100 protein-coding genes (1 of these 100 only partly in view) are annotated in these 114,522 nt (G+C 65.7%); 63 read left to right on the forward strand and 37 right to left on the reverse strand.

All coding sequences use genetic code 11. The features are described 5' to 3' along the window. Positions 1-488 precede the first annotated feature (488 nt). A complete protein-coding gene (locus tag VRZ08_RS12840) occupies positions 489-1,127 on the forward strand; it encodes a hypothetical protein (RefSeq protein ID WP_414532766.1) in 639 nt (212 codons plus the stop codon). On the opposite strand, the gene rpe is transcribed toward VRZ08_RS12840, so the two are convergent. Then, positions 1,124-1,822: a ribulose-phosphate 3-epimerase gene (gene rpe, locus VRZ08_RS12845; RefSeq protein ID WP_107356557.1), complete on the reverse strand. Its 699-nt coding sequence runs from the start codon at positions 1,820-1,822 to the stop codon at positions 1,124-1,126. The genes VRZ08_RS12840 and rpe overlap by 4 nt on opposite strands. A gap of 269 nt (positions 1,823-2,091) precedes the next feature. On the opposite strand from rpe, the gene VRZ08_RS12850 reads away from it, so the two are divergent. Next, the gene (locus VRZ08_RS12850; RefSeq protein ID WP_164639778.1) at positions 2,092-2,859 is read left to right on the forward strand and encodes an EF-hand domain-containing protein; all 768 of its coding nucleotides are present in this window, start codon (positions 2,092-2,094) and stop codon (positions 2,857-2,859) included. A 143-nt stretch (positions 2,860-3,002) separates the two neighbouring features. Here the strand turns inward: VRZ08_RS12850 and VRZ08_RS12855 are convergent, their stop codons facing one another. Then, positions 3,003-4,007, reverse strand: coding sequence for a P1 family peptidase (locus tag VRZ08_RS12855; RefSeq protein WP_414532767.1), 1,005 nt, complete (start codon positions 4,005-4,007; stop codon positions 3,003-3,005). Between the two features lie 146 nt (positions 4,008-4,153). On the opposite strand from VRZ08_RS12855, the gene VRZ08_RS12860 reads away from it, so the two are divergent. Further along, complete coding sequence (locus tag VRZ08_RS12860; RefSeq protein ID WP_346295355.1) at positions 4,154-4,888, forward strand: cytochrome c biogenesis CcdA family protein; 735 nt, start codon at positions 4,154-4,156, stop codon at positions 4,886-4,888. A 228-nt stretch (positions 4,889-5,116) separates the two neighbouring features. Here the strand turns inward: VRZ08_RS12860 and VRZ08_RS12865 are convergent, their stop codons facing one another. From VRZ08_RS12865 to VRZ08_RS12890, 6 genes are all read right to left on the reverse strand, one after another. Further along, on the reverse strand, positions 5,117-6,223 hold the full coding sequence (locus VRZ08_RS12865) for a branched-chain amino acid ABC transporter substrate-binding protein (protein WP_107345544.1): 1,107 nt from the start codon (positions 6,221-6,223) through the stop codon (positions 5,117-5,119). A 177-nt stretch (positions 6,224-6,400) separates the two neighbouring features. Further along, positions 6,401-7,141 (reverse strand): ABC transporter ATP-binding protein, encoded by a 741-nt coding sequence (locus VRZ08_RS12870; protein ID WP_408016965.1) that lies wholly within the window; start codon positions 7,139-7,141, stop codon positions 6,401-6,403. Positions 7,142-7,277: 136 nt separating this feature from the next. Then, positions 7,278-8,114 (reverse strand): ABC transporter ATP-binding protein, encoded by an 837-nt coding sequence (locus tag VRZ08_RS12875; protein WP_414532768.1) that lies wholly within the window; start codon positions 8,112-8,114, stop codon positions 7,278-7,280. Next, positions 8,111-9,442: a high-affinity branched-chain amino acid ABC transporter permease LivM gene (livM, locus tag VRZ08_RS12880; RefSeq protein ID WP_164573187.1), complete on the reverse strand. Its 1,332-nt coding sequence runs from the start codon at positions 9,440-9,442 to the stop codon at positions 8,111-8,113. The genes VRZ08_RS12875 and livM overlap by 4 nt, the downstream gene beginning before the upstream one ends. A gap of 12 nt (positions 9,443-9,454) precedes the next feature. Then, positions 9,455-10,372, reverse strand: coding sequence for an ABC transporter permease subunit (locus tag VRZ08_RS12885; protein ID WP_107345540.1), 918 nt, complete (start codon positions 10,370-10,372; stop codon positions 9,455-9,457). Positions 10,373-10,384: 12 nt separating this feature from the next. Further along, positions 10,385-10,873, reverse strand: coding sequence for a hypothetical protein (locus VRZ08_RS12890; RefSeq protein WP_414532769.1), 489 nt, complete (start codon positions 10,871-10,873; stop codon positions 10,385-10,387). Positions 10,874-11,199: 326 nt separating this feature from the next. On the opposite strand from VRZ08_RS12890, the gene VRZ08_RS12895 reads away from it, so the two are divergent. From VRZ08_RS12895 to VRZ08_RS12935, 9 genes are all read left to right on the forward strand, one after another. After that, positions 11,200-11,727: a hypothetical protein gene (locus VRZ08_RS12895; protein ID WP_414532770.1), complete on the forward strand. Its 528-nt coding sequence runs from the start codon at positions 11,200-11,202 to the stop codon at positions 11,725-11,727. Between the two features lie 194 nt (positions 11,728-11,921). Beyond that, positions 11,922-12,386: a CoxG family protein gene (locus VRZ08_RS12900; protein ID WP_414532771.1), complete on the forward strand. Its 465-nt coding sequence runs from the start codon at positions 11,922-11,924 to the stop codon at positions 12,384-12,386. A 174-nt stretch (positions 12,387-12,560) separates the two neighbouring features. Next, positions 12,561-13,046: a (2Fe-2S)-binding protein gene (locus VRZ08_RS12905; protein WP_107345537.1), complete on the forward strand. Its 486-nt coding sequence runs from the start codon at positions 12,561-12,563 to the stop codon at positions 13,044-13,046. A 75-nt stretch (positions 13,047-13,121) separates the two neighbouring features. After that, on the forward strand, positions 13,122-13,928 hold the full coding sequence (locus tag VRZ08_RS12910; RefSeq protein ID WP_119019817.1) for an FAD binding domain-containing protein: 807 nt from the start codon (positions 13,122-13,124) through the stop codon (positions 13,926-13,928). Positions 13,929-13,947: 19 nt separating this feature from the next. After that, on the forward strand, positions 13,948-14,856 hold the full coding sequence (locus tag VRZ08_RS12915) for an AAA family ATPase (RefSeq protein ID WP_107356550.1): 909 nt from the start codon (positions 13,948-13,950) through the stop codon (positions 14,854-14,856). Positions 14,857-15,171: 315 nt separating this feature from the next. Continuing rightward, complete coding sequence (locus tag VRZ08_RS12920; RefSeq protein WP_107356549.1) at positions 15,172-16,389, forward strand: vWA domain-containing protein; 1,218 nt, start codon at positions 15,172-15,174, stop codon at positions 16,387-16,389. 38 nt (positions 16,390-16,427) lie between these two features. Further along, entirely contained in the window at positions 16,428-16,754 is a 327-nt protein-coding gene (locus VRZ08_RS12925) for an XdhC family protein (RefSeq protein ID WP_263989316.1), read from the forward strand. Positions 16,755-16,962: 208 nt separating this feature from the next. Then, complete coding sequence (locus VRZ08_RS12930) at positions 16,963-17,664, forward strand: XdhC family protein (RefSeq protein WP_414532772.1); 702 nt, start codon at positions 16,963-16,965, stop codon at positions 17,662-17,664. Next, positions 17,661-19,262, forward strand: a complete 1,602-nt coding sequence (locus VRZ08_RS12935; protein WP_414532773.1) for an NTP transferase domain-containing protein — start codon at positions 17,661-17,663, stop codon at positions 19,260-19,262. Before VRZ08_RS12930 ends, VRZ08_RS12935 begins: the two co-directional genes overlap by 4 nt. Positions 19,263-19,491: 229 nt before the next feature. Here the strand turns inward: VRZ08_RS12935 and VRZ08_RS12940 are convergent, their stop codons facing one another. Beyond that, positions 19,492-20,322, reverse strand: coding sequence for a LysR family transcriptional regulator (locus VRZ08_RS12940; RefSeq protein ID WP_414532774.1), 831 nt, complete (start codon positions 20,320-20,322; stop codon positions 19,492-19,494). Between the two features lie 99 nt (positions 20,323-20,421). Between VRZ08_RS12940 and VRZ08_RS12945 the strand changes: the two genes are divergently transcribed. From VRZ08_RS12945 to VRZ08_RS12955, 3 genes are all read left to right on the forward strand, one after another. Further along, on the forward strand, positions 20,422-21,174 hold the full coding sequence (locus tag VRZ08_RS12945; protein WP_414532775.1) for an enoyl-CoA hydratase-related protein: 753 nt from the start codon (positions 20,422-20,424) through the stop codon (positions 21,172-21,174). A gap of 137 nt (positions 21,175-21,311) precedes the next feature. After that, positions 21,312-21,656, forward strand: a complete 345-nt coding sequence (locus VRZ08_RS12950; RefSeq protein ID WP_107346686.1) for a DUF4189 domain-containing protein — start codon at positions 21,312-21,314, stop codon at positions 21,654-21,656. A gap of 61 nt (positions 21,657-21,717) precedes the next feature. Then, positions 21,718-22,128, forward strand: a complete 411-nt coding sequence (locus VRZ08_RS12955) for a DUF2000 family protein (protein ID WP_414532776.1) — start codon at positions 21,718-21,720, stop codon at positions 22,126-22,128. Between the two features lie 8 nt (positions 22,129-22,136). Here VRZ08_RS12955 and VRZ08_RS12960 read toward each other — a convergent pair whose 3' ends face one another. Beyond that, a complete protein-coding gene (locus tag VRZ08_RS12960; RefSeq protein ID WP_199851755.1) occupies positions 22,137-22,313 on the reverse strand; it encodes a hypothetical protein in 177 nt (58 codons plus the stop codon). A gap of 203 nt (positions 22,314-22,516) precedes the next feature. Between VRZ08_RS12960 and VRZ08_RS12965 the strand changes: the two genes are divergently transcribed. The 6 genes from VRZ08_RS12965 (at position 22,517) to VRZ08_RS12990 (ending at position 28,292) form a co-directional block, all read left to right on the forward strand. Continuing rightward, positions 22,517-23,656 (forward strand): GGDEF domain-containing protein, encoded by a 1,140-nt coding sequence (locus VRZ08_RS12965; protein WP_414532777.1) that lies wholly within the window; start codon positions 22,517-22,519, stop codon positions 23,654-23,656. A gap of 70 nt (positions 23,657-23,726) precedes the next feature. Beyond that, a complete protein-coding gene (locus VRZ08_RS12970) occupies positions 23,727-24,443 on the forward strand; it encodes a TetR/AcrR family transcriptional regulator (RefSeq protein ID WP_414532778.1) in 717 nt (238 codons plus the stop codon). Continuing rightward, positions 24,440-25,243 carry an HlyD family secretion protein gene (locus tag VRZ08_RS12975; protein WP_414532779.1) on the forward strand — a complete coding sequence of 268 codons (804 nt, stop codon included), beginning with the start codon at positions 24,440-24,442 and terminating at the stop codon, positions 25,241-25,243. The genes VRZ08_RS12970 and VRZ08_RS12975 overlap by 4 nt, the downstream gene beginning before the upstream one ends. Then, positions 25,240-26,193 carry an ABC transporter ATP-binding protein gene (locus VRZ08_RS12980; RefSeq protein ID WP_414532780.1) on the forward strand — a complete coding sequence of 318 codons (954 nt, stop codon included), beginning with the start codon at positions 25,240-25,242 and terminating at the stop codon, positions 26,191-26,193. Before VRZ08_RS12975 ends, VRZ08_RS12980 begins: the two co-directional genes overlap by 4 nt. After that, positions 26,190-27,362, forward strand: coding sequence for an ABC transporter permease (locus tag VRZ08_RS12985; RefSeq protein ID WP_414532781.1), 1,173 nt, complete (start codon positions 26,190-26,192; stop codon positions 27,360-27,362). Before VRZ08_RS12980 ends, VRZ08_RS12985 begins: the two co-directional genes overlap by 4 nt. A 324-nt stretch (positions 27,363-27,686) precedes the next feature. Then, positions 27,687-28,292 (forward strand): hypothetical protein, encoded by a 606-nt coding sequence (locus tag VRZ08_RS12990; protein WP_414532782.1) that lies wholly within the window; start codon positions 27,687-27,689, stop codon positions 28,290-28,292. A gap of 11 nt (positions 28,293-28,303) precedes the next feature. Here the strand turns inward: VRZ08_RS12990 and bcsS are convergent, their stop codons facing one another. The 3 genes from bcsS to VRZ08_RS13005 all read right to left on the reverse strand — a co-directional run bounded on the left by bcsS (position 28,304) and on the right by VRZ08_RS13005 (position 30,508). Continuing rightward, on the reverse strand, positions 28,304-29,203 hold the full coding sequence (gene bcsS, locus VRZ08_RS12995; protein WP_414532783.1) for a cellulose biosynthesis protein BcsS: 900 nt from the start codon (positions 29,201-29,203) through the stop codon (positions 28,304-28,306). Positions 29,204-29,298: 95 nt separating this feature from the next. Beyond that, the gene (locus VRZ08_RS13000) at positions 29,299-29,556 is read right to left on the reverse strand and encodes a hypothetical protein (RefSeq protein ID WP_107356539.1); all 258 of its coding nucleotides are present in this window, start codon (positions 29,554-29,556) and stop codon (positions 29,299-29,301) included. A gap of 145 nt (positions 29,557-29,701) precedes the next feature. Further along, entirely contained in the window at positions 29,702-30,508 is an 807-nt protein-coding gene (locus VRZ08_RS13005) for a DUF72 domain-containing protein (protein WP_414532784.1), read from the reverse strand. A 251-nt stretch (positions 30,509-30,759) separates the two neighbouring features. On the opposite strand from VRZ08_RS13005, the gene VRZ08_RS13010 reads away from it, so the two are divergent. From VRZ08_RS13010 to VRZ08_RS13020, 3 genes are all read left to right on the forward strand, one after another. Further along, on the forward strand, positions 30,760-31,896 hold the full coding sequence (locus tag VRZ08_RS13010; protein WP_414532863.1) for a glycosyltransferase: 1,137 nt from the start codon (positions 30,760-30,762) through the stop codon (positions 31,894-31,896). A 7-nt stretch (positions 31,897-31,903) separates the two neighbouring features. Continuing rightward, positions 31,904-33,400: a glycosyltransferase family 39 protein gene (locus VRZ08_RS13015; RefSeq protein ID WP_414532785.1), complete on the forward strand. Its 1,497-nt coding sequence runs from the start codon at positions 31,904-31,906 to the stop codon at positions 33,398-33,400. Positions 33,401-33,522: 122 nt separating this feature from the next. Next, a complete protein-coding gene (locus VRZ08_RS13020; RefSeq protein WP_414532786.1) occupies positions 33,523-34,740 on the forward strand; it encodes an NAD(P)/FAD-dependent oxidoreductase in 1,218 nt (405 codons plus the stop codon). Between the two features lie 107 nt (positions 34,741-34,847). On the opposite strand, the gene VRZ08_RS13025 is transcribed toward VRZ08_RS13020, so the two are convergent. Then, positions 34,848-35,741 (reverse strand): sugar kinase, encoded by an 894-nt coding sequence (locus tag VRZ08_RS13025; protein ID WP_414532787.1) that lies wholly within the window; start codon positions 35,739-35,741, stop codon positions 34,848-34,850. Between the two features lie 344 nt (positions 35,742-36,085). Between VRZ08_RS13025 and VRZ08_RS13030 the strand changes: the two genes are divergently transcribed. Next, complete coding sequence (locus VRZ08_RS13030) at positions 36,086-36,955, forward strand: VOC family protein (protein WP_414532788.1); 870 nt, start codon at positions 36,086-36,088, stop codon at positions 36,953-36,955. A gap of 7 nt (positions 36,956-36,962) precedes the next feature. On the opposite strand, the gene VRZ08_RS13035 is transcribed toward VRZ08_RS13030, so the two are convergent. Together VRZ08_RS13035 and VRZ08_RS13040 are read right to left on the reverse strand one after the other, a co-directional pair. Beyond that, complete coding sequence (locus VRZ08_RS13035; RefSeq protein WP_414532789.1) at positions 36,963-38,522, reverse strand: L,D-transpeptidase; 1,560 nt, start codon at positions 38,520-38,522, stop codon at positions 36,963-36,965. 170 nt (positions 38,523-38,692) lie between these two features. Then, on the reverse strand, positions 38,693-39,913 hold the full coding sequence (locus VRZ08_RS13040; RefSeq protein ID WP_414532790.1) for a cytochrome P450: 1,221 nt from the start codon (positions 39,911-39,913) through the stop codon (positions 38,693-38,695). Positions 39,914-40,141: 228 nt separating this feature from the next. Here VRZ08_RS13040 and VRZ08_RS13045 point away from each other — a divergent pair, with 228 nt between their 5' ends. The 8 genes from VRZ08_RS13045 to VRZ08_RS13080 all read left to right on the forward strand — a co-directional run bounded on the left by VRZ08_RS13045 (position 40,142) and on the right by VRZ08_RS13080 (position 49,052). Beyond that, positions 40,142-40,843 carry a TetR/AcrR family transcriptional regulator gene (locus tag VRZ08_RS13045; protein ID WP_107356532.1) on the forward strand — a complete coding sequence of 234 codons (702 nt, stop codon included), beginning with the start codon at positions 40,142-40,144 and terminating at the stop codon, positions 40,841-40,843. Position 40,844: 1 nt separating this feature from the next. Further along, positions 40,845-42,038 carry an efflux RND transporter periplasmic adaptor subunit gene (locus tag VRZ08_RS13050; protein ID WP_414532791.1) on the forward strand — a complete coding sequence of 398 codons (1,194 nt, stop codon included), beginning with the start codon at positions 40,845-40,847 and terminating at the stop codon, positions 42,036-42,038. A gap of 141 nt (positions 42,039-42,179) precedes the next feature. Continuing rightward, positions 42,180-45,284 carry a MexW/MexI family multidrug efflux RND transporter permease subunit gene (locus VRZ08_RS13055; protein WP_264053067.1) on the forward strand — a complete coding sequence of 1,035 codons (3,105 nt, stop codon included), beginning with the start codon at positions 42,180-42,182 and terminating at the stop codon, positions 45,282-45,284. A 277-nt stretch (positions 45,285-45,561) separates the two neighbouring features. Next, positions 45,562-46,815 carry an FAD-dependent oxidoreductase gene (locus VRZ08_RS13060; protein WP_414532792.1) on the forward strand — a complete coding sequence of 418 codons (1,254 nt, stop codon included), beginning with the start codon at positions 45,562-45,564 and terminating at the stop codon, positions 46,813-46,815. 90 nt (positions 46,816-46,905) lie between these two features. Beyond that, positions 46,906-47,160 carry a DUF6489 family protein gene (locus VRZ08_RS13065; protein ID WP_011159311.1) on the forward strand — a complete coding sequence of 85 codons (255 nt, stop codon included), beginning with the start codon at positions 46,906-46,908 and terminating at the stop codon, positions 47,158-47,160. A gap of 18 nt (positions 47,161-47,178) precedes the next feature. Then, complete coding sequence (locus VRZ08_RS13070; protein WP_414532793.1) at positions 47,179-47,970, forward strand: esterase/lipase family protein; 792 nt, start codon at positions 47,179-47,181, stop codon at positions 47,968-47,970. A 47-nt stretch (positions 47,971-48,017) separates the two neighbouring features. Then, complete coding sequence (locus VRZ08_RS13075) at positions 48,018-48,332, forward strand: poly(R)-hydroxyalkanoic acid synthase subunit PhaE (RefSeq protein WP_164636073.1); 315 nt, start codon at positions 48,018-48,020, stop codon at positions 48,330-48,332. Positions 48,333-48,548: 216 nt separating this feature from the next. Next, positions 48,549-49,052, forward strand: coding sequence for a phasin (locus tag VRZ08_RS13080; protein ID WP_414532794.1), 504 nt, complete (start codon positions 48,549-48,551; stop codon positions 49,050-49,052). A 223-nt stretch (positions 49,053-49,275) separates the two neighbouring features. Here VRZ08_RS13080 and VRZ08_RS13085 read toward each other — a convergent pair whose 3' ends face one another. After that, positions 49,276-49,953, reverse strand: a complete 678-nt coding sequence (locus VRZ08_RS13085) for a TetR/AcrR family transcriptional regulator (protein ID WP_107345508.1) — start codon at positions 49,951-49,953, stop codon at positions 49,276-49,278. A 121-nt stretch (positions 49,954-50,074) separates the two neighbouring features. On the opposite strand from VRZ08_RS13085, the gene paaA reads away from it, so the two are divergent. From paaA to paaE, 5 genes are all read left to right on the forward strand, one after another. Beyond that, a complete protein-coding gene (gene paaA / locus VRZ08_RS13090) occupies positions 50,075-51,058 on the forward strand; it encodes a 1,2-phenylacetyl-CoA epoxidase subunit PaaA (RefSeq protein ID WP_414532795.1) in 984 nt (327 codons plus the stop codon). Positions 51,059-51,091: 33 nt separating this feature from the next. Beyond that, complete coding sequence (gene paaB / locus VRZ08_RS13095) at positions 51,092-51,379, forward strand: 1,2-phenylacetyl-CoA epoxidase subunit PaaB (RefSeq protein WP_414532796.1); 288 nt, start codon at positions 51,092-51,094, stop codon at positions 51,377-51,379. Positions 51,380-51,596: 217 nt separating this feature from the next. Next, positions 51,597-52,364: a 1,2-phenylacetyl-CoA epoxidase subunit PaaC gene (paaC, locus tag VRZ08_RS13100; RefSeq protein WP_414532797.1), complete on the forward strand. Its 768-nt coding sequence runs from the start codon at positions 51,597-51,599 to the stop codon at positions 52,362-52,364. Beyond that, complete coding sequence (paaD, locus tag VRZ08_RS13105) at positions 52,358-52,861, forward strand: 1,2-phenylacetyl-CoA epoxidase subunit PaaD (RefSeq protein WP_414532798.1); 504 nt, start codon at positions 52,358-52,360, stop codon at positions 52,859-52,861. The genes paaC and paaD overlap by 7 nt, the downstream gene beginning before the upstream one ends. A 7-nt stretch (positions 52,862-52,868) precedes the next feature. Next, entirely contained in the window at positions 52,869-53,957 is a 1,089-nt protein-coding gene (gene paaE, locus VRZ08_RS13110; RefSeq protein ID WP_414532799.1) for a 1,2-phenylacetyl-CoA epoxidase subunit PaaE, read from the forward strand. Positions 53,958-54,229: 272 nt separating this feature from the next. On the opposite strand, the gene VRZ08_RS13115 is transcribed toward paaE, so the two are convergent. The 6 genes from VRZ08_RS13115 to hpaH form a co-directional block, all read right to left on the reverse strand. After that, positions 54,230-55,855 (reverse strand): thiamine pyrophosphate-dependent enzyme, encoded by a 1,626-nt coding sequence (locus VRZ08_RS13115; protein ID WP_414532800.1) that lies wholly within the window; start codon positions 55,853-55,855, stop codon positions 54,230-54,232. A 28-nt stretch (positions 55,856-55,883) separates the two neighbouring features. Further along, positions 55,884-56,756, reverse strand: coding sequence for a fumarylacetoacetate hydrolase family protein (locus VRZ08_RS13120; RefSeq protein ID WP_414532801.1), 873 nt, complete (start codon positions 56,754-56,756; stop codon positions 55,884-55,886). A gap of 154 nt (positions 56,757-56,910) precedes the next feature. Continuing rightward, entirely contained in the window at positions 56,911-57,888 is a 978-nt protein-coding gene (gene hpaD, locus VRZ08_RS13125; protein WP_414532802.1) for a 3,4-dihydroxyphenylacetate 2,3-dioxygenase, read from the reverse strand. A 249-nt stretch (positions 57,889-58,137) separates the two neighbouring features. Next, positions 58,138-59,616: a 5-carboxymethyl-2-hydroxymuconate semialdehyde dehydrogenase gene (hpaE, locus tag VRZ08_RS13130; RefSeq protein WP_414532864.1), complete on the reverse strand. Its 1,479-nt coding sequence runs from the start codon at positions 59,614-59,616 to the stop codon at positions 58,138-58,140. A gap of 55 nt (positions 59,617-59,671) precedes the next feature. Further along, on the reverse strand, positions 59,672-60,070 hold the full coding sequence (locus VRZ08_RS13135; protein ID WP_414532803.1) for a 5-carboxymethyl-2-hydroxymuconate Delta-isomerase: 399 nt from the start codon (positions 60,068-60,070) through the stop codon (positions 59,672-59,674). A gap of 21 nt (positions 60,071-60,091) precedes the next feature. Next, positions 60,092-60,898, reverse strand: coding sequence for a 2-oxo-hept-4-ene-1,7-dioate hydratase (hpaH, locus tag VRZ08_RS13140; protein WP_414532804.1), 807 nt, complete (start codon positions 60,896-60,898; stop codon positions 60,092-60,094). Positions 60,899-61,145: 247 nt separating this feature from the next. Between hpaH and hpaR the strand changes: the two genes are divergently transcribed. The 3 genes from hpaR to VRZ08_RS13155 all read left to right on the forward strand — a co-directional run bounded on the left by hpaR (position 61,146) and on the right by VRZ08_RS13155 (position 63,732). Then, positions 61,146-61,685: a homoprotocatechuate degradation operon regulator HpaR gene (gene hpaR / locus VRZ08_RS13145; RefSeq protein ID WP_414532806.1), complete on the forward strand. Its 540-nt coding sequence runs from the start codon at positions 61,146-61,148 to the stop codon at positions 61,683-61,685. Between the two features lie 40 nt (positions 61,686-61,725). Continuing rightward, a complete protein-coding gene (locus VRZ08_RS13150; RefSeq protein ID WP_414532808.1) occupies positions 61,726-62,811 on the forward strand; it encodes a malate/lactate/ureidoglycolate dehydrogenase in 1,086 nt (361 codons plus the stop codon). Between the two features lie 144 nt (positions 62,812-62,955). Beyond that, a complete protein-coding gene (locus tag VRZ08_RS13155) occupies positions 62,956-63,732 on the forward strand; it encodes an HpcH/HpaI aldolase family protein (protein WP_263989277.1) in 777 nt (258 codons plus the stop codon). A gap of 113 nt (positions 63,733-63,845) precedes the next feature. On the opposite strand, the gene VRZ08_RS13160 is transcribed toward VRZ08_RS13155, so the two are convergent. Then, the gene (locus tag VRZ08_RS13160) at positions 63,846-65,192 is read right to left on the reverse strand and encodes an acyl-CoA dehydrogenase family protein (RefSeq protein ID WP_414532809.1); all 1,347 of its coding nucleotides are present in this window, start codon (positions 65,190-65,192) and stop codon (positions 63,846-63,848) included. A gap of 297 nt (positions 65,193-65,489) precedes the next feature. On the opposite strand from VRZ08_RS13160, the gene VRZ08_RS13165 reads away from it, so the two are divergent. Continuing rightward, a complete protein-coding gene (locus VRZ08_RS13165) occupies positions 65,490-66,095 on the forward strand; it encodes a helix-turn-helix transcriptional regulator (protein ID WP_414532810.1) in 606 nt (201 codons plus the stop codon). 37 nt (positions 66,096-66,132) lie between these two features. Here the strand turns inward: VRZ08_RS13165 and VRZ08_RS13170 are convergent, their stop codons facing one another. Further along, positions 66,133-67,428: an acyl-CoA dehydrogenase family protein gene (locus VRZ08_RS13170; RefSeq protein ID WP_414532811.1), complete on the reverse strand. Its 1,296-nt coding sequence runs from the start codon at positions 67,426-67,428 to the stop codon at positions 66,133-66,135. 387 nt (positions 67,429-67,815) lie between these two features. Between VRZ08_RS13170 and VRZ08_RS13175 the strand changes: the two genes are divergently transcribed. From VRZ08_RS13175 to VRZ08_RS13215, 9 genes are all read left to right on the forward strand, one after another. Then, positions 67,816-71,157 carry a DUF2126 domain-containing protein gene (locus VRZ08_RS13175; RefSeq protein WP_414532812.1) on the forward strand — a complete coding sequence of 1,114 codons (3,342 nt, stop codon included), beginning with the start codon at positions 67,816-67,818 and terminating at the stop codon, positions 71,155-71,157. Between the two features lie 25 nt (positions 71,158-71,182). After that, positions 71,183-73,684: a circularly permuted type 2 ATP-grasp protein gene (locus VRZ08_RS13180; protein WP_414532813.1), complete on the forward strand. Its 2,502-nt coding sequence runs from the start codon at positions 71,183-71,185 to the stop codon at positions 73,682-73,684. Then, entirely contained in the window at positions 73,681-74,559 is an 879-nt protein-coding gene (locus VRZ08_RS13185; RefSeq protein WP_414532814.1) for a transglutaminase family protein, read from the forward strand. The genes VRZ08_RS13180 and VRZ08_RS13185 overlap by 4 nt, the downstream gene beginning before the upstream one ends. A gap of 197 nt (positions 74,560-74,756) precedes the next feature. After that, positions 74,757-75,215, forward strand: coding sequence for a cache domain-containing protein (locus tag VRZ08_RS13190; RefSeq protein WP_414532815.1), 459 nt, complete (start codon positions 74,757-74,759; stop codon positions 75,213-75,215). A gap of 53 nt (positions 75,216-75,268) precedes the next feature. Beyond that, positions 75,269-76,972 carry a methyl-accepting chemotaxis protein gene (locus tag VRZ08_RS13195; RefSeq protein ID WP_414532816.1) on the forward strand — a complete coding sequence of 568 codons (1,704 nt, stop codon included), beginning with the start codon at positions 75,269-75,271 and terminating at the stop codon, positions 76,970-76,972. Between the two features lie 61 nt (positions 76,973-77,033). Continuing rightward, positions 77,034-78,416 carry an ethanolamine ammonia-lyase subunit EutB gene (locus VRZ08_RS13200; RefSeq protein WP_414532817.1) on the forward strand — a complete coding sequence of 461 codons (1,383 nt, stop codon included), beginning with the start codon at positions 77,034-77,036 and terminating at the stop codon, positions 78,414-78,416. 226 nt (positions 78,417-78,642) lie between these two features. Next, complete coding sequence (gene hpnP / locus VRZ08_RS13205; RefSeq protein ID WP_414532818.1) at positions 78,643-80,226, forward strand: hopanoid C-2 methylase; 1,584 nt, start codon at positions 78,643-78,645, stop codon at positions 80,224-80,226. Positions 80,227-80,234: 8 nt separating this feature from the next. Further along, complete coding sequence (gene eutC / locus VRZ08_RS13210) at positions 80,235-81,002, forward strand: ethanolamine ammonia-lyase subunit EutC (RefSeq protein ID WP_414532819.1); 768 nt, start codon at positions 80,235-80,237, stop codon at positions 81,000-81,002. Between the two features lie 206 nt (positions 81,003-81,208). Continuing rightward, positions 81,209-83,578 (forward strand): efflux RND transporter permease subunit, encoded by a 2,370-nt coding sequence (locus VRZ08_RS13215; RefSeq protein WP_107356506.1) that lies wholly within the window; start codon positions 81,209-81,211, stop codon positions 83,576-83,578. 94 nt (positions 83,579-83,672) lie between these two features. On the opposite strand, the gene VRZ08_RS13220 is transcribed toward VRZ08_RS13215, so the two are convergent. Beyond that, positions 83,673-84,176: a hypothetical protein gene (locus VRZ08_RS13220; protein WP_107345487.1), complete on the reverse strand. Its 504-nt coding sequence runs from the start codon at positions 84,174-84,176 to the stop codon at positions 83,673-83,675. Positions 84,177-84,566: 390 nt separating this feature from the next. Here VRZ08_RS13220 and VRZ08_RS13225 point away from each other — a divergent pair, with 390 nt between their 5' ends. From VRZ08_RS13225 to VRZ08_RS13250, 6 genes are all read left to right on the forward strand, one after another. Next, entirely contained in the window at positions 84,567-84,806 is a 240-nt protein-coding gene (locus VRZ08_RS13225; RefSeq protein ID WP_011159282.1) for a hypothetical protein, read from the forward strand. Between the two features lie 212 nt (positions 84,807-85,018). After that, a complete protein-coding gene (gene hpnC / locus VRZ08_RS13230; RefSeq protein ID WP_414532820.1) occupies positions 85,019-85,897 on the forward strand; it encodes a squalene synthase HpnC in 879 nt (292 codons plus the stop codon). Continuing rightward, entirely contained in the window at positions 85,894-86,733 is an 840-nt protein-coding gene (gene hpnD / locus VRZ08_RS13235; protein WP_107356504.1) for a presqualene diphosphate synthase HpnD, read from the forward strand. Before hpnC ends, hpnD begins: the two co-directional genes overlap by 4 nt. Continuing rightward, positions 86,733-87,989, forward strand: a complete 1,257-nt coding sequence (hpnE, locus tag VRZ08_RS13240; protein ID WP_414532821.1) for a hydroxysqualene dehydroxylase HpnE — start codon at positions 86,733-86,735, stop codon at positions 87,987-87,989. Before hpnD ends, hpnE begins: the two co-directional genes overlap by 1 nt. A gap of 33 nt (positions 87,990-88,022) precedes the next feature. After that, a complete protein-coding gene (gene shc, locus VRZ08_RS13245; RefSeq protein WP_107345483.1) occupies positions 88,023-89,984 on the forward strand; it encodes a squalene--hopene cyclase in 1,962 nt (653 codons plus the stop codon). Beyond that, entirely contained in the window at positions 89,981-90,724 is a 744-nt protein-coding gene (locus VRZ08_RS13250) for a phosphorylase (protein WP_263989265.1), read from the forward strand. Before shc ends, VRZ08_RS13250 begins: the two co-directional genes overlap by 4 nt. A 90-nt stretch (positions 90,725-90,814) precedes the next feature. Here the strand turns inward: VRZ08_RS13250 and VRZ08_RS13255 are convergent, their stop codons facing one another. Continuing rightward, a complete protein-coding gene (locus VRZ08_RS13255; protein ID WP_414532822.1) occupies positions 90,815-91,705 on the reverse strand; it encodes a LysR substrate-binding domain-containing protein in 891 nt (296 codons plus the stop codon). 159 nt (positions 91,706-91,864) lie between these two features. Here VRZ08_RS13255 and phnA point away from each other — a divergent pair, with 159 nt between their 5' ends. Beyond that, positions 91,865-93,109 (forward strand): phosphonoacetate hydrolase, encoded by a 1,245-nt coding sequence (gene phnA, locus VRZ08_RS13260; protein WP_414532823.1) that lies wholly within the window; start codon positions 91,865-91,867, stop codon positions 93,107-93,109. Positions 93,110-93,143: 34 nt separating this feature from the next. Next, the gene (gene pstS, locus VRZ08_RS13265; protein ID WP_414532824.1) at positions 93,144-94,148 is read left to right on the forward strand and encodes a phosphate ABC transporter substrate-binding protein PstS; all 1,005 of its coding nucleotides are present in this window, start codon (positions 93,144-93,146) and stop codon (positions 94,146-94,148) included. A 75-nt stretch (positions 94,149-94,223) separates the two neighbouring features. On the opposite strand, the gene hpnH is transcribed toward pstS, so the two are convergent. After that, positions 94,224-95,375 carry an adenosyl-hopene transferase HpnH gene (hpnH, locus tag VRZ08_RS13270; protein ID WP_164574053.1) on the reverse strand — a complete coding sequence of 384 codons (1,152 nt, stop codon included), beginning with the start codon at positions 95,373-95,375 and terminating at the stop codon, positions 94,224-94,226. Between the two features lie 40 nt (positions 95,376-95,415). Further along, on the reverse strand, positions 95,416-96,360 hold the full coding sequence (gene ispH, locus VRZ08_RS13275; protein WP_107345477.1) for a 4-hydroxy-3-methylbut-2-enyl diphosphate reductase: 945 nt from the start codon (positions 96,358-96,360) through the stop codon (positions 95,416-95,418). Positions 96,361-96,672: 312 nt separating this feature from the next. Here ispH and VRZ08_RS13280 point away from each other — a divergent pair, with 312 nt between their 5' ends. Both VRZ08_RS13280 and hpnO read left to right on the forward strand, forming a co-directional pair. After that, entirely contained in the window at positions 96,673-99,279 is a 2,607-nt protein-coding gene (locus VRZ08_RS13280; protein ID WP_414532825.1) for an MMPL family transporter, read from the forward strand. Positions 99,280-99,612: 333 nt separating this feature from the next. After that, entirely contained in the window at positions 99,613-101,004 is a 1,392-nt protein-coding gene (gene hpnO / locus VRZ08_RS13285) for an aminobacteriohopanetriol synthase HpnO (protein ID WP_107356496.1), read from the forward strand. A gap of 24 nt (positions 101,005-101,028) precedes the next feature. Here the strand turns inward: hpnO and VRZ08_RS13290 are convergent, their stop codons facing one another. Then, positions 101,029-101,934, reverse strand: coding sequence for an alpha/beta fold hydrolase (locus VRZ08_RS13290; RefSeq protein ID WP_414532826.1), 906 nt, complete (start codon positions 101,932-101,934; stop codon positions 101,029-101,031). Further along, the gene (locus tag VRZ08_RS13295; RefSeq protein ID WP_414532827.1) at positions 101,934-103,553 is read right to left on the reverse strand and encodes a GMC family oxidoreductase; all 1,620 of its coding nucleotides are present in this window, start codon (positions 103,551-103,553) and stop codon (positions 101,934-101,936) included. Before VRZ08_RS13295 ends, VRZ08_RS13290 begins: the two co-directional genes overlap by 1 nt. A 124-nt stretch (positions 103,554-103,677) precedes the next feature. Between VRZ08_RS13295 and VRZ08_RS13300 the strand changes: the two genes are divergently transcribed. Beyond that, positions 103,678-104,850 (forward strand): M20 aminoacylase family protein, encoded by a 1,173-nt coding sequence (locus VRZ08_RS13300; RefSeq protein ID WP_414532828.1) that lies wholly within the window; start codon positions 103,678-103,680, stop codon positions 104,848-104,850. A 146-nt stretch (positions 104,851-104,996) separates the two neighbouring features. On the opposite strand, the gene VRZ08_RS13305 is transcribed toward VRZ08_RS13300, so the two are convergent. Further along, positions 104,997-107,000, reverse strand: a complete 2,004-nt coding sequence (locus VRZ08_RS13305) for a carbohydrate porin (protein ID WP_414532829.1) — start codon at positions 106,998-107,000, stop codon at positions 104,997-104,999. A 188-nt stretch (positions 107,001-107,188) separates the two neighbouring features. Further along, positions 107,189-108,235, reverse strand: a complete 1,047-nt coding sequence (locus VRZ08_RS13310) for a transporter (protein WP_414532830.1) — start codon at positions 108,233-108,235, stop codon at positions 107,189-107,191. A 277-nt stretch (positions 108,236-108,512) separates the two neighbouring features. Between VRZ08_RS13310 and VRZ08_RS13315 the strand changes: the two genes are divergently transcribed. Beyond that, positions 108,513-109,013 (forward strand): ferritin-like domain-containing protein, encoded by a 501-nt coding sequence (locus VRZ08_RS13315; protein ID WP_107345470.1) that lies wholly within the window; start codon positions 108,513-108,515, stop codon positions 109,011-109,013. 93 nt (positions 109,014-109,106) lie between these two features. On the opposite strand, the gene VRZ08_RS13320 is transcribed toward VRZ08_RS13315, so the two are convergent. From VRZ08_RS13320 to VRZ08_RS13335, 4 genes are all read right to left on the reverse strand, one after another. After that, entirely contained in the window at positions 109,107-110,336 is a 1,230-nt protein-coding gene (locus tag VRZ08_RS13320; protein WP_107356489.1) for an ABC transporter substrate-binding protein, read from the reverse strand. Between the two features lie 344 nt (positions 110,337-110,680). Next, a complete protein-coding gene (locus VRZ08_RS13325) occupies positions 110,681-111,916 on the reverse strand; it encodes an ABC transporter substrate-binding protein (RefSeq protein ID WP_107356488.1) in 1,236 nt (411 codons plus the stop codon). Positions 111,917-112,087: 171 nt separating this feature from the next. Then, positions 112,088-113,320 carry an ABC transporter substrate-binding protein gene (locus VRZ08_RS13330; RefSeq protein ID WP_414532831.1) on the reverse strand — a complete coding sequence of 411 codons (1,233 nt, stop codon included), beginning with the start codon at positions 113,318-113,320 and terminating at the stop codon, positions 112,088-112,090. A gap of 201 nt (positions 113,321-113,521) precedes the next feature. Next, a protein-coding gene (locus tag VRZ08_RS13335; RefSeq protein WP_107345466.1) for a branched-chain amino acid ABC transporter permease crosses the window boundary here: on the reverse strand, positions 113,522-114,522 show its 3' portion. It continues 19 nt past the right edge of the window; 1,001 of the gene's 1,020 nt are visible here — the last part of the coding sequence; its start codon lies beyond the right edge, outside the window; it ends in the stop codon at positions 113,522-113,524.

Below are 114,522 nucleotides of genomic sequence, written 5' to 3' on the forward strand. Positions count from 1 at the left end.
GGGCTAGGGACGGGGAGGGGCAGGCCGGTGGGGGCGTCGCCCCCGCCGATGTCCGATGCGCCCGTGTCCGGATGGAGCGCAGTCAAATCCAGGGGAGAGCGACCGCGCCTCCCGGCCTCGCCCAGTCATTCCGGATTGCGCGCTCCGGGCGCCTCGGAAAGACGAACGGGGGGTGTAACAGCTTGCAGGGGGGACCGATTATGTGGCCCAGTCGCAGCCACATTCACTCCCGTCATGCGCGGGCTTGACCCGCGCATCCATCGCGCGCGCCGGCGCGCCGTTTTGCGAAGAGTGATGGATTGCCGGGTCAAGCCCGGCAACGACGGCGGGGATGTTGTGCGCCGGTGGCCGGACGAGCGTAGCGACATCCGGAAAGCTGCGTCAGCTCCGTATAACGCTTCGCTCATGCGCGCTTCTTGTTAGGATCGTTAGGAGAGATGACACACCGGTCATCGAACTTCACTTCGAACGTGGCCCGGGCTTGAAGCATGAGCCGTTCGGCAAAGATCCTGAAGTTGGTTCAGCCCGCGGTGCCTGGTACCGTGCTCTGTCGCGACGTTCTGGTGCTCGAACCGACCAGCTACGTGTTGCGCGGGGTCTTGCTGAATACGACGTCGCAGAAGCACCACATGGATCTTTGGAGGGTGGTGATGCCGCTGCACCGCCCGCTCGACAATCTCGTGCTGACCTACGGGACGATCATCGCCGGGCCTGACGACCACCGAGTCAAGGTCGATGATGTCGAGCAAGCGGCCGAAGTGGTGAAGCAGTGCCTTCGCCACGAGGTCCGGGCGTTACGAGATATCGAAGGACCAGCGCAGTTCTTGCAGCATATCAGCCGAAGGAGCGGCGACGACTTCGAGGTGGTGCAACTCGACTTCGCGCTTGCGCATTTTCTGATCGGGAACGTTTCCGAGGCGCGGCGGATCCTGCGGTCGCAGGTGGAGAGCCCCGAGATTTATCCAACCCACAGGCAAGTCACCCGGCGGGCGTTCGATGCGTTGGAAGCTGGGCCGGAGGCGCTGCAACGTCTCATCGATGGCTGGCGGGATGACAACGTTGCACGGTTTGGCCTCGAACCAACGAGCCGAAAGCCCCCCGGCTTGCGGCTCGTCAGATCGACTTAGACCGCCTCGCCCCGCGCCTGCAGCGCGGCATTGCGGATGCCGGCGATGTTGGTCTTGTACGCCTCCAGCGTGCCGCCCTTGAACACGGCGGAGCCGGCCACGAAGGCATTGGCGCCGGCGGCGGCGAGTTCGCCGGCGACCTTGTCGGAGACGCCGCCGTCGACCTCGATGTCGATCGGGCGGCCGGCCACCATGGCGCGGATCTGCTTGATCTTCTGAACGGCGCTCGGGATGAACGCCTGGCCGCCGAAGCCGGGGTTCACCGACATCACCAGCACAAGGTCGATGTCGTCGAGCACGTACTCGATCGCGCTCGGGTGCGTGCCGGGATTGAGCGAGACGCCGGCCTTCTTGCCGAGCGCGCGGATCGCCTGCAGCGAGCGGTGCAGATGCGGGCCGGCTTCGGCGTGCACGGTGATGATGTCGCAGCCGGCCTTGGCGAAGGCCTCCAGATACGGATCGCACGGCGCGATCATCAGATGGGCGTCGAACACCTTCTTGGTGTGCGGCCGCATCGCCTTGATCACGTCCGGGCCGTAGGAAATGTTCGGCACGAAATGGCCGTCCATCACGTCGAGATGGATCCAGTCGCAGCCGGCGGTATCAACCGCGCGGACCTCTTCGCCGAGCTTGGAAAAATCCGAGGCGAGGATCGAGGGCGCAATGGCGAGCGGACGGAGCGCGAAGGAGGACATCAGGGCTTCCAGGTGCGTGTGGGGTGGATCAGCTTCGCTACCACGCCGCGCCGGTTCCCCGCAAATCCCGAGCTCGCGCCCGGGTCGTGCGGGCCCGGCAGGTTGTGCCGGATGGGGCAGAAATTGCCGTCCCGCCGGCCTGGTGCGCGCGAAAAACACCAGCATTTACGGGAGCTTCGCGGCTGGCACGGCGATTGCTGATCCGAAGATTGGAATGATCCGTGCGTAGTTGCCGGCCGCGGCCAGCGGTGTAATGCGGAGCTTCGATCATGCTGCCTGCCATTGGCGCGCTGGGCGCGCTGTCCGGACTGCTCAATACGCTGAGCTCGACGTCGAAATCGTCGTCGCAGAGCACCAGCTTCACCAACCCGTTTGCCAGCTCGAGCAGCAGCACGAGCACGTCGTCGTTCCCGACCCTGTCGACCAGCGGCACCGGCTCGTTTCCGTCGAGCGGGCTGTCGCAGGAAACCATGCAGGCGCTGCTCGACGCGCAGAGCCAGCAGTCGACCTCCAGCTCCAGCTCGACCGCCTCGAAGACGCGCGACTCCGCGCTGAAGGATCTGTTCAAGCAGATCGACGCCGACGGCGACGGCTCGATCACCAAGAGCGAGTTCGAGAACGCGCTCGGCGCCGGCGGCACCAACGTCGCCAATGCCGACAAGGTGTTCGGCAAGATGGACGCCAACAACGACGGCAAGGTCAGCATGGACGAGATGTCGTCGGCGCTGAAGAGCGGCCGTCGGCATCACGCGCATGGCGGCGGTGGTGCGAACGGTGGCAACAGCGGTGGCGGCAGCAGCGATCCGCTGCTGCAGGCGCTGTCCGGCTCGTCCTCGACCAGCGTCACCAATTCCGACGGCAGCGTGACCACCTCCGTCACCTACTCCGACGGCAGCAAGGTGACGATGACGTCGGCGGCGACCGGCTCGTCGTCGAGCAGCGCGACCTCGTCGTACAATTTCGTCGAGCAGCTGATCCAGCGCCAGGCGTCGCAGATCCAGGCGGCCTCGGCCAAGTCGCTGTCGGTCAGCGCCTGATCACCGACGCTGGTTCGTGATGAGGGATTGCCGGGCTGGACCCGGCAATCCCTCGCCTTCGACAATCACCACGGTGATCGGCGTGCATTGCGCGATTGATCCGTGGATGACGACATCGAACGGCGACGCGCTGCAGCCTCACATCATCGCTTCGAGCCGAACCGATCGCGCCACGCCGGCTGCGCGTCCTTGAACGGCAGCGCGGTGGCCTCATAGACGCCGCGCGCGATCGCCCGCGCCACCGCGTTGGCCGCGATGGTGCCGAGCTCGGTGAGACCGGCGAGCGGCTCGACCGGTTTGACGCCGGTTGCCGCAGCGAACACCACGTCGCCGTCGAGCGGCGCATGCACCGGATAGATCGCGCGGGCGAACCCGGTCTGCGCCAGCATCGCCAGCCGCTTCACCTGGGTCTTGGTCAGCGCCGCGTCGGTGACGACCGCGACCAGCGTGGTGTTCTCGATCGCGCTGGCCGCCGCCGCGCCCTTGAGCCGCACCTTGAGCATGTCGGGCGTGAAGCTGTCCGGCATGCCGAGCCCGCCGAATTCGCCGTCCTGTTCGAACGGTGCCGACCAGAACCACGGGCCGTCACCGATCGTCGCGCTGCCGATCGCGTTCACCACCGCGATGGCGCCCACCGTGACGCCGCCAGGCGTGGTCGCCGACGCCGAGCCGAGCCCGCCCTTGAGCGTCGCGGTGGTGGCGCCGAGGCCGGCGCCGACGCTGCCGAGCGCGAAGCTGTCGCTGGCGGCTTCGGCGGCCGCGTAGCCGAGATCGCGATACGGCGAGAACCGGCCCCAGGCCTTATCGCCGCCATTGATCATGTCGAACACCACCGCGCCGGGCACGATCGGAATCGTCGCGTCGCCGATCGCAAAGCCGCGGCCGCGCTCGGCGAGCCAGGCCTGTACGCCGCCGCCGGCATCGAGGCCGAACGCCGAGCCGCCCGACAGGGTGAAGCCGTCGACCTGCTCGACGGTGTTCACCGGTTCCAACAGCACGCCGTCGCGAATTCCCGGGCCGCCGCCGCGCACGTCGATCGAGGCGACTGCGGGCTTGTCGAACAGGATCGCGGTCACGCCGGAGGCGAGCTTGTGGTCGTGCGCATGGCCGACGCGGACGCCGGCGACATCGGTGATCAGGTTGTGCAAGATGGATCCGTCCGAGAGCTGAGCGAGGGCCGACATTGTCGGCATAAACAATTGGTCGAAGCAATCCCTCACGGTGCGATCACAAGGCGCGGAACGATGACGCAGCGGCTTGCATGGGCTTTACGCGCGGGTGCATGTAGCCGGCCATGATCCACGACGTCTCGATCCCTGCCGCCCTGATCGCCGGTCTGGTCAGCTTCCTGTCCCCCTGCGTGCTGCCGCTGGTGCCGCCGTACCTGATCTATCTGACCGGTGCGACCATCGAGCACGTCGCCGCCGACGAGACCGAGCGCACGTCGAAGCGTGCGGTGATGATCTCTGCGGCGATGTTCGTGCTCGGCTTCTCCACCGTGTTCGTCGCGCTCGGCGCCAGCGCCAGCCTGGTCGGCGGCCTGATCCGCGCCTATTCGGCGCAGCTCGCGATCATCGCCGGCGTGGTGATCATCCTGATGGGTCTGCACTTCCTCGGCCTGACCCGGATCAACATCCTGATGCGCGAAGGCCGCCTGCCGATCCCGAAGCCGGTCGGGCTGTGGGGCGCTTACGTGATGGGCCTTGCGTTTGCGTTCGGCTGGACGCCGTGCATCGGCCCGATCCTGGCTGCGATCCTGTCGGTGGCCGCAGCCGAAGCGACGGTGGCCAAGGGCGCCGGCCTGCTGGCGGTTTATTCGCTCGGCCTCGGCGTGCCGTTCCTGCTCGCCGCGCTGATGGTCGAACAGTTCTCCGGCCTGTTCGCCCGAATGAAGAAACATCTCGCCACGGTCGAGCGGGTGATGGGCGTGCTGATGGTCCTCACCGGCATCGGCTTCCTCACCGGCGCCATCAGCGACGTCTCGATCTGGCTGCTGAACACCTTCCCGGCGCTGGGGAATATTGGGTGAGGGCACCGCCGCCGAACTGATGCGGCGCTGCTCATCATCGAAGGCTTATCCCATTCACAATCGTCATCCTCCGCGAATGCGGAGGATCCAGTATCCCAGAGTGTTCATTGCTCTACATGAGTAGCAACGCTCTGGAATACTGGGCCGCCCGGTCAAGCCGTGCGGTGACTGTTTGTGGGCGGGGTGATGGTGAGCGCCGCGGGAGCCGCGGCGCGACGATCAGTCGGCTCAGTTGCCGATCTCGGCGTAGCCGCCCTTGGCGTCCCATTTGTAGACGACGTAGTCGATCGCCTTGATGTCGCCCTTGGCGTCGAAGGCCATCTTGCCGAGCACGGTGTCCCACTCGCCGGCCTTGATGGTGTCGATCACCTTCTTCGGATCGGTCGACTTCGCCTTCTCGACCGCTTGCGACCACACCTGGAATGCCGCGTAGGTGTAGAGGGTGTAGCCTTCCGGATCGATGCCCTTGCCCTTGAAGGTTTCGACGATCTGCTTGGCGGTCGGCTTGTTGCGCGGGTCGGGGCCGAAGGTGAACAGCGTGCCTGCGGCGAGCGGGCCGGTGATCGAGGCGAATTCCTTGTCGTTCATCGCGTCGCCGGCCATCATCACGGTGCTGAGGCCCTGGTCGCGCATCTGGCGCAGGATCAGGCCGGCCTCGCGGTGATAACCGCCGATGTACACCAGATCGATGGCGTCGCGCTTCAGCCGCGACACGATCGAGTTAAAGTCGTTGTCGCCCTTGTTGTAGGACTCGAACATCTTCTCCTGGAAGCCGGCCTTGTTCAGCGCCTTCTTGGTCTCGTCGGCCAGACCCTTGCCGTAGGTGGTCTTGTCGTTGAGGATGGCGACGTTCTTGCCCTTGTAGTTCTTCAGGATGTACTCGGCGGCGACCAGGCCCTGCTGATCGTCGCGGCCGCAGACGCGCAGCACGTTCCACAGCTTGCGCTCGGTGAACAGCGGGTTGGTGGAGGCCGGAGTGATCTGCAACACGTTGCCGTCGGCGTAAGCTTCCGACGCCGGGATCGACGACGACGAGCAGAAGTGACCGGCGACGAACGGGATGCCGTCGCCCGCAATCTTCTCGGCGACCGAGCGCGCCTGCTTCGGATCGCAGGCATCGTCTTCGACGTCGAGCACCAGCTTCTTGCCGAGCAGACCGCCCTTGGCGTTGAGATCGACCACCGCCTGTTCGGCGCCGTTCTTGAGCTGCCGGCCGAACGCGGATTCGCCGCCGGTCATCGGACCGGCGACCGAGACCTTGATGTCCTGCGCCAGCGCCGTGGTCGAGAGCGCCAACGAGACGCCGAATGCCAAACCGAGAAGCTTGAGTGTCATCGATGAATCCTTGCGATGGATTTGCAAACGAAAAGCCGCGCCCAGGCAGGCCCGAAGCGCCAAACCGGCCGGCATTGTTGGCTGATTTTCACGACAAGTCATCGACAAAATACGGCGACGGCGGCACCCGGTTGCCGCATTGTGCCGCAGGACTCGCGGGCGCGGGGAGGGACTACCTCAGCTGCCGCGGCCGCCTTCGAGATACGCCGCTCGCACTTCCGGCCGCGCCAGCAGATCGGCGCCGGTCCCGCTCATGGTGATCAGGCCGTTGACGAGCACGTAGCCGCGATGCGCCAGCTTCAGCGCGTGATTGGCGTTCTGCTCGACGATCAGCACGGTGAGCCGGTCCTGCTTGTTCAGGGTGCGGATCGCGTCGAAGATCTGCCGGGTGATCAGCGGCGCGAGGCCGAGCGACGGTTCGTCGAGCAGCAGCAGGCGCGGCCGGCTCATCAGTGCGCGGCCGATCGCCAGCATCTGCTGCTCGCCGCCCGACAGCGTGCCGCCGCGCTGGCCGAAGCGTTCGCGCAGCCGCGGAAACAGCGTCAGCACGCGTTCGAGCGTGGCGGCGCGTTCGTCGTTGCTGCCGGTTCCGGCATCGGCGCCCATCTGCAGATTTTCGGCGACGCTCATCCGCGGGAAGATGCGGCGGCCCTCCGGCGACTGCGCGATGCTCATCCGCGCGATCAGATGTGTCGGCCGCGCGGTGATATCGACGCCGTCGAACACGATGCGGCCAGCCTTGGCGCGCGGCTTGCCGAAGATCGACATCATCAGCGTCGACTTGCCGGCGCCATTGGCGCCAATCAGCGCCACGATCTCGCCGGGCGCGATCTCGAGATCAACGCCCTTCAGCGCCTCGATCTTGCCGTAGGCGGCGCGGAGGTTTTCGATTTTGAGCAGGGGGGCGGTGGAGGTCATGATGCGACCTCGCCACGCTCACCTTCGTCATGCCCGGGCTTGCCCCGGGCATCCACGGACACAAACACAGCCTTGCCCGCGGGCGTGGATGGCCGGGTCAAGCCCGGCCATGACGGAGTACATGGGGAGAGGCAAATCACAGCCCGAGCTCCTGCTCGACCTTTTCGACCTCTTCGTCCTCGACGCCCAGATAGGCGGCGATGACGCGGGGGTCGTCGCGGATCTCGCGTGGGGTGCCGTCGGCGATCTTGATGCCGTGGTCGAGCACGACGACGTGGTCGGAGATTTCCATCACCACGCTCATGTCGTGTTCGATCAGCAGGATCGAAGTGCCGCCGGAGCGGATCTTGCGAAGCAGCTGGCTAAGTTCGCCGCTCTCGCGCGCGTTGAGGCCCGCAGCCGGCTCGTCGAGGCACAGCAGCACCGGCTCGGTGCACATCGCGCGCGCGATTTCCAGCCGGCGCTGATCGCCATAGGGCAGGTTGCCGGCGGCATCGTCGGCGCGGCTGCGCAGCCCGATCTGGTCGAGCCAATAGGTCGCGCGCTCGATTGCCTGCTTCTCGGCTGCGCGCCAAGACGGCGCACCGAACAGGCCGAGGAAGGTGAGGCCGGAGGCGCGCATCAGCGCGTTGTGCTGGGCCACCATCAGGTTTTCCAGCGCCGTCATGCCGGGGAACAGCCGGATGTTCTGGAAGGTGCGCGCCACCTTGGCGATCTTGGTAATGCGGAAGTCGTTGAGCCGGTCGAGCCGGTGGGTCTCGCCGCCGTCATGCGTCAGGCTGATCTCGCCGGCGCTCGGCCTGTAGAAGCCGGTGATGCAGTTGAACACCGTGGTCTTGCCGGCGCCGTTGGGGCCGATCAGCGCGGTGATCTTGCCGCGGTGCGCGACGAACGACAGGTCGTTGACGGCGAGAATGCCGCCGAACCGCATGCTCAGGCCGCTGACGCGCAGGATGTTCTGGTGCGCGCTCATCCGTGGCCTTCCTTGACGAGGTCGGACGAGATCGCCTGCTTGTGGTCGAGATACACGGTCGGGGCGCGATGGCCGATCAGGCCGCGCGGCCGCCAGATCATCAGCAGCACCATCGCCATGCCGAACACCAGCATGCGGAACTGATCGAGACCGCGGAACAGTTCGAAGCCGCCGATCAGCGTCACCGCGGCGAGCGCGACGCCGAGCTGCGAGCCCATGCCGCCGAGCACGACGATCGCCAGTACCAGCGCCGATTCCTGGAAGGTGAAGGACTCCGGCGAGATGAAGCCCTGCCTTGTGGCGAAGAACGCACCGGCAAAGCCGCCGAACATCGCGCCGGTGGCGAAGGCGGTGAGCTTGGTCGTGGTGGTGTTGATGCCGAGCGCGCGGCAGGCGACTTCGTCTTCGCGCAGCGCTTCCCAGGCCCGGCCGATCGGCAGCCGGCGCAGCCGAATGGTCGCCCAGTTGGTGATCAGCGCCAGGATCAGGATCAGATAGAACAGGAACACGAGGCGATGCGTCGGCGAGAACGGAATCCCGAGCTGCGCCGCCAATCCGTTCGGGCCGGGCGCCAAGGGAATGCCGAACAGCGTCGGGCGCGGAATGCCGCTGATGCCGTTGGGGCCGCCGGTCAGCGTCTGCCAGTTGATGATGACGAGACGGATGATCTCGCCGAACGCCAGCGTGACGATGGCGAGATAATCGCCGCGTAGTCGCAGCACCGGGAAGCCGAGGATCATGCCCCAGAACGCGGCGAGGATGCCGGCAAGCGGCAGGCAGATCCAGAACGACAGGCCGAAATTGGTGGCGAGCAGCGCATAGGAGTAGGCGCCGACCGCGTAGAACGCCACGTAGCCGAGATCGAGCAGGCCGGCGAGGCCGACCACGATGTTCAGCCCCCAGCCGAGCATCACGTAGGTCAGCACCAGGATGCCGAGATCGAGAATGTAGCGCTGATTGTAGAAGATCACCGGCACCAGGAAGGTGAAGATCAGCAGCGCCGGAGCGACGACGCGGCCGGCGAGGCCCAGCGTCTTGCGCGCGCCGGCCGGCATCATCTTCGAGGTGTCGACCGGCCCCCACCACATCCGCAGCAGTTCGACCACGATCGAGCCGACGAACACGCCGCCGACCATGCCGGCGAGATCGCCGAACCGCGTCCAGTAGATCAGGCCGCCCTCAGGGCCGGCCTCGGTGCGGACACCGATCATCAGCGAAAATAAAACCAGCGCCACGAGGGCGCTGATCAGGGCTTTCTTGAAGATGAAACCGACGCCGACCGTGGCGGCGGCGACAGGGGCAGCAGCGGCGTGCGCGAGTTTTGCCACGTCGGCGCCCGCTCAGACTTTTTCGACTTCCGGCCGGCCCAGCAGGCCGGTCGGCATGAAGATCAGCACGATGATCAGGATCGAGAACGCCGCGACGTCCTTATATTCGACCGAGAAATAGGCCGACCAGAAGGTCTCGATCAGGCCGATCAGCAGGCCGCCGAGCATTGCGCCGGGCAGAGAGCCGATGCCGCCGAGCACGGCCGCGGTGAACGCCTTGATGCCGGCGATGAAGCCCATGAAGAAGTCGATCAGCCCATAATACAGCAGGTACATCATGCCCGCGACCGAGGCGAGCGCGGCGCCGATCACGAAGGTCATCGAGATGGTGCGGTCGACGTCGACGCCGAGCAGTGCCGCCATGGTCTGATCCTGCTCGCAGGCGCGCATGTCGCGGCCGAGCCGGGTCTTGGCCACCAGCCAAGTGAAGATCCCGAGCAGCACCACGGTGGTGACGACCACCAGGATCTGGACGTTGGAGAGCTGGACGTTGAAGCCGTCGGCGCTCTCGTGCAGCGTGTAGCCGCCGGTGATGATCGGCGGCACCGGCTTGACGCGGGCGCCCTGCGACACCTGGGCGTAGTTCATCAGCACGAACGACATGCCGATCGCCGACAGCATCGGGGCGAGGCGGAACGAGTGCCTGAGCGGCCGGTAGGCGATGCGCTCGACCGTCCAGCCGTACAGCGCGGTGATCGCCATCGACACCAGCAGCACGACCAGGAGGATCAGCGGCACGAAGCTGAGGCCGAACGACACCAGGATCAGGAAGCTGATCAGCGCGATGAAGCCGCCGATCATGAAGATGTCGCCATGGGCGAAATTGATCATGCCGACGATGCCGTACACCATCGTGTAGCCGATCGCGATCAGGCCGTAGATCGAGCCGAGCACGAGACCGTTGATGAGCTGCTGGGCGAAATAGTCCATGCGCTGCCGTCGTCAGAGGACTCGAAAGAGTGGGACTCGTAGGGTCGTGGATTGCGATCCGAACGGCCCCGCGGCGGAGATCGCGCTCGCATTGCACACACGATGCGGCGAGGGCCCCGGCAGCCGGAACGTCGCTTCGCTTTGGAATTTTCTAACAGTGGGTCGCGATCGCGGCAACAGCGCCCGATTACAACCTTCTTCCCTGTGGACGGCCGTAGCGGCCTTCAGAGTTCCCGCGGGCGCGATGTTGCCGCGCAAAAGCCGCGCAAAGATCACGCCGATCCGCGCAACCGCAGGCGCATGATCCTTGTTGTCGGTGTGGGCGCGACACTCTGAAGGAGACCATCGATGTCGAATCAGAATCAGCAGAAGCCGACCCCGAGCCAGACGTCCCCCGGCCAGCAACAGCAGGGCGGCGGTGCCCGTCCGGGTCAGCAGCAGCAGGATCCGAACCGGCAGGGTCAAGACCGGCAGCAGGGCGGCCAACAGCATGGTGGCCAACACGGCGGGTCCGGCCAGGGACGCTGACGTAACGATCGCCCGGCCGCAGCTTTCTCCAGACGGCTGCGCGCCGAGGCGACAGCAGAGAGCCCCGCCCCACGGCGGGGCTTTCCGCGTCTGGATAGGTCTGGTTTGAACCGCCTTCACGCCGATCTCAACGCAAATTTCGTGCCGAGAAGCCGAGTTCAGCCTCCCCAAAGCGCCATCCACATTCGTCAACTGCCGTTAAGGTTAACAAAGCCTTTCCATTGCTGCTGATGGTTAACCTGGGGTTAGCTTTGGCCGCGCGCCCGCAGATTCGGCGTGCTGGCTGGTGGGGCACGGCGATGAAGACGGATTGGCGGATCAGTTCGGTGAACGGAGTTCTGCTGGCGGCCTACATCACGCCGACCTGGCTGATCGTGGGATATCGGCTGTTCGTCACCCCGATCCACGCGCTGTACGACCGGCCCAATATCTCGGTGGCGATCTTCGTCAGCGATCATCTGCATCTCAGCGCGATGGCGACCATCCGGATGGCATGGCTGCTGGCGCTCGCCAAGCTGACGGTCGCCGGCTTCCTGCTGGTGTTCTCGGCGTTGCTGACGCGGCGCTCGGTCCGTCTCTCCGGCGGCTGCAACGAGGCGCTGGCGTTCGCGCTGACGCTGGGCAGCGTGATCTCGTTCGCCAGCATGGTGATGGCCTCGCAGGTCGCCGAGCCCGAAGCGATGCGGCTGCATGCCACCGAGTTGCTGCTGTTTCTCGGCACCGCGATCCTGATGCTGGTCGAGCCGACGGCGCAATCAGCGGCTGTACCAAGCACCGACGCGGCGACGTTCGAACCGAACTATCCGGCCGCAGCGCAACGCTCCTGATCGCTTTTGTCCGGCTGTCGTGCTTGCTTGACGCTGGCGCCCGGGCCGGACGCTACCTATCTCACCGCCTCACGACTGCTAGCGCCGCCGATCGCTCGGGGTGGTGTCGCGATACTTTTTCTTTGCCGCCCGGCGTGCTTAAGTAGTCGCAATGCCGCCGTCCGAGGCGGCCGCCGATCCGGGAGGAAATATCCATGGCCATGACGATGAACGGCGAAGTCCAGTTGGACGCGCCGAAAGATTTGGTGTGGAGCAAGCTCAACGATCCGGAAGTGCTGAAGGTCTGCATTCCCGGGTGCGAAGAGCTTGAAAAGACCGAAGACGACAGCGGTTTTAGCGCTGTGGCGAAGTTGAAAGTCGGCCCCGTATCGGCCCGCTTCAAGGGCAAGGTCACGCTGTCCGATCTCGATCCCCCGAACGGCTACAAGATCACCGGCGAAGGCGAGGGCGGCGTTGCCGGCTTTGCCAAGGGCGGTGCCACGGTCGGTCTGTCCGACAAGGACGGCGGTACGCTGCTGTCCTACGATGTCGAAGCGCATATCGGCGGCAAGCTGGCGCAGCTCGGTCAGCGACTCATCAACGGCTCTGCCAAGAAGCTCGCCGACGAGTTCTTCGCCAACTTCTCCAAGGCCGTGCAGAACGGCAACGGCGCGGCCTGACGGCGCTGCGGCGCCCGATCACGCGGATGTCATTACACGGCCGCGGCTCCGGCGCGGCCCGAGCCGTTCGCGGTTGCCGATCCTGGGGTTGCCCCGTAAGATCGGTTCAAGAAACACAACTAAAAGACGAATGATCGCCGTGCAACGCGGCGGTGCGCATTGAAGAGAGGGCCGATGGCCAAGATTTCCCTGATCGTCAATGGCAACCCTGTGACCGCGAACGTCGATCCGCGCACGCTGTTGGTGCAGTTTCTGCGCGAGAACCTGCGGCTCACCGGCACGCATGTCGGCTGCGATACGTCGCAGTGCGGCGCCTGCGTCGTGCATCTCGACGGCAAGGCGGTGAAGTCCTGCACCACGCTGGCGGTGATGGCCGACGGACACGAAGTGACGACGATCGAAGGGCTCGCCGCGGACGGCGCGCCGCTGCATCCGATGCAGGAAGCCTTCCGCGAGAACCACGGCCTGCAATGCGGCTTCTGCACCCCGGGCATGATCATGACGGCCGTCGATATGGTGCACCGCAAGGGCCACGACCTCTCCGACGAGACGATTCGCGAAGAGCTCGAAGGCAATCTCTGCCGCTGCACCGGCTATCAGAACATCGTGGTGTCGATCGCGGCCGGCGCCAAGGCGATGGCGAACTCCGACCGCAGCTGACCGGCACTGCGCCGGCCCGCTTCAACGAGGCCGCGCGGCACGCCCAACGAGACGCAGGAAGCTCAGGGAAGCGCAATGTACGAATTCAAATATCACCGCCCCGGGACCGTTCGCCAGGCCGCCAATCTGCTGCTGAAGAACGAGGACGCCAAGCTGATCGCGGGCGGCCACACGCTGCTGCCGGTGATGAAGCAGCGCCTGGCGGCGCCGCCGCATCTGGTCGACCTGTCGCATATCGAGGGCCTCAGCGGCATCGAGATGAAGGGCCGTTCGCTGGTGATCGGCGCCACCGCGACCCACGCCGAAGTCGCGAACTCGGCGATCGTCGGCGAGGCGATCCCGGCGCTCGCCGAACTGGCATCGCTGATCGGCGATCCGGCGGTGCGCCACAAGGGCACGATCGGCGGCTCGCTCGCCAATAACGATCCGACCGCGGACTATCCGGCGGCCGTGCTGGCGCTCGGCGCCACCGTGGTCACCAACAAGCGCAAGCTGAAGGCCGAAGAGTTCTTCCAGGGCATGTACTCGACCGCGCTCGAGCCGGACGAGATCATCACCAAAGTGCAGTTTCCGCTGCCGAAGAAGGCCGCCTACATCAAGTTTCGCAATCAGGCGTCGCGCTACGCGCTGGTCGGCGTGTTCGTCGCCCGCCGTCCGTCGGACGTCCGCGTTGCTGTCACGGGTGCCGGTGCGGATGGCGTGTTCCGCGTCACCCAATTCGAAGAGGCACTGAAGGCGCGGTTCAATTCCAAGGCGATCGACGGCCTGCACGTTTCGGCCGATGGCTTGAACAGCGATCTGCACGGCAGCGCCGAATATCGGGCGCATCTGATCGGCGTGCTGACCAAGCGCGCGGTCGACGCCGCCAACGGCAAGGCGTGAGCCTGGACACGGATCGGCCATGACCGCAGCCGCGCCTCCCGCCTCCGTCGATGCCACGCTCGAACTGCTGACGAGCCGCGGCTATCTCGCCGAGCGGTCGCTGGCGACGGTGGTGTTTCTGGCGCTGCGGATGGGCCGGCCGCTGTTTCTCGAAGGCGAGGCCGGCGTCGGCAAGACCGAGATCGCCAAGGTGCTGTCGGCCGCGCTCGGCCGCCGGCTGATCCGGCTGCAGTGCTACGAGGGGCTCGACGTCGCTTCCGCGGTGTATGAGTGGAATTCGTCGGCGCAGATGATCGCGATCCGGCTGGCCGAAGCCGCCGGCGATACCGACCGGGATCAGCTCTCCAGCGACATCTTCTCCGAGCGCTTTCTGATCAAGCGGCCGCTGCTGCAGGCGCTGGAGCCGGACACGGCGGGCGCGCCGGTGCTGCTGATCGACGAGCTCGACCGCGCCGACGAGGCGTTCGAGGCGTATTTGCTCGAAGTGCTGAGCGATTTCCAGGTCACCATTCCGGAGTTCGGCACCATCAAGGCGCCGGCGCCGCCGATCGTGATCGTGACGTCGAACCGCACCCGCGAGATCCACGACGCGCTGAAGCGGCGGTGCCTGTATCACTGGGTCGACTATCCGAACGCCGAGCGCGAACTGGCGATCGTGAAGTCGCGCGTGCCGGGGATCTCGGCCAAGCTGTCACAGCAGGTGGTGAACTTCGTCCAGGCGCTGCGCGAGCAGGATTTCTACAAATCGCCGGGCGTCGCCGAAACGCTCGACTGGGCGACCGCGCTGACCGAACTCGACGCCCGCGCGCTGACCGCCGAAGTCGTCGGCGACACCCTCGGCGCGCTGCTCAAGTACCAGGACGACATCGCCCGAATGCAAGGCGACACCGTGCAGAAACTGGTCAAGGACGCGACGAGCGAGAGGTAGTCAGACTCTTTGCGTTTGTTGTGAAGCTCGGCCTTTGCCGCATCGGCAGCGCGCTCCCTCTCCCGCTTGCGGGGGAGGGCTGGGGTGGGGGAGCCCCAGGCACCGTGCTCGCGTCGCCCTCACCCCACCCCTCTCCCGCAAGCGGGAGAGGGAGCAGGCCGTGCGGCCGGCGAGGGCGTGTACTGACTGGGTGTTCGTCATTCCGGGGCGCGAGCGGAAGCTCGCGAACCCGGAATCTGAAGCGGGCACTGATGTCGAGATTCCGGGTTCGCGCTGCGCGCGCCCCGGAATGACCGAGGAATAGGTTGTCGTCAGATGCAGCGTAATCCGACCGCGATGATCGACCATCTCAATCCGCCGACCGGCAAGATGGCGGACAATGTGGTCGGCTTTGCGCGGGCGCTGCGGGCGGCGGGGCTGCCGGTCGGGCCCGGCGCGGTGATCGATGCGCTGGATGCGCTGCAGCTGATCGAGATCGGCCATCGCGACGATCTCTACGCCACGCTGGAAGCGATCTTCGTCAAGCGCCGCGAGCATCTGCTGATTTTCGATCAGGCGTTCGCGTTGTTCTTCCGCGCCGCCGAGGACTGGCAGCATATGCTGGACTCGATCCCGTTGCCGGACGCCGCCAAAAAGAAGCCGCCGCCGGCCTCGCGCCGGGTGCAGGAGGCGATGTCGCCGGCGGCGACGCGCGATATGCCGTCGGCCGAGGAGCAGGAGCTGCGGCTTGCCGTCTCCGACAAGGAGATCCTGCAGAAGAAGGACTTCGCGCAAATGAGCGCCGCGGAGATCGCCGAGGTCACCCGCGCGATCGAGCGAATGCGGCTGCCGCAGGCCGAACTGCGCACCCGGCGAGTGCGGCCCGAGCGCCGCGGCCTCAAGCTCGATCTGCGCCGCACGCTGCGGGCCTCGTTGCGCACCGGCGGCGATATCGTCGACATTCGCAAGCTCGGCCTGATCGACAAGCCGGCGCCGATCGTGGCGCTGCTCGATATCTCCGGCTCGATGAGTGAGTACACAAGGCTGTTCCTGCACTTCCTCCATGCCATCACCGACGATCGCAAGCGGGTGTCGACCTTCCTGTTCGGCACGCGGCTGACCAACGTCACCCGCGCGCTGCGCCAGCGCGATCCGGACGAAGCGCTGGCGAGCTGCACCTCCTCGGTCGAGGATTGGGCCGGCGGCACGCGGATCGCGACCTCGCTGCACAGCTTCAACAAGCTGTGGGCGCGGCGGGTGCTCGGCCAGGGCGCGATCGTGCTCTTGATCTCCGACGGGCTGGAGCGCGAAAGCGACTCCAAGCTGGCGTTCGAGATGGACCGGCTGCATCGCTCCTGCCGCCGGCTGATCTGGCTGAATCCGCTGCTGCGCTACGACGGCTTCGAACCGCGCGCCCAGGGCATCAAAATGATGCTACCCCACGTTGACGAATTCCGCCCGGTGCATAATTTGACCTCGATGCACACGCTGATCGCGGCGCTGTCGTCGGCACCGCCGCCGCACCATTTCAGCACGATCCGTTCCGTCGCCTGACCGGCACCCGCAACAGCCACGCAAGAGGAGACGCCTCCATGCAGCTCGATCGCGACGAAGACATCCTGCGGGCCGCCGAGGAGTGGCGTAAAGCCGGCCGCGGCGTGGCGCTCGCCACCGTGGTGGAAACCTGGGGATCGGCGCCGCGTCCCGCCGGCTCCAGCCTGGTGATCAATGACGAGGGGACCTTTCTTGGCTCAGTGTCGGGCGGCTGCGTCGAAGGCGCGGTGGTCACCGAAGCGCTCGACGTGATCGACAGTGGCACGCCGAAGCTGCTCGAATTCGGCGTCGCGGACGAGACTGCCTGGAAGGTCGGGCTGAGTTGCGGCGGCACCATCCGGGTGTTCGTCGAAAAGGTCGATTAGTTCGTAGCGTGCGAGAGCGGTCGAGAACGCGATCGAGGAATTGAAACATGGTCTCCGTCATTGCGAGCGAAGCGAAGCAATCCAGGAGCTCAGTGCACCTAGCTGGATTGCTTCGTCGCTTCGCTCCTCGCAATGACGGGTGGCGGCCACGGGCGTGTAACCCCTGGCCGGTTTCTGAGGTGCGATCTAGGCAAGTGGGGCATAGCCTGTGAAGTTCGAGATCCTGCAGCAACTCAACGCCGAGCGCGCCGCGCGGCGCCCGGCGATCGTGGTGACCGACACCGCGACCGGCACGCAGCGGCTGGTGAAAGCCGCCGACATCGCCGCCGATCCGCTCGCCGCCGAACTCGACAAACAGCTCCGCATGGGCAAGAGCGCGAGCATCGAGGTCGACGGCAACAAGCTGTTTCTCAACGTCTATGCGCCGACCGCCAAGCTGGTGATCGTCGGTGCCGTGCATATCAGTCAGGCGCTGGCACCGCTGGCGCGCTCGCTTGGTTACGACGTCACCGTGGTCGATCCGCGCACCGCGTTCGCCAGTCCTGAGCGCTTCCCCGACGTGCCGCTGATCGCAGAGTGGCCGGACGTCGCGCTGCCGCCGCTGAACATCGATCACTACACTGCCTTCGTGGCGCTGACCCACGATCCCAAGATCGACGATCCGGCGCTGCTGCATGCCTTCGCGCGTGACTGCTTCTACATCGGCGCGCTCGGCTCGAAGAAAACCCACGCCAAGCGGCTGGAGCGGCTGAAGGGGCAGGGCGCTTCGGATGCCGACCTCGGCCGCATTCACGCGCCGATCGGGCTCGCGATCGGCGCAGTGTCGCCGTCCGAGATCGCGGTGTCGATCATGGCAGAGATCACCGCCGCGCTGCGGCTGCCGGCATCGTCCAAGGCGGCTGCGGCATGAAGTTCGGCCCGCGCCGTCCGGCCGATGCGATCGGCGGCGTCACCGTGCATTCGCTGCGGCAGAACGGTCTGCTGCTCAAGAAGGGCACGACGATCGGCCCGGCCGAAGTCGCGGCGCTGGAGAAGGCCGGCATCGCCGAGATCGTGGTGGTTCAGCTTGAGCCCGGTGACGTCTCGGAGGATGTCGCGGCCGCGGATGTGGCAGGCGCGGTCGCCGGCGATGGCGTGACGGTCGACCGTGCTTTCACCGGCCGCGCCAATCTGTTCGCGGCGCGGACCGGCGTGCTGATGATCGATCGTGCCGTGGTCGATCGCGTCAACGCCGTCGATGAAGCGATCACGCTCGCGACGCTGCCGGCGTTCAAGCCGGTGGTCGAAGGCGAGATGGTCGCCACCGTCAAGCTGATCCCGTTCGGTGTCGAAGGCCATCTGCGCGACGCCGCGGTGGCGGCGGCGCAGGGCGGTGCGCTGCGGGTCGCGCCTTATGTGATCAAGCGCGTCGGCGTGGTGTCGACGCTGCTTCCCGGCCTCGCCCCGAAGGTGATCGACAAGACGCTGCGCGTCACAGCCGAGCGGCTGGCGCCGGCCGGCGCAGAGATCATCGCCGAGCGCCGCGTCGCCCATGAAGAGGCTGCGCTGTCGGCTGCGATCCAAGAGCTTGTTGGGCTCGGCGCCGAGATGGTGATCGTTTTCGGCGCCTCTGCGATCGCCGACCGCCGCGATGTCATCCCGGCGGCGATCGGCGCGATCGGCGGCACGATTTCGCATTTCGGCATGCCGGTCGACCCGGGCAATCTGCTGCTGGTCGGCTCGGTCTCGGGCGTGCCGCTGCTCGGCGCGCCGGGCTGTGCGCGCTCGCCGGTCGAGAACGGTTTCGATTGGGTGCTGATGCGGCTGCTCGCCGGGCTTACTGTCACCCGCGCTGATATCACCGCGATGGGTGTCGGTGGCCTGCTGATGGAAATCGTGACGCGGCCGCAGCCGCGCGTACCGGTCGCCGAAAGTGGCCGCAATGTCGCGGCGATCGTGCTTGCCGCCGGGCGCGGCACGCGGATGGGCGGGCCGAACAAGCTGCTCGCCGACCTCAACGGCAAGCCGCTGGTACGCATCGTCGCCGAGCAGGCGCTGGCCTCGCAGGCCGCGCGCACCATCGTCGTCACCGGCCATCAGGCCGGCGAGGTCGAAGCGGCGCTGCACGGGCTCGATCTCACCTTTGTGCACAATCCCGACTTCGTCCAAGGCATCGCGTCGTCGGTGAAGGCCGGCATCACGGCGCTGGGCGAGGATGCCGACGGCGCGATCGTCTGCCTCGGCGACATGCCGCTGATCGACGCCGCCTTGATCGACCGGATGATCACCGCGTTCGATCCCGATCGCGGCGCGCTGATCGTGGTCCCGGTCGCCGAGGGACGCCGCGGCAATCCCGTGCTGTGGTCGCGGCGGTTCTTTGCCGAGCTGATGACGCTCGGCGGCGATGTCGGCGCACGGCATCTGATCGCCAAGCATGGCGAAGCGGTGACCGAAGTGCCGGTCGAAGGCGAAGCGGCGTTCCTCGACATCGACACCCCGCAAGCGCTCGATCAGGCGCGGCGCGGCTAGGGCAGTTACGCGTTAGATATAGTCGGAGCGCAGTTCGGCGCGCTTACTAAAATCACAACCTCATGGTGAGGAGGCGCGAAGCGCCGTCTCGAACCATGCGCCGCAAGCCATGCGGCTCCTCATCCTTCGAGACGCCCGGCTTTGCCGGGCTCCTCAGGATGAGGACTCTAGGACCATTGGTGAGGGCCAAGTCCGCTTCAATCAATGAAGCGCTCTAGCAAGCCGGCAGTCAGGCGCGCGCCTGCAGCCGTGTCGCCAGCTTTGCCGCAGCCTTGGCGCCGGCGGCCTGTTTCCAGATCAGCGTGACGTCGCGCTGCAGCGTCAGTCCGCCGACGTCGAGCGCCCGCAAGTTTGCGTCGCCCCAGCTTGCCGGCGCCAGCGTGCAGCCGAGACCCGCGGCGACCAGCGCGGCGGCGGTGGATTCCTGCCGCGTCTTGGCGACGATCCGAAACCGCACGCCTGCCGTGCCGAGCAGCCGGCGGCCGGTGCCGACAAGTTCGCAGCCCTGACGCAACACGAAGGGGTGGCCGTCGAGGTCCGCTACCGCCACGGTGCGGCGGCCTGACCACGGATGATCAGGTCCGACGAACAATCGGAACGGTTCGCTCAGCAGCAGCTTGCGGTGCAGATTGCGATTCGGCGCGATCGACAGCGCCAGATCCAGCCCGCCGCTCGCGACCAGCTTTTCGAGCTCGTCGGCCGCCGCTTCGATTAGTTCGATCGCGTCACCATCGGCTGGCAACAGCTGTGGCAGCCAATGGGCGGCGAGGCTCGGCAGCACGCCGAGCCTGAGCCGTGCCGGTGCCGGTCCGCTCAGTTCGCGCTTTGCCTCCGCCAGCGTCTGCAGCGCCATGCGCACTTTGGCTTCGAGCCGCTTGGCGCTCGGCAGGGCGCGGATGCCGCGTCCATCCGGCGCGAATAGCGGCGTGCCGAAGTCTCGCTCCAGTCCCTTCAAGGCCTGCGACAGCGTCGGCTGGGTGATGCCGAGTTGTTCGGCGGCGCGCGACACTGAGCCGGCCTGCATCACGGCGAGAAAGTAACGCAGGTGCTGGACATTCATTGGAAGATCCAATCGATCTTTCTGAACGATCGATTTTACCAGATCCAGCTCGGGCGGCTAGATCGGCGCTGGCGTCGCGGCAGTCAGGGAGAAGCCGGTATGGTGGTGGCAATCGATCGTCAGGGCGCCATCGGCATCGTCACGCTGGATCGGCCGCAGGCCCGCAACGCGTTGTCGCGCGAAGTGATCAGGGAGCTGGCCGCGGCGCTCGATGAGCTGGAACGCGATGCTGCGATCGCCGCGATCGTGCTGACCGGCCGCGAGGTGTTCTGCGCCGGCGCCGACATTGCCGAGATGCGCGGTATCGATCTTGCGACGGCGCTAGCCGAGGATTTTTCCGGCTGCTGCGACCGGCTGGCCACCTGCACCAAGCCGCTGATCGCGGCGGTCGAAGGCTATGCGATCGGTGGCGGCTGCGAACTGATCGAGATGTGCGACCTGGTGATCGCAGGCAAGGGCGCGAGGTTCGGTCACCCGGAGATAGCGCTCGGTACGCCATCGGGCGGTGGCGGCACCCAGCGGCTGGCACGGGCGGTGGGGCGCGCCCGCGCGATGGATCTGATCCTGACCGGCCGGCTGATCTCCGCGACCGAGGCCGAGCGGATCGGTCTGATCAGCCGCGTGGTCGACAATGGCACGGCGTACCAGGCTGCCTGCGAAGCGGCCGCGCTCATCGCGGCAAATCCGGTGCGGGCGGTGCGATTCGCCAAACAGGCTGTCGATCGGGCGGTCTCGGTCGGGCTTGCCGACGGGCTGGCGCTGGAGCGGCGGCTGTTTCACCTCAGCTTCGCGGCCGGCGAATTGCAGCCGCAGCTCGATCGTTTTCTGCTGCGGCGAAGTCCGCACCGCTGATCGGCCAACTCATCGCGGGCGATTTGCGCTTCGTTCACCAAGTTGAAACGGCCGGTCGGATAATTTGGAACCCGGGTTGAACCTCGGGGGAGGGGACGTTGCGATTGGTAATTGCCGCGTGGCGCAAAGCCGCGCTGATGGCTGTTGTGTGGATCGCGTGTTTGCATCTCGTTGCGCCGGCACATGCGGCTGGTGCTCTGGCGGTCGGCAAATGCGGCGCTTACGGCCAAGCCTTTGACTATCCGGCGGAGGCGGCCGCGATCGCCGCGGCGCGGCAGCGCTGTAAAGGCGAGTGCACCATGCTGACGATGCGCCGGGCCTGTGCGGCGCTGGCCGTCGACATGAGCAATCCCTGTGGCGCGCACGGCTACGCAGTGGAATCGAAGATTTCCTCTTCGCTCAATGCCGCGACCCGGCGCTGCTACGAATATGGCGGAAAGGAATGCGTGATCCGCGCCTGGGCGTGTGACGCCAAGGGCTGAGCGCTATGATCTGAAACGATCGTGAACTGACAGGCCGGGATAGCCGCGCTATCAGCACGGCATGCAGTTCGATACCAAGATCGCGCTGGTCATCCGCACCGATCTCGAAGCCTGGCAGAAGCTGAACGTTGCGGCGTTCCTCACGTCCGGCATCGCCGCAGCGTTCCCGGAGTGCATCGGCGAACCTTATGAAGACGGCAGCGGAACGCCGTATCACCCGCTGATCGGTCAGCCGATCCTGGTGTACGGCGCCGATGGCCCCGGCTTGTCTCGCGCGCTGGAGCGGGCGCTGGCCCGCAGCGTCAAGCCGGCGATTTATACCGAGGCAATGTTCAAGACCACGCACGATGCCGCCAACCGCGAGGCGGTGAAGGCGGTGGCGCGGGCCGATCTGCCGTTGGTCGGCCTCGCCGTCCGGGCCGACCGCAAGGTGGTCGACAAGATCCTCGACGGCCTCAAGTTCCACACCTGAGACGAGTGCTATTCCGGCATCGGCCGCGGCCGCTCCTGGAGATCCTCGGCGCGATAGTTTTCCTTGGCGACCGTTTCGGTCAGCTGCTTTTCGGCGGCACTGCGCGTCCGGTTGCGCATCAGTGCGTAAGCGATTGCGATCCCCAGCACGATGATTCCGATACCCCACAGCCATTCGGTGGACATGCGTTCTCTCCCTCGATGTTCTGTCGGGACAATCCCAAGTGCTGTCGGGCGTTCCCAATCGTTCGTCTCGTCGGGTGCGGCTTAGCGGCTCGTTAGGCATTGCAGCCGGAAACCGTGGGTGGCGGAGCTGCATCAACGCATCGTAAGCGGCCACGGGCGCAATGAGGGAACACGGCGACACCGCCGATTCCACGGACGCGAGCGTGACCGAGCAGTTGCCCATTCCCCATGACCGCCGGACGTCCGACGCGCCGGATAGCGCCCATCCGATGCGCGGGGCCGGCGCTCGGCGGCGGTTTCTGATCGGGACACTGCTGGTCAACCTTGCCGCGCTGTCGATCGACTTCGCCGTGCTCGATGCACCGCATCTGGCGTTTGCGCTGGGGCTGCGACTGCTGCTGGTCACGCCGCTGGTGCTGCTCGCGCTGGTGCTGAACCGGCGGCCGGACGACAGGGCGATGCAGTCGGCCGTGCAGGCCACGGCCGTGGTGGCGTTCGCGCTGTCGGTGACGGCGATCGGCCAGTTCGCACCGGAGCCGTTCGCCGGGCGCTACATGATGGCGGCGCTGTTCGTGATCTTCGCCGGTGCGCTGGTCTCAGCGCTGTCCTGGCCGGCTACCAAGATCATGACCGTTACCGGCACGGTGCTGTACATCTTGATCACCGTCACCGGCCTGCGCTGGCCGCCGGCCTGGACCAATATCGATCTGGTCGGGCTGTGCGTCGTCACCTGCGTGATCGCGCTGCGCGCCCGTCAGCGCAAGGATGCGCAGATCGCCGAACTGGAAGCGATCCGCCGCAGCGATGCGCGGCTGAAGAGCGATCTGCGCCAGGCCAATGCGGCGCTGGAGCGGCTGTCCGCGACCGACGCCCTGACCGGCGTGTTCAACCGCCGCTATCTCGACGAACTGATCGAACAGGAGGCGGCTTCGATCGTGCCGTCGCTCGGGCAGAGCGTGCTGATGATCGATGTCGATCATTTCAAGCTGTTCAATGATCACGGTGGCCACGCCGCCGGTGACCGCTGCCTGCAGCAGATCGTCACTGCCGTGCGCCGCAATCTGCGGTCCTGCGACGTCGTGGTGCGCTATGGCGGCGAGGAATTCGCCGTGGTGCTGCCCGGGCTCGATGAAGCCGAGCTGCACGAGACGGCCGAGCGGCTGTGCCATGCAGTCAGCGACCTGAAGATCCCGCACCCGGGCCTCGGGGGCGGCCGCGTCGTTACCATCAGCATCGGTATCGCGCCTGCCATCCCGGCCGAAACCCTGGCCGATGCGATCCAGCGCGCCGACCAATCCCTGTATCGCGCCAAACGCGCCGGCCGTAACCGCGTCAGCGCCTGAACGATCGTCCCCCCAAAGGGTGGAACGCCCGGATCTTGATTATGACTGACCGGTCAGTCATAATGTGGGGATGAAGCGCGCCTCAAACACTCCGTCCGTTTCTGCTCCCGTTGCTGCGAAGCGAGCTGCTGCGGCCCGCAGCTCTTCGTCCGCGGCCAAGCCAGCTTCGGCAGCGGAGGCGCCGTCGACCCGCGCCGCCAGGGCGGCGGAACGGCGCGCCGCCATCATCGAGGCGGCGCTCGACGAGTTTACGGCGCGCGGCTTCGCGGCGACCCGGATCGACGACGTTGCCAAGCGTGCTGGCGTCGCCAAGGGCACGATCTATCTGCACTTCACCGACAAAGAGGCGATGTTTCAGGAGCTGGTGCGCACCGCGCTGGTGCCGACCATGCAGCGGCTGACGTCGCCGCCGCCGCCCGGCGTTTCGACGCGGCAGATGCTCGAGACCTTCGCCGACGCCTTCGTGAACGATGTCGCGCAGACACGGCGCGGCGACATCCTGCGGCTGGTGATGGCGGAGGGCACCCGGTTTCCGTCGCTGGCGGAATTTCACTACCGCAACGTGGTCGAGCCGGGCGTCGCCGGCATTCGCCGCATCCTGGAGCTCGGCGTCGCCCGCGGCGAAATCAGCTCTGCGGCGCTGGCTCAGTTTCCGCAGCTCGCGGTCGCGCCGGTGGTGCTGTCGGTGATCTGGCAGGGGCTGTTCGGCCGGTTTGCGCCGCTCGACGTCCAGGCGATGCTGCGCGCGCATCTCGATCTGATTTTCGGCGAAAGGACGGCGTCATGACGCGACCCTCGCTTATTTTACGCGGCGCCGCCGCGGCGCTGCTCGCGCTGGCGCTCGCAAGCTGCGGCAAGGGCAACGATCCCGGTTATCAAGGCTGGGTCGAGGCTGATCTGATCTTCGTCAGCCCGGACGAATCCGGCCGCATTACCAAGCTCAAGGTGCGCGAAGGCGACGAGGCGAAGACCGGCGAACTGATCTATACGCTCGATGACGACCTGCAGCAGGCCGACCTCAACCAGAATATGGCGACGCTTGCCAATGCCAAGCAGACCTTCGACCGCGCGCAGTCGCTGTCGAAGACCGGCTCCGGCACCCAAGCCAATCTCGACGCCGCGGTCTCGACGTTGCGGGTCGCAGAAGCGCGTGTCGAGACCTCGAAGACGCGGCTGGCGCGCCGCGAAATCCGCGCGCCGGTGACCGGCACAGTGCAGCAGATCTACTTCCGCGAAGGCGAGATGGTGGCGGCGCAGAAGCCGGTGCTGTCGATCCTGCCGCCGGGCAACATGAAGATTCGATTCTACGTGCCGGAGCCGGAGCTGCCGAAGCTCGCGATCGGCGAGAAGGTGCGGGTGACGTGCGATAACTGCGCGGCCGATCTGTCGGCGGAGATCTATTTCATCTCGACCACGGCGGAGTACACCCCGCCGGTGATCTACAGCCTCGATGAGCGCAACAAGCTCGTCTATCTGATCCAGGCGCGGCCGAACAAGCCGGTGAGCCTGCGGGTCGGCCAGCCGGTCAGCGTGTATTTGCCGCCGGCAGCCGCAGCGCCTTCGCCGGTGGCGGCCAGCAAGCCATGACCGCCGAGCCGACCATCGCGGCCGATGCCCGCGACATCGCGATCGATGTCCGCGGCCTCACCAAGTCGTTCAACGGCCGCGAGGTGGTGCACGACCTGTCGATGCAGGTGAAGCGCGGTTCGATCTACGGCTTTCTCGGTCCCAACGGCTCCGGCAAGACCACGACGATCCGGATGCTGTGCGGGCTGCTGACGCCCGACCGCGGCGAGGGCAGCTGTCTCGGCTTCGACATCCGCACCGATGCGGCCAAGATCAAGCGCCGCGTCGGCTACATGACGCAGCGCTTCAGCCTGTATCAGGACCTGTCGGTGCGCGAGAATCTCGAATTCGTCGCCCGGCTGTATGGCGTGCCCGATGCGCGCGGCGCGGCGCGCGAGATGATCAAGCGGCTCGGGCTGTCAGGGCGCGAGGAGCAGCTTGCCGGCGAACTCTCTGGCGGCTGGAAGCAGCGGCTGGCGCTCGGCGCCTGCACGTTGCCGAATCCGCAATTGCTGCTGCTCGACGAGCCGACCGCCGGCGTCGATCCGAAAGCCCGCCGCGACTTCTGGAACGAGATCCACGCGCTCGCCGCCGAAGGTCTCACCGTGCTGGTCTCGACCCACTACATGGACGAGGCCGAGCGCTGTCACGAGATCGCCTACATCGCTTACGGCCATCTGCTGGCGCACGGCACCGTCGATCAGGTGATCGCCGGCTCGCAACTCACCACCTGGGTCGCCACCGGCGATGGCCTCGGCCCGCTGGCGCACGAGCTTGCCGGCAAGCCGGGCGTCGACATGGTGGCTCCGTTCGGCACCAGCCTGCACGTCTCCGGCCGCGATCAGGCCGCGCTCGAGCAGACCCTGGCGCCGTATCGCAGCAACCCGCGGCAGAGCTGGCAGCACGGCGCGCCATCGCTCGAGGACGTGTTCATCGAGCTGATGAGCCGGTCGAAGGACAACTTCCAATGACCGCGGCCGGAGCCGATGCGCCGACGCCAGGCGCGCCGATCAAGGAGCCGCGGTTCGGCTTCCTGCGCCGGACCTACGCGATGCTGGTGAAGGAGCTGATCCAGCTCAGGCGCGATCGTCTCACCTTCGCGATGATCATCGTGATCCCGGTGATGCAGCTGCTGCTGTTCGGCTACGCCATCAACACCACGCCGCGGCATCTGCCGACCGCGGTGCTGCTGCAGGAGGATTCCGATCTCGGCCGCTCGATCCTGAAGGCGCTGGAGAACACCGCGTATTTCAAGTTCACCCGCGAGGTGCACAGCGTCGCCGAATTCGATGATTTGCTGCTGTCCGGCCGCGTGCTGTTCGGGGTCGAAATTCCGCGCGGGTTCGAACGCGCAGTGCGGCGCGGCGACAAGCCGGCGGTCCTGGTCGCGGCCGATGCCACCGATCCGGTCGCCGCCGGCTCAGCGCTGTCGGCGCTCGGGCAGATCGTGCAAACCGCGCTGATGCACGACCGTGTCGGCGGTGATCCCGCCAATCCGCCGTTCGAGATCCGCGCCCACGCCCGCTACAATCCGGCCGCCTCATCGCGGCTCAACATCGTGCCCGGTCTGGTCGGCACCATCCTGACCATGACGATGCTGATCTTCACCGCGCTGTCGGTGACCCGCGAGATCGAGCGCGGCACCATGGAGAACCTGCTGTCGATGCCGATCACGCCGGTCGAGGTGATGCTCGGCAAGATCCTGCCTTACGTCGGCGTCGGCTTCATCCAGGCGTCGCTGATCCTCGGCATCGGCGTCTTGCTGTTCGGCGTGCCGCTGCGCGGCAGCCTGGCGATGTTGGCGCTGTTGTCGACGCTGTTCATCACCACGAACCTCGCGATCGGCTACACCTTCTCGACGCTGGTGCAGAACCAGCTGCAGGCAATGCAGGCGTCGATGATGTTCTTCCTGCCGTCGATCCTGCTGTCCGGCTTCATGTTCCCGTTCGCCGGCATGCCGATCTGGGCGCAGTATATCGGTGAGTGCCTGCCGCTGACGCATTACCTGCGCATCGTCCGCGCCATCATGCTGAAGGGCTCGACGCTGGAGAACCTTCAGTACGACGCGATCGCACTGCTGACGCTGATGCTGATCGCGATGACCATCGCCGTCACCCGATTCCGCCGCACGCTCGACTGATCGTCTTTCGAGCTTTTCCACAGGGGCGCCTCGTGCGCAGATTCGACTTCGGCTCCGCTCGGGCGCGGCAGCCCAATGTTGCAGCCGCAATGAGTTGTTGGCCGTGGCGCGCAGTTTCCTCGGTAAATGGTTTGAGATGCTCAGGTTTCCTGCGCGATCCGCCGCAGCGGAGTGTTCTGAAGAAATGGGATGTTTTGAGAAATATAAATCTCAATACTGAGCTCAATTTTATTGAATAGTTATCCTTAACCAAGTGTTAATCGAAGTATTTACAGCGTTTCATCCCGCTCTACCGTTGTTTCCAGAAAGTAAGTGGAGACGGGGATGTCGCTGATCGCTCGCTTGATGATCGTCGCTGCCGTAAGTGCGGTGGCCAGCACTGGCCACGCACAATCGGCCCAGCCCGGGCTGCGGCCGGGCGCCGAACTGCTAGAGCCGCAACTGGCGAAGAGATGTCCACCATCGGATAGCGCCGAGCCATCGACCACCGCCTCGGTGGGCACGGAGGGATTCGTCGCTGCGCAATACTTCCGTGAGAGCGCTGCGGTGCGTTCGGCGGTCGCGATTAGTTGGCTCGGCACAACCTTCAAGCAGCGCTTTGTCGACAAGCTCGAGCCAGCGTCCGCGCGCGCAATACTGCAGCCGTTTCATCTGCGCCGTCCCGCCCGCGCCAGTGAGATCGTCGCGTGGCTCGGCGATCGCGGTGAGACCTCGCTTGGCGAATTGTGGTGCCTGTTGAGTTTGCAGCCGAACGGCGAGAGCGGTGCGCTACTCATTAACGCGACGCCCAATTTGTTCTTCATTCGCGACCGCGACGGTAAGCTGTGGACAGTCGATGTGTTGTGGGGCGGTCCGGGTTGGGAGATTGGTGCAAGTGCGATCGACGGTGACCGCCCGTGGGACGCAGGCGCTCAGGCATTCTCTCGCTGAACCACGGCGTGCTACCGCCTCAGCGATGCGCCGAGGCGGCTGTAGATGCCGCTGCGGCCGTAGCTGTCGCGGACGTAGCCGGCGGCCGCCGACCATTCCATCGCCGCCATCTCGAAGCCGGTGAGATGGATGCCGATCCGGGTCTGCTGGCTGAATTCATCCGAGGAGCCGGACATCTCCGGCCCAACCCAAAACGCGTCGAACATGCGCCAGCCCGCGGCGAGCCGTGCCCCGTAGCTGCCGGCGATCGTGCTGGCGTAGAACGATGACGACAGCATCGTCTCCGGGGTCGGCTCGGCCCAGCTCTCCACCGCGATACGCACGCCGCCATGGGTGCCGCGCCAGCGCTGCTCGCGGTAGTCGGGCATCGAGGCGCGGTTCTCGAGATCGGGGCCGGCGAGGATCTTCAGCTCGAACGCGCCGGATTTGAAACGCCAGCCCGCCAGCACCGAGGCGCGGGAAATGTCGTTGATATAGATGAAGCGCCCGGTCTGGTAACGCTCCAAAGCTTCCGACGCCATCAGCCGGACCACCGGGCCATTCTCGGCGGTGCCGCCGCCGAACCATTCGAACCCGCCGTAGAGCGAGGCGCCGTTGCGCCACAGATCGTAGCCGCCGAACAGCAGCGACGCATGTTGTCCGCCGCTGAACCGGTCGGCAGCCAAGTCGGCCAAAGGAGAGAAGTTGCTTCGACCGGCCGGAAGGTCGCCGGTTAGTCCCTCGTCGTCATTGGCGTCGGCGCTCGCGATGTCCAGCGGGGTCACCGCGCCGAGATCGAACGAGGGCGGCGCCGGAAGGTCGAGCTCGGGCTCGTCGAGCGAGGGATCGAAGGTCTGGGCGGTGGCGCAGCCGGCTTGCGCGATCAAGACCGCGAGGAGCCCGAACGCGCTCACCACCCAGCCGAAACGCATCGCCACTACTCAGGTAATCAACTAATACGTGACAATATTTACGTATTAAAGTCCTGGTTGTGGCGACTGTCTAGTACGTTGTAGGGTTGTCGATATTAGTCCGGCTGCGGATCGTGTTGGTCGCGGCGTGCGATTGCGTGTTCGAGCGCCACTGCGAGCTGACGATCGATATCGGCCATGCCGTCGATATAGGCTTCGGACAGGGACAGGCCCTGTGGTGCGTTCGGGGCGGCGCGGGCTTTGGTTTCGAAATGGTGGCGCAGAATCGCCGGCGACGGATGCGACTTGATCAGCGCATTGGCGAAGTTGACCAGCGCCTTGATCTGTCCGTTCATGAAGTCGATCTTGTCCATCCGAAAACGGATCCTTTTGTTGATGTAGTACATGAGCGCGAGCCTAGCCCGCCGCCTCTGACTATCCCATTGATCGGTCGCAAGGCCTTGCGGTGACGCAATGTCGCGCGTCACGTCCGCTCAGTTGGGCGTGTACCGCCGCAACTTAGCCGACGAGTTTGATCAATTCCATCGCTGCGGCGGGTGCGCGTACCTTGCCTTCGTGAATCACATAGGCGAACACGTCGCGCTTGCGCGGCTTTGCCGCTGCCGCATCGACCTTCGGCAGATCGTCGGGCTCGCCGCCATCAGCCCAGACCTGCAGCCGCTCGGCCCAGGCCGAAAGCGCCTTCTGCGGATAGCCGGTGGCGATCTCGTCCTTGCCCTTTTGCAGCCGTGCGTAGACGAAATCACCTGTAATGTCGGCGATCTCAGGATAGGTCGCGTGCTCGGAGTACACGACCGGAATCTTGTGCTGGCGCAGCAGCGCGATGAACGCCGGCGTCTTGAAACTGTCATGTCGAACTTCGACGACATGCCGTAGTTTGCGGCCGTCGATCTCGCGCGGCAGCAGCTCAAGAAATTTGCCGAAGTCAGCCTCGTCGAATTTTTTCGTCGGCGCGAACTGCCACAGCACCGGGCCGAGCCGGTCGCCGAGCTCGAGTACGCCTGAATGGTAGAACCGGTCGACACTGTCGCCGGCTTCCGCCAGCACCTTGCGGTTGGTGGCGTACCGCGGCCCCTTCAGGGAGAACACGAAGCTCTCCGGTACCTCGCTGGCCCATTTGCGGAAACTCTCCGGCTTCTGCGAGCCGTAAAAGGTGCCGTTGATCTCGATCGAGGTCAGCTTGGAGGCGGCATATTCCAGCTCTCGCCGCTGCGGCAGTTTGTCCGGATAAAACACGCCGCGCCAAGGCTCGTAGGTCCAACCGCCGATCCCGATCCGGATGTTGCCTGCCTGAGCTTTCTTCATGTCTGACCCCTTGCGAAAGTTGCACCCCGTTCCTATCTTGGTTGCAACGGCGACGTCGATGCTTCGATACGGAGCGTGCGACGCCGAGACGACCACTGAATAGTAGGGAGCGCCGGATGTACGCGCACCTGTTGTTCGTGGTCGTTGACCTTTTTGGGTGCCATAGCCACCCGATTTCAAAACATTTCTGATCCAAATCGCCCGGGGCTCGCCTTGGCAGAGCTCGTGTGCGCCGCTATACGCATGGCGCGATGATCGATGCCAGCCCAGCCGCGGTCGCGACCCGTGCCCAGCCCGCGGCGGTTCCGCTGCAGCTCTCGGTGGTCGTCCCGACCTTCAATGAACGCGACAATGTCGAGCTGCTGTTCCGAAAGTTGGAAGCAGCGCTCGTCGGCGTGGCCTGGGAGGTCATTTTCGTCGACGACAATTCTCCCGACGGCACCTGGCAGGTGGTCCGCGAGATGGCGCGCCGCGATCCGCGCGCGCGCTGCATCCGCCGGATCGGCCGGCGCGGCCTGTCCGGCGCCTGCATCGAAGGCATCCTGGCGTCCGGCGCCCCCTATGCCGCGGTGATGGACGCCGACCTGCAGCACGACGAAACCCAGCTCGCCAAAATGCTGTCGCTGCTGGAGAGCAACGCCGCCGATCTCGTGATCGGCAGCCGCTATATCGAAGGCGGCAGCGCCGACAGCTTCAACCGCCAGCGCGCCGGGATCAGCTCGATCGCCACCCAGGTCGCCCAGAAGGCGCTGAAGATCGAGGTCGCTGACCCGATGAGCGGCTTCTTCATGATCCGCCGCGACCGCTTCGAACAGCTTGCACCCGAGCTTTCGACCCAGGGCTTCAAGATCCTGCTCGACGTGATCGCGACCGCGCGCGGCAGCCTGCGCATCGTCGAGGTGCCGTTCACCTTCGGCTCGCGGCTGCACGGCGAGAGCAAGCTCGACTCGATGGTGGCCCTCGACTTCCTCGGCCTGGTGCTGGCGAAATTCAGCCACGACGTGCTGTCGCTGCGCTTCATCCTGTTCGCGCTGGTCGGCTCCACCGGCGTGGTGGTGCACTTCGTCACGTTGTTCGTCGTGCTGAAGGTGTTCGAACAGCCGTTCGCCGAGGCGCAGGGCGCCGCCGCGCTGGTGGCGATGACCAGCAACTTCATCCTCAACAATTTCCTGACCTATCGCGACCAGCGGCTCAAAGGCTTCGCGATCGTCCGCGGCCTGCTGCTGTTCTATCTGGTGTGCGGCGTCGGTCTGCTCGCCAATGTCGGCGTCGCCTTCGCGGTGTACAACGAGCACATCACCTGGTGGTTGGCAGGCGCGGCCGGTGCGCTGATGGGCGTGGTGTGGAACTACGCGATGTCCGGCCTGTTCGTCTGGCGCAAGCGATGATCGGCCGATGAGCGACGCGATGCGGCGTCCCGCTGTCGCCACGATTCTGGTCGTGGTCGGATTGGTTGCACTCCGGCTGCTCGCCGCGGCGGTCACGCCGCTGACCTTCGACGAGGCGTATTACTGGACCTGGTCGAACAATCTCGCCCTCAGCTATTTCGATCACCCGCCGATGGTGGCGGTGGTGATCAAGCTCGGCACGCTGATCGCCGGCGACACCGAATTCGGCGTCCGGCTGGTGTCGATCCTGCTGGCGCTGCCGATGAGCTGGGCGGTGTGGCGCGCCGCGGTTCTGCTGTTCGACGACGAGCGCATTGCCGCCACCGCAACCGTGCTGCTCAACGCCACCATGATGGTGTCGGCCGGCACCACCATCGTCACGCCGGACGCGCCGCTGCTGGTGGCGTCCAGCTTCGTTCTGCTCGCTCTGGCGCAGGTTGCGGCGACGGGCAGGGGCGTGTGGTGGCTGGCGGTCGGCGTCGCGGTCGGGCTCGCGCTGCTGTCGAAATACACCGCGCTGTTCTTCGGTCCGGCGATCCTGATCTGGCTGCTCTGGGTGCCACAGTTGCGGCGCTGGCTGCTGTCGCCGTGGCCGTATCTCGGCGGCGTGGTCGCGTTCGCGCTGTTCTCGCCGGTGGTGATCTGGAACGCGCAGCACGAGTGGATTTCCTTCGTCAAGCAGTTCGGCCGCGCCAAGCTCGGCGGGTTCGAGCCGCATTACGTCGCAGAACTGATCCCGACCCAGTTCGTGCTGGCGACGCCGTTCGTGTTCATCCTCGGTGTGATGGGCCTGATCGCGCTCGGCAAGCGCAGCACCGGGCCGGCAGCGTCGCGCGTTCTGGTCGCCGCCACGGTGTGGACGATCGCGCTGTATTTCACCTGGCAGGCGCTGCACGACCGCGTCGAGGCGAACTGGTTGAGCCCGCTGTATCCGGCGTTCGCGCTCGCCGCCGCAGTCGGTGCCGCCTACCGGCACTGGACGCCCGGCATCGCCCGCCTGGTGACGGTTTGCCGGCGCTGGGCGGTGTCGACCGGCGCGGTGCTGTTCGCGCTGGTGGTGGTGCAGGTCAACACCGGCGCGCTGACCGGGTATCGCCGCGACGCGACGGTACGGTCGGTCGGCGTCGGCGTGCCGCAGATGGTGGCGGAGATCGATCAAGTGCGGCGGCGGATCGGCGCGAGCTGCGTGCTGACCGACGATTACGGCACCACGGGCTGGCTGGAGTTCTATCTGCCGCCCGGCATCTGCGTGGTTCAGCGCGGCGAACGATTCCGCTGGCTCGCGGCGCCGGCGCCGACGGCCCAGCAATTGGCGGGGCCGCTGCTGCTGGTCGGCGTCGACAACGCCGCGGCGCGGCCGGATATCCAAGCGGCGTTCGGCAAGATCGAGCGGGTCGGCGCGGTTACCCGCTCGCGCGGGCCGCTGCTGGTCGATGCGGTGGCGCTGGACGCGCTGTCGGAGCCGAAGGGGCCGATCCTCGATTTCCGGCCGCCGATCTATTGAGGCGACGGGCAGGTCCTCGGCAAACGTGCTGACCTGCGGTGGCCGGGTGTGCTAGAGCCTGGGGCCGATCCCCACCTCCCGCGCGTCCGCCGCGCCGTTTCCCCAACACGACGAGCTCAACGATGAACGACACGGTCTTGATTGCTGGAGCCGGACACGCTGGATTTCAGGTCGCCGTATCGCTGCGGCAGGCGAAGTACGCCGGGCGTATCGCGCTGATCAACGACGAAAAGCACCTGCCGTATCAGAGGCCGCCGCTGTCGAAGGCGTATCTCAAGAGCGGCGGCGATCCGAACTCGCTGATGTTTCGCCCGGAGAAATTCTTCCAGGATCAGGCGATCGAGCTGATCTCCGACCGGATGGTGTCGATCGACCGCGACGGCCGCAAGCTGCTGCTCGCCTCGGGTACAGCGATCGAGTACGGCCACCTCGTGCTTGCCACCGGCGCGCGCAACCGCATGCTCGACGTGCCCAACGCCTTGCTGCCGGACGTGCTGTACTTGCGCACGCTCGACGAGAGCGAAGTGCTCCGCCAGCGGATGCCGGACAAGAAGCACGTCGTGGTGATCGGTGCCGGCTTCATTGGTCTCGAATTCGCCGCCACTGCACGGGGCAAGGGCCTCGAGGTCGACGTTGTCGAACTGGCACCGCGAGTAATGGCGCGTGCAGTGACGCCGGAGATTTCCAGTTACTTCCATGATCGCCACACCGCGGCGGGCATCCGCATGCATTACGGCGTCCGCGCCACCGAGATTGAAGCCGACGGCGATCGCGTCACCGGCGTTGCGCTCAGCAACGGTCAGACGCTGCCCTGCGATCTGGTGGTGGTCGGCGTCGGCGTGATCCCGAATGTCGAAATCGCCGCCGCAGCGGGCCTGCCGACCGCCGCCGGCATCATCGTCAATCAGCAGCTTCTGACCAGTGATCCGAACATCTCGGCGATCGGCGACTGCGCGCTGTTCGAGAGTGTCCGGTTCGGCGAGACGCTGCGGGTGGAGTCGGTGCAGAACGCCACCGACCAGGCACGCTGCGTCGCCGCGCGGCTGACCGGCGAGGCCAAGCCGTACGACGGCTATCCGTGGTTCTGGTCCGATCAGGGCGACGACAAGCTGCAGATCGTCGGGCTCACCGCCGGCTTCGATCAGGTGGTGATCCGCGGCAGCGTCGCCGAACGTTCATTCTCGGCGTTCTGCTACAAGGCCGGCAAGCTGATCGGCATCGAGTCCGTCAACCGCGCCGCCGACCACGTGTTCGGCCGCAAAATTCTTCCCCTCGACAAATCGGTCACGCCCGAACAGGCCGCCGATCTCAGCTTCGATCTGAAGAAGGCGATGGCGTAAGGCGTAGAAGCCCCGTCATTGCGGGGAACGCAGTGACGAAGCAATCCAGAGGCCTCGTGCACGGGGCTGGATTGCTTCGCTTCGCTCGCAATGACGTCCCCGGCGCTTTACGCCGCCGCCACGAACTCGCGCTTGACGGCCTCGATATCCGCGACCGTCGGCAGCCCGGCTTCGTTGCCGAGCTTCTGGATCTTGAAGGTAGAAGCGGCGCGGGCGAATTCGAAGTGGTGCTGCCAGCTCTGCGCTGGGTTGTTCAGATACGAGAACACATAGGCGCCGTGGAAGACGTCGCCGGCGCCGTTAGTGTCGATCACCCGCTCGCGCGGGATCGGCAGCGCCGGCAGGGTGCGGATCGTGCCGGCCTCGTCGTACCAATACAGGCCACGCTCGCCGAGGGTGATGCCGCCGACCCGGCAGCCGCGCGACTTCAGATACTCGAGCATTTTCTCTGGCGTCATGTCCATCTGCTCGCACAGTCGCTCGGCGACGATCGCGACGTCGATGAATTCCAACAGCTCGTGGGTGTTGGTGCGCAGGCCGCCGCCGTCGAGCGAGGTCAGAATACCGGCCTCGCGGCAGAGTTTTGCGTAGTGGATCGCTGCGTCCGGCTGATGGCCGTCGACATGCAGGGCGCGGCACTCGCCGAGGTTGAGCAGTGGGAACGGATGGATATGCTCGTCGTCGCGGCAGCGGACGATGGCGCGTTTGCCGTCCTTCGGCATGATGAAGGACAGCGACGAGGTGTTCACTTTGCGCGGGTGCACCGAGATGCCGTACTTCGCGCTCATGTCCATGAACATCCGCCCCAGCCAGTCGTTGGCGATGGTGGCGATCAGGTCGGGCACGATCCCGAGCTTGGCGCAGCAGAATGCCGCGGTCACCGCGTTGCCGCCGAACGACACCGCGTAGTCGGACGCCACGTGCTTTTCGTCGCCGGTCGGAAGATGGTCGGTGATGAAGGTGACGTCGATATAGGTCTGTCCGATGAAGAGTGCGTGCATGAGAGTCCCGAGGCTGCGACCTGATCCGGCGCGTTCAGCATAGCATTGCCGTTCGCGGCGCATTCGCTAAAATTTTCCGCAGGGTCACAACTGATACGACAGCGGTTTCGCCGAAAATCCAGTCATAACGGCGCGCGCGCTGCCTTGTTCCGGGCAGGCGCGATCAGGGAGGCGAGGGTGGCAGTCGCGTGCGAGCGAACGGCTTATGGCACGTCCGGTGGCAGCGCCGCGGGCGGCACCTCGGCATCGCCCGGGGATTGCGCGCCGATGAACCGGCGCGGCAAACCCGATAGCATCGTGCGGCAAATCACTGCGTGGGGCGGCGTGCTTGCGGGGGAACGTCCATGATCACCGCCATCGATCATCTCGTCGTCTTGGTCAGCGATCTGGACGAGGCGGTCGCGACCTATGAGACGCTGCTGGCCCGCGCGCCGGCCTGGCGCGGGGGCGACGAGGGCTCCGACAACGTTCTGTTTACCTTCGACAACATGTCGCTGGAATTCATGGCGCCGGCCGGCACCTCGCAGAGCGCGGAGCGGCTGCGCACCCTGATCAAGCTGCAGGGCGAGGGGATCGCCAGCCTGTGCTTCCGGGTCGCCGACGCGAACGCTGCGCGCTATCGGCTGGATCGGGTGGCGCTGCAGCCGACGCCGGTCGCCGACGTGGAAGGTCGCGACCGCATCACCGGCGCGACGCTGACTTGGAAACGCACCCGGACCGCGACCGAGACCACCCGCGGCGTGCGGATGTTCTTCCTCGAGCTCGGCTCCGAGCGGCCGCACTCGCAGGTGATTGGGCCGGCCCCGGTGGTGGGCCTCGATCATCTGGTGATCTCGACCTCCGATCCCGATCGCGCGGCGGCCCTGTACGGCGCCCGGCTTGGGCTCGATATGGCACTGGACCGCTCGCAGCAGGACTGGGGGCGGCTGATGTCGTTCCACTGCGGCGATCTCAGGATCGAGGTGGTGCACCGGCCGGTGGCGGGCTCGGACGCCAAGAACGACAAGCTGTGGGGCGTCGGCTGGCGCGTCGACGATGTCGAGGCGGCGCGCGAGCGGCTGCTCGCCGCCGGCCTGACCGTCTCCGCGTCACGGGCCGGGCGCCACGCCGACACCCGCGTCGTCACGGTGCGCAGCGGCACCCGCCGGATTCCGACCCTGCTGGTGCAGCGGACGCCGCCCCAGACTCTCGACTCGGCGGAGGAAGACGCGTAGCGCGGCGCTACCACCAGCCCGGCTGCTCCTGACGATAGTAGTCTTGCGGCTGGCGGTAATAGCCCTCGCCATAACGGCCGCGACGGGACTGCGCAGGGACACGTTGCTCCCTGGGCTGGAAGAAGAATCCGAAGCCGCCATCGTTCCAGTCATCGCTGCTGGCCACCGGAACGTCGCTGCTGGTCGGCTTGCGGGTGATGAAGCCGCCCTGCGGCTGATCGCTCAGCACCGCGACAAACTCGGTCCGGTAGTTGGTCTCCGCGCTCAGCGGCTCGTCGGAAATGATGATCGAGGAGCGGGGCAGCGCGGTCGGGCCGATCCGCTCCAGCACCTCCGGCGGGATCGTGACGCGGTCGAGCGCGCTCTTGGCATCATCGGCGCTCTCGATCGTCACCGCGCTCCAGCGCAGACCGGCGTCGTTGCGGGCCATCGCGGTGAAGATGTGCGTGCCGATCGGCCGCTCGGGATCGCGGATCGTCACCGGCACCTCGATCGAGAAGTCGAACAATTCGCCGCCGTCGGGCAGCGGCTTGCGGGTGTTGCGGCGGACGTAGAGCTTTTGGGTCGAGCGGCTGATGTAGATCGACACCGGCTCCTGCGCGAGCTTGGCGTCGGTCGCCAGCTTCGCCGTCTCGGCCTTCTTCGCCGCGGCAGTTTTCGCTGCCTCCTTGGTGGCGGCTGCGGCGGCGTGTTTGGCGTCCGCGTCGGCTTTGGCCGTCTCGAGCTGGGTGGTGGCTTCGCCGAGCTGCTGTGCGGCCTGCTGCTGCCGTTCTTCCGCCTTGGCCTTGGCTTCGTCCGTGCTGGCGGCGACCAGCACCTTGTCGGCCGCCTTCAGCGCCGCCTCGGCTCGTGCCTTGGCGCGCTCCAGTTTGCGCAAGGTGTCCTTCAGCGGTTTCACCGCGCGGGCGGCTGCGGTCGCGGCGGCCTTGGCTTCATCGGCCGCCTGGGCGGCCTGCTCGGCCTCACGGACCGCAGTCTCGGCGCGCATCGGCGCGGCGGCCAGCGCCTCGGCATTCGGCGAGAACAGCACAGGATGGCTGATATCGGCCGGCTCGACGTCCTCCGGCGACACGATCACCCGCATCCCGATCCGGGTCTTGTCGAACAGCTTCTCGGCGAACTCGTACGGCATTCGGACGCAGCCGTGGGACGCGGGATAGCCGGGCAGCGGACCGCCGTGCAACGCAACGCCGTTCCAGGTGATGCGCTGCATATTCGGCATCCAGGCGTCGTCGTACATCGTCGAGCGGTGGTCCTTGTCCTTCTCGACCACGGCAAACACGCCGGCCGGGGTTTCGCGACCAGTGGTGCCGGTCGAGACCGGCGCGCGATAGATCCAGCCTTCGGAGTCGTACAGAGTCACCCGCTGGCCCTTGATCGAGACGATCGCCATGATCGGCTCGCCGGCCTCGCGCGGTGCGGTCGCCTCGGTGGTCGCCGCCGGGCGCGCCCGCTTGGCGTCGGCGTCAGGCGCCGGGGCTGCAACGGCGAGCAGCGTCGCCAGGGTGAGGAGGGCGGGCGTCCTGAAGCGCCGTGAGGCGCCATGCATGATCGTCGGTCGGTTCACTACGCCTCGCTCGTGATCGTTCTGGGCCCCACGGACCGGACGAATCTCTGCACACCATGATCATCGAAATCACAACGCGCCGCTACCGGTTGCACGCCGAGGCGAAGCAACGAAGGCTGTCGGGGTGAGACCTCGCAGCACAATGCGGCGGCGCGATGGAGCGGCCGGCGCTAACCGAGCCGGCAGGGGACGCTGAGGTAACCGCGGAACCGGACCCGGCCACCACGCTGCGGCGGACCGTCGAGCACGTAGTCCGGGAAGCGCGCGAGAAACCGCGCCAGCGCGATCGCACCTTCGAGCCGCGCTAGCGCCATGCCGGCGCATTGATGCGGACCTGACGCGAAGGCGAGATGCCGGTTCGGGCTGCGCGACACGTCGAACCGGTCGGGATCGGCAAACTGCGCCGGATCGCGATTGGCGGCGCCGATGCACAGCGTCAGCGAAGTTGCGGCTGGCATGGCGATGCCGCCGATCTCGACCTCAGTGGTGGTGATGCGGTTGCCGAGCTGGTTGGAGCTCTCGTAGCGCAGGATTTCTTCGACCGCGGTCTTGATCAGCGCAGGCTCGGCGATCAGCCGCTGCTTCTGATCGGGATTGGCCGCCAGCGTCACCAGGCCGTTGCCGATCAGGTTGGTGGTGGTCTCGTGTCCGGCGTTGAGCAGGAAGATGCAGTTGTGCAGCAGCTCCTTGGCGGTCAGCTTCTCGCCGCCGGTCTCGCCCAGGATCAGCCGCGTCAGCACGTCGCGCTCCGGATCGCCGGGCTCGGCGGTGCGGCGGGCGATCAAGGTGTCGAGATAGCCGAGAAACTCGGCCACCGCCTCATTGCCGAGCGCAAATGCCTCCGGCCCGATCACCGGCTCCAGCGCTCCGAGGATCGCCAGCGACCAGCCGCGCAGCGGCGCGCGTTCGTCGTGCGGCACGCCGAGCAGGTTGCCGATCACCTCGATCGGGATCGCCGCGGCAAAGTCCTCGATCAGGTCGACGCGGCCCTTGGCGGCCATCGCATCCAGCAGCCGGTCGACCAGCCCGATCAGGTCCGGCTCCATGCCGGCGATCGCCCGCGGCGTCAGCGCCCCCATGATCAGGCGGCGGACGCGGGTGTGCGATGGCGGATCGTTGAACACCAGGCTGGTGGTGTGGTGCTCGAACAGCAGCGAATCGCCGTATTTCGGCGCGAATTCGCGTTTCTTGTCGGACGAGAACAGCGTGGTGTTCTTGTAGACCGCGACCAGATCGTCGTAGCGGGTCAGGAAATAGCCGCCGCCGGCCAATCGCTTGACCGGCTGGTGCGCCCGCAGTGCGTGGTAGGTCGGGTAGGGGTTGTCATAAAAGTCGGGCGTCAGGCGTGCGAGATCGAACGCTTCCGCGAGCTCTGCTGGGGCCGTTTCCATGTCATTCCCGTTTTTTACGTCTATAGGCGATTTACGACGTTGCCGAAACGGTAAGGAAATCCGCAGGTCGGGTCTTGCGGCGGGAACCTGGGCGACGCATGTCATGCGGCCGGTTCGAGGGCTGGCGCCGGCCGGGAGCAGCCGGTTTCAGCCAATCTCAACACTCACGATTTAGTGCGTCGCAGCGATCCTGATTGACAAGTGCAAAGGTGAGTGCCTACTCACAAGATGACTTCACTGCGCATGACGAGCGACTTGCGCCGGGAATTGATCCTGAGCGCAGCCAAGCGTTGCTTTGCCCGGAATGGCTTTGCAGGGACCACCACCAAGAGCGTCGCGGCCGCCGCGTCGATCTCGGAAGGGTTGCTGTTCAAGCATTTCCCGAGCAAGGCCGCGCTGTATGCCGAGATCCTGGCGTGCGAGCGTGAAGCCGATCCGGCCTTGATGGACCTGCTCGGCGCCGAGCCCTCGACCCAGACGCTGGTGGTGCTGGTGCGGGAGATGGTGGAGCACTTCCTCCACGCCTCCGATCAGCCGGAGCAGGAGGAGGATCAGCGTCTCAGGCTGCTGGTCTCGAGCCAGCTCGACGACGGCGAGTTCGCCCGTCTGGTGTATGAAAAGGTCGCCGGGCTGATCGGTCGGACCTTCGTGTCGTCGCTGGAGCGGGCGGTGGAAGCGGGCGACGCAGTCAAGATCGGTGACGAGCCGATGAACCTGTTCTGGTTCGCCCACCACACCTTGCTGATGGCGGCGCTGGCGCGGCTGCCGTCGGTGCCTTGCCTGAGCTACGGCAACGCCGCGAGCCACGAGCGCCAGATGTGTGAATTCATCCTACGTGGAATTGGTCTGAACGAAGCCGTAATTGCCGCTCATCTCGACCGCGAATTGTCGCCGGGCCGGATCAAGGCGGAAACGACAGAAAGTGCATGACATGACGCTTGCGACAGAAACTCCGCCGTCGGCGCGGAGCTCCAGCGAGAAGCCCCGCCCGCGTCCGGTGCGGACGGTGCGCTGGTTCATCATCGTCGGATTGCTGCTGGCTCTGCTGGTCGGCGGTCTGGTCGGCTTCAACGCCTTCCGCAACCACATGATCGCGAAGTTCTTCGCCAACAACAAGCCGCCGCCGATCACGGTGACGGTCGCCGAGGCGAAGACCGAAGTGCTGCCCAATCTGCTCACCGCGGTCGGCGATCTGGCGGCCGTGCATCAGGTCAACGTCACTTCGGACGTCTCCGGCCGCATCACCGACATCCTGTTTCAGGCTGGCTCGGAGGTGAAGCAGGGCACGCCGCTGGTCAAGCTGTTCGACGAAACCGAGCTGGCGGATCTGGCGAACTACCGGGCTCAAGCCAAGGTCGCCGAGCTGTCGCTCGACCGCGCCAAGCAGCTTGCGGCCCGGCAGTTCGGCCCGCAGGCGACGGTGGACTCGGCGCAGGCGGCGTTCGATCAGGCCAATGCCGGCATCGCCAAGACCGAGGCGCTGATTTCGCAGAAGACGGTGCGCGCGCCGTTCGACGGCATTCTCGGCGTTCGTCACGTCGAAGTCGGCCAGTATCTCAGCGCCGGCACCCAGATCGTGACGCTCACCGACCTGTCGCAGGTCTATGCCAACATCACCGTGACGGAAAAGGATTCCGGCACGCTGGCGGTCGGGCAGCTCGTGCGGCTGAAGGTCGACGCCTATCCGGGCCGCGTTTTCGAAGGCAAGATCACCACGATCGAGCCGCAGATCGCGTCCGACACCCGCAACATCCGGGTGCAGGCCACGCTCAACAATCCCGGGCACGTGCTGCGGCCGGGCATGTTCGCCACCACCACCGTGGTGCTGCCGGACAAGCCGGCGGTGGTCACCGTGCCGGAGACGGCGGTCGACTACACGCTGTATGGTGACTCGGTCTTCCTCATCAAGGAAGAGAAGGGCGAGGACGGCCAGGCCAAGCTGTCGGCCGTGCGGACCTTCGTGCGCACCGGCGACCGCATCGACGGACGCACCGTGATCCTGACCGGCGTGAATCCGGGCGATCGCGTCGTCGCGGTCGGCCAGCTCAAGCTGCAGTCGGGTGCCGCGGTCGCGATCTCGACCGATCCGCCTCCGCCGCAGCCGAAGACGCCGCCGCGCTACTAACACAAGGAGCGCCGGCTGCGCCCACTGGCGCGGCCCGCTCGTCATCGAACAGGTCCGGCCGGCGATCGTCGCCGTCCGGGGACAACTCAACCGCAGCTCGGTCGCGCAAGGCGCGCCGGGTGTGCGCCACGGAGCGTCCGTATGGTCCTCACAGACATCTTCATCAAGCGTCCGGTGCTGTCGCTGGTGGTCAGCATGCTGATCCTGCTGGTCGGCTTTCGCGCCGCGATGACGCTGCCGATCCGGCAATATCCGAAGCTGTCCAATACCGTGGTGACCATCACCACGACCTATCCGGGCGCGTCACCGGATCTGATGCAGGGCTTCATCACCACCCCGCTCGAACAGGCGGTGGCCTCGGCCGAAGGCGTCGACTACATCACGTCGTCGTCGACCCAGGGCCAGAGCCTGATCACGGTTTACGTCAAGCTCAACTTCGATCCCAACCAGGCGCTCACCGAAGTGCTGGCGAAGGTGAATTCGGTCAAATACCTGATCCCGAAGGAAGCCAACGACCCGGTGATCGTGAAGTCGACCGGCCAGACTACGGCGGTGATGTATATCGGCTTCGCCAGCAACGAGCTGTCGGGGTCGGCAATCTCCGACTACCTGACGCGCGTGGTGCAGCCGGTGCTGTCGACCGTCGACGGCGTCGCATCCGCCGACATTCTCGGCGGCCAGACCTTCGCGATGCGGATCTGGCTCGATCCGATACGGATGGCCGGCCGCGGCGTGTCGCCGAACGACATCACGGCGGCGATCCAGGCCAATAACTTCCAGGCGGCGGCCGGTCAGACCAAGGGCTATCTGACGGTCTCCAACATCACCACCAACACCGACCTGCAAAACGTCGATCAATTCAAACGAATGATCGTCAAGGCGCAGAGCGGCGGTTTCGTGCGGATGGAGGACGTCGCCACCGTCGAACTTGCGGCGCAGAGCACCGACAGCAGCGTGGCATTCTCCGGCGAACGCGCGATCTTCATTGGCGTACAGGCGACCCCGCAGGGCAACCCGCTCAACATCGTCACCGGCGTGCGCGCACTGTTCCCCGAGATCGAGCGCAACCTGCCGCCCTCGATGAGCATGAAGGTCGCCTACGACTCGACCAAGTTCATTCGCTCGTCGATCGACGAGGTGGAGAAGACGCTGATCGAAGCGGTCGGCATCGTCATCGTGGTGATCTTCCTGTTCCTGGCCTCGCTGCGGTCGGTGATCATCCCGGTGGTGACGATTCCTCTGTCGCTGATTGGCGTCTGCACCGCGATGCTGGCGATGGGCTTCTCGATCAACCTGCTGACCCTGCTGGCGATGGTGCTGGCGATCGGTCTCGTGGTCGACGACGCCATCGTGGTGGTGGAGAACATCCACCGCCATCTGGAGGAGGGGAAAAGTCCGGTCCAGGCGGCGCTGATCGGCGCCCGCGAAATCGTCGGCCCGGTGATCTCGATGACCATCACGCTGGCGGCGGTGTACGCGCCGATCGGCTTCCTCGGCGGTCTCACCGGCGCGCTGTTCCGCGAGTTCGCCTTCACGCTCGCCGGCTCGGTGATCGTGTCCGGCATCATCGCGCTGACGCTGTCGCCGATGATGTGCTCGGTGCTGCTCAAGCACCAGGAGAGCCAGGGCTGGTTCGCCCGCAAGGTCGACCAAGTGTTCAGCTCGATCACCCGCTGGTACGGCCGGCAGCTCGACCGCTCGCTCGACTACCGCCCGATCACCGGCATGTTCGCCGTGGTGATCCTCGGCCTCGTCGGCTTCATGTACATGAACACGTCCAAGGAGCTGGCGCCGGAAGAAGACCAGGGCATCGTGTTCGCGGTGACCAAGGCGCCGAAATACGCCAACATCGACTACGCCAATTACTACGGCGAGAAGCTCGACAAGGCCTATGCCAGCTTCCCGGAAACCGACCTTCGCTTCATCCTGAACGGCACGTCGGGTCCGAACAACGGCATCGCCGGCATGCTGCTGAAGCCGTGGGACGAGCGCAAGCGCAGCGCCATGCAGCTCAAGCCGCTGGTGCAGAAGGAGCTCAGCAAGATCGAGGGCGTCAACGCTTTCGCCTTCAACCTGCCGCCGCTGCCCGGCGGTCCGGGCGGCCTGCCGATCCAGATGGTGATCAACTCCACCGCCGGCTTCCGCGCCGTGTATGAGGAGATGGTCAAGCTGAAGGACGCGGCGCGCAAGAGCGGCCTGTTCATCGTCGCCGACAGCGATCTCGACTTCAACCAGCCGGTGGTGCGGGTGACGATCGACCGCACCAAGGCGAGCGACCTCGGCATCAACATGCAGCGCCTCGGCACCACGCTGGCGACGCTGCTGGGCGGCAACTACGTCAACCGCTTCAATCTCGAAGGCCGGTCGTATCAGGTGATCCCGCAGGTGCCGCGCGCCGACCGCCTGACCCCGCAATCGCTCGACGGCTTCTACGTGCCGAGCGCCAGCGGGCAGCAAGTGCCGCTGGCGACGCTGGTGACGATCGAGACCGCCACCGATCCGAACGCGCTGACGCACTTCAACCAGCTCAACTCCGCCACCTTCCAGGCGGTGCCGATGCCGGGCGTCACCGTCGGCCAGGCGGTCGACTTCCTCGAACAGCAGGCCAAGAACCTGCCGTCCGGCTTCAGTCACGACTACCTCGCCGATGCGCGGCAGTATGTGCAGGAAGGCAACCAGCTCGCCATCACCTTCGGCTTCGCGCTGATCATCATCTTCCTGGTGCTCGCCGCGCAGTTCGAAAGCTTGCGTGACCCGCTGGTGATCATGATCACGGTGCCGATGGCGATCTGCGGCGCGCTGATCCCGCTGTTCTTCGGCGTCGCGACGATCAACATCTACACCCAGGTCGGCCTGCTGACCCTGGTCGGCCTGATCAGCAAGCACGGCATCCTGATGGTGGAGTTCGCCCGCGAACTGCAGATCAAGGAGGCGCTCGACAAGCGCACCGCGATCGAACAGGCGGCGCGGGTGCGGCTCCGGCCGATCCTGATGACCACGGCCGCGATGGTCACCGGCCTGCTACCGCTGCTCACCGCCTCGGGCGCGGGTGCCGCCAGCCGGTTCTCGATCGGCCTCGTCGTGGTGGCGGGCATGATGATCGGCACGCTGTTCACGCTGTTCGTGCTGCCGGCGGTGTATGTGGCGATCGGCACCGATCACCGCGCCGCGCTGGAGTCCGATCGCGCCAAGCAGATCGAAGACTATGAGATGGAGCACGGCTCTCCGGCGCTGAAGCCGAGCTGAGACGAGACTGCGACAATCCGACCAAAAATGGCGGGCCGCTCGGCCCGCCATTTTCTTTTTCGCCCGCGCGATTCGTCATCGCGCCGACATCTGCTGTCGCGGCCTCGTCAATCTGCTTGTCGCAATGATGCGAAAGAGAGCGCGTTGCCCGGCGTTTGAGCGCTCGGTGACGACACCGTTTGCACCATGCGGCCTCAGTCGTGATGCGCCGTTATGGCACCATTGCAAATGCGGTTTGGCGTTTGCGAAATCGCACCGATGCGCTTAACTCGGAACCATGAAGCGGAACGAGACCGATGTCGTGGTGCTCGGCGCGGGCATCGTCGGTGTCTGCGCAGCCTTGCACCTGCAGCGCCGCGGCCGAGATGTGGTGCTGGTCGACCGCAACGGCACGGCGGGTGACGAGACCAGCTACGGCAATGCCGGGCTGATCGAATGCGCCTCGGTGTTTCCTTACATGTTTCCGCGCGATCCCGGCCATCTGCTGCGCTACGCGCTGAACGGCTCGGCCGATGCGCATTATCAGCTCTCCGGCATTCCCGAATTCCTACCCTGGCTGGTGCGGTATTTCCTCGCGTCGTCGCCGCGCCGCGCGGCGCAGACCGCGCAGGCGGCATTGCCGCTGATCCGGCGCAGCCTCGCCGAGCACGAGGCGTTGATCGCGGACGCCGGCGTGCCCGAGCTGCTGCGCAAGACCGGCTGGATCAAGCTGTTTCGATCGCCGAAGAGCTTTGCCAAGGCGCTCGGCGATCTCGAGCGGGCGCGGCAGTTCGGCGTCGTCGCCGACGTGCTCGATCGTGCCGGCATCGCCGAACGCGAACCGAACCTCACCGGCGATTTTGCCGGCGCGATCCACTGGCTGGAGCCGGGCTCGATCCCTGATCCGGGTGGTCTGGTCAAAGCCTACGCGGCGTTGTTCTCCCGGCGCGGCGGCCGTTTCGTCAAAGGCGATGCGCGCACGCTGCAGCAGGAAGAGGGCGGCTGGCGGGTCGCGACCGAACTCGGAATCGTTACCGCGCGCGAAGTGGTGGTGGCGATGGGGCCGTGGTCGGACCTGGTGTTCAAGCCGCTCGGCTATCGCTTTCCGCTCGGCGTCAAGCGCGGCTACCACGTCCATCTCACGCCGCGCGGCAATGCACGTCTGCAGCACGCGGTGCTCGACGCCGATCGCGGCTATCTGCTGGCGCCGATGAACCGCGGCATTCGCCTGACCACCGGCGCCGAGTTCGCGCGCCGCGATGCGCCGCCGTCGCCGGTGCAGATCGCGCAGACGCTGCCGGTGGCGCGCGCGCTGTTCCCGCTCGGCGACACCATCGAGCCGCAGCCATGGATGGGCGCGCGGCCGTGCCTGCCGGATATGCTGCCGCTGATCGGCCGCGCGCCGCGCCATCCCGGACTGTGGTTCGATTTCGGCCATCAGCATCACGGGCTGACGCTCGGTCCAGTTACCGGACGGCTGCTCGCCGAGATGATGACCGGTGAACAGCCGCTCACCGATCCTCAGCCGTTCTCCGCAGAACGCTTCGGTTGAAGCGCCGCGTCCGCGCGTCGGATCGCTTGCATCGCGGCACCAGTCGCGGCGATACTGGTTGACGCGTCAATGCAGGACTGTGGAGCGGCCATGAAAGTCAACGTCGAGATCGATTGCACGCCGGAGGAAGCGCGGCAGTTCTTCGGACTTCCCGACGTGCAGCCCATGCAGACCGCGGTGATGGACAAGCTGCAGGAGCAGATGCTGTCGAACATCGAAAAGGTGTCGCCCGAGGCGTTGATGAAGACTTGGTTCACCTTCGATCCGAAGCTCGCCGAACGATTCGGCGAGATGTTCATTTCCATGACCGGCCTCGGCAGTGCGCTGACCAAGGATAAGAAGTAACCGATCATTGGAGACGCGATGCCCGCCGACCGCGGTGCTAGCCCGAATCGCGAGCGGCTGAAGCCGCCGAGCGTCGCGCTGCTGCTTGCCGAGGCGCGCAGCTTCTTCGAATTCAACGCCAGCCTGCTGCTGTCGCCGCTGCTGCTACAGGCGCCGCGTGGCGACGGCCATCCGGTGCTGGTGCTGCCCGGTCTGCTCGCCAGCGACCTGTCGACCGCGCCGATGCGGCGCTATCTGCGGCAGCTCGGCTATCAGGTGTTCGCCTGGGAGCTCGGCCGCAATCTCGGCGGGATCTACCGGATGCGTGCCCGCCTGCGCGACCGGCTCACTGCGGTTCATGAAGCGACTGGCCGCAAGGTCAGTCTGGTCGGGTGGAGTCTCGGCGGCGTCTATGCGCGCGATCTGGCGCTGCATGCGCCGGAGATGGTGCGCGATATCGTCACGCTCGGCAGCCCGTTCACCGGCGACGTCACTGCCACCAATGCCAAGCGGATCTACGAGAAGCTGTCTGGCGAAGAGCTGACCGAGGTGCAGCTCGAAGACCTCGAACCGCTCGGCGGCGAGATGCCGGTGCCGACCACATCGATCTATTCGCGCACCGACGGCATCGTGAACTGGCGCACCTCGCATCTGGCGCCGTCGCCGCGCGCCGAGAACATCGAGGTTGTGCTCGCCAGCCATATCGGCCTGATCGTCAACGCCGCGGTGCTGTGGGCGATCGCCGATCGGCTGGCGCAGCCGGAGGGGACGTTCACGCCGTTCGATCGCTCCGGTCCGTTTGGCTTCGCCTACGCCCCGCCGACCCGCTAAAAGGTCCTCGCGCGGCGCGCCGCGCAAAACCAAGAGGGGAGACGGCAATGGCCGACAAGGACAACGATCCGGCAGCGGCGTGGCAGACGATGTTCGGCGAGATGAGCAAGGGTTTTGCGGCCTTCGCCAATCAGGCGTTGGCGTCGCCGGAGCTCGGCAAGGTGGCGCAGCAGGTCGGCGGTGCGTCCGCCGAGGCGCACAAGCAGTTCGCCGACATGATGGACAAATATCTAGCCGGTATGAATCTGCCGTCGCGTGCGCAGATGCAGGAATTCAACACCCGGCTCGCCGAGGTCGAGCGGCGGCTCGACGAGCTGGCTGCTGCGGTCCAGCCGGCAAAGGCAGGGAAGCCGAAAGGCTAGCCAGCAAAGTTCCAAATTGGCGTGAAGATGTCGGTCAACACGTTTTGATTGTGTCGCTAGTTTCGAAAATTTACGTAACTACAATGGTTTAAGGTGTCATTTCTGTTGCGTCGCAACATTCATGTTGCGACGCAACATGGTTTATGTCATATTTTACCTGCCCGGGCCGCAGGTCGGACGGGAAGACCATGGCTCAGACGAGGATGGAGATTTCAGATGACCGATACTGCTAATCACGAGAGCTACACTCAGGCGGCCGAAACCGTCGCCGACAGCGTCAAGCAGGCGTTTCAGCCGGTGACCGACGCGTTCAAGAACTTCCAGACCCTCGAGGTTCCGGAAGCCGCCCGCGACTTCGTCAGGCGTGCCGCCGGCACTGCCAAGGAGAAGGTCGCGGACTTCCACGCCGGTTCGGAGAAGGTAACCTCGGCGATCGAGGAAACCGTCGCCAATTCGGTGAGCGAAGCTGCCAAGATCACCCGCAACATCCAGCAGGCGATCTATCAGGACACCGAAACGTTCTTCTCCGGCATCGATAAGCTGGCGTCGGCGAAGTCGGTCCAAGAGGCGTTCCAGATCCAGACCGACCTTGCGCGTTCGCAGGGCGAGGTGCTGGTGTCGCGCGCCCGGTCCGCCACTGAGTACTTCGGCAAGCTGGTCAGCGACAGCGCCAAGTCGGTGCAAGACAATTTCGCCAAGACCTTCAGCAAGTCGGCGTAACGGCTGCTGCTGACGACCCCGAGCCTCTGACGATCGAGGCTCGCTGTTCCTCCCGACCTCGGCCCGCTCACGCGGGCCTTTCTTTTATGAGGCACCTCTACGGTCATTCCGGGGCGCTCGCACAGCGAGCGAACCCGGAATCCCGAGGTTGTTAGTAATGAGAGAGGTTCCGGGTTCGCGCTTGCGCGCGCCCCGGAATGACAATTGGAGAGTCCGTACGACGCTACGCCCGCCGCGCCACCGGCACGCGCTCGCTCTTCTTCCGCGGTGCTGCGCGCTCGGCTTTGGCCGGCTCCGTGATCGCGTCGATCGCCTGTTCGGCGCCGGCGATCATCAGCGTCGTCACCATCTGCGCATAGGTTTCGCGCGACAGGCCCTTGCCTTCGCGGAACCAGAGATAATGCCAGTTCAGCATGCCGAACAGCGACATCGTCAGCGGCTTCAGCAGCTCCGGCTTGGCGGCCGCGGCCGGGATCGCGGCGGCAATCGCGTCGGACATCGATACCACCAGCTTGCGCTCCAGCGCCTTGAGGGTTTCCTGCTGCTCCGGCGGCAACAGCTTCAGGCTGGAGATCTGCACCTGATGCTCGGCATCGGCGCCGCGATAGGCTTCGAGCAGCGCCGCCGAAATCGCAAACAGACGATCGCTCGGATCGCTTTCGCCCTGCGCAGCGGCGTCGACCACCGTCACCAGATGCTGCAGGTGATCCTCCAGCAGATCAAACAACACCGCATCCTTCGACGGGTAGTAGTGATACATCAGCGCCTTCGAGACGCCGCAGGCATCGGCGATCATGGTGATCGACGTGCCGGTGTAGCCGTGTTCGGCGAATAGCCTTGCGGAACGGCTGAGAATGCCGCGGCGTTTATCGTCGTAGTCGGTGGCTCGCGTGCGCGCCATGGTGCGTTTAGATCCTATCCGCCGAGGCGCGCTGCGACGCACCACGGGTGTCTGGTTCCGACACTTGCATTGACCGTCCAATTGGTCAATTATATTTCCAACAACGCCGGAGGAGATCGCCATGTACACCCAGGCACTCAACGTGTCCGACGGTGACGAGCGGAACATCGAGGACGCCGACCGCGCCGCGCGGTTCCGGGCGCGGATCGATGCCGAGGAGCGGATCGAGCCGAACGACTGGATGCCGGCCGCGTACCGCAAGACTCTGGTGCGCCAGATCTCTCAGCATGCGCATTCCGAAATCGTCGGCATGTTGCCCGAAGGCAATTGGATCACCCGCGCGCCGACACTGCGCCGCAAGGCGGCGCTGCTCGCGAAGGTTCAGGACGAGTGCGGCCATGGCCTGTATCTCTACGCCGCCGCCGAAACCCTCGGCGCCTCGCGTGAGGAACTGGTCGATCAGCTGCTCAGCGGCAAGGCGAAGTATTCGTCGATCTTCAACTACCCGACCCTCACCTGGGCCGACATCGGCGCGATCGGCTGGCTGGTCGACGGCGCCGCGATCATGAATCAGATCCCGTTGTGCCGCTGCTCCTACGGGCCCTATGCGCGCGCGATGATCCGCGTCTGCAAGGAAGAGTCGTTCCACCAGCGCCAGGGCTACGAGATCATGCTGACGCTGGCGAAGGGCTCGGCCGAGCAGAAGGCGCTGGCGCAGGACGCGCTGAACCGCTGGTGGTGGCCGTGCCTGATGATGTTCGGCCCGCCGGATCAAGCCAGCCAGCACAGCGATACCTCGACCAAGTGGAAGATCAAGCGGTTCTCGAACGACGAGCTGCGCCAGAAATTCGTCGATGCCACGGTGCCGCAGGCGCATTATCTCGGCCTGACGCTGCCCGATCCGGATCTGAAGAAGAATGACGCGACCGGGCATTGGGAGTACGGCGCGATTCCGTGGGACGAATTCAAGCAGGTGCTCGCCGGCAACGGGCCGTGCAACCGCGACCGCATGACGGCGCGGCGCAAGGCCCACGACGACGGCGCCTGGGTGCGCGAAGCGGCCGCCGCCTACGCGGAGAAACGCAAGAAGAAACTGGCGGCGTAATCGCCGCGACGATCCTTCGGGGAGGACATCATGATGACCACGCCGAACACGCAGCTGTGGGAAGTTTTCATCCGCAGCCGCAATGGGCTGGCGCACAAGCACGTCGGCTCGCTACACGCCGCCGACGCCACGCTGGCGCTGCAGGCCGCGCGCGACATCTACACCCGTCGCGGCGAAGGCCTGTCGATCTGGGTAGTACCATCGAACGCGATCACCGCCAGCGACCCGGCCGAGGCCGGCATGCTGTTCGAACCGGCGGAGAGCAAGATCTATCGCCATCCGACGTTCTACAACGTGCCCGACGAAGTCGGGCATATGTAGGCGGCGGGCTGCGCTCGCCACACAACAAGACGTCATCCTGAGATGCCGCCACGTAGCGGCGGCCTCGAAGGATGATCCACAAGCCTCTCCACGTCATTGCGAGGAGCCAAGCGACGAAGCAACCAGCGCCGTGCACTGAGCTTTTGGATTGTTTCGCTTCGCTCGCAATGACGGGGACAGGTCGACAGTTCAGTTCAACGCACCGAGCTCGGCAGCCATGTCCACCACCATCACCGCCACCCCTCTGTTCACCACCACGCTGCGCCGAGCTGACGATGCGCTCGTGCTCGGGCATCGGCTGTCGGAATGGTGCGGGCATGCGCCGATGCTGGAAGAGGACATGGCGCTGTCGAACATCGCGCTCGACTTGATCGGGCAGGCGCGCGAACTCTACAGCTATGCCGGCCGGGTTGAGGGGCAGGGGCGCGATGAGGATCAGCTCGCTTATTTGCGCGAGGAGCGGCACTATCAGAACCTGCTGCTGGTCGAGCAGCCGAACGGCGACTTCGCCCGCACCATCGCGCGGCAACTATTCTACTCGGCATTCGCCGATCCGTATTGGCGGGCGATGATGCAATCGTCCGACGCAACTCTGGCGGCGATCGCCGCCAAGTCGGAAAAGGAAAGCGCCTATCACCTCCGCCACGCGGCCGAATGGATGATCCGGCTCGGCGACGGCACCGATGAAAGCCACCGCCGCGCACAGGATGCCGTGGACGCGTTGTGGGCGTTCACCGGCGAGCTGTTCGAGACCGACGATGTCGAGCGCCGGCTGCTCGAAAGCGGCGTGGCGATCGATCCAGAGAGCGTTCGCGGCACCTGGCAGAGCACGATCGACACCGTGCTGCGCGAAGCGACGTTGACGGTGCCGAGCAATCCATGGATGCAGCAGGGCGGCCGCAGCGGCCGCCACACCGAGCATCTCGGCCGGCTGCTCGCCGAGCTGCAGCACATGCAGCGGACCTATCCGGGGCTGACATGGTGACGCTGACGGGCAGCGACGCCGAGCTGCGGCAGCGCGCCTGGGATGCCGCGGCGACGGTGTGTGATCCGGAAATTCCGGTGCTGAGCATCGCCGATCTCGGCGTGCTGCGAGAGGTGCGGGTCGAACAGGGCCGCGTCGAAGTGGCGATCACCCCGACCTATTCGGGGTGTCCGGCGATGAACATGATCGCGCTGGAGATCGAGACCGCGCTGGCGCGCGCCGGCATTGCGCCAGCGCGGGTGACGACCGTGCTGGCGCCGGCATGGACCACCGACTGGATGAGCGAGGCCGGTCGCGCCAAGCTCAAGGAGTACGGCATCGCACCGCCGCAAGCGACCGGCTCGCGCCGCGCGCTGTTCGGCGCGCTCGAGATCGCCTGTCCACAATGCGGCTCGCTTGAAACCGAGCAGCTGTCCGAATTCGGCTCGACCTCGTGCAAGGCGCTGTGGCGTTGCAAGAGCTGCCGCGAACCGTTCGATTACTTCAAGTGCCATTGAGCGCCCCATGAACATCTCCGCCAGCATTCCGCGATTTCATCCGCTGACCATTGCCGACCTGCGCCGCGAGGGGCGGGATGCGATCTCGCTCAGCTTCACGGTCCCGCCGGAGCTGGCGAGCGCCTATCAGTTCGTGCCCGGCCAGTATCTCACGCTGCGCACCACGATGGACGGCGAGGAGGTGCGGCGGTCCTATTCGATCTGCTCCGGCCCGGACGACGGCGAGCTCAGGATCGCGGTGAAGAAGGTCGACGGCGGCGCATTCTCGGTGTGGGCGACCGAGGAGTTGAAGGCCGGCGATACGATCGAGGTGATGACGCCGACCGGACGGTTCGGCGCGCTGCACGCTGCGGAAGAAACGCGCACCTATGTGGGCTTCGCCGCCGGCAGCGGCATCACGCCGATCCTGTCGCTGATCAAAGGTGTGCTGGCGCGCGAGCCAGGCAGCCGGTTCTTCCTGTTCTACGGCAACCGCACCACCGATCAGATCCTGTTTCGCGAGACACTGGAGACGCTGAAGGACCGCTACCTCGACCGGCTCGCCGTGTTTCATGTGCTGTCGCAGGAAGAGCAGGACGTGCCGGTGATGCAGGGCCGGCTCGACCGCGACAAGGTGCGGCTGCTGCTCACCGCGATGGTGCCGGCGGCGAGCGTCGATCACGTCTTCATCTGCGGCCCGACCGGAATGAGCGACGACATCGAACTCACCTGCCGCGACCTCGGCATCGCCGCCGAGCGGATCCATGTCGAGCGATTCGTTTCTGGGCTCGGCGGCAAGCCGCGGCCGAAGGCGGTGGTCGAGCCGGGCGCGCCGCCGAAGGCGATGGCGTCGCTGATCATCGACGGCAAGCGCCGCGAGGTGCCGGTGGCCGAGGGCGAAGCGATCCTCGATGCCGCGCTGCGCGCCGGCGTCGATCTGCCGTTCGCCTGCAAAGGCGGGATGTGCTCGACCTGCCGCGCCAAGCTGGTCGAGGGCGAAGCTAAGATGGACCTCAACTATTCGCTGGAGCCCTGGGAGCTCGCCGCCGGCTTCGTGCTGACCTGCCAGGCCAAACCGACCACCGACCGGGTGGTGGTGGACTACGATCATTTGTGAGCGGAGGCGACGCGCACCACCTCTCCATTCGTCATTCCGGAGCGCCGCATGCCGTCATTGCGAGCCGAAGGCGAAGCAATCCAGCGCCACGCTGCGTGAATCTGGATTGCTTCGTCGCTTCGCTCCTCGCAATGACGTTGATGATACCGGTCATTCCGGGGCGCGCGTAGCGCGAACCCGGAATCCAGAGGTTGTGGAACGATAAGGCTGAACAGCTCGAGATTCCGGGTTCGCTCACTTCGTGAGCGCCCCGGAATGACGACGGGACGGGCTTACGGCTTCGCCGGATGGATGAACGGCCAGGGGCTGGCTTCGCTGTCGCGGGGCACGTCGATGGCGATCAGCTGCGGGCCGCCGGCGGCGAGCGCTCTTTCCAGCGCGGGGCGGAAATGGTCGGGCGAGGTGACGCGTTCTGCACCGACGCCGAACGATTCCGCCAGCTTGACGAAATCCGGATTGACCAAATCGGATGCCACGACGCGGCCGTCGAACAGATTGACTTGGTCGCGGCGGACATTGCCGTAGGCGGAATTGTCGAACACCAGCGTCACCACGCCGATGTTGTACTGCACGGCCGTGGCGAGCTCCTGCACGCCGAACATGAAGCCGCCGTCGCCGGTGATCGCCACCACCGGTTTGTCCGGGCAGGCGACCTTGGCGCCGAGCGCGGTCGGGAAGCCCGATCCGAGCGTGCCCTGATAGCCGGAGGTCAGGAAGGTGCGCGGCTGATAGATCGGGAAGCCGTACCAGGAGGCGAAGCCGACCTGCGACAGCTCGTCGGTGACGATCGCATCGTCCGGCAGCACCTCGCGCAGGATCTTCAGATACGACATCTGCGGCTGGATGGCCTGGATCTCCTCGTTGGTCGTCGCGGTGGCGGCGCGGATCTCGTCGCGGCGGCCTTTCGTCTTCGAATAGCCCGCCTTGCTCACCGCATCGGCCAGCGCACGGGCGCCGGCTTTCGAATCCGACACGATCGCCGCGTCGGGCGCGAACCGCCGCATCTCGGCCGGATCGATGTCGATGCGCACCGACTTCAACCCCTCGGGGCGGAACGGCCAGCGGAAGGTGGTCGGCAGCTCCATCCGCGTGCCAATGCCGATGATCAGGTCGGTTTGCGGCCACAGCTGATAAGCGGCCGCGAAGGTGAGGCCGAGTTCGTGCCGGTTGCTGACGATGCCGCGGCCGGAACGGAACGCCACCACCGGCGCGTCGATCATCTCGGCGAGTTCGAGGATTTCGTCGCCGGCCTCCAGTGCGCCGGCGCCGACGAAGATCATCGGCCGCTTGCTCGCCGCGATCAGCTTCGCCGCAGCGGCGACCCGATCCGGATCAGGCGCGGGCGGTGCGATCAGATCGAGCTTCTGCGCGGCGCCGGTTTCGGTGGCCTGCGTGAACACGTCCCACGGCATTTCCAGCGCCACGGGGCCGCGGCGTCCGCTCATCATCTCCTGAAATGCGCGCGCCACCAGCGCCGGCGCGTTGCCCGGATATTCGATGCGCTCGGCCCATTTGATGAAGCTGCGCAGCGTCGCCAGTTGGTCCGGCATCTCGTGCAGATGGCCGCGGCCCTTGCCGAGATAGGCGCTCGGCACCTGGCCGGTGAGGCACATTACCGGCTCGTTGCAGCCGAACGCGGTGAGCAGCGCCGCGGAGGCATTCAGCACGCCGGGGCCGGGCACGACGCTGAACACGCCGGGCTTGCCGGACGCGCGGGCGTAGCCGAACGCCATGTAGCCGCAGGCCTGCTCGTGTCGCGCGCCGATCACCTTCAGCTGCGCTTTGGCGAAGCCGTCGAACAGGCCGTAGATCTGCGCTCCGGGCAGGCCGAACACGGTGTCGACGCCGTGCGCGACGAGGCCCTGCACAATGGCTTCGCCGCCGGTCATGATGCTCATCTGGATATCCACTGCTTGCTGGGAAGAATTACTCGGCTTCGTCGACCACGCCGTTGCGCAAGGTGCCGATGCCGTCGGCCTCGACCTCGATGATATCGCCGGGCTTCAGATACACCGGCGGCTCGGCGCGCGCGCCGGCACCGGCTGGCGTGCCGGTGACAATCAGGTCGCCCGGCACCAGTGTGGTGAAGGTCGAGATATAGGCGATCAGATAGCGGAAGCTGAAAATCATCCGCGAGGTGCGGTCGTCCTGCCGGGTCTCGCCATTGACCCGCGTCGTCAGCCGAATGTCGGCGATCTGCGATTCATCGGTGTAAGGCACCAGCCACGGACCCAAGCTGCCGGTGTGGTCGAAGTTCTTGCCTTGGGTCACGTTGAACTTGGCGTGGCGCACCCAGTCGCGGATCGTGCCCTCGTTGCACAGCGTGATCGCGGCGACGTGGTTCAGCGCGTCGGCTTCCTTGATGTGGCGGCCGCCCTGGCCGATCACCAGCGTCAGTTCGCCTTCGTAGTCGAGCAGCTTCGACGCCCTCGGCCGCACCAGCGGCGCGCCGTGGCCGACGAAGGAGCGCGGCGTGCGCATGAATATCGAGGGGAATTTCGGCGCCTCGCTGCCGTCTTTGTATTCGGCGTTGCGGTCTGGATAGTTGACGCCGACGCAGATGATCTTTTCCGGCTGCGGGATCGGCGGCTGAAACACCACCGCGTCGCGGGCGAAGTCAGGCGCGGTATGGTCGGCCTCATCGACGATCCGCTGCAGCGCACCGGCCGCAATCACCTCGCGCAGGGTCGGATAGTCGTTGGCATGGCGGGCCGACAGATCGACCACCCCATGATCACATACCGCGCCGTAGCGGGTGAGGCCGTTGACGGTAAAGGTGGCGAGGCGAGGGGTGGGCATGGTGATCAACCTTTGATGCCGTCATTGCGGGGCGCGCCGTCAGGCGCGAACCCGGAATCCCGAGGTGCTCTGAACTTCTGGATTCCGGGTTCGCTCGCTTTCGCGAGCGCCCCGGAATGACGAGTTTCATGGTTCGAGTGTGCGCATCCGAGGTTCAATCCGCAATCACCACATCGGCTACGAAGGCCGGCTCGCGGACCTCCTGGCCGAGGAACGGCGAGCCCTGTTCGAACCAGGAGCGCGGGGCGGGCGCCCCCCACAGCGTCTGGCGGCGCGGGTCGCGCAGCGACCAGCGCAGCGGCTCGTGGTCGTAGTCCATGGTCTGATAGTCGCTGCAATACAGCTCGATGCGGTGGCCGTCGGGATCGCGGACATAGAGGAAGAACGCATTCGAGATGCCGTGCCGGCCTGGGCCGCGTTCGAGAGCGAGCCCGCTCGATGCCATCACGTCGCAGAGGTGGATGATGTTGAGCGGACCGGGCACCCAATAGGCGAAATGGTGCAGCCGCGGCCCACCGCCGTTGGTCAGCGCGAAATCGTGGACGTTGCCCTTGCGGTGCATCCACGCCGCGGCGATCCGGCCGCCGTCGCCGTCTTCTTCGGCGTATTCGGTAAGGCGAAAGCCGAGCCTTGCGTAGAATTCAATGGTGTCTTGGGTCTCGGCGGCGAACACGTTGAAATGGTCGAACCGCTGCGGATGGCAGCCCTTATAGAGTTCGTAGCGGCGCAGCAGATGCGGCCGTTTTTCCATCGTCGCATAGAGTTCGAGCCGATAACCGAACGGATCGGTGACGTGCAGGGTACGGCCCTGGAATGGTCGGTCGACGAAGCTGTAGATCAGCCCGTTCTCGGCAAAGAAGCTGCCCGCCTTGTCGAGATCGTCCTCGGTGCCGACCTTGAATCCGAGCCGCGCCGCAGCAGGCGCGTCCGCCTTGCGCAGCACCAGCGAATGATGCTGATGCTCCTCACAGCCGCGCAGGTAAGCGGTGGCGTCGTCGCGGTCTTCGACATGCAGGCCGATGATCTGATCGTAGAACGCGACGCTCTTGTCCAGATCGACGACGTCGAGCACCACATGGCTGGCGCGGACAATGTTGAACGGCGGATCGAACACGTGTTGCGGCACCGGCATTGGCGAGTCCTCGGATCGTCTTGTTGTTAGTTCACAGCATCAAATCTCGTCATTCCGGGGTGCCGCGGAGCGGCGAACCCGGAATCCATAACCCCTGTGTCGGCAGCTGTGCACGACCGCGCCTGCAGGGAGTATGGATTCCGGGCTCACGCTTCGCGCGCCCCGGAATGACCAAAAGTGCTCGCGGCGAGATTCCGGGTTCGCTCGCGTTCGCGAGCGCCCCGGAATGACTCGGGGAGAGGCTTCGCACTACACCACCCCCAGTTTCTGGATCCTGTGCGTGCCGCGGGCCAGCGAGACGTGCTTGGTCTCCATGTAGAACTCGAACGAGTAGTCGCCGCCGTCGCGGCCGATGCCGGACTGCTTCATGCCGCCGAACGGGGTCGGCAGATGGCGGACGTTTTCCGAGTTCAGCCAGATCATGCCGGCTTCGAGCGCATCGGCGACGCGCAAGGCGCGGCCCATGTCGCCGGTCCAGACATAGCCGGTGAGGCCATAGCGGACATCGTTGGCGATCCCGATCGCCTCGGCTTCATCCTTGAACGGGATCACGGTCAGGAACGGGCCGAACACCTCGTCCTGTGCCACCTGCATGTCGCTGCGGGCATTCGTCACCAGCGTCGGCTGCACATAGTGGCCGCCGCCGGGGCCGACGTAAGGCGCGCCGCCGACCGCGATGGTCGCGCCGTCTTTGCGGGCGACGTCGACATAGGAGCAGACCTTGTCGAGATGGCGCTGATGGATCAGCGGGCCGACCTCGGTGGCCGGATCGAGCGGGTGTCCGACCTTCAGCGCACGCACCCGAGCGGCCAGCTTCTCGATAAATTTGTCAGCCATCGAAGCCTGCACCAGCAGCCGGCTCGATGATGTGCAGCGCTCGCCGTTGAGCGAGTAGATCATGAACACCACGGCATCGAGCGCGCGGTCGAGATCGGCGTCGTCGAACACGATCACCGGGTTCTTGCCGCCGAGTTCGAAGTGCACGCGCTTCAGCGTCGGTGCGCCCTGGGCCATGATCGCGGCGCCGGTCGCGGTTTCGCCGACGAAAGCGATCGCCTTGATCGCCGGATGTTCGGTCAGCGCCTTGCCGGCTTCTTCGCCGAAGCCGTGCACGGTGTTGAGCACGCCGTCAGGCAGGCCAGCGTCCTTGCAGATCCGCGCCAGCATGTCGGCCGTCACCGGCGACCACTCGGCCGGTTTGTGCACCACGGTGCAGCCGGCCGCGAGCGCGGGCGCGATCTTCCAGGTCGACAGCATGAACGGCGTATTCCACGGCGTGATTACGCCGACCGGTCCGATCGGCACCCGGGTCGAGACGTTCCAATGCTCCTCGCTCGGCGTGTTGAGCCCATCGCGCGCCTCGGCGCATTTGTCGGCGAAGAACCGGAAGTTCTCGGCGGCGCGGATCGCGGCCTTGGCCATGAAGCGATGCGCCTGGCCAGTGTCGATGCACTCCAGCACGGCGATATCGTCGGCGCGCGCCTCGATCGCATCGGCGATCGCGTGCAACAACTTGCGCCGCTTGGCCGGTGCCATGTCGCGCCACGCCGGAAACGCTGCCTTGGCGGCCTGGGCGGCGCGGTCGATGTCCGCCGCCGTGCCGCGCGCCACTTGTGCCAGCACCGTGTTGTCGATCGGGGAGGCCGTCTCGAACACTTCGCCGGATGAGGCCGCAACGATCTCGCCGCCAATCAGATGGCCGATGCCATCGGCCTTGAGTTGCTTCATCAGCGGCGCGGCGCGGTCGAGATTGGCCTGAAATCCGGAAGAGTTCGTGGCGGCATCAGCCATGGCGGGCCTCGGCGATCAAGAGGTCGTGGATCGAGTTGCGCTTCCAGCTCGTCTCCTTGTCGTTGACCACCATGTCGAACGACAGTGCGAAGCCCTCGTCGCCGAATAGCGGATCGAGATAGTGCGAGAGCTGGGCGAAGATGTGGTCGCCGGCGCGCTTGCGGGCGGCGAGGTCGCGGCCTTCGCCGAGCCGCAGCAGCATCGCCATGAAGCCAAAGCCGGGCCGGCCGTCGGCAATCGAGTAGTGCTCGCAGCGGATCGCGCGGACCCGCACCCCGCCGACGGGGAAGATCCCGGTTTCGATCGCGGTGCTGCGAACCAGCTCGACGACTTCGGCGATGTCGAGTTTGGCGTCGAGATTGGCGGAATATTCGATGGTGAAATGCGGCATGGATCCCTCGCTTCGGTCGCTTCAGCCGAAGTAACAACTCACGGTGCCGTAAGGACCGTAGTCGGCCTGGATCGTATCACCCTTCGCGGTCTCGATGGCGCGGATGAACGAGCCGGCCAGCACGATCTGTCCGGGCTCCAGTGCCAGGCCCTGCGGCGCGATCTTGTTGGCGAGCCAGGCCACCGCGGTCGCCGGATGATTGAGCACGCCCGCGGCGAGGCCGGTTTCTTCGAGCTGGCCGTTTTTGTAGGTCAGCGCGCCGATCCAGCGCAGGTCGGTGTCGAGGGGGCGGATTGGCCGGCCGCCGAGCACGATGCCGGCATTCGCCGCATTGTCGGCGATGGTGTCGTAGATCTTGCGCGTCGCCTTGGTCTCGGGATCGACGCGTTGCACCCGGGTGTCGAGGATCTCCAACGCCGGCACCACGAAATCGGTGGCGTTCAGCACGTCGAAGATCGTGCAATGCGGCCCGACGAGGCGGTGCTTGATGACGAAGGCCAGCTCGGACTCGACGCGCGTTGCGATGAAGCGGTCGGTCGGCACGATGCCGCCGTCGTCAAAGAACATGTCGTCGAGCAGGATGCCGCTGTCGGGCTCGCCGATGCCGAGTTGGCTCTGCATCGCCTTTGAGGTCAGCCCGATCTTGTGGCCGCGTATGCGGCGGCCCGTAGCCTGCTTGATCTCGATCCAAGCGGCCTGGATCGCGTAGGCGTCGGGAATCGTGATCGCCGGATGATCCAGCGACAGCTGGCGGACCTGCACCTTGGTTTTCTCGGCCTGGTCCAGCCGCTCGGCCGCGGCGCGGATGTCGTCGTTCGAAAGCGCCATCGTCGCTCCAGCGAAAATCGTTTCATCCCCGCGCGGTCCATTCAACAAAACCGTCGCGCGGCAGATGATTAACATGTTAAATGATCGCACTCAAACCGAAACCGCTTCTGTTGCGATGCAAAAATCTCCGCCACCGTCATTGCGAGCGAAGCGAAGCGATCCAGCCGCGCACTCCAAAGCTGGATTGCTTCGGCGCGAACCGCCTCGCAATGACGGGAATAGGAAAGCTCAGACCAAAGAACCGCCGATGCGCGAATTCTCGCGCTCGCTGCCGATGCTGCTGCTGCGCAGCCGCGAGGCGGTGATGCGGCACTTCCGGCCGCTGCTGCGCGCTCACGGGCTCAGCGAGCAGCAATGGCGTATCCTGCGTGCGCTCACGGCGGTCGATGCGATCGAAGTCACCGAGCTGGCGCACAACGCCTTCCTGCTTGGTCCGAGCCTGTCGCGGATGCTGCGTGATCTCGAAACGCGCAAGCTGGTGGCGCGCAAGCTCGCGAAGGACGATCAGCGCCGCAACATGGTGTCGATCACCGCCAAGGGGCTGAAGCTGATCGAGACGGTGGCGCCGTTTTCGGAAGCGATCTACGCCGAAATCACGCGGCGGACCGGCGGCGCCAGGCTCGCCGAGCTGCAGCAATTGCTGCGCGAGCTGGAGGCGAGCCTGACGGCGATGCCGGTGCGCCATGCCGGGAGCGCGGTGGACAGCGATCCGGAATTTCGCTCAACTCGCGGCCGCAAAGTTCGACCGCAGGCGAAGGCCGCGGCGCCGGGAGGAGACGAGGAATGACGCAGCAACCCATGACCGCTGGCCGCAGGAGTGCGCCGACATGGTGACGGTGCAGGTCGATCGGTTGATCGATTTCGTCGCCCAGGTGTTCGAACGCGCCGGCTCGTCGAAGGAAGAGGCGCGGCGGATCGGCTCCTATCTCACCACCGCCAATCTCACCGGCCACGACAGTCACGGCGTCATCCGCGTGCCAGTGTATATCCGCTGGCGCAACGCCGGCGCAGTGCATCCGGACCAGACCGTCGACGTCCCGGTCGATCTGCCGTCGCTCGCGGTGGTCGACGGCAAGTTCGGCTACGGCCAGACGGTCGGCCCGCAGGCGGTGCGGATCGGCATCGACAAGTGCAAGACGCAAGGGCTGTCGGCGGTCGCGCTGAAGAACGCCGGACATATCGGCCGGATTGGCGATTGGGCCGAGATGGCGGCAGCCGAAGGTTTAGTGTCGATCCACTTCGTCACTGCGGCAGGCTCGATCCTGGTCGCGCCGTTCGGCGGCGTCGAACGCCGATTGTCCACGGCGCCGTATTGCGTCGGCATTCCGCGCCCCGACGCGCCGCCGGTGGTGCTCGATCTCGCCACCTCGATCGTTGCCGAGGGCAAGGTGCTGGTCGCGGCGCGCGGCGGCAAGAAGTTGCCGCAAGGCGCGCTGATCAATGCCGACGGTTCTTTGAGCGAAGATCCGGCGACGCTGTACGGCCCGCACGAGAAGGACGGCCCGATCAACCACGCCAACGGCACAGGGGCGATCCGCGCTTTCGGCGAGCACAAGGGCTCGGGGCTGGCGCTGATCTGCGAGCTGCTGGGCGGCGCGCTCACTGGCAATGGTGCGACCGGTCCGAATCGGCCGTTCGCCAACGGCATGTTCTCGATCTACGTCGATCCCAAGCGGATCGATCCGGCGCATGTGTTCGATGCCGAAGTCACCCGCTACATCGACTTCTTCAAGAGTTCGAAGACGGTCGCGGGCGTCGATCAGGTGCTGATCCCCGGAGATCCCGAAACCGCCACCCGCGCCGAGCGCACGAAAAACGGTGTCCCGCTTCCGGATGATACCTGGGCCGCCATCGTCGCCACCGCCCGCGAAGTCGGCGTCGACGAAGCCGCGATCCAAGCGGCGACGGCGTGAGGCGATTATTACCAAATCCGCCCGTCATGCGCGGGCTCGACCCGCGCATCCATCGTCCTTCTCAAGATGGATCGCCGGGTCAAGCCCGGCGATGACGCAGAAAGCCAAGAACATCGACCATTTGAAAGATCTTCGAGGAACGACATGGCAAACAAAGTCAAACAACTCTGGGCCGACGGCAAAGTCGTGGTCAATGGCTGGCTGGCGATTCCGTCGGGGTTCTCGGCCGAGGTGATGGCGCAGTGCGGGTTCGACAGCATCACGGTCGATATCCAGCACGGCGTGCAGGATTATCAATCGATGGTCACCTGCTTCCAGGCGATGCAGGCGCATCCGGTGACGCCGATGGTGCGGGTGCCGTGGAACGAGCCGGGCATCATCGGCAAGGTGCTGGACGGCGGCGCCTATGGGGTGATCTGCCCGATGGTGAACACCAAGGAAGAAGCCGAGAACTTCGTCCAGTATTGCAAGTACCCGCCGCGCGGCACCCGCAGCAACGGACCGATCCGTGCCGGGCTGTACGGCTCGTCCGGCAACTATCAGGCGACCGCGAACGACGAGACGCTGTGCATCCCGATGATCGAGACCCGCACCGCGGTCGAGAACATGGAAGCGATCCTCGACGTCGAGGGCATTGCCGGCGTCTATATCGGCCCGTCCGACCTCGGCTTCTCCTATGGCTTGGTGCCGAAGCTCGACCGTGACGAGCCGGAGATCCTGAAGATCTACGACAAGCTGCTGAAGGAATGCGACAAGCGCGGCATCTATCCGGGCATCCATTGCTCCGGTCCAGAAGGCGCTGCGCGCAACATCGCGCTGGGCTTCAAGCTGGTGACGCTGCTCAACGACAGCGGCATCATGGCGATCGGCGCCCGCAGCTGGGTCGCGGAGACGCGGAAGAATTCCGGCGGGAAGGCGTAAGCGCAGGCGCGGGCGTGATGATTGCATCGCGCCGATCGCGCGCGAAGATGTCCGGCGCAGCGCCGGACATCTCTGACGGACCGGAATTCCGACAAGCGTTCCGGTAGCCGCTGCTACTCCGCGGCCTGCATCAGGCGCGGCGCGGTCTTGTCGTAATCGGCGACGGTGCCGATCGACTCCATCGACTTCTCGAACTTGACGAAGCTGTCGTCCATCGGCGCGCGCGGATCGAAATCCGGATGCGCGATGACGCCATGGACGCGGCGGCGCTGCATGCCCATGTTGCCGCCGTCGTAGATCGGCAGCACCGAAGCCTCTCGCAGATACTTGCCGAACTTATGCTCGGTACTCAGGCTGTTGACGCCGACCACCTGCATGCACTTGAACACGCATTCGAACATCGCTTCGGTCACGTTGATCTTGCACATCGCGCCGAGCAGCTCGGCGTGCTGCTCGTGCTTGTCGAGATAGTCGGCAGCGCGCCAGGAGAAGTAGCGGGCCGACTCGATCTTGGCGGCGACGTCGCCGAGAATGTAGCCGACGTTCTGGAACCGGATGATCGGCGTCAGCGACCCGGCGGTGTTGGACTTGGCGAATTTGAGCGCATCCTCGTAGGCGGCGCGCGCGACGCCTACCGCTGCGATGGCGGCGACCGGGCCCGACCAGGCGAAGTTGCGGTTGATGACGAAATCGCCGTTGCCTTCTGCGCCCGGCAGCAGATTGTCCACCGGGACGCGGGCGTTCTCGAACGTCACCAGAGCGTTGGACGTGGTGCGGTGGCCTTCCTTGTTGAGGAACTGCCAGGTGATACCGGGCGTGCCGCGCTCGACCACCATTGCCGACAACCCCTCGGTGCCGCCGACCTTGGAATTGGTGCGCACGATCACGCATTGCGTGTTGGTGCCGAATCCGTCCCAGCCCGGCGAGGACGACCATTTCTTCCTGCCGTTCAGGATGTAGTGATCGCCGTCGCGCACCGCAGTGAGGCCGATGCCGGCGGGCGGCAGCGGACTGTCGAAATTCGCAGTGCCGCCGGTGCCGCCGGGCGGCTCGCCGGCGGTCCAGGCGCTGAGATATTCGCCGGTCGGGTCGGACGTTGCGGCGCCGATGAAGCGCTTCTTCTGTTCCTCGCTGCCGTACCAGGACACGGGCATCAGCCCGAGGCCGTTACACAACACGGTGCAGGCGAAACCGGGGTCGACCGCGCAGATTTCTTCTGCGGCGATCACGAAGTCGAGGCAGGACAGGCCGCCGCCGCCATAGGCGCTGGGCAGCATCGCCATCGCGATGCCGGCCTTGTAGGCGGCGACGTAAGCCGACTTGGTCTTCTGATAAGCCAGCATCGGGTCCGGCTCTTTGTCGGCCGCGGGGATCACCGGTGCAAGAACGCCTTCCGAGAAGTCGCGCGCCATTTTCTGAATCTTCCGCTGCTCCGCGGACATCGTGAAATCGATCGCCATCCTGGTCTCCTGTGTGAGTGACGCTGGTGAGTGACGAGAGCGAAATCCCCGGCGAAACGTCGATCCCGTGGCTGCCATTCTGAGCCCGGAATTGCCTTCGACAAGAAAACACTTTAGGCAGTCAAAAGTATCTAAAGTCCATTTTCTGATCGCGGCGGCGAGAGGTTTGGCAGAGAATAGGGCAGCGCATGGCTGAAATTGCAGCACCGGCGTCGTTTGCAATCGATTAGACAGAAGCAAGGCAAAGCAGGGGGCATCGGAGAGTCGACGTTGATAGTTGGAGATACCCAACAGCGATTGCTGACTAAGCTCCTGGAAGCCAAATCCGGTCTGATGATCGACGAGTTGGCCGCGGGGCTTGAAATCACCCGAAGCGCGGTGAAGCAGCATCTCGCCGGGCTGCAACGCGCCGGCTATGTGCAGCAGGCGTCATCGCGCAAGACCGGCGGTCGCCCCGGCTTCATCTACACTCTGACGGAGAGCGGCATCGATCTGTTTCCCAAGCGCTATTCGTGGTTTTCGCGGGTGATGTTCGAAAGTCTCCGCAAGACCATCGGCGCCGAGCGGTTCGGAACCTACATGTACGAACTCGGCGTCGACATGTCGGCGGCGGCGATTCCACGGCTGGTCGGCAAGACCCGAACCGAGCGGGTGGTGGAGATCGTCAAGATCATGAACGAGACCGGCTTCGCCGCGCGGGTGGTTTCGCCGGGCAAGGGCGAGAAGATCCCGCGGATCGAATGCAAGAACTGCGTCTTTCACGATCTGTCGAAGGACTACATCGAAGTCTGCCAGTTCGATCTCGGCTTCTTGTCGGGATTGATGGGCGCGCCGATCGAACATCAGGACTGCATGCAGCGCGGCGGCAACGCCTGCCGGTTCAAGTTCACGCCGCTGGCCTGAGGGCGCGGAGCGTCCCCGCGCGTCCGACCGATGCAGCCTACGGCGGCGACTTGTAGAACGGCGTCGGTTCGGAATTGGCGATGGCGCGGGGGTCGAAGCGCGGGTCGGCCATCACGGTGCATATCTTCCGCATCTGCATGCCGATATTGCCGGCGTCGTACAGCGGGAAGACGGCGGCCTCGCGCAGATAGCGCTCCAGCGGGTGGGCTCTGTCGAGCGCGTTGACGCCGACCGCCTTCATCGCCTGGAACACGGCGTCGAACAGCAACTCGCTGCAGAACACCTTTGCCATCGGCCCGACGGCGTGGCCGTCGGCATTGCTCTGATCGTGGTAATGCGCGGCCTTCCAGGCGAAGGCGCGGCAGGCTTCCACCTTCATCGCGACCTCTGCCAACGTGTAGGCGACGGCCTGATGCTGGATGATCGGCCGGTCGCCGCCGCCGGTGTAGGTCTTTGCCCATTTCAGCGCGTATTCGTAGGCCGAGCGCGCGACCCCCACGGCGGCGATCGCCGCCACCGGGCCCGACCAGGTGAACGCCTTGTTGATCACGAGATCGCCTTGACCGACCGCGAACACGTTCTCCTCTGCGACCCGGCAGTCCTTGAAGACGATCGAGTTGTTCTGGCTGAGACGGTGCCCGAGCTTCGAGATCGGCTGCTCGTAGTGCACGCCGGCGGTTCCGCGTGGCACGATGATCGCGCTCAGTCCCTCGGTCCCGCCGGATTTCGGCGCCGTGCGCACGATGCAGACGTTGACGTCGGCGCCCTTCAGGTCCCAGCCGCCTGCATTGCAGGGCCAGAATTTCCGGCCGTTGAGGATGTACTCGCCGTTCTTCTTGTCGTGGGTGGCGGTCAGCGCGATGCCGGCTGGGTAGGGCGCCGCGCCGTCGAAATTCGCGGTGCCACCCGGGCTGCCGGACGGTTCGCTGACCGTCCAGGCGGCGAGATATTCGGCGCGCGGATCGCTGGTGGCGGGGATCAGCCATTTGCGCTTCTGCGCTTCGGAGCCGAACCAGACCAGCGGCATCAACGCCAGCCCGTTCACCAGCAGAATCGTCGCGAAGCCAGGATCGATGGCGGTCAGTTCTTCGACGACGACCTGCAGATCGACATTGCTGATGCCGCCGCCGCCGTACTTTTTCGGGATGAAGCCGGTGGCGAAGCCGAGCTTGTAGCTCTCGACATAGGCGCCCTTGATGGCGTGGAAGCCGCGCTGCGGATCGGGATCCTCATCGGCGGCACGGACCAGCGGCGCCAGAATGTCGTTCGCGAATTCGCGCGCGACCCGCTGAAGCCGCCGCTGTGCATTGGTCAGGGTGAAGTCGATCGCCATACTCGCCCCGTCTCCATTAGACAGCTTTATATAGCTAAAGCTCGCCGAGCGGCCGACGGTTGTGTGGGCAAACGCAGCCCCAAACGCGGCATCGGGACTAAATCAGCGGCAAACCGGGAGAGCTGGAGGGCGGGGAGGCATAAGCGTTCCTCGACCACCTGTCATCGCTGGCTTGAGCGGTTGCCGTCCCTTCTCGCAGAGCGCTGGCATTGGCCGCGATACGCGGGTTGAACGCTGACGCTCTGGGATACTGCCCCTCCCGCTCGCGTGGGCGATGACGTGTGTGATGCCGCACCGCCCCGTCCTTAAGCACCCCTTGCCCTTTGTTAGCGCTTGATCCGCCTGAGTTCCGGTGTTCTGCTCAAATTCAATGCCGGAGCTGCCCGCGTGTCGATCTACGTCGCCCTTCATCACGTCACCCATTACAAATACGACCGCCCGGTCGACATCGGCCCCCAGACCATCCGGCTGCGTCCGGCGCCGCATACGCGGACGCCGATTCTGTCGTATTCGCTGAAGGTCACGCCGGCGAACCACTTCATCAACTGGCAGCAGGACCCGCAGGGCAATTGGCTGGCGCGGTTCGTGTTTCCGGAGAAGGCCGACGAACTCAAGATCGAGGTCGATTTCACCGCGGCGATGACGGTGATCAACCCGTTCGACTTCTTCGTCGAGAGTTACGCCGAGAGCTTCCCGTTCTCATATACCTCCGATCTGCAGCACGAACTGGCGCCGTATCTGGCGACGACTGAGCCGGGGCCGCTGTTCAAAGCCTATCTCGATTCGATTCCGCGCGAGGCCGAGAGCACGGTCAACTTCCTGGTCGATCTCAACGCCAAACTGCGCGAGCGGATCAACTACATCATCCGGATGGAGCCGGGAGTGCAGACCCCGGAAGAGACGCTCGCCAAGGGGGCCGGCTCGTGCCGCGACTCGGCGTGGCTGCTGATCCAGACGCTGCGGCATCTCGGTCTCGCGGCGCGATTCGTGTCCGGTTACTTGATCCAGCTTCGCCCGGATATCGAGTCGCTCGACGGCCCAAAGGGCGCGGCGCACGATTTCACCGATCTGCACGCCTGGGCTGAGGTCTATCTGCCCGGCGCCGGCTGGGTCGGCTTCGACGTCACGTCGGGATTGCTTGCCGGCGAGGGGCACATCCCGGTCGCCGCTACGCCGCATTATCGCACGGCCGCGCCGATCTCCGGCGTGGTCGGCTTCGCCAATGTCGATTTCAAGTTCGACATGCGGGTCGAGCGTATCCGTGAAGCGCCGCGCATCACCAAGCCGTTCTCCGACGAATCCTGGGCGCGACTCGATGCGCTCGGCGAAAAGGTCGACGCTGATCTGACCGCCCACGACGTGCGGCTGACGATGGGCGGCGAGCCGACCTTCGTGTCGATCGACGATATGGAATCGCCGGAGTGGAACGTCGCTGCGGTCGGCGGCGCCAAGCGGATGCTGGCCGACGATCTGATCCGGCGGCTGCGCACGCGGTTTGCGCCGGGCGGGCTTCTCCATTTCGGCCAGGGCAAATGGTACCCGGGCGAAAGCCTGCCGCGCTGGGCGTTCGGCCTGTATTGGCGCAAGGACGGCGTGCCGATCTGGAAGAATGGCGAGCTGATCGCGCCGGTGGTGGGCCAACGTCCGGCCAAGGTCGAGGAAGCCGAGCAGTTCGCGCTCGGCACGGCCAAACGTCTCGGCATCGACACCGACTACGTGCTGCCGGCCTATGAGGATCCGACCCATTGGCTGCAGAAGGAAGCGACGCTGCCGCCGAATGTTGATCCGCACGACAACAAGCTCGCCGATCCGGAAGAGCGTGCCCGCATGGCGCGGGTGTTCGACACCGGGCTGAACACGCCGCGCGGCTTCGTGCTGCCGATCCAGGCGTGGAATGCGGACGCCGCGTCGGCGCAGAAGAAGCGCTGGCGCAGCGAGCGCTGGAAGCTGCGACGCGGCAATTTGTTTCTTTTGCCGGGCGACTCGCCACTCGGCTTCCGGCTGCCGATCTCGTCGCTGCCGCATATCCCGGAAGACGACTATCCGTACATCGTGCCGCGCGATCCGCTTGAGCCGCGCGGCGCACTGCCGCTGTTTGCGCCGCCGCCGGCCAACGACGCCGAGCCCGAGCGCGAGCAGATTGCGGTGTTTGAACAGTCGGCCGGCGAAGCGACCACAAGCCAGCCCGTCGAGGAGCAGAAGCTGCGCAAAGGCGGCGTGCGCACCGCGATGTCGATCGAGCTGCGCGAGGGTGTGCTGTGCGCCTTCATGCCGCCGACCGAGAGAATCGAGGACTACCTCGAACTGATCGCCGCGGTCGAAGCCACTGCCGAAGAGATGCAGATCCGCGTCCACATCGAGGGCTATCCGCCGCCTTACGATCCGCGCATCGACGTCATCAAGGTGACGCCAGATCCGGGCGTGATCGAAGTCAACATTCAGCCGGCCACGAGCTGGCGCGAGGCGGTACGCACCACGTTCGGCCTGTATGAGGACGCTGCGCAAGTGCGGCTCGGCGCCAACCGGTTCCTGATCGACGGCCGTCACACCGGCACCGGCGGCGGCAATCATGTCGTGGTCGGTGGCGCCAGCCCTGCGGATTCGCCATTCCTGCGCCGGCCGGATCTGCTGAAGAGCCTGGTGCTGTTCTGGCAGCGGCATCCGTCGCTGTCCTATCTGTTCTCGGGCATGTTCATCGGCCCGACCAGCCAGGCGCCGCGGATCGACGAGGCGCGGCACGATTCGCTGTATGAACTCGAAATCGCGCTGGCCCAGGTGCCACCACCGGGCGTGAAGGGCCCGCTGTGGCTCGCCGACCGGCTGTTCCGCAACATCTTGGTCGATATCACCGGCAACACGCATCGGGCCGAGATCTGCATCGACAAGATGTACTCGCCGGATAGCCCGACCGGCCGTCTGGGCCTGGTCGAATTCCGCGCGCTGGAGATGCCGCCCGATCCGCGGATGAGTCTCGCGCAGCAGCTTTTGATCCGTGCGCTGATCGCGATGCTGTGGCGAGAGCCGCTGGACGGCAAGTTCGTGCGTTGGGGCACGGCGCTGCACGACCGCTTCATGCTGCCGCATTATTTGTGGGAGGATTTCCGCGACGTGCTCGGCGAGCTGGCGCGCGCCGGCTATGCGTTCGAGCCCGAGTGGTTCACCGCGCAGCTCGAATTTCGTTTTCCGGTGTTCGGCAGCGTGTATCACGGCGGTGTCACATTGGAGCTGCGGCAGGCGCTGGAGCCGTGGCACGTGCTCGGCGAGGAGGGCACCGCCGGCGGCACGGTGCGGTTCGTGGACTCGTCGGTGGAGCGATTGCAGGTCAAGGCCGAAGGCTTCGTCGAAGGCCGCCACGTCATCACCTGCAACGGCCGCCGGCTGCCGATGACGCCGACCGCGCGGGCCGGTGAGGCGGTGGCGGCGGTGCGGTTCAAGGCGTGGCAGCCGGCCTCCGGGCTGCATCCGACCATTCCGGTGCACGCGCCGCTGGTGTTCGACATCGTCGACACCTGGAATGGCCGCTCGCTCGGCGGCTGCGTCTATCACGTCGCCCATCCGGGCGGACGGGCGTACGAGACCAAGCCGGTGAACTCGTACGAAGCCGAGGCGCGGCGGCTGGCGCGGTTCCAGGATCACGGCCACACCCCGGGGCGGATCGATCCGCCGCAGGAAGAACGCACACTTGAATTCCCGCTGACCCTCGACTTGCGCACGCCGCTGCTGCATTGAATCATTCCGTATGGGGGATGAGACAATGGCGCAGCAAGGCGGCCCGGCCCGGAAGGCTCGACCGCGCGACCGCAAGGTTGCGCAGTGGAGCCGCGACTACGTGCGCCTGCCCGGCATCCCCGACGAATTCATCGGCGCGGACGGCCAGCCGCGCGCGGTGTGGAGTCGTTATTTCGACGCGTTCGCAGCTCTCTCCGCCGACGAGATCGAGCGCCGCTTCGCCGCCGCCGACCGGCATTTGCGCGATGCCGGTGTCACCTATCGAGCGCCGGGCGACGCCGCCGATCGGGCCTGGCCGCTCAGCCATGTGCCGCTGCTGATCGGGGAAAGCGAGTGGCAGCAGATCGCCACCGGCATCGCCCAGCGCGCGACGCTGCTCGAAGGCGTGCTGCAGGACATCTACGGCCAAGGCTCGCTGATTGCCGATGGCGCTCTGCCGGCCGCCGCGATTGCCGGCAGCGCCGATTACTTGCGGCCGATGGTTGGCGTCAAACCGCCGGGTGGCCGCTATCTGCATTTCTACGCCGCCGACATCGGCCGCGGCCCGGATGGGCAGTGGTGGGTGCTGGGCGATCGCACCCAGGCGCCGTCGGGCGCCGGCTATGCGCTGGAAAACCGTCTGGTGCTGTCGCGCGCCTTCAACGATCTCTACAAATCGATGAATGTCGAGCGCGTCGCCTCGTTCTTCGAGGCGTTCCGCGACAGCCTGCGCGCCACCGCCGATCGCGATGAGCCGCGCATCGGGCTACTGACGCCGGGCCGGTTCAGCGAGACTTACTTCGAGCACGCCACGCTGGCGCGCTATCTCGGCTTCCTGCTGGTCGAAGGCGATGACCTCGCGGTGGCCGACGATCGTCTGCACATCCGCACCGTCGCCGGGCTAAAGCGGATCGACGTGCTGCTGCGCCGGGTCGATGCCAATTCGCTCGATCCGCTGGAGCTCGATGCCTCGTCGCAGCTCGGCGTCGCCGGTCTGATCGACGTCATCCGCAAGAGCGGCGTGGTGGTCGCCAACATGCCGGGCTCCGGCGTGCTCGAAGCGCGTTCGCTGCTCGGCTTCCTGCCGCCGCTGGCGCGCCGGCTGCTCGGCGAAGACCTCAAGATGCCGCACATCGCCACCTGGTGGTGCGGCCAGACAGCCGCGCGCGAGGAAGTGCTCGACCGGCTCGACGAGTTCGTGATCGAAGGCGCTTACGGCCAGAGCGTGCCGGGCTTCTCGCATCATGGCCCGGTGCTGCCCGGCGAATTGCCGCCGGTGGTGCGCGATCATCTGCGCGACGCGATTGCGGCGCGCGGCCTCGACTACGTGGCGCAGGAGCAGGTCCGGCTGTCGACCACGCCGGTGTGGGACGACGGCAAGCTGGCGCCGCGGCCGTTCGTGCTGCGCGTGTTCGCCGCCGCCACCGAGAACGGCTGGGCGGTGATGCCCGGAGGGTTCTGCCGGATCGCCGACCGGCTCGACTCGCGCGCGGTGTCGATGGGTGAGGGCGCCCGCGCCGCCGACGTCTGGGTGGTGGCCGATCATGCGGTGGCGCCGTCGTCGCTATTGCCCGCGGTCGACAGCGTCCGCATCCGCCGCATCACCGGCGTGCTGCCGAGCCGTGCCGCCGACAATCTGTTCTGGCTCGGCCGCTATCTCGAACGCGCCGAGGCGACGCTGCGGCTGCTGCGCGCGCTCAGCGCGCCGCAGCGCGATCCCGGCAAGGGGCCGCTGCACCATGCGATCGAGAAAATCCAGCGGCTGCTGATTGCCTGGGGCGCGACTTCGCTCGGTCCTCGCGCGCAGACCGCGAAAATTGCCGCGGATGCGCTGCAGAGCCCGGACGAGTTCGGCTCGGCGCTGTCGCTGATCCGCGCCGCCCAGCGCAACGCTTCGTCGCTGCGCGAGCGGCTGTCGCCGGATGCCTGGCACGTCATCACCCAGATGGAAGCGCGTCTCGCCGTGCCAGTCGAGGGCGAAGAGGCGGTGGTCCAGGCCGCGGAGGTCGCGCTGCAGGAACTCGCGAGCTTCTCCGGCCTGTCGAACGAAAACATGAACCGCGCCGCCGGCTGGCGCTTCCTGCGGATCGGCCGCCGCGTTGAGCGCGCCGTCAACACCGCGCGGTTCGCTCGGCAGTTCTCCTGCGACGGCGCCACCGCCGAAGACCTCGACGTGCTGCTGACGCTGGTGGATTCGCAGATCACCTATCGGTCGCGCTATCTGCTGGCGCCGCTGCTGGCCCCGGTGCGCGATCTTGCCGTGCTCGACCCGTACAATCCGCGTTCGGTGGCGTTCCAGGTCGAAGAGCTCAACGACCACATCGCCAGCCTGCCGGCGCTGCACGAAGGCGGACTGATCGAGCGGCCGCAGCGGCTGGCGGTCTCGACGCTAGCGAAACTGACCGCCGCCGAAGCCGAGACCATCGATGCGTCGTGGCTGTTCGCGCTAGAGCAGGATCTACTCAGCCTCGCCGAGGCGGTCGGGGCCCACTACTTCCCGCACGGCGCCAGCGCGATGCGGCCGGAAAAGCTGACGGGGCTGGCGTGATCTACGACATTCGCCACGTCACGACCTATTCCTACGGCAGCCAGGTGAGTTTCGCCCGCTGCTCGCTGCGGCTGAAGCCGATCTCGGAGCCCGGCCAGTCACTGCTGTCGCATGCGATCGAGATCAAGCCGCGGCCGGCGGCCCGCACCGCCCGTACCGACTTCTTCGGCACGGTCACCGAGAGCATCGTGATCGAGGCGCCGCACAAGGTACTGCGGATCGACAGCCGGTCGCGGGTCGAGGTGACGCGGCAGCCGCCGCCGCGTGACTCCGGCAGCCAGCCCTGGGAGCCGGTCCGCGATGCGGCGCTCACCAGCCCGAGCCTCGGTGCGTCCTCGCCGGTCGGCTATGTGTTTGCCAGCCCGCTGGTGCCGATCCTGCCGGCAGTGACCCGCTACGCGGTGCAGAGTTTTCCGCACGGCCGCGGCGTGCTCGCCGGCACCGCGGAGCTGATGCGGCGGATCCGCACCGAATTCCGCTACGACCCCAAGGCGACGGTGATTTCGACGCCGCTGGCCGAAGTGTTCGAGAAGCGCCACGGCGTCTGCCAGGACTTCGCCCATGTGATGATCGCCGGCTTGCGCGGACTCGGTCTGCCGGCGGCCTATGTCAGCGGTTATTTGCGGACCTATCCGCCCGAGGGGCAGGAGCGGCTGCAGGGCGCCGATGCGACCCACGCCTGGGTGTCGGTGTGGTGCGGCAACGAACTCGGCTGGATCGGCTTCGACCCGACCAATGACCTGTTGGTTGCAACGGATCACATCGTCCTGGCGGTCGGCCGGGATTTCTCGGACGTCTCCCCGGTCGACGGGGTCATCGTCGGTTCCCGCCGACAGAAACTCTCGGTGGCGGTCGACGTCATTCCGGTCGAGTAGCGCACCGGACAGCCGCAGAGCGCCCGCTAGCTGCTCGCGGACCTGCGCAATCCGAGAATTAGTTCCCGCCGGTTAGTTATCAGTTCACCAGTCGGACGCCTGGTAGCAACCCCAGGGTGGTGCTTAACTCAACGTTCGCGTTTGCTCGTCAACGTGGCTGCGCCTGAGCTTTCGCATTTTCCCAGGAGGAGTTTTCCATGAGCCATAAGATGATCGCCGTGGGGGCGGCCGCCGCCGCGCTGGCATTCGCTGCCGCTCCGGCGCTGGCCGGCGCCAGCAAGGACGATGCCGTTGCGATGGTCAAAAAGGCCGTCGAGGCGATCAAGGCCGATGGCGCCGAAAAGGCCTATGTGGTGATCAGCGACAAGGCCGGCCCGTTCGTGAAGGACGACCTCTACGTCGTGGTCTATCAGCTCGACGGCAAGGTTCTGGCGCACGGCGCCAACGCCAAGTTTATCGGCAAGGACATGATCGACGCGCAGGACGTCGACGGCAAGCTCTACGTCAAAGAGCGCGTCGAGATGGCCGCCAAGCAGCCGTCGTTTTGGCAGGACTACAAATTCGTCAATCCGGTCAGCAAGAAGGTCGAGCCCAAGGAAATGTATTGCGAACGGCTCGACAACACCGCGGTCTGCGCCGGCGTCTACAAACTGTGACGGCGGCGCGTATCGCCCCCGCTCGCTGCTGAACTGAAATCAGGACGTTGCTGATGGGAAGCTGGATCAGACACCTCGGACTGTCGTGGAAGGTCCAGCTCGCTCCCGCATTCCTCGTTCTGGTGATGATCGGCGTCGGCGCGTTTGCGCTGGTGTCGCTACGCGATAATCAGCAAAACGTCGACAAGCTGGTGTCGGGTCCGGTGCGGCTCTCCGAGCTTGCCTCCGACCTCAACAACGCTGCCTGGACCGCGCACGCCAAGCTGTACCGGATGGCGGCGACCGCCGCCAATGAGAGCGATGCGGCCAAGCTCACCAAGGTGATGAAGGAAACCACCGCGGCGTTGGCGCAGGTCCCGGCCTCGCTCGGCGAAGTCGAGAAGGCGCTCGGCGCCGACGCCGCCAAGCCGCCGTTCCAGAAGCTCAAGGCCGCGGTCGCAGGCTATCAGAAGCAGGCCAAGAACGCGGTCGAGATGGCCGACGGCGACGCCGGCTCGGCCTTGCTCTTCATCAAGAGCGCCGAGAAGAGTTTTACCGATATCGACTCGCTGGTCAGCGACCTGATCCTGTCGACCAACGACAGCCGGGATCGCGAGATCGCCCACACCGGCATCGCGCTCGAACGCGAGCAATGGATGCTCGGCGGCATCGTGGCGGCCGCCGCGCTGGTCGGTATCGCGTTCTCGTTCCTGATCGGCCGCGGTATCGCCCGCCCGGTGGTGGCGATGTCCGGCGCGATGCACGAGCTCGCGGCCGGCAATTTCGGGGTGCAGTTGCCTGGGCTCGACCGCGGCGATGAGGTCGGCCAGATGGCCCGCGCCGTCGAGGATTTCAAAGTGCAGGCGGTGGCCAAGGCCGAGCGCGAGCAGGCCGAGCGCCAGCGCCAGGAGGAGATCGCCGCCGAAGCCCGCCGCGCCGAGCTGCATCAACTCGCCGATGGCTTTGAAGCCGCGGTCGGTCAGATCGTCGAGCAGGTCGGCGTCGCCTCGCAGGCGCTGGAGGTTTCCGCCGGCGCGCTCGCCAAGGGCAGCGCCGAGACCCAGCAGCTCGCCACTATGGTGGCGGCAGCCTCATCGCAAACCTCGACCAACGTACAGTCGGTGGCGTCCGCAACCGAGCAGATGTCGGCTTCGGTCGAAGAGATCGGCCGCCAGGTCAGCGAGTCGCGCAAGATCGCGGACGAAGCGGTGCAGCAGGCCGAACAGACCGACGCGCGGATCGCCAAGCTGGCGCAGGCCGCCAACCGCATCGGCGACGTCACCCAGCTGATCACCACCATCGCGGGCCAGACCAATCTGCTCGCGCTCAACGCCACCATCGAGTCCGCCCGTGCGGGCGAGGCGGGGCGTGGCTTTGCGGTGGTGGCGCAGGAGGTCAAGGCGCTGGCGGAGCAGACCGCGAAAGCCACCGACGAAATCAGCGCGCAGATTGCCGAGATGCAGGCTGCGACCCGGGAGTCGGTGGATGCCATCAAGGAGATCGGCGGCACCATCGGCAAGATCGCGCATATCTCCTCGACTATCGCCGCATCCGTGGGCGAGCAGGGCAGCGCCACCCAGGAGATCGCCCGCAGCGTGCAGCAGGCGGCGATCGGCACCAATCAGGTTGCGGCCAGTATCGGCAACGTCAATCGCGGTGCTGCCGACACTGGTGCGGCCTCGGACGAGGTGCTGACCTCGGCTCAGTTGCTGTCCCACGAAAACAACCGGCTGCGCGCCGAGGTGGCTAAATTTCTCGCAACCGTGCGGGTCGCCTGACGCGCACGCCTTTGCTACCCTCCGGCCCGAGCTGCGCTTGCAGCACCGTGCCGGGGACGCCATGATCTATCGCCACAGCATCGGCAACGTCTCGTTCGTGTTCGAGGACCTGCGCGACCTGCTCGCCAAGGCGAGCCCGCCGCGCTCGGGCGATCGCCTCGCCGGCATCGCCGCCGATAGCGCCGAGCAGATGGTGGCGGCGCGGATGGCGCTGGCGGACCTGCCGCTGCGGCAATTCCTGTCCGAAATGGTGATCCCTTACGAAGCCGACGAGGTGACACGGCTGATCGCCGACCGTCACGACGCGGCGGCGTTCGCAGCTGTGGCCTCACTCACCGTCGGCGGCTTCCGTGACTGGCTGCTGTCGGACGCTGCGACACCGGCGGCACTCGCCGCGCTGGCGCCGGGCCTGACACCCGAAATGGTCGCCGCGGTGTCGAAGCTGATGCGCAATCAGGACCTGATCCTGGTAGCGAAGAAGTGCAGCGTGGTTACCCGTTTCCGCAACACCATCGGATTGCCCGGGCGGATGAGCGTGCGGCTGCAGCCCAACCATCCGTTCGACGATGCCCGCGGCATCACTGCGTCCATTCTGGACGGCCTGCTGCTCGGCGCCGGCGACGCCTGCATCGGCATCAATCCGGCGAGCGACGATCCGGCGGTGCTCGGCCAGCTGGTGCGACTGCTTGACGACATCATTACGCACCTGGCGATTCCGACACAGGGCTGCGTGCTCACCCATGTCACCACGACGCTGCGCCTGATCGAGCAGGGCGCGCCGGTCGACCTGACGTTCCAGTCGATCGCCGGCACGGAAGCCGCCAATCGAAGCTTCGGCATCGATCTGGCATTGCTCGCCGAAGCCCATCAGGCGACGCTGGCGCAGAAGCGGGGTACGGTCGGCGACAACGTGATGTATTTCGAGACCGGGCAGGGCTCGGCGCTGTCGGCGAACGCGCATCATGGCGTCGATCAGCAGACCTGCGAAGCACGCGCCTATGCGGTGGCGCGGGCGTTCTCGCCGCTGCTGGTCAACAGCGTGGTCGGCTTCATCGGCCCGGAATATCTGTACGACGGCAAGCAGATCGTGCGCGCGGGCCTGGAGGACCATTTCTGCGGCAAGCTGCTCGGCCTGCCGCTCGGGGTCGACATCTGCTACACCAACCATGCCGAAGCCGATCAGGACGACATGGACACGCTGCTCACGCTGCTCGCAGCGGCCGGCGTCAATTTCATCATGGGCGTGCCCGGCGCGGATGACGTGATGCTGAACTACCAGTCGACCTCGTTTCACGACGCGCTATACGTCCGCGATTTGTTCGGCCTGAAGCGTGCGCCGGAATTCGACGACTGGCTGGTCCGCGCCGGTTTTGCCGGCCCTGATCACCGCCCGCTGACGGATGGTGCCCTGCTGCCGGAGATCGCAGCGCGGCTGATCGCCTGATCGCGCGCCGTCGTCCAGAACTGTCAAAGAAACGCTGGCCGCTCCGCGGCGGTCGTGATTAGATCATGCATCACGGCCGCGATCGGGCGGGATTTTTGCAGCCGTGGGGAACCGGTCGCGAGTCGCGCAGTTGTATTGAACTTGCCGTTTTTGGGGCCGGTGGTCGAACCGTGCGCGCGGTCACCGCAACCAACTCGGACAGCGTGACGTTCGCGGGGAAAGTTCGATGAAGGCCGAATCCGGGCAGACCAGTCGTCGTATTCTGTGTATCTTCCCGCGCTACACCAAGTCCTTCGGTACGTTTCAGCACTCCTATCCGTTGATGGACGATGTCGCCGCCTTCATGCCGCCGCAGGGGCTGCTGGTGATCGCCGCCTATCTGCCGGATGAATGGTCGGTCCGCTTCATCGACGAGAACATCCGCCCCGCGACAGCAGACGATTTCGCCTGGGCCGACGCGGTGTTCGTCAGCGGCATGCATATCCAGCGACAGCAGATGAACGACATCTGCCGGCGCGCACATGATTTCGACCTGCCGGTCGCGCTCGGCGGTCCCTCAGTCAGCGCCTGCCCCGACTACTATCCGAATTTCGACTATCTGCATGTCGGCGAACTCGGCGACGCCACCGATCAATTGATCGCCCGACTGGCCCACGACGTGACGCGGCCGAAGCGGCAGGTCGTGTTCACCACCGAAGACCGCCTCGACATGACGCTGTTTCCGATTCCGGCCTACGAGCTGGCGGAATGCAGCAAATATTTGCTCGGCAGCATCCAGTACTCATCCGGCTGTCCGTACCAGTGCGAATTTTGCGACATTCCCGGCCTGTACGGCCGCAACCCGCGGCTGAAGACGCCGGAGCAGATCATCACCGAGCTCGACCGCATGATCGAATGCGGCATCCGCGGCTCGGTGTATTTCGTCGACGACAATTTCATCGGCAACCGCAAGGCGGCGCTCGATCTATTGCCGCATCTGGTCGAGTGGCAGAAGCGCACCGGCTTTCAGCTGCAACTCGCCTGTGAGGCGACGCTGAACATTGCCAAGCGGCCCGAGATTCTCGAACTGATGCGGGAGGCATATTTCTGCACGATCTTCTGCGGGATCGAGACGCCGGATCCGACCGCACTGAAGGCGATGCACAAGGACCACAACATGATGGTCCCGATTCTCGAAGGCGTGCGCACGATCTCGAGCTACGGCATCGAGGTGGTGTCGGGCATCATCCTCGGCCTCGACACCGACACGCCGGAGACCGGCGAGTTTCTGATGCAGTTCATCGAGCAGTCGCAGATCCCGCTGCTCACCATCAACCTGCTGCAGGCCTTGCCGAAGACGCCGCTGTGGGATCGCTTGGAGCGCGAAGGCCGGCTGGTCCACGACGACAACCGCGAATCCAACGTCGACTTCCTGCTGCCGCACGACCAGGTGGTAGCGATGTGGAAGGACTGCATGGCGCGGGCTTACGAGCCCGAGGCGCTGCTGAAACGCTACGAGTACCAGATCGGCCACGCCTACGCGACGCGGCTGCATCCGTCGACGCCGCAGCGGGCGTCGAAGGCCAATATCAAGCGCGGCATGATCATGCTGCGCAACATCATCTGGCAGATCGGCATTCGCGGCGATTACAAGCTGGCATTCTGGAAATTCGCGCTACGACGCTTGATCCGTGGCGACATCGAGAACCTGCTGCTGGTGATGGTGGTGGCGCATCATCTGATCATCTACGCGCGCGAGGCCTCGCGCGGCCATGCCAACGCCTCGAACTACTCGCTGCGCCTGCGCGAAGCGGCGGTGCCGGCGGAATAAGGACAACGATGAACTCACCTGCTACCCCGCCGCGCTCGCTGGCAGAGCTGCGCCGTTTGACCCCGGCCCGCGTCGCGCTCGGCCGCGCCGGCGCCAGCCTGCCGACCGAGGCGCTGCTGGATTTCACCCTGGCCCATGCCCGCGCCCGCGACGCAGTCCATGCCGGCTTCGATGCCGCGGCGCTCGCCGCCGAGCTGCAGGCGCTCGGCTTGCCGACCCTGCGGGTGTCGAGCCGCGCCGCCGACAGGCGCGACTATCTGGCCCGCCCGGATCTCGGCCGGCAGCTCGACCCGGCCGCGCGTGATGTCCTGTCGGGAGCCCCGCCGGCGGGCGACGTTGCGCTGGTGATCGGCGATGGCCTGTCCCCGGTCGCTGTGGCGGCCCAGGCGACTGCCGTGGTGCGGCATCTGTTACCTCGGCTCGCCGCGGCGCGGATCGGCGTCGGAGCCGCCGCGGTGGCAACCGGCGCCCGGGTCGCGCTCGGGGACGAGATCGGCGCGGCACTCGGTGCCCGCATGGTGGTTGTGCTGATCGGCGAACGGCCGGGCCTGTCGGCGCCGGCCAGCCTCGGCGCTTATCTGACGTTCGGACCGCGCCCCGGCCTGACCGATGCCGACCGTAATTGCGTCTCGAATATCCACGCTTCCGGGATTTCGGCGGAGGAGGCGGCTCACAAGATCGCCTGGCTGATCCGCGAAGGCTTGGTGCGGCAGGTGACCGGGGTGGCGCTCAAGGACGAGAGCGGCAGCCTGATGCCGGAACTGCCTCCGCCGTGATCCCAAGCTGCCGGAAAACTCGCAACCGGGCCGCGAATCTGGTGGATTCGGGTTCCCAGTCTCGATTCCGAAGGGCGGTCGGTCCGAGCCTGCGCACGTGGTGAATTGCTGCATGTCCCAACACCAGGATTCCGGGCGATGCGACGCTGTCGCATTCGTGCCGGGAAGTTTGGCTAGGACGAGCGATCGACAGGACGGAACAGCGCATGCTGGATAGAAACGTGAGCGACACCGAAGTCGCGGAATTGAAGCGACGGCGGGTTAGCATCGCTTTTGGTCTGGAGCGGCTGGGTCTGATCCCGCTGCGCGCGCCGGTGGTGTCATGCATCATCCTGCTGGCCCTCATCGTCGGTGCCGTGTTCGGCATCGAACGGATCAAGATCGACGACTCCCTGAGCCAACTGTTTCGCTCCGACACCAAGGAGTTCAAGCAGTACGAGGAGGTCACGAAGCGGTTTCCGTCGACCGAGTTCGACGTGCTGATGGTGGTCGAGGGCAAGGAGCTGCTGGCGCGCGAGAATCTGGAGAAGCTGCGTGACACCGTCACCGATCTGCAACTGATCGACGGCGTCCGCGGCCTGATCTCGCTGTTCTCGGCGCGGCAGGCGCCGGAGCCCGGCAAGCTTCCGGCGGCTCTGTTCCCGCCGGAATTGCCGGAAGGTGAGGCTTACGACCAGTTCGCCCAGACGGTGAAGACCAACGAGATCATCCGCGGCAAGCTGCTGTCGGAGGATGGGACGCTGGCGCTGGTCGTGCTGTCGCTCGATCCGAAGGTGGTGGCCGACAACACCCGGCTGCGCGCCACCATCGCCGAAATGCGCAAGGTGATGACCGACGATCTCGAGGGCTCTGGCCTCAGCCGACAATTGTCCGGCGTGCCGGTGATGCAGCTCGAAATCCGCAACGCGGTCGAGCGTGACGGGCTGATCTACAACCTCGCCGGCATCCTGGCCGGCTGCGTCATCGCCATCCTGTTCTTCCGCAAGATCTCGTTCATGGTGGTGGCGGCGTTCCCGCCGCTGCTCGCGATCCTGCTGGCGCTCGGTGTGCTGGGCTGGGCCGGCTTCAGCCTCAACATGTTCCTCAACGTGATGACGCCGCTGATCATGGTGATCAGCTTCTCGGACTCGATGCAGCTGACCTTCGCGGCACGAGACCGGTTGATCGCTGGGGAGGACAAATACACCGCGTTCAAGAACGCCGTCCTGGTGGTCGGGCCGGCCTGCGTGCTGACCCATGCCACCGCCGGCATTTCGTTCATCGCGTTGCAGTTCTCCAATTCCGACCTGATCCGCGCATTCGGCGAGGCGGGCCTGCTCGCCACCGTACTGGCGCTGGTCGCGGTGCTGACGCTGGTGCCGGTGTTCGGCGTGCTGCTGGTGCGCCACGAGGAAGCCTTCGCGGCGAAATTCCAGAGCGCCGATCTCGGCGTCAACGCGCTGCGCCGGTTCTGCGCCTTCATCGCGGTGCGGATGGTCGGCCGGCCCGGCCTGTTCAGCCTGCTGGCGGTTCTGGTGGTCGGCGGCCTGGCGGTGATCTACGCCAATCTCGAGCCGCGCTATCGGCTGGCCGATCAGGTGCCCGACAAGGAGCAGGCGGTGCAGGCGAGCGACCGGCTCGACGCCAAGCTCACCGGTGCCAATCCGATCGACGTGCTGATCGAATTCCCCAAGGGCCAATCGCTGTATTCGCCCGAGAGCCTGCAGATCATCGCCGAGGTTCATTCCACGGTCGAGAAGCAGGCAGGCGTCGGCAACGTCTGGTCGGTGGAAACGCTGCGCCGCTGGCTCGCCGAGAAGGCACATACCACCAGCGTCGACACGCTGAAGGAATACGTCGACCTGCTGCCCGCCAATCTGGTGCGGCGCTTCATCGCCGAGGATCAGACCGCAGTGGTAGTCTCGGGCCGCGTGCCAGATCTCGACTCCAGCGAAATCCTGCCGGTGGTGCAGAAGCTCGATCACGCGCTCGACAGCGTGCGGCAGAAGCATCCGGGCTACGAAGTCGCGGTCACCGGTCTGTCGGCAATCGCGGCGCGGAACAGCGCCGACATGATCTCCAAGCTCAACCACGGCCTCACCATCGAGTTCGCGCTGGTGGCGATCTTCATCGGCCTGGCGTTCCGCTCGGTGGTGGTGATGCTGGCCTGCATCCTGCCGGGCATCTTCCCGGTGGTGCTGTCGGGCACGCTGTTGTGGCTGATGGGAGAGGGGCTGCAATTCGCCAGTGTGGTCGCGCTGACGGTTTCGTTCGGCCTCGGCCTGTCCGCCACGATCCACTTCCTCAACCGGCTGCGGCTGGAGAGCCCGCCTGGCGTCAGCGCCGGGCTTGCCGTCGAACGCGCCACCGTACTGGTCGGCCCGGCCCTGATTCTCACCACTGTGGTTCTGGCTTGCGGCCTCGGCGTCACGGTGTTCTCGGACCTGCCGTCGCTGCGACTGTTCGGCTGGCTCAGCGCCTTCGCGATGGTGGCGGCACTGATCGCCGACCTGTTCATCCTGCGCCCGACCGCGATGTGGCTGATCAGCGTCGCGCACCGCCTGCGCGGCAAAGGTAACGCCGGCTCGGTGGTGTAGCGCACGACAAACGATCGGCTTGTCGAAAAGTAAAAGCCCTCCGGATCGGCTGATCCGGAGGGCTTTTTGTTGATGGAGCCGGAGAAGGCGGTGATCAGCCGCGGGTCATCGAAATGTTGACGCCGCGGATCTCGCCCTTCGAGCTGATCGCCACCGACTGCTTGTTGCCGTGGGTGGTCAGCGACAGGCTGGCGGCGAACCCGGCGGCTTCCACGAACACTTCGATCCGGCCGCCGCCGGCCTTGCCCTGCAGGCTGCCGTTGACGTTGCGGCTGGTCTCGCTCCAGTTGCCGGAGATGCGGTCGCCGTTGGTGGCGGCGTCAGCGGAAAGGTCGAACTTGTAGCTGTCGCTGGCGCAGCGCAACGTCAGAGCCAGCTGATTGCCGCCGCCGCTGCCGCGATAATTCGCCTTGCAGCGGATGCGCTCCTTCGAGCCGTCGGATAGCGACACCGTCCCAGTCCCCGACCATGCTCCTTCGAAGCCGGCGAACGGTCCGGAATCTGCCAGCGCTGCCGATGCCGAGAACAGCATCGCGGCGCCGATCCCGGCCGCCTTCAACGCATGGATGGAGGAAGTGGTGGAACGAAGCAGGCTCATTCTGGCCATCCTTGGGAGATCGCTGGGGTGACGACGGTGGCGTCACGTCGCTGGTTAGTGTGTTCGCCTCGCGGCAGGTTCAAATCACATAGTAACGCTGCGCATGCACACCAGGGCGCACGGCGCGTGTTGTTCCGTCCGCGCTGCTCGCGGAACTATAGTATTTGCATCAAATCGGCAACGTTCCGTGAAAAAATGACAGGTATTCCGCGGCTTTCCGCCACCCGTCCGCGAAGGCGCGTGCGTCGGCACTAATTTGGCCGTATTTGTCACCTTGATCGACGCATCATACCGTTGTGCCGATCGTGTGCACCGCGACCCCTTCCAAGCGGCGCCGTAGATGTGATCGAGAACGGGTTTCGACCCCCAGCCACATATCGAAGGAAGACAATGCAAAAGACCTTGGTTGCGCTCGCGTTGCTGCTCGTTTCGATGTCCTCCGGCGCCAATGCCCAGCAACAGCAGCGCAGCGGCACCGAAGCCGAGCAGAAGGCCTGCTCGCGGGACGTGTCGCGTTTCTGCCGCTCCGTGATGGAGCAGAGCGATCTGGTGATCCTGTCCTGCCTGCAGCAGAATCGCGAGAAGATCAGCAAAGCCTGCAACCAGGTGTTGGTCAGCCACGGCCAGTGAGGCGGTGAGTCGGCATCCGCCGGGCCTGCTTCGGTCCGGTTTGGCGGCCGCGGCGGCGATCCGGGCGAAACTGCGGCCCGGACATCGTCCGTCAAGATCGTTGGTTTAGCCGGCGATTTCCCTTATATGGCGTCGCGAACGGTGCGCCCGGCCCGGCCGGGTGCGGCCGTTCGCTTTTTTTCGTGTTCAAACCAAGTGTTTAGCCAGTGCCGATGACGTCTGCGAGCGAGCTTCGATCGGGCAAGACCCACCGGGACGAGAATTTCCCGGTCGCGTCGTGGATCATCCATCCGCGGCACCGCGACCTGATTCTGGCGTTCTATAATTTCGTCCGGACCGCGGACGACATCGCCGATCACGAGATGCTCGATGCCGAGACCAAGCTCGAATATCTCGATCTGCTCGAAGCCGAGCTGCTCGGCCGCGGGGAGACCCAGCCCGAGGCGGTGCATCTGCGCCGGGCGCTGGCCGAGCGCGGCATGCCGCCGCGCCACGCCCTCGATCTGCTGACGGCATTCCGGATGGACGTCACCAAGCTGCGCTACGAGGATTGGGACGAGGTCATCCACTACTGCCGCTATTCGGCGATGCCGGTCGGCCGCTTCATGCTCGACGTCCACGGTGAAAGCACCACCACGTGGCAGGCGTCCGACGCGCTGTGCGCTGGGCTTCAGATCAACAATCACCTGCAGGACTGCGGCAAGGACTATCGCACCCTCAATCGCGTGTATCTGCCGCGTGACGTGCTCGATGCCGCCGGCGCCAAGGTCGAAGACCTCGGTCTGCAGAAATCGTCGCCGGCGCTACTGAAGTGCCTGCAGGGTCTCGCGGTGCGCACCGCATCGCTGCTCGGCGATGGCCGGCCGCTCGCTGCCGAGATCAAGGATTTTCGGCTCGGCCTCGAAGTCTCGGTGATCCAGGCCTACGCCGATCGCATCGTGCGGATGCTGCAGACCCGCGATCCGCTCAGCGAGCGCGTGCATCTGAAGCCGATCGAATTCGTCATCGCCAGCTTCGGCGCGATGAGTTCGGAGATCGTCCGTCGTAGCTTCGGAAAGGGGCCGGTGTCGCATCCGGCACCGCGCGCATGACCGTTCACGCCACGCCAGAGCCGGCCGCGCATCAAGGCGTCGCGCTCGGCAGTTCGTTCTACGCCGCGATGCGCATCCTGCCGCGCCCGCAGCGCGAGGCGATGTTCCAGGTCTACAGCTTCTGCCGCTTCGTCGACGACATCGCCGATTCCGACCGGCCGCGCGAGCAGCGGGTCGCCGAGCTGCAGCAATGGCGCGACGACATCGCGGCGCTGTATCGCGGCGCACCGCCGCCGCGGCTTGCGGACTATCAGGAGTCGCTGCGCACCTTCGGGCTGAAGCGCGAGGATTTCGAAGCGATCATCGACGGCATGGAAATGGATGTCGACGCCGACATCCGCGCGCCCGATGAAGCCACGCTCGATCTGTACTGCGATCGCGTCGCCAGCGCGGTTGGGCGGCTTTCGGTGCGGATCTTCGGTCTGCCGGAGGGCGACGGCATCGAGCTGTCGCATCATCTCGGCCGCGCGCTGCAGCTCACCAACATCCTGCGCGACATCGACGAGGATGCCGGTATCGGCCGGCTGTATCTGCCCAGCGAGCTGCTGCACAAGGCCGGTATCACCGCCACCGATCCGCGCGTGGTCGCGGCGCATCCGGCGCTGCCGAGCGTCTGCGCGCCGCTGGTGGAGCGTGCGCTCGCGCATTTCGCCGCCGCCGACAAGGTGATGAACCGCAATCCGCGCCGGGTGGTGAAGGCTCCCCGCATCATGGGCAAGTACTACTACTCGATCTTGCAGCTTCTGATCGCGCGCGGTTTCGCAGCGCCGCGCGCCCCGGTGAAGCTCGGCAAGGCTTCGAAGATCGCCATCCTGCTGCAATACGCGATCGTGTGATGTCGAAAACAGTTCACGTCATTGGTGCGGGAATCTCCGGCCTTGCGGCCGCGATCCGGCTCGCCCGCGCCGGTCTCACCGTCCAGGTTCACGAAGCGATGCAGCAGGCCGGCGGCCGCTGCCGCTCGTATTTCGATGCCCAGACCGGGCTGGTCATCGACAACGGCAATCACCTGCTGCTGTCCGGCAATCAGGCCGCCTGCGACTACGCGCGCACGATCGGCACCGAGGCCGGCCTTGTCGGTCCCGCGAGTGCCGAGTTCGACTTCATCGATCTGCCGGCCAACGCGCGCTGGCGGCTGAAGCTCGGCAGCGGCAAGCTGCCGCTGTGGCTGTTCGATGCCAAGAGCCGCGTGCCGGATACCTCGATCGGCGATTACCTCGGCCTGATGCCGCTATTGTGGGCGCCGACCACCAAGCTGATCGGCGATACAATCAACTGCTCGGGCCCGCTGTACGATCGCCTGGTGGCGCCGCTGCTGCTCGCCGCGCTCAACGTCGATCCGCCGGAAGGCTCGGCGGGTCTCGCCGGCGCGGTGGTGCGCGAGACGCTGCTGGCTGGCGGCAAGGCCTGCCGGCCGCTGATCGCCCGCGATGGCCTGTCGGCCGTGCTGGTCGAGCCGGCGGTGGCGCAGCTCGCCGCCACCGGCCCCGGGGTGCGGTTCGGCCATGAGCTGCGGGCGCTGACGATGTCGGGCGACCGCGTCGGCGCGCTGCAGTTCGGCGGCGAGGATGTCGTCACCCTCGGCCCGGACGATGTGGTGGTTCTGGCGGTGCCGCCGCGTCCGGCCGCCTCGCTGCTGCCCGGCCTGAAGACGCCGCAGGAATACCGTGCCATCGTGAATGCGCATTTCAACTATGCGCCGCCGCCCGGCATGCCGGCCCTGACCGGGGTGATCGGCGGGGTGGTGGAATGGCTGTTCGCGTTCCCGAACCGGCTGTCGGTCACCATCAGCAACGGCGACCGGCTGGTCGACGCGCCCCGCGAGCAGCTGGCGACCGAAGTTTGGGGCGAAATCTGCAAGATCGCGGGGATCTCGGCCAATCTGCCGCCGTGGCAAATTGTCCGCGAGCGCCGCGCGACGTTCGCGGCTACACCGGCGCAGAACGCCCTGCGCCCCGGGCCGGTCACCCAGTGGAGAAACCTATATCTCGCAGGCGATTGGACTGATACGGGGTTACCGGCGACCATCGAAGGATCGGTCCGGTCCGGCAACCGTGCCGCGGACCTGGTATTGGCCGCCGGGCGCGCCTGATCCGGCCCTCAACACGGAGACTCAGCAGATAAAATGGATTCCGGCAGCTACACGACTGGTGTCGGGCGCAACGCGCTCGAAGCTTCGATCGATGCGGCGCGTAGCGCGCTGCTGAACTATCGTCGCGATGACGGCCATTGGGTGTTCGAACTCGAGGCCGATTGCACCATTCCTGCCGAATACGTGCTGCTGCGGCACTACCTCGGCGAGCCGGTCGACGCCGCGCTCGAAGCCAAGATTGCGGTATATTTGCGCCGCATCCAGGGGGCCCATGGCGGCTGGCCGCTGGTCCACGACGGCGACTTCGACATGAGCGCCAGCGTGAAGGGGTACTTCGCGCTGAAGATGATCGGCGACAGCATCGATGCCCCGCACATGGTGCGAGCGCGCGAGGCGATCCGCTCGCGGGGCGGCGCGATCCATTCCAACGTCTTCACCCGGTTCCTGCTGTCGCTGTACGGCGTGACCACCTGGCGCGCGGTTCCGGTGCTGCCGGTCGAGATCATGTTGCTGCCGAGCTGGTCGCCGTTCACGCTGACCAAGGTCTCGTATTGGGCGCGCACCACGATGGTGCCGCTGCTCGTGCTGTGCGCGCTGAAGCCGCGGGCCAAGAACCCCAAGGGCGTCGGCATCGACGAGCTGTTCCTGCAGGACCCGAAGACGATCGGCATGCCGGCCAAGGCGCCGCATCAGAACTGGGCGCTGTTCAAGCTGTTCGGATCGATCGACGCCGTGCTGCGCGCGATCGAGCCGGTGATGCCGAAGGGCATCCGCAAGCGGGCGATCGACAAGGCGCTCGCCTTCATCGAGGAACGGCTCAACGGCGAGGACGGCATCGGCGCGATCTTCCCGCCGATGGCCAACGCCGTGATGATGTACGAGGCGCTCGGCTATCCCGAGGACTATCCGCCGCGCGCCAGCCAGCGCCGCGGCATCGATCTGCTGCTGGTCGATCGCGGCGACGAAGCCTACTGCCAGCCCTGCGTGTCGCCGGTGTGGGATACGGCGCTCGCCAGCCACGCGGTGCTCGAGGCGGACGGCCACGAGGGCGCCAAATCGGTGCGGCCGGCGCTCGACTGGCTGCTCCCGCGCCAGGTGCTCGACGTCAAGGGCGACTGGGCCGTGAAGGCCCCGAACGTCCGCCCCGGCGGCTGGGCGTTCCAGTACAACAACGCCCACTATCCGGATCTCGACGACACCGCGGTGGTGGTGATGGCGCTCGACCGCGCCCGCAAGGACCAGCCCAATCCCGCCTACGACGCCGCGATCGCCCGCGCCCGCGAGTGGATCGAGGGGATGCAGAGCGATGACGGCGGCTGGGGTGCCTTCGACATCAACAACACTGAGTACTATTTGAACAATATCCCGTTCTCGGACCATGGCGCGATGCTCGATCCGCCGACCGAGGACGTCACCGCGCGCTGCGTCTCGATGCTGGCCCAGCTCGGTGAGACGATCGACAGCAGCCCGGCGCTGGCCCGCGCGGTCGGCTATCTGCGCGACACCCAGCTCGCCGAGGGGTCGTGGTACGGCCGCTGGGGTATGAATTACATCTACGGCACCTGGTCGGTGCTGTGCGCCCTCAACGCCGCCGGCGTCCCGCATGCCGATCCGATGATCCGCAAGGCGGTCGCTTGGCTGGAGTCGGTGCAGAACCGCGACGGCGGCTGGGGCGAGGACGCCGTCAGCTACCGACTGGATTACCGCGGCTACGAAAGTGCCCCCTCGACCGCCTCACAGACGGCATGGGCCTTGCTTGCCCTGATGGCTGCGGGTGAGGTCGATCATCCCGCCGTGGCACGGGGCATCGAGTACCTGAAAAGCACACAGACCGAAAAAGGACTGTGGGACGAGCAGCGTTACACGGCGACGGGCTTCCCGCGGGTGTTTTATCTGCGGTATCATGGCTATTCGAAGTTCTTCCCGCTCTGGGCGCTAGCGCGGTACCGGAACTTGCAGGCCACGAACAGCAAGTTGGTAGGGGTCGGAATGTGATTCTGGGGGCAGTGGACGACCAGGCCGCGGCGCATCGCCAAGATCCGCGGCCGGTACTGATTGTGACGGGCCTGATTCAGGAAGCACGTATCGCGGCGGGGCCGGGCCTCACCGTTATCTGCAGCAGCAGCGATCCGAAGCAATTGCGCGCGATCATGGCCGATTTCGACCCATCGTCGATCCGCGGCGTGATCAGCTTCGGCGTTGCCGGGGGACTGGATCCCGCTCTCGAGGCAGGTGACATCGTCATCGCCACCGAGGTTGTGGCGGGTGAACGCCGCTGGGCCTCGGAAGTTGCACTGACCGACGAATTATTGCGAAGCGCCGGGCTCGGCCGTCAGCGCGTCGTGCGCGGCGGTTTGGTCGGAGCCGAGCAGGTGATCGCAGCGCGCACCGCCAAGGCGGCGCTGCGCTCGGAGACCGGTGCGGCGGCGGTTGATATGGAAAGCCACATCGCTGCCGATTTCGCCGCTGCGGCCAACCTGCCTTTCGCGGCGCTGCGGGTGATCAGCGACCCGGCGGGCCGCAGTCTGCCGCAAGTCGTCTCCACCGCGATCAAGCCGAACGGCGAGATCGATCTGCGCAAGGTGCTGCGCGGCATCGCCCGTCACCCGACCTCGATCCGCTCGCTGGTGTCGACCGGCATCGACTTCAACCGCGCGCTGCGGTCCTTGCGCGGCTGCCGGAACTTCGTGCAGGACGCCGTGCTCGGCCGCGGCGGTCTTGTCGCCGAGATCTGAGCGGATTGCGCGCCGCCGGAGAGGGCGGCGCGGACGTGGCTTCCGCCGATGATGCGCTGATCCAGACCGCGTCGTGACGCTCTTTGAATCTCACGTCCTGATTTCGTCTTTCAGCCAATCCAGGAACCGGCCGAGATAGCGTGGATCTGCGCGCGAGGTCGGCTGAGCGAAATACTTCTCGCCCTTCACGACCACGTCGGGAAACGGGCAGACGAGCCGCCACTCCGGCTTACCCGGAAAGAACTCCTTCGGCGCGACGATCGAGCCGAATCCCTCGCGCGCTGCATGCATCGCGACGAACATGTGGTCGAAGCGGTGGCCGCCTTCGAACAGATGGTCGCGCATTCCCGCTTTCTGCAGCCAGGCTTCCCAGTGCCCTGGCCGGGTGGCTGAGGTGATCAACGGAAATGCGAGAAGATCCTCCGGCTTCTCGATGGTCCTCTCCTGAACCAGATCCAGGCTGCAGACCGGCGTCAGGTGCTCTTCGAACAACGGCGTCGATGCCTTCGAAGGCCCGCCGATCTTCTCGCTGCTGCCCCGGGTGATCAGGAGATCGTGGGACGACACGTCCGGCGTTTGTCCCGTCATCCGGGTCGAAATCCACACCGCCAGATCGGGATTGGCTTTCTCGAACCGCTTGAGCCGCGGCATCAGGAAATACATCGCGAATGTCGACGGCGCCTCGACCGCCAGCACCGCCTTGCTGCGCCGACGACGGACGTACTGGCAGGCGGCTTCGATATTGCGGAACGACTGGCTCAGCTGCTCCGCCAGGACGCTGCCATAGGGCGTCAGCGCCACGCTGCGGCCTTCGCGGGTGAAGACCTGTTGCCCGAGCCAGTCCTCCAGGAGGCGCACCTGCTTGCTGACGGCGCCGTGGGTGACGCCCAGCTCCTCGGCGGCCGCACTCAGACTGTCGCTGCGCGCCGCCACCGCAAACGCCCGCAGGGCGCTCAGCGGCAGTTCTCGTTCTTTCACCATGACCTCCGTGTGACGATGGCGGCCGGAAAGCAGCGCCAGACATGCGACTTATCCTCACGTATCTGTCGATTTTATTCGATCGATTCTCACATGTGAACGGCCTACCACCCGGGACGTCCAGCCGCCCCTCCAGGCGGCATTCAGAACCCGGATGCCCCCATGACGACCCAGCCTTTGATCGAAGCCAACGGCCGCAGCTACGCCAGGCCACCACGACCCGTTGTCGTAATCTGCCTCGACGGTTTCGACCCCGAATATCTGGAGCGCGGCATTGCCGATGGCGTGCTGCCGACGATCGGCGCGCTCCGGGCGGGGGGCTATGTCGGCACGGCGCTGGCGACGGTGCCGACCACCACCAACACCAACAACACCTCGATCGTCACCGGCGTCTCGCCCGCCATCCACGGCATCAACGGCAATTACTATCTCGATGCCGACACCGGCGAAGAGATCATGGTGACGGATGCGCGGCGCCTGCGCTGCGGCACCATTCTCGGTGCGATGAGCAAAGCGGGCGTGCGGACCGCGGTGGTCACCGCCAAGGACAAGCTCCTGAAGGTGCTCGCCTATGAGATGGACGGCATTGCTTTCTCATCCGAACATCCGAACGTCGCCGATCTCACCGCGCTCGGCTTCAACAGCGGCGAGGAACTGGTCGGCCGCGGCCGGCCGGATCAATACTCCGCCGACTTGTCGCTGTTCGCGCTCGATGCCGGCGTCAGGCTGATGGAGACCGCCAAGCCCGAGCTGATGTATCTGTCGACCTCGGACTATGTGCAGCACAAGTACCAGCCGGGCGAGGCGGAATCGAATGACTTTCACGCAGCGGTCGATCGCCGCATCGCGCGGCTGATCGAACTCGGTGCGACCGTTGCCCTGACTGCCGATCATGGCATGGCCGACAAGTCCGATGCGGATGGCCGGCCCAAGGTCGTCTATCTCGAGGATGCGCTGAACCGGAAGTTCGGTGCCGGCGTTGCGCGGGTGATCTGTCCGATCGCCGATCCGTTCGTCCGGCATCACGGCGCGCTCGGCGGCTTCGTGCGTGTCCACCTGCTCAAGCCTTGCGATATCGCGGCGATGATGACCTTTGCGCGGTCGTTGCCCGGCGTCGAGCTGGTGCTCGATCGTGTCACGGTGTGCGAACGCTACCAGTTGCCGCCGGATCGGGAAGGCGACTTCGCGGTGTTCACCGATCGCGGCACAGTGGTGGGCGCGCGGCGGGAAGATCATGATCTGTCGGCACTCGGTGACCATCGCTTGCGCTCGCATGGCGGGCTCGGCGAGCAGCGCGTGCCGTTTGTGCTGTCGCGCCCGCTCAAGCGGGACTACCGCGAGCGCGCGACTACAGGCGTGTTGCGCAACTACGACATCTTCGACTTCGCCCTGAACGGCGTCGACTAATCCCGCACGATTGCAGCCAAAGAGGAAAACCGAGATGCGTGCACTTCGCACCGCTGTGATGGCGCTCGCCATCGGCACGGCCGGCATGACGGCTGGTCGTGCCGAGACGCCGGTGATGGGGACCGGTTCGGCCTTCGCCGCGCCGATCTACATCAAATGGGCCGAACAACTGAAAGCGGCAAAAGGTGTCGCGATCAACTACCAGCCTTCGGGATCGTCGGTCGGGCAACTCCAGGTGCTGAAGGGCCTGACGGATTTCGGCGCGTCGGATGTGCCGATGGAGGACAGCAAACTGAAGGAAGGGGACATCATGCAGTTCCCCACCGTCGTCGGCGGCTACGCCGTCGTCGTCAACATTCCCGGAGTCCTTCCCGGCAAATTACGGCTCACCGCGCCCGTGCTGGCTGACATCTTCATGGGCGGCATCAAATCGTGGGATGACCCGCAGATCGTGCAGCTCAATCCCAGTCTCGCGCTGCCCAACCTGCCGATTTCGCTGCTGTATCATGCGGGCGGCTCGGGCGGCACCTACGCGATCTCGCGCTATCTGTCGAAGAACAGCGCAGCATGGCGCGACAGGATGGGGATCGGCATGACGCTGAGCTGGCCGGTCGGCGCCGGCGTCAAAGGCAGCTACGGCGCGGCCTCGACGGTGCCGATGACGCCTGGCGGCATCGGCTATGCCGAACTGTCCTACGTCACCGCCAACAGTCTTGCGACCGTGCAATTGCAGAATAAGGCGGGGCGGTTCGTGCTGCCGAACGGAAGCAGTTTCGCGGCCGCTGCCGAGAGTGGCGATTGGTCGGTGCCAAACTATGCGGTCGATCTCACTGACATGCCCGGCGAGCAGGCCTGGCCGATCGTCACCGCGACCTTTGCGCTGGTGCCGCGAAGTCCTGCCAAGCGCGCCACGTCGGCCGCCGTGCTGGACTTCTTTCGATGGGCCTACGCGCATGGCGACGGCATCGCGCGGTCGCTGCAGTTCGTCCCTCTGCCGGGCAAGGTCAAAGCCGACATCGTCAAGCATCTGATGATTTGAATGGACCGAAATGAGCAACAAAAAAGCGCGGCCCGCAGGCCGCGCTTTTGATGATTGAAGCCGTTGTCGGAGCGATCAGGCCGCCGTCGACTGTCGCTTGTCCTTGGCCTCGGTGGCTTCGTCGCGGCGGATCTCGGACAGCTTCTTCTCGACCTGTTCGGAGAACACGTACTGCGCCGGGCGCTGCTTCGACATGTCGATCTCCGGCGCCATCGGGCCCGAGGTCTTGATGCCGCGGAGCGCCACCCAGGCGGCCTTCAGCGGATTGTTGAGCGAGGCCATCGCCGCGGTCGGCTCGTAGCCGCAATGCGCCATGCAGTCCGCGCACTTCTCGTACTTGCCGGTGCCGTAGGAATCCCAATCGGTGGTTTCCATCAGCTCCTTGAAGGTCTTGGCGTAGCCTTCGCCGAGCAGATAGCACGGCTTCTGCCAGCCGAAGATGTTACGTGCCGGCATGCCCCAAGGGGTGCACTCGAACTCCTGATTGCCGGCCAGGAAGTCGAGGAACATGCTGGAGTGCATGAAGCTCCACTTCTTGCCCTTGCCGCGCGCGAACACCTCGCGGAACAGGTTCTTGGTCTTGGTGCGGTTGAGGAAGTGCTCCTGGTCCGGCGCACGCTCATAGGCGTAGCCCGGCGAGATCGACACGCCGACGCCGAGCTCTTCGGTGAAGTCCATGAACTTGGCGATGTCCTCGGCGGCGTAGCCGTCGAACACCGTGCAGTTGACGTTGACCGTGAAGCCCTTGGCCTTGGCGGCCTTGATCGCCGCGACGGCGCGGTCGAAAACGCCCTCTTGCGACACCGCCTTGTCGTGGTGCTCCTTCAGGCCGTCGAGATGCACCGAGAAGAACAGATAGGGCGACGGCTCGAACAAATGCAGCTTCTTCTCGAGCAGCAGCGCGTTGGTGCACAGCGACACGAACTTCTTGCGCGCCACCAGACCGCGCACGATCTCACCGATCTCCTTGTGGATCAGCGGCTCGCCGCCCGGGATCGCGACCATCGGCGCACCGCATTCCTCGGCGGCGTCCCAGCACTCCTGCGCGGTCATCCGGCGGTTCAGGATCGCGTCGGGGTAGTCGATCTTGCCGCAGCCGGCGCAGGCGAGGTTGCAGCGGAATAGCGGCTCCAGCATCAGTACCAGCGGATAACGCTTCCGCCCGAGCAGCTTCTGCTTGAGCAGATAACCGCCGATCACCAGTTCCTTGTGAAACGGAATAGCCATTACGAAATCTTCTCTTTCACGGCATGTCGGTTGGGGCGGATCAGGCGGTCGCCAGCTCCGCAGGCAGAACGAATTCGATGTTTTCTTCACGGCCCGGCAGCACCGAGACGGTGACCGGGACGATCCGGCGCAGCGCTTCGATCACGTCGTCGACCAACACTTCCGGCGCGGACGCGCCCGCGGTGATGCCGACTGCTTTCTTGCCGTCGAGCCAGGCCGGGTCGAGTTCGCTGCCGTCGGCGATCAGGTAGCTCGGGATGCCGGCTTCGGTGCCGATCTCCCGCAGCCGGTTGGAGTTCGAACTGTTGTTGGCTCCGACCACCAGGATCAGGTCGACCAGCTTGCTCATCTGCCGCACCGCCGATTGCCGGTTTTGCGTGGCATAGCAGATGTCGCGGGTGTCCGGGCCTTCGATATCGTGGAATTTCTTTGAAAGCGCTACGATGATGTCTTTGGTGTCGTCGACGCTCAGCGTGGTCTGGGTGATGTACGCCACCGGGGTTTCCGGCGGCAGCGTCAGCGCCGCGACGTCCTCGAGGTTCTGTACCAGCAGCACCGGGCCGGGAACCTGACCCATCGTGCCTTCGACTTCCGGATGGCCGGCATGGCCGATCAGGATCAGGGTGCGGCCCTTCGACGTATAGCGCTTGCCCTGGTTATGCACTTTGGTCACGAGCGGGCAGGTGGCGTTGAGCACCGGCAGGTCGCGCGCCGCGGCCTCTTCCTCGATGCTGCGGGCGACGCCGTGGGCGCTGAAGACGGTCACGGCCTTCGGCGGAACTTCCGACAGCTCCTCGACGAAGATCGCGCCTTTGGCCTTCAGGCTCTCGACCACGTATTTGTTATGCACGATCTCATGCCGCACATAGACCGGCGGACCGTACTTCTCCAGCGCGCGCTCGACGATCTCGATCGCACGCACCACGCCAGCGCAGAAACCACGGGGTTGGGCAAGGAACACTTCGAGGGGGCGGACTTCAGACAAGGGGCACCACGCTCATGATTGTTCGGTCTCCTGGCAGCACGTCGCATTCCCGTAGCATGATCTAGCTGGTATGGGGACACCCGCAACCGCAAGGGACGCAGGGGACTTATTGGCGCAGTGCAGCACGCAATGCAAAACGCCCTTGGCAATCTGGCCTGGTGAGATTACTTCCGCGCACACACCTCCGCCGGCTTGTTTTCGGCCATTTTGTCCAGTCCTTGGTCGCAGAACCATAAAAACCAGTTCGATCGACTCGGAACCCGGCGGGGTGGCCGTATTTTAGGCCAGCCGGTAGCAATAGAAAGAGTGAATGTGCTGAAAAGTGCCATCGTCTCCATTGTCAGAGCCAGCACCCGTTTTGCGGCTTTTACTGTGCTGATCGGCGTATTTCTCGCAGTTGCAGCAGGTTTCTATACTTACCAACATTTCGGGATCAACACAGACATCAATCATTTGATCTCGTCTGATCTCGACTGGCGCAAACGTGATATCGCGTTCGAGAAGGCCTTCGACCAGGAACGGCTGATCCTGGCGGTCGTCGAGGCCCCGACGCCGGAGTTCGCGAATGCCGCGGCGGCCAAGCTCACGGCCGAATTGTCCAAGAATAACATCAACTTCGACTCGGTGAAGCGGCTCGGCGGCGGGCCGTTCTTCGACCGCAGCGGGCTGTTGTTCCTGCCCAAGGACGAAGTTGCCAAGGCGACCGGCCAGTTCCAGCAGGCGGTTCCGCTGATCGAGATCATGGCCGGCGATCCGTCGATCCGCGGCCTGACCGCGGCGCTCGAGACCGGTCTGGTGGGTCTGAAGCGCGGGGAACTGACGCTCGATTCGACTGCGAAACCTTTCAATGCCGTCGCCGCGACGGTCGAGGACGTGCTCGGCAAGCAGCAGGCGTTCTTCTCCTGGCGGGGCCTGGTCAATCCGGAACCGCTGACCGACGGCGACAAGCGTGCCTTCATCGAGGTCAAGCCGATCCTCGACTTCAAGGCGCTGGAACCCGGCAAGGCCGCCACCGACGCGATCCGTCAGGCCGCCGTCGACCTCAAGATCGAGCAGGACTTCGGTGCCCGGGTGCGGCTGACCGGTCCAGTGCCGATCGCCAACGAAGAATTCGCCACCGTCAAGGACGGCGCCGTGGTCAACGGCATCGGCACCGTCGTGGTGGTGCTGCTGATCCTCTGGATGGCGCTGCATTCCTCCAAGATCATCTTCGCGGTGGCTGCCAATCTGGTGATCGGCCTGTCGATCACCACCGCGGTCGGCCTGATGCTGGTGGACTCGCTCAACCTGCTGTCGATCGCGTTCGCGGTGCTGTTCGTCGGCCTCGGCGTCGATTTCGGTATCCAGTTCAGCGTCCGCTATCGGTCGGAACGCCACAAGACCGGCGACCTCGATAAGGCGCTGGTGCAGGCCGCCGAATACTCCGCGGTGCCGCTGTCCCTGGCGGCGATGTCGACCACGGCGGGCTTCCTGTCGTTCCTGCCGACCTCCTACAAGGGCATCTCCGAACTCGGTGAGATCGCCGGCGCCGGTATGGCGATCGCGTTCTTCACCAGCATCACCGTGCTGCCGGGGCTACTGAAGCTGCTGAACCCGGCGGGCGAGAAGGAGCCGCTCGGCTACGCCTTCCTGGCGCCGGTCGATCACTTCCTGGAGAAGCACCGCATCGGCATCATCGTCGGCACGATCGGTGTCGCGCTGGCCGGCCTGCCGCTGCTGTACTTCATGCATTTCGACTTCAACCCGATCAATCTGCGCAGCCCGAAGGTCGAGTCGATCGCGACGTTCCTCGACCTGCGCAAGGATCCGAATACCGGTGCCAACGCCGTCAACGTGATGGCACCGTCCGAGCAGGCGGCCCGCGAGATCGAAGCCAAGCTCTCGAAGCTGCCGGAGGTGTCGCGCACCATCTCGCTCGACACTTTCGTGCCGCCGGATCAGCCGGAGAAGCTGAAGCTGATCCAGGCCGGCGCCAAGGTGCTGGAGCCCGCGCTCAATCCCGAACAGGTGGATCCGCCGCCGTCCGATCAGGACAACATCGCGTCGCTGAAGAGCTCGGCCGACGCGCTGTGCCGCGCCGCCGGCGAGACCACCGGACCCGGCGCCGACGCCTCGCGCCGGCTCGCTGCCGCGCTGACCAAGCTTGCGGGCGCCGATCAGGCGCTGCGTGAGAAGGCGCAGGACGTGTTCGTGCGGCCGCTGCTGCTCGACTTCGAGCTGCTGCGCAACATGCTGAAAGCGCAGCCGGTAACGCTCGACAACCTGCCGGCCGACATCGTGTCGTCGTGGAAGACCAAGGACGGTCAGATCCGCGTCGAGGTGCTGCCGAGCGGCGATCCCAACGACAACGACACGCTGCGCAAGTTCGCCGCCGCTGTGCTGCAGGCCGAGCCGCTGGCGACCGGCGGTCCGGTGTCAATCCTGAAGTCGGGCGATACCATCGTCGCCTCGTTCATCCAGGCCGGGCTGTGGGCGCTGCTGTCGATCTCGATCCTGCTGTGGATCACGCTGCGCCGGATAACGGACGTTGCACTCACCTTGGTACCGCTGCTGGTGGCCGGTGCGGTGACGCTGGAGATCTGCGTGCTGATCGATCTGCCGCTGAACTTCGCCAACATCGTCGCCTTGCCGCTGCTGCTCGGCGTCGGCGTCGCGTTCAAGATCTACTACGTGACCGCCTGGCGCTCCGGCCGCACCAACCTGCTGCAGTCGGCGCTGACCCGGGCGATCTTCTTCAGCGCCCTGACCACCGCCACGGCGTTCGGCAGCCTGTGGCTGTCGAGTCATCCGGGAACGGCCAGCATGGGCAAGCTGCTGGCGCTGTCGCTGCTGACCACGCTGGGCGCCGTGCTGCTGTTCCAGCCGGCCCTGATGGGCAAGCCGCGGCACATCGACGAGTCCGGCGACACCGATCTGTGAGTCGCAAAGTTCGGGGCGTCGGCGCGGGCCGAAGCCCCGGACCGGGACTTCGTCGGGGGAGGCGTTTTTCCCGCACCGGGGTGTTCCGGAGCATGAAATCGGCTTGAGACCGGCAAGCAAGGCGCGATTGCCGCAGGTGGCGTCACAGGGCTGGCGTCACCCCCCGCGATCGGACTATACCCACGTCCGGGGGTAGGGGTCGTGCGCCATGCGGGAGACGCCGTGACATCGGCATGTCACCCGCGCATCACAACTCTGAAAAGAAAGCTCGAGTGCGACGCACCGCCAGCCTTTTGTGTTGACGGCGGGTCCAACAAGCGACGTAAGTAGCCCATGTACCAGCCGAATTTAGATCTTGCCGAGATGTTCGCGGCGCGCGAAGCGCACCGCAGTTCGATGCACGCCCGGCATCTCAACGAGCAGCTCGTCCGCGTCCTCAAAACCATCGGCTACGACGTCGGCTTCCAGAAGGGCACCGGTCAGTACCTCTACGACCGTGACGGCGCCCGCTATCTCGACCTGCTCAGCGGCTTTGGCGTCTTCGCGCTCGGCCGCAACCATCCGGTGGTGCGCAAGGCGCTGCAGAGCGTGCTCGACGCCGACCTGCCCAACCTGGTGCAGCTCGATGTCTCGACGCTGGCCGGTATCCTGGCGGAGCGGCTGCTCGAGCATGTGCCGTATCTCGACAAGGTGTTCTTCGCCAATTCCGGCGCCGAGAGCGTCGAGGCCGCGATCAAGTTCGCGCGCGGCGCGACCGGGCGTAACGGCATCGTCAATTGCGACCACAGCTACCACGGCCTGACCTATGGTGCGCTGTCGCTGACCGACGACCAGAATTTCCAAGGCGGCTTCGGGCCCTTGCTGCCGGGCGTCACCACCATCCCGTTCAACGATCTCGAAGCGCTGGAGAAGGTGCTGTCGACCCGCGAGGTCGCCGCTTTCATCGTCGAGCCGATCCAGGGCAAGGGCGTCAACATGCCCACCGACGAGTTCCTGCCGGGCGCCGCGGCGCTGTGCAAACGCTACGGCACGCTGTTCGTCGCCGACGAGATCCAGACCGGCATGGGCCGCACCGGCCGCTTCCTCGCCGTCGAGCATTGGAACGTCGAGCCCGACATGGTGCTGCTGTCGAAAGCGCTGTCGGGCGGCCACGTCCCGGTCGGCGCGGTGCTGACGCGCAAGTCGATCTTCGACAAGATCTTCAACCGCATGGACCGCGCCGTGGTGCACGGCTCGACCTTCGCCAAGAACGATCTGGCGATGGCCGCCGGCATTGCGACGCTCGAAGTCCTCAAGGCCGAGAAGCTGGTCGAAGCCGCCGCCAAGCGCGGCGCCGAATTGCGGCTGGCGCTGACGCGCATGGTCCCTGGCTACGAGCTGCTCAAGGAAGTGCGCGGCAAGGGCCTGATGATCGGCGTCGAATTCGGCCCCCCGCAATCGCTGCGGCTGAAGGCGTCGTGGACGATGCTGGAAACCGCCAACAAGGGCCTGTTCGTCCAGCTGATCACGGTGCCGCTGTTCAAGGATCACAAGATCCTGACCCAGGTCGCGGGCCACGGCCTGCACACCATCAAGCTGCTGCCGCCGCTGACGATCACCGAAGACGACTGCGCCTGGATCGAACGCGCCTTCGACGACACCATCGCCGCCAGCCACAAGGTCCCGGGCGCGATCTGGTCGCTCGGCAAGACCCTGGTCGACAACGCGGTGCGCAAGTCGGCGTAGTTTCTCGGAAACGCGCCTACGCAATCAGGCGTCTGCAAAGTCCTGCAGAGCGGCGAGCAGACGCGCCGGCGCTTCCTGCGCGACGCAGTGGCCGACGCCATCGAACGCGATTCGGCTCGCGCCAGGTATCAATGCGCTCGCCCGCGCCGCCATCTCCTCGTAGATCGGCCAGGAGTGTTCGGCGGTCGCGATCCGCACCGGGCAGTTATTCAGCTCGCGCAGCCATCCGAATGGATTGCCGCGCGCGTCGCCGCGATAGACCTGCTCCATCGCCTCGAAGATCGGCCGCAGGATCTCGGTTTCAACGTCCGGACTGCACAGCAGCCGCACCCGGCCATCCGGCAGGTGCGCGAAGCCGTGGGTGATGTAGGCGCGCAGCGCGTATTCCGACCATGGGGCGAACGCCGGCGCGTTGCGGTAGCGTTCGAAAGCCGCGGCGGCGCTGGCGAATTCGCCCTGCCGGCGCCGCGCACCGGTGACCGCGGCCTCGGCCTGATCGCTTAGCCGCGCATCGCTGCCGGGAGCGACGCTCGGGTCCATCACCGTCGGCTCCATCACGAACAGACGGGCAAAGCGGTCGGGCAGCAGCTTGGCAGCGAGCAGCAGGTCGGTCGCGCCGGCGCTATGGCCGATGCCGTAGATGTTGGACAGTCCCAGCGTTTCGATCGCCGCGGCGAGGTCGGATGCAAAATCCGCGAAGTGATAACGGCCGGGCTTGTCGCTGGCGCCGTGGCCGCGGCGGTCGAGGGCATAGACCGTGTAGCGGGCGGCGAGGCCGTTCGCGATCTCGTCCCAGATTTCACCGACGAAGCCGGTGCCATGCAACAGCAGCGCGACTGGCTTGCCCGGATCGGCGGCGCCCCAACGCACCAGTGCGATCCGCACGCCGGCGTCATCGATCCAGAGGCGATGCCGATGGATCAGATCCATTACTTCCCATCCTCCAAAATCATCGTCGCGCCCTTCTCGGCGATCATCGCGGTGGGGGTGTTGGTGTTGCCGGAGGTGATCGTCGGCATGATCGAGGCGTCGACGACGCGCAGGCCATCGAGGCCGTGGAAGCGCAGGCGTTCATCGACGACCGCGAGCGGATCGTCGGCGCGGCCCATCTTGGCGGTGCCGACGGGATGGAAGATCGTGGTGCCGATGTCGCCGGCGGCCTTGGCGAGCGAGGCGTCGTCGTCGCCGACCGACGGGCCGGGCAGATACTCCTCCGGATGATACGTCGCCAGCGCCTGCTGCTTCATCAGCCGCCGTGTCACGCGGATCGCATCGGCGGCGACGCGGCAGTCTTCGGCGGTCGACAGATAGTGCGGCGCGATCGACGGCGCGGCGTCGAGCGCGGTGGATTTCAGCTTGATCTCGCCGCGCGAGGTCGGGCGCAGGTTGCAGGCGCTGACGGTAATCGCCGGGAAGCGATGCAGCGGATCGCCGAACTTGTCGAGCGACAGCGGCTGCACGTGGAACTGGATGTTGGCGCGCTCCTGATGCGGATCGGAGCGGGTGAAGATGCCGAGCTGCGACGGCGCCATGGTGAGCGGGCCGCGCCGGCGCAGCGCGTAGTCCAGCCCCATCCAGGCGCGGCGGGGCAGCGAGTGATAGATCTCGTTCAACGTGCGGCCGCCGCTGACCTTGTAGATCGCGCGCTGCTGCAGATGGTCCTGCAGGTTGCGGCCGACGCCGGGGCGGTCGAGCACCGGCTCGATGCCGAGCGGCTTCAGCCATTCGGCCGGGCCGATGCCGGAGCGATGCAGCACCTGGATCGAGCCGATCGCGCCGGCGCACAGCACCACCTCGCGGCGGGCGCGGGCTTCGACCGGCACGCCGTTCTGCAGGAAGCGGACGCCGACCGCGCGGCCGTTCTCGACCAGTACGCGGTCGACCACGACATTGGTTTCGAGCCGCAGGTTGGAGCGGCGCAGCGCAGGCTTGAGAAAGCCGCGGGCCGACGACCAGCGCCGGCCGCGCTTCTGATTGACGTGGAAGTAGCCGACGCCCTCATTGTCGCCGGTGTTGAAGTCGGCGCTGCGCGGGATTCCCATCTCGCAGGCTGCGTTCGCGACCGCATCGAGGATCGGCCATGACAGCCGCGCCGCCTCGATCCGCCAGCCGCCGCCGGCACCGTGATGCTCGCTGTCACCGAGGAAGTGGTCTTCGAGCCGGCGGAACACCTTGCGGACATCGTCCCAGCCCCAGCCGGTGAGGCCGAGCTGGCGCCAATGGTCGTAATCGGCGGCCTGGCCGCGCATCGAGATCATCGCGTTGATCGCCGACGAGCCGCCGATCACCTTGCCGCGCGGATAGGCCAATGACCGACCATTCAGGCCCGGCTCGGGCTCGGTCTTGAACATCCAGTCGGAGCGTGGATTGCCGATCGCGAACAGATAGCCGACCGGAATGTGAAACCAGATCCAGTTGTCGCGGCCGCCGGCTTCGAGCAGCAGCACCTTCCGGCTCGGATCGGCGGATAGGCGGTTGGCAACGATGCAACCTGCGGTGCCCGCACCCACCACGATGGTGTCGAATTCGCCTTCGATCCGTGCCGTCATCGAGTCCGCCCGTGCATTTTGTCGTTGCGCAGAGGCTTAGCGCCGCGGGCCGGCGCTGTACAGTTGCCGGAGCGGGACGGGGCGGTTAGCCTGCAGGCTTCGATAACTGGAGCCGCATCGTCTCATGCCCGTGATCAACCGCGTCGCCGATCTGCAGCCCGACATCGCGGCCTGGCGCCGCACGCTGCATCAGCAGCCGGAGCTGATGTACGACGTCGAAGGCACCGCTGCGTTCGTCGCCGAACGGTTGCGCGAATTCGGCTGCGACGAGGTGGTCACCGGGCTCGGCCGCACCGGTGTGGTCGGCGTGATCCGCGGTGCTCGCCCGGCCGGCACCGGCGATCTCAAGGCGATTGGGCTCCGCGCCGACATGGACGCGCTGCCGATCGTCGAGGCGACCGGATTGCCCTATGCCTCCAAGGTGCCGGGCAAAATGCACGCCTGCGGCCACGACGGCCATACCGCGATGCTGCTCGGCGCCGCGCGCTATCTTGCCGAGACCCGCAACTTCGCCGGCGATGCGGTGATGATCTTCCAGCCGGCCGAGGAGGGCGGTGCCGGCGCCGCGGCGATGATCGACGACGGCCTGATGGAGCGGTTCGGCATCGATCAGGTCTATGGCATGCACAACGGTCCCGGCATTCCGGTCGGTGCGTTTGCGATCAGCCCTGGGCCGGTGATGGCGGCGACCGATGCGATCGACATCCGTATCGAAGGCCATGGCGGCCACGCCGCGCGGCCGCATCTGTGCGTCGACCCGGTGCTGGCGGGCGCGCAACTGATCACCGCGCTGCAGGGCATCGTCTCGCGCAACGTCGATCCGTTTGAAGCCGCGGTGTTGTCGATGTGCGAATTTCACGCCGGCAACGCCCGTAACGTGATCCCGCAATACGCCGAGCTGAAGGGCACGGTGCGGACGATGACGGCCGAGGTACGCGACATGGTCGAGCAGCGCGTGCGCGACGTCGTCGCCGGTGTCGCCCAGGTGACCGGTACCAGGATCGAGCTCACCTACGAGCGCGGCTATCCGGTGCTGGTCAACCACATGGCGGAGACCGACGTGGCGATCCAGGTCGCGCGCGACGTTGCCGGCGAGGCCAATGTGGTGCCGCTGCCGCCGCTGATGGGCGCCGAGGATTTCGCCTACATGCTGGAGAAGCGGCCGGGCGCATTCGTGTTCATCGGCAACGGCGACAGCGCCGGGTTGCATCACCCGGCCTACGACTTCAACGACGAGGCGATTGTGTACGGCACCTCGTATTGGGTGCGTCTGGTCGAGACCCAGCTGGCGGCGTGACTGCGCCAATGTTCGCCTGCGTCGGTCCCCTTCAATGGCGTCATGGCCGGGCTCGTCCCGGCCATTCACGTCTTTTCCTTTGCGAGCCTTGAAGACGTGGATGCCCGCGACAAGCGCGGGCATGACGGAGTTTTGGGACGTCGCGTTCAGAACTGCGTACGCAGTCGTGTGGCGATCAGGTGGACTGGGCCGCGGTCGCGGTTGAACGCCGGGTTGGCGACGAACTGATAGTCCGCGGTCAACCGCCACGAATACACCGGCAGGCTGTAATAGGCTTCGAACACCTTCTCGTCGCCCGGGTTGGGCAGGCGGCCGTCGCCGATGATCGCGGTCAGGCCGCCGGCGTCGAGATATGCGATCCGCGACGCCGAGATGTGGTTGAGCAGGCCACCGATGCCGATGGTGTCGTCGGCGCGGCCCCACATCCGTCCCGACAGCGACAGGCCGGCCGACACAGTGCGGTCGGAATCGGTAAAGGCGTTGGTCTCGAGGTTTGGGCTGCTGAAGCCGGCGCGCGCGAACATGCCGATGTCGGCGGTGAGCTGCTGCTCCAGGCTGGCGGACAGGCCGGTCTTGGAGGTGTAGCGGCGCACGTCGGCGATGCTCGGCGTCGTGCCGGTCGCCTGCGCGGCACGGACCGCATCGGTGAAGTTGCCGAGCCGGGCGCGGTTGAGGAAGCCGGTGACCAGCACCTTGCCGGCAAGGCCCCACAGCTCGTGGCGATGTTCGAGTTCGCCGATCAGCTGGAACTGGCCGAAGCTGGAATCGAGGTCGGTACTGTTCGGCGTCTGCGGCAGATCGAACACGCCGCCGCGCACCGTCCAGGCGCCGGTGTACCACTCGACCGCGGTGCCGTAGGTGAACGCCCAGGCATCGGCCGCGTAGTCGAAGGTCAGCGCGTCGGCGAGGCCCCAATTGAGGAAGTCGACGCGCGGGTCATGGGCGTATTTGTTGACGTCGAAGATGTCGCCGACCGAGAACTTGCCGGCGGTGATCACGATCCGCTCGGCGGATTGCTTGCCGGCGAACTGGTTCGGCCCGCCCTGCACGGTCTCGACCGCACCGCCGAGATCGAGCGTCTGGCGGACGAAATAGCGCGGCACCCGCGCATACGGATAGTTGGCGCCGACCTTGTACGACTCCGCGCTCGGGAACGACGCGATGCCGAAGGTGCCGCTGAGGCCGAAGCCCTGATTGATCTCCGGATTGACCCAGAATTCGGCGCCGTCCCATAGCTTGGCGCCGATATAGAGCGTGGCGTCGAAGGTCTCGCGCGCTTGGTTCGGGGCGAGGCTGTTGGTGCCGCTATACGGCGAGCGGAAGCCGGGCGCGTATTGCCAGGTGAAGGTGCTCTGGCCATGCACCGCGAAGCGCTCCAGCTCCAGCGCATCGATGCCCTTGGTGAACACGTCGGACTTGGTCAGGTCCTCGCCGAGCCGATAGTTCAGGCCGAGCCGGACCGCATGGGTCAGTACGTCGGACGACACGCTCTGGCCGGCGATCGGGAAGCTGACGGTGCCGGAGCCGAACCCGGTCGCCAGATATTCGGCGCGTGCGCTCCAGGCCGGCGACAGCGGCACATCGACGCCGGCGCCGGCGGCCCAGCCGAGCCGCCACAGCAGCGCTGTCTCCTGCTGCGCGAGCGCCGGATCTGGCGGCCAGCGTAGCCGGTCGTAGCTCCAGGCAAAGCCGGCGGTGACGTAAGGCAGCCAGCCGCCAAACGCGTAGCCGACCCGGCCGCGCACGGTGCCGCCGAGCAGCGCCTGATGATCGTGGCCGCCGACCGTGCCCGACGGCAGGGTATTGCCGCCGAGGGTGTTGGGCGAATTGAGGTCGGCCTCGATGCCGATCAGCCAGCGCGACGGCAACATCCAGTTGTAGCCGGCCTGCAGCCCGATCACGTAGCTGCCAGTGCCCTTGAACAGCTGAAAGGCATCGAACAGATCGATCGAGCCGCTGCCGCCGGCGGGGGTGGAGCTCCAGTTGGAGTGACCGGCCACCGCGCTGAAATGCGCGCCGATATAGAACCCGCTCCAGTCGAACACCGCGCGCGGGGCCTCCGGCGCCTTGCGCGCGAGATCGGCCGCGCCGGCGGGCGCGGCGCAGACCGTGGCGGCAGTGAGGATCGGAAAGAGCAGAGTGTTTCGCACGCGCTGGATCGTCCTGGTATTCGATGCTGCGTCCCGTATCACAGCGATCGGCGGGGCGCGGCCACCGATCGGCCACGCCCACAGATTTCACAATGGCGTAGCCGCCGGGCCACAACGGGGACCGGGGCAGGCCGGTGGGGTGCCGCAACGGGCGGCTGGGGTCGGAACGGCGGGCACACGGGATTGGGTTACCTGATGAGGCCGAAACGCTTCATCACCACATAGGCGACGATCGACGACAGCAGCATGATCACCAGCGCCCAGCCGAAACCGCCGCCGTCCTCGGCAAACGGCAGGCCGTGCAGGTTCATGCCGAACATGCCGGTGACCAGGGTCGGCGGCAGCAGCAGCGCGGTCAGCACCGACAGCACCCGCAGGCTGTTGTTGCCCTGCTCCTCGATCTGCAGGTGCAGCTCTTCCTGCAGCAGCCGGCTGCGCTCGCGCATCTCGACTACCGAATGGTCCAGCCCGTCGAGCCGCTGCGCCAGCTTGCCGGCGCAGGGCCGCAGCCGCGGTGCCAGTTCGGCGCCGTCACGGTCGAACCGGTGCAGCAGCACCCGCAGGCCCGACAGATGCCGGTGCAGCCGGACGCAGCTCCGGCGCAGCCGGCCGAGGCCCTGGCGCAGCTCGTCGGTGTCGTCGGTGAGCAGTTTTTCCTCGAGCTGGTCGAGCGCCTGCACCATGTCGTCGGCGATCGCTTCGATCGCCTCGGCGACGTTGTGGACGATCAGGTCGAACAGGCCGGCGCAGCTCTCGACCCGGTGGCCGCTTTCCAGCGCCCGCCGGGCGGCGTCGACTGCGCCGAGCGGCTGGTGGCGGCCGGTGATCACCAGATGCTCGGTCATCACGAAGCGCAGCAGCCCGATGTCCTCGGTGATTTCTTCGATGCCGCGTCCGAGGTCGGCGATCGCGCCGTACACGCAGCCATCGAGGCTGTGGATCTGCTGATAGACATCGGCGGCTTGCAGCAGCGTCTTGGCCGGCGGCGGCAACGCGGTGCCGCCGATCCACTGCAGCGCGCGGCTGTCGGTGAGATCGAGGTGCAGCCAGGTCCAGCCGTCATGCAGTTCAGGCGCAAAGGTGCCGTCCGCTCCGCTATGCGCGGCGCCGTCGGGGCCGATCCGGAACGCCCAGATCAGGCCCGGCACCGGCGGACGCGCAGCTTCGCCGCCGGCGGCTTCCACCCCAGGGATGCTGAAGCGGATGTCACCCGCGAGCGGCAGCACGGTGGGCATCGGGACGCGATCAGACCGAACGCAGCGCGACGCTGCGCAGGACCAGCAGGGTGGCGACGCGAGATCTGGCGACGCAAGCTGTGGCGACCGAAAAGGTGGGGCGGCTGTCGCAGATCATTCTCGTCACCCTGCACGAACGAATGACGATTTTGCCTCGGCGATTTGACGGTGGGATGACAGTGCCGAGCCGGCAGCGATTACCAGGAACAATCCTCGGAAGGTCGCGTTGGGCGGGTGGACTGACAGCGCCACACCCATTCACGACGGAGTTCACAGTATGGCCGCCACCAAAGACAAGGACCTCAACGACCTGTTCCTCGACACCTTGAAGGACATCTATTTCGCCGAGAAGCAGATCCTGAAGGCGCTGCCGAAGATGGCCAAGGCCGCCACCTCGGACAAGCTGCGCGCCGCGTTCGAGAAGCATCTCGCTGAGACCGAGGGCCAGATCGAGCGGCTGGAGCAGGTGTTCGAACTGCTCGAGAAGCCGGCCCGCGGCAAGACCTGCGACGCCATCCTCGGCATTCTCGACGAGGGCAAGGAGATCATGGACGAGTACAAGGGCACCGAGGCGCTCGATGCCGGCCTGCTCGCGGCCGCGCAGGCGGTCGAGCACTACGAGATCTCTCGTTACGGCACGCTGAAGACCTGGGCCGGGCTGCTCGGCATGAAGGATGCGGTCAAGCTGATCGACCAGACGCTGCAGCAGGAGAAGACCACCGACATGACCCTCTCCAAGCTGGCCGAGAGCGAAGTCAATTACGAGGCTGCGGCGTAAGCGGCCGCGTCTCGCAGGCTATCGGCGGATCGAAACGACGAAGCCCCGGGCATTGCTGCCCGGGGCTTCTGCGTGATGGTTCGTCCGTGAGGATCAGCCGCCGACGTCGGCGCTGATGACGTCGCCGAACAGCTCCCACTTTTCGCCCTTGAAGCGCATTAGCTGCAGCTGGCTGACGGGTGCGAAGTCGGTCGCCGAGGTGTTGATCTTGATCCCCGGCAGCAGCACTTCGGTGCGGTAGTCCTTCAGGCTGGCGGCCTGCTTCATGACGTTCTCGCGGGTGAGATTGTCGCCGCACTTCTTCAGCACTTCGACCAGCGTCTGCGCCACGCCGTAGCCGACCACGGTGCCGCCATCGAGCTTATTGCCCTCCGGGAACTCCTTGTCCATGAAGGCGAGGAACTCCTTCATGCCGGCGTCGTCCTTCCACTGGTCGTCGGAGACGTCCTTCAGATAGGCCGCCGAGATCACGCCCTGGGCGTTCTCATAGCCTGCCGGCTTGATCACGCTGCCGACCGAAGCCGAGACGTTGTTGAGGAAGTGCGTCGGCTTCCAGCCGACTTCGGCCAGCTTCTTGATCGCCTGGGCGGCGAATTTCGGCGTGGTGATGTTGATGAAGACGTCGGCGCCGGTGGATTTCAGCTTGACGATGTGGTTGTCGATCGTCGGCTCGGAGACCTCATAGCTCTCCTTCATCACGATCATCGACTGGCCCTTGGCGCCGAGACCGTCTTCGAAGCCCTTCAGATAGTCCTTGCCGTAGTCGTCGTTCTGATACAGCACGGCGATCTTGGCGTTCGGCATCTCCTTCAGAATGTATTTGGCATAGATCTGGGTCTCGCTCTGGTAGTTCGGCTGCCAGCCCATCGTCCACGGATAATTCTTCGGGTCGTTCCACTTGCTGGCGCCGGTGGCGACGAACAGCTGCGGCACCTTCTTGCTGTTCATGTATTTGTGGATCGCCGAATTCGGTGGCGTGCCGAGCGAGTTGAAGATCAGCAGAACTTCGTCACTCTCGACCAGCTTGCGTGCCTGTTCCACCGTCTTCGGCGGCGAATAGGCATCGTCATAGCTGATGAAGTTGATCTTGCGCCCGTTGATGCCGCCCTTGTCGTTGATCATCTTGAAATAGGCGGCCTCGGTGCGGCCGATCACGCCATAGGCGGAAGCGGGGCCGCTGTAGGGCATGATATTGCCGATCTTGATTTCGGTATCGCTTGCGCCCGGATCGTACTTCTTTTGCGCGAGCGCGCCGTTCGAGGCTGCGAAACTGAGGAGAACTGCCGCGGAAAGCGCAGCCGCGTGCGAACGGAGTGAAGGCATTTCTGACTCCCTTTTCTTGGATGTGTGATTGTTGTGTCGGGTGCGGGCTCTTGGTGGCCCTATGGCAAACATTCAACACCTTCCCGAATGGGCCAGCAAGCATCGTCGATAGCTATGACGTCGCACTACGTAATGTTGCGATGCGAAGTCACCGAAAGCGAACTAATAGGTCAGTAGAACTACCAGATTATCGATCCGGTTCGGCGTTGGTGCGCTGCACCCGCTCGCGCGGGTTGTGCGGAGCCGCCCGATCGTTGTGTGCCGCGTGGCTTCGGCGCAAAGAAAATCCCCCGGCAATCGCTTGCCGGGGGACGAATGAGAATCAGCCGTGATCGGGCAGACGATCAGTTGGTCGGCGCATCCGCCGAGATGATGTCGCCGAACAGCTCCCACTTGTCGCCCTTGAACCGCATCATCTGCAGCTGGCTGATCGGAGCGAAGTCGGTCGGCGAAGTGTTGATCTTGACGCCCGGCAGCAACGTGTCCGGCTCGAAGTTCTTCAGGCTGGCAGCCTGCTTCATCAGGTTTTCGCGGGTCAGGTTGTCGCCGCACATTTCGATCACCTTGTGCAGCGTCTGGGCGGCGCCGTAGCCATACACCAGATTGCCGTCGGCCTTGTTGGCGCCCGGCATGTATTTGTCGACGAAGGCGTGCCACTTCTTGAAGCTCGGATCGTTGTCCCACTGCGGGTCGGTCGGATCCTTGGCGTAGTTGGCCGACAACACGCCCTGGGCGTTGTCGAAGCCGGCGGGCTGCATCACGCTGCCGACCGAAGCCGATACGTTGGTGAGGATCTGCATCGGCTTCCAGCCGAGCTCGGCGGTCTTGCGGATGGTCTGCGCGCCGAACTTCGGCGTGGTGTAGATCAGCAACACGTCAGGATTGAGCGACTTCAGCTTGACGATGTGGCTGTCGATGGTCGGCTCGGAGATTTCATAGGCTTCCTCGGCGATGATCATCGAGGCGCCTTTCTCGCCGAAGCCGTCCTTGGTGCCCTTCAGGTAGTCTTTGCCGAAATCGTCGTTCTGATAGAGGATCGCCACCTTGGCGTTCGGCTTCTCCTTCATGATGTACTTGACGTAGATCTGCGCCTCGCTCTGGTACGACGGCTGCCAGCCGATCGTCCACGGGAACGCCTTCGGATCGTTCCACTTGCTGGCGCCGGTGGCGACGAACAGCTGCGGCACCTTCTTGGCATTGAGATACTTCTGGATCGCGGTGTTCGACGGGGTGCCGAGCGGGTTGAACACCGCCAGCACTTCATCGCCCTCGACCAGCTTACGCACCTGCTCCACCGCCTTCGGGGGCGAGTAGGCGTCGTCGTAGCTGATGAAGTTGATCTTGCGGCCGTTGATGCCGCCCTGTTCGTTGATCATCCGGAAATAGGCTTCCTCGGTCTTGCCGATGGTGCCGTAAGCCGACGCCGGCCCCGAATAGGGCATGATGTTGCCGATCTTGATCTCGGTGTCGGACGCGCCGGTGTCGTATTTCTTCTGGGCGAAAGCGGTGCCGGTGAATGCGGCAAAACTGACGGCGACGGCTGCCGAGGCGGCAAGCGCGCGCGAACGGAAGGTGGGCATCAATACAGGCTCCTTGGGATTTTCGATTCTTCTTGTGTGGACGTCGAGGTCCGGAGCCGATTGAACACGCTTCTCGCGTATGCAGCAACCAAAAGCGGAATTACAACCGCACTGCGGCAGGCAGCCAAATGCCGCAGGGCGATAAATCGGCAGGCTGTAGGAGAGCGCAGCTTAGTTGCGCAGCTCGCCGCCGATCACCGGGCCGAACAGGTCCCAATGGTCGCCGGAAAACCGCATCATCCGGAGCTGCTCGATCGGATGGAAGTCGTCCGCAGCGGTGTTCACCGTGATGCCCGGCAGCAGGGTGTCGGGCGCGTAGCCCTGAAGGCTGGCGGCCTGCTTCATGATGTTGGCACGGCTGAGATCGTCGCCGGCGCGGCGCAGCACTTCGACGAGGCACTGCGCGGCGCCATAGCCGTAGGCCACCGAATTGTCGCCGCGGTCGACGTCCGGTGCATAGGCGTCGAGGAAGGCGTGGAACCGCTTCATGCCCGGATCGTCGCGCCACTGCGGATCGGCCGCGTCCTTGTTATAGGCGGCCGAGACCAGCCCCTGGGCGGCGTCGACGCCGGCGGGCCGGATCACCGCGGCGATCGAGGCGGACACCAGCGCCTGCACATACAGCGGATGCCACTCCAGCGTGGCGGCGGCGCGGATGCTCTGGGCGGCGAACTTCGGCGTGGTGATCGACACGAACACGTCGGCGCCCGAGGCCTTCATCCGCGCCAAATGGTTGTCGACCGACGGTTCGGTGACCTCGTAGCTCTCTTCTGCGGCGATCATCGACGTGGCCCGCTCGCCGAGCCCGTCCTTGAGGCCCTTGAGCAGATCGCGGCCGAGGTCGTCGTTCTGGTACAGCACCGCGATCCGTGCGTTCGGCTTGGTCGCCAGGATGTACTTGGCATAGACCCGGCCTTCGGTCTGGTACGGCGGCTGCCAGCCCATCGTCCAGGGAAACGTCTTGGGATCGCCGAACCGGGTGGCGCCGCTGGCGGCGAATAATTGCGGCACCTGCTTGAGGTTCAGATACTTCTGGATCGCGGCGTTGGACGGCGTGCCCATCGCGCTGAACACCATCAGCACCTCGTCGCGCTCGACCAGCTTGCGCACCTGCTCGACCGCCTTAGCGGGATTGTAGCCGTCATCATACGAGATGAACTCGATCGGCCGGCCGTTGATGCCGCCCTGATCGTTGATCATCTTGAAATAGGCCTGCTCGATCCGGCCGACGATCGAATAGGCAGATGCCGGTCCCGAATACGGCATCAGATTGCCGATGCGGATTGTGGCGGCGCCTGTCGCCGTAGGGCTCTCGGCGCGGGCCGGAGAGGCAAGGGCGAGAACGGCGGCGGACAGCGCCAGCAGCGCGCCTCGGCGCGCACGGCAGAAGCTTAAGGGCGACATGGCTCGATCGGATCGTGGCGCGCGCGGACAGCGGCGCGCTTCGTTGGCGTCCTGCATACGCCCGCCATGTCTTTCGGGACACCCTCCTATCGGGCAACAGCTCCGCTGAAGGTGCAGGGGCGGCACGGATCATAGCGCGGGCAAAGAAAAAGCCCCTCGCGAACGGGTCGCGAGGGGCTGGCAGTGGTCGGTGCGGGCGGGTTATGCCCGCCGGCCGAGTTTGTGCACCCAGTTCTGCACCGTGTAGGCGATCTGCCGCGAGCCGTGCGGCAGCAGGAAGATGATCAGGACGAGGATCACGCCGAAGACCGCCCCGGACAGGCCCTTGGAAAAGCCTTCCGCGATGTTCGGCACGAACACGATGAACGCCGCACCGACGATCGAGCCCGGCAGCCAGCCGACACCGCCGACCACCATGCCGAGGAACAGCGCGATCGCGAGCTGGATGGTGTAGCTGTCCGGCGCGACGAACTGCACCGCGATGGCGCCGAGGCCGCCGGCGACGCCGGTGATGCCGGCGCTGATGCCGAACGCCAGCGTCTTGTAGCGCGCCACGTCCACGCCCATCGCCGAAGCCGCGATTTCGTTGTCGCGGATCGCCATCATGGCCCGGCCGGAGCGCGACTTCAGCAGGTTGACCGAGGCGACGTAGATCGCCATCGAGACCACCAGCACGAAGTAGTACAGCCACATATCCTGGGACATCGGCAGGCCGAACGGCGCGTCGGGCTTGGTGATGACCAGACCCTGGACGCCGCCGGTCCAGTGCTCGAAGTAGTGCAGCTTGAGGAGCTGCGGCATCGCGGTGGCGAGCGCGAAGGTCGCGAGCGCCAGATAGATGCCGCTCAATCGCAGCGCCGGCAGGCCGAACAGATAGCCGCAGATGAAGCAGATCGCGCCGGAGATCGGCAGCGTCAACGCGTAGTTGACGCCGAAATTCTCCATCAGGATCGCCGAGGTGTAGGCGCCGACCGCGTAGAACGCGCTCTGGCCGAGCGAGAACTGGCCGGAGCCGCCGGTCAGGATGTTCAGCGCCAACACGGCGATCGCGTAGATCAGAACCATCGTCATCTGGAAGATGATGAAGTTCTTGGCGACCAGCGGGGCGAGACACAGCAGCAGCACCACCACGACGGAGGCGGTGTTGCCGAGCGCCATGTACTTCTTCGGCGTGGTCTCGACAGGCTGGGTATCGTTGACGA

This window comes from Rhodopseudomonas sp. G2_2311, from assembly GCF_047501505.1.
Taxonomy (GTDB): Bacteria; Pseudomonadota; Alphaproteobacteria; order Rhizobiales; family Xanthobacteraceae; genus Rhodopseudomonas; species Rhodopseudomonas palustris_H.

Bases quoted from the DNA above. Each gene is read 5' to 3' on its own strand.
- VRZ08_RS12900 (WP_414532771.1), top strand. From the start codon at position 11,922: ATGGCCATGACGATGAACGGCGAAGTCCAGTTGGACGCGCCGAAAGAT.
- VRZ08_RS12945 (WP_414532775.1), top strand. From the start codon at position 20,422: ATGGTGGTGGCAATCGATCGTCAGGGCGCCATCGGCATCGTCACGCTG.
- VRZ08_RS12955 (WP_414532776.1), top strand. From the start codon at position 21,718: ATGCAGTTCGATACCAAGATCGCGCTGGTCATCCGCACCGATCTCGAA.
- VRZ08_RS13025 (WP_414532787.1), bottom strand. From the start codon at position 35,741: ATGCACGCACTCTTCATCGGACAGACCTATATCGACGTCACCTTCATC.
- VRZ08_RS13220 (WP_107345487.1), bottom strand. From the start codon at position 84,176: ATGAGCCTGCTTCGTTCCACCACTTCCTCCATCCATGCGTTGAAGGCG.
- hpaD (WP_414532802.1), bottom strand. From the start codon at position 57,888: ATGCCGGTGCCGCAACACGTGTTCGATCCGCCGTTCAACATTGTCCGC.
- VRZ08_RS12935 (WP_414532773.1), top strand. From the start codon at position 17,661: ATGAAGTTCGGCCCGCGCCGTCCGGCCGATGCGATCGGCGGCGTCACC.
- VRZ08_RS12980 (WP_414532780.1), top strand. From the start codon at position 25,240: ATGACCGCCGAGCCGACCATCGCGGCCGATGCCCGCGACATCGCGATC.
- VRZ08_RS12870 (WP_408016965.1), bottom strand. From the start codon at position 7,141: ATGACCTCCACCGCCCCCCTGCTCAAAATCGAAAACCTCCGCGCCGCC.
- hpaH (WP_414532804.1), bottom strand. From the start codon at position 60,898: ATGGCGCTTTCGAACGACGACATCCGCGCCGCGGCCGAGCGGCTGGAC.
- VRZ08_RS13010 (WP_414532863.1), top strand. From the start codon at position 30,760: ATGATCGATGCCAGCCCAGCCGCGGTCGCGACCCGTGCCCAGCCCGCG.
- VRZ08_RS13200 (WP_414532817.1), top strand. From the start codon at position 77,034: ATGATCTATCGCCACAGCATCGGCAACGTCTCGTTCGTGTTCGAGGAC.
- VRZ08_RS12990 (WP_414532782.1), top strand. From the start codon at position 27,687: ATGTCGCTGATCGCTCGCTTGATGATCGTCGCTGCCGTAAGTGCGGTG.
- hpnE (WP_414532821.1), top strand. From the start codon at position 86,733: ATGTCGAAAACAGTTCACGTCATTGGTGCGGGAATCTCCGGCCTTGCG.
- VRZ08_RS13075 (WP_164636073.1), top strand. From the start codon at position 48,018: ATGGCCGACAAGGACAACGATCCGGCAGCGGCGTGGCAGACGATGTTC.
- paaC (WP_414532797.1), top strand. From the start codon at position 51,597: ATGTCCACCACCATCACCGCCACCCCTCTGTTCACCACCACGCTGCGC.
- VRZ08_RS13080 (WP_414532794.1), top strand. From the start codon at position 48,549: ATGACCGATACTGCTAATCACGAGAGCTACACTCAGGCGGCCGAAACC.
- VRZ08_RS13225 (WP_011159282.1), top strand. From the start codon at position 84,567: ATGCAAAAGACCTTGGTTGCGCTCGCGTTGCTGCTCGTTTCGATGTCC.
- VRZ08_RS13160 (WP_414532809.1), bottom strand. From the start codon at position 65,192: ATGGCGATCGATTTCACGATGTCCGCGGAGCAGCGGAAGATTCAGAAA.
- VRZ08_RS13115 (WP_414532800.1), bottom strand. From the start codon at position 55,855: ATGAGCATCATGACCGGCGGCGAAGCCATTGTGCAGGGCCTCGTCGCG.
- VRZ08_RS13050 (WP_414532791.1), top strand. From the start codon at position 40,845: ATGACGCTTGCGACAGAAACTCCGCCGTCGGCGCGGAGCTCCAGCGAG.
- VRZ08_RS12960 (WP_199851755.1), bottom strand. From the start codon at position 22,313: ATGTCCACCGAATGGCTGTGGGGTATCGGAATCATCGTGCTGGGGATC.
- VRZ08_RS13135 (WP_414532803.1), bottom strand. From the start codon at position 60,070: ATGCCGCATTTCACCATCGAATATTCCGCCAATCTCGACGCCAAACTC.
- VRZ08_RS12985 (WP_414532781.1), top strand. From the start codon at position 26,190: ATGACCGCGGCCGGAGCCGATGCGCCGACGCCAGGCGCGCCGATCAAG.
- hpnC (WP_414532820.1), top strand. From the start codon at position 85,019: ATGACGTCTGCGAGCGAGCTTCGATCGGGCAAGACCCACCGGGACGAG.
- VRZ08_RS13170 (WP_414532811.1), bottom strand. From the start codon at position 67,428: ATGGCGATCGACTTCACCCTGACCAATGCACAGCGGCGGCTTCAGCGG.
- VRZ08_RS13190 (WP_414532815.1), top strand. From the start codon at position 74,757: ATGAGCCATAAGATGATCGCCGTGGGGGCGGCCGCCGCCGCGCTGGCA.
- hpnO (WP_107356496.1), top strand. From the start codon at position 99,613: ATGTACCAGCCGAATTTAGATCTTGCCGAGATGTTCGCGGCGCGCGAA.
- eutC (WP_414532819.1), top strand. From the start codon at position 80,235: ATGAACTCACCTGCTACCCCGCCGCGCTCGCTGGCAGAGCTGCGCCGT.
- hpnH (WP_164574053.1), bottom strand. From the start codon at position 95,375: ATGGCTATTCCGTTTCACAAGGAACTGGTGATCGGCGGTTATCTGCTC.
- hpaE (WP_414532864.1), bottom strand. From the start codon at position 59,616: ATGAAGCAACTCAAGGCCGATGGCATCGGCCATCTGATTGGCGGCGAG.
- VRZ08_RS13150 (WP_414532808.1), top strand. From the start codon at position 61,726: ATGGTGACGGTGCAGGTCGATCGGTTGATCGATTTCGTCGCCCAGGTG.
- VRZ08_RS13290 (WP_414532826.1), bottom strand. From the start codon at position 101,934: ATGGATCTGATCCATCGGCATCGCCTCTGGATCGATGACGCCGGCGTG.
- VRZ08_RS13315 (WP_107345470.1), top strand. From the start codon at position 108,513: ATGGCCGCCACCAAAGACAAGGACCTCAACGACCTGTTCCTCGACACC.
- VRZ08_RS13255 (WP_414532822.1), bottom strand. From the start codon at position 91,705: ATGGTGAAAGAACGAGAACTGCCGCTGAGCGCCCTGCGGGCGTTTGCG.
- VRZ08_RS12895 (WP_414532770.1), top strand. From the start codon at position 11,200: ATGAAGACGGATTGGCGGATCAGTTCGGTGAACGGAGTTCTGCTGGCG.
- VRZ08_RS13310 (WP_414532830.1), bottom strand. From the start codon at position 108,235: ATGCCCACCGTGCTGCCGCTCGCGGGTGACATCCGCTTCAGCATCCCT.
- VRZ08_RS12865 (WP_107345544.1), bottom strand. From the start codon at position 6,223: ATGACACTCAAGCTTCTCGGTTTGGCATTCGGCGTCTCGTTGGCGCTC.
- VRZ08_RS13120 (WP_414532801.1), bottom strand. From the start codon at position 56,756: ATGCCCACCCCTCGCCTCGCCACCTTTACCGTCAACGGCCTCACCCGC.
- phnA (WP_414532823.1), top strand. From the start codon at position 91,865: ATGACGACCCAGCCTTTGATCGAAGCCAACGGCCGCAGCTACGCCAGG.
- VRZ08_RS13320 (WP_107356489.1), bottom strand. From the start codon at position 110,336: ATGCCTTCACTCCGTTCGCACGCGGCTGCGCTTTCCGCGGCAGTTCTC.
- VRZ08_RS13215 (WP_107356506.1), top strand. From the start codon at position 81,209: ATGCTGGATAGAAACGTGAGCGACACCGAAGTCGCGGAATTGAAGCGA.
- VRZ08_RS13005 (WP_414532784.1), bottom strand. From the start codon at position 30,508: ATGAAGAAAGCTCAGGCAGGCAACATCCGGATCGGGATCGGCGGTTGG.
- VRZ08_RS13040 (WP_414532790.1), bottom strand. From the start codon at position 39,913: ATGGAAACGGCCCCAGCAGAGCTCGCGGAAGCGTTCGATCTCGCACGC.
- paaA (WP_414532795.1), top strand. From the start codon at position 50,075: ATGTACACCCAGGCACTCAACGTGTCCGACGGTGACGAGCGGAACATC.
- rpe (WP_107356557.1), bottom strand. From the start codon at position 1,822: ATGTCCTCCTTCGCGCTCCGTCCGCTCGCCATTGCGCCCTCGATCCTC.
- VRZ08_RS13015 (WP_414532785.1), top strand. From the start codon at position 31,904: ATGAGCGACGCGATGCGGCGTCCCGCTGTCGCCACGATTCTGGTCGTG.
- VRZ08_RS12860 (WP_346295355.1), top strand. From the start codon at position 4,154: ATGATCCACGACGTCTCGATCCCTGCCGCCCTGATCGCCGGTCTGGTC.
- VRZ08_RS12905 (WP_107345537.1), top strand. From the start codon at position 12,561: ATGGCCAAGATTTCCCTGATCGTCAATGGCAACCCTGTGACCGCGAAC.
- VRZ08_RS13070 (WP_414532793.1), top strand. From the start codon at position 47,179: ATGCCCGCCGACCGCGGTGCTAGCCCGAATCGCGAGCGGCTGAAGCCG.
- pstS (WP_414532824.1), top strand. From the start codon at position 93,144: ATGCGTGCACTTCGCACCGCTGTGATGGCGCTCGCCATCGGCACGGCC.
- VRZ08_RS12885 (WP_107345540.1), bottom strand. From the start codon at position 10,372: ATGGACTATTTCGCCCAGCAGCTCATCAACGGTCTCGTGCTCGGCTCG.
- VRZ08_RS13045 (WP_107356532.1), top strand. From the start codon at position 40,142: ATGACTTCACTGCGCATGACGAGCGACTTGCGCCGGGAATTGATCCTG.
- VRZ08_RS12925 (WP_263989316.1), top strand. From the start codon at position 16,428: ATGCAGCTCGATCGCGACGAAGACATCCTGCGGGCCGCCGAGGAGTGG.
- VRZ08_RS13325 (WP_107356488.1), bottom strand. From the start codon at position 111,916: ATGCCCACCTTCCGTTCGCGCGCGCTTGCCGCCTCGGCAGCCGTCGCC.
- VRZ08_RS13195 (WP_414532816.1), top strand. From the start codon at position 75,269: ATGGGAAGCTGGATCAGACACCTCGGACTGTCGTGGAAGGTCCAGCTC.
- VRZ08_RS12875 (WP_414532768.1), bottom strand. From the start codon at position 8,114: ATGAGCGCGCACCAGAACATCCTGCGCGTCAGCGGCCTGAGCATGCGG.
- VRZ08_RS12950 (WP_107346686.1), top strand. From the start codon at position 21,312: ATGGCTGTTGTGTGGATCGCGTGTTTGCATCTCGTTGCGCCGGCACAT.
- VRZ08_RS13030 (WP_414532788.1), top strand. From the start codon at position 36,086: ATGATCACCGCCATCGATCATCTCGTCGTCTTGGTCAGCGATCTGGAC.
- paaD (WP_414532798.1), top strand. From the start codon at position 52,358: ATGGTGACGCTGACGGGCAGCGACGCCGAGCTGCGGCAGCGCGCCTGG.
- VRZ08_RS12920 (WP_107356549.1), top strand. From the start codon at position 15,172: ATGCAGCGTAATCCGACCGCGATGATCGACCATCTCAATCCGCCGACC.
- VRZ08_RS12940 (WP_414532774.1), bottom strand. From the start codon at position 20,322: ATGAATGTCCAGCACCTGCGTTACTTTCTCGCCGTGATGCAGGCCGGC.
- hpaR (WP_414532806.1), top strand. From the start codon at position 61,146: ATGCGCGAATTCTCGCGCTCGCTGCCGATGCTGCTGCTGCGCAGCCGC.
- VRZ08_RS13085 (WP_107345508.1), bottom strand. From the start codon at position 49,953: ATGGCGCGCACGCGAGCCACCGACTACGACGATAAACGCCGCGGCATT.
- paaB (WP_414532796.1), top strand. From the start codon at position 51,092: ATGACCACGCCGAACACGCAGCTGTGGGAAGTTTTCATCCGCAGCCGC.
- VRZ08_RS13300 (WP_414532828.1), top strand. From the start codon at position 103,678: ATGCCCGTGATCAACCGCGTCGCCGATCTGCAGCCCGACATCGCGGCC.
- shc (WP_107345483.1), top strand. From the start codon at position 88,023: ATGGATTCCGGCAGCTACACGACTGGTGTCGGGCGCAACGCGCTCGAA.
- VRZ08_RS12840 (WP_414532766.1), top strand. From the start codon at position 489: ATGAGCCGTTCGGCAAAGATCCTGAAGTTGGTTCAGCCCGCGGTGCCT.
- hpnD (WP_107356504.1), top strand. From the start codon at position 85,894: ATGACCGTTCACGCCACGCCAGAGCCGGCCGCGCATCAAGGCGTCGCG.
- VRZ08_RS13000 (WP_107356539.1), bottom strand. From the start codon at position 29,556: ATGGACAAGATCGACTTCATGAACGGACAGATCAAGGCGCTGGTCAAC.
- bcsS (WP_414532783.1), bottom strand. From the start codon at position 29,203: ATGCGTTTCGGCTGGGTGGTGAGCGCGTTCGGGCTCCTCGCGGTCTTG.
- VRZ08_RS12975 (WP_414532779.1), top strand. From the start codon at position 24,440: ATGACGCGACCCTCGCTTATTTTACGCGGCGCCGCCGCGGCGCTGCTC.
- VRZ08_RS13055 (WP_264053067.1), top strand. From the start codon at position 42,180: ATGGTCCTCACAGACATCTTCATCAAGCGTCCGGTGCTGTCGCTGGTG.
- VRZ08_RS12915 (WP_107356550.1), top strand. From the start codon at position 13,948: ATGACCGCAGCCGCGCCTCCCGCCTCCGTCGATGCCACGCTCGAACTG.
- VRZ08_RS13065 (WP_011159311.1), top strand. From the start codon at position 46,906: ATGAAAGTCAACGTCGAGATCGATTGCACGCCGGAGGAAGCGCGGCAG.
- hpnP (WP_414532818.1), top strand. From the start codon at position 78,643: ATGAAGGCCGAATCCGGGCAGACCAGTCGTCGTATTCTGTGTATCTTC.
- VRZ08_RS13020 (WP_414532786.1), top strand. From the start codon at position 33,523: ATGAACGACACGGTCTTGATTGCTGGAGCCGGACACGCTGGATTTCAG.
- VRZ08_RS12910 (WP_119019817.1), top strand. From the start codon at position 13,122: ATGTACGAATTCAAATATCACCGCCCCGGGACCGTTCGCCAGGCCGCC.
- VRZ08_RS13295 (WP_414532827.1), bottom strand. From the start codon at position 103,553: ATGACGGCACGGATCGAAGGCGAATTCGACACCATCGTGGTGGGTGCG.
- VRZ08_RS13155 (WP_263989277.1), top strand. From the start codon at position 62,956: ATGGCAAACAAAGTCAAACAACTCTGGGCCGACGGCAAAGTCGTGGTC.
- paaE (WP_414532799.1), top strand. From the start codon at position 52,869: ATGAACATCTCCGCCAGCATTCCGCGATTTCATCCGCTGACCATTGCC.
- VRZ08_RS13180 (WP_414532813.1), top strand. From the start codon at position 71,183: ATGGCGCAGCAAGGCGGCCCGGCCCGGAAGGCTCGACCGCGCGACCGC.
- VRZ08_RS13330 (WP_414532831.1), bottom strand. From the start codon at position 113,320: ATGTCGCCCTTAAGCTTCTGCCGTGCGCGCCGAGGCGCGCTGCTGGCG.
- VRZ08_RS13060 (WP_414532792.1), top strand. From the start codon at position 45,562: ATGAAGCGGAACGAGACCGATGTCGTGGTGCTCGGCGCGGGCATCGTC.
- VRZ08_RS12850 (WP_164639778.1), top strand. From the start codon at position 2,092: ATGCTGCCTGCCATTGGCGCGCTGGGCGCGCTGTCCGGACTGCTCAAT.
- VRZ08_RS12970 (WP_414532778.1), top strand. From the start codon at position 23,727: ATGAAGCGCGCCTCAAACACTCCGTCCGTTTCTGCTCCCGTTGCTGCG.